Origin of the sequence: Halomarinibacterium sedimenti, assembly GCF_019312585.1 — a bacterium.
Taxonomy (GTDB): domain Bacteria; phylum Bacteroidota; class Bacteroidia; order Flavobacteriales; family Flavobacteriaceae; genus Halomarinibacterium; species Halomarinibacterium sedimenti.
In genome coordinates this window covers 57672-173014 of record NZ_JAHWDP010000004.1, presented here as the reverse complement: position 1 = coordinate 173014, position 115343 = coordinate 57672, and the positions used below count along the sequence as shown (strand labels likewise).

At 35.1% G+C, this 115343-nt stretch carries 112 protein-coding genes and 2 tRNA genes (2 of these 114 cut by a window edge); 76 read left to right on the top strand and 38 right to left on the bottom strand.

The annotated features are described in order from the left end of the window. Nucleotides 1-973, bottom strand: the 5' end (the start) of a protein-coding gene (locus KXJ69_RS10800) for a DUF5916 domain-containing protein (protein ID WP_255571321.1). The gene continues 1673 nt to the left of window position 1, outside the view; the window shows 973 of its 2646 coding nt (coding positions 1-973); the start codon lies at nucleotides 971-973; the stop codon falls past the left edge of the window. A 209-nt stretch (nucleotides 974-1182) separates the two neighbouring features. Here KXJ69_RS10800 and rplM point away from each other — a divergent pair, with 209 nt between their 5' ends. The 10 genes from rplM (at nucleotide 1183) to KXJ69_RS10750 (ending at nucleotide 11783) form a co-directional block, all read left to right on the top strand. Next, nucleotides 1183-1638, top strand: coding sequence for a 50S ribosomal protein L13 (gene rplM / locus KXJ69_RS10795; protein ID WP_219053123.1), 456 nt, complete (start codon nucleotides 1183-1185; stop codon nucleotides 1636-1638). After that, on the top strand, nucleotides 1638-2024 hold the full coding sequence (gene rpsI, locus KXJ69_RS10790) for a 30S ribosomal protein S9 (protein WP_219053122.1): 387 nt from the start codon (nucleotides 1638-1640) through the stop codon (nucleotides 2022-2024). Before rplM ends, rpsI begins: the two co-directional genes overlap by 1 nt. A 188-nt stretch (nucleotides 2025-2212) precedes the next feature. Then, a complete protein-coding gene (rpsB, locus tag KXJ69_RS10785; protein WP_219053121.1) occupies nucleotides 2213-3007 on the top strand; it encodes a 30S ribosomal protein S2 in 795 nt (264 codons plus the stop codon). A gap of 71 nt (nucleotides 3008-3078) precedes the next feature. Further along, nucleotides 3079-4050, top strand: coding sequence for a translation elongation factor Ts (gene tsf / locus KXJ69_RS10780; RefSeq protein WP_219053120.1), 972 nt, complete (start codon nucleotides 3079-3081; stop codon nucleotides 4048-4050). Between the two features lie 209 nt (nucleotides 4051-4259). Further along, nucleotides 4260-4967, top strand: a complete 708-nt coding sequence (gene pyrH / locus KXJ69_RS10775; protein WP_219053119.1) for a UMP kinase — start codon at nucleotides 4260-4262, stop codon at nucleotides 4965-4967. A gap of 39 nt (nucleotides 4968-5006) precedes the next feature. Continuing rightward, the gene (gene frr / locus KXJ69_RS10770) at nucleotides 5007-5561 is read left to right on the top strand and encodes a ribosome recycling factor (protein WP_219053118.1); all 555 of its coding nucleotides are present in this window, start codon (nucleotides 5007-5009) and stop codon (nucleotides 5559-5561) included. Between the two features lie 137 nt (nucleotides 5562-5698). Further along, entirely contained in the window at nucleotides 5699-8125 is a 2427-nt protein-coding gene (locus KXJ69_RS10765) for an efflux RND transporter permease subunit (RefSeq protein ID WP_219053117.1), read from the top strand. Between the two features lie 50 nt (nucleotides 8126-8175). Then, entirely contained in the window at nucleotides 8176-9630 is a 1455-nt protein-coding gene (gene asnS, locus KXJ69_RS10760; protein ID WP_219053116.1) for an asparagine--tRNA ligase, read from the top strand. An 84-nt stretch (nucleotides 9631-9714) separates the two neighbouring features. Continuing rightward, the gene (rpoN, locus tag KXJ69_RS10755) at nucleotides 9715-11178 is read left to right on the top strand and encodes an RNA polymerase factor sigma-54 (RefSeq protein ID WP_219053115.1); all 1464 of its coding nucleotides are present in this window, start codon (nucleotides 9715-9717) and stop codon (nucleotides 11176-11178) included. After that, complete coding sequence (locus KXJ69_RS10750; protein WP_219053114.1) at nucleotides 11178-11783, top strand: hypothetical protein; 606 nt, start codon at nucleotides 11178-11180, stop codon at nucleotides 11781-11783. The genes rpoN and KXJ69_RS10750 overlap by 1 nt, the downstream gene beginning before the upstream one ends. Here the strand turns inward: KXJ69_RS10750 and KXJ69_RS10745 are convergent. The 8 genes from KXJ69_RS10745 to KXJ69_RS10710 all read right to left on the bottom strand — a co-directional run bounded on the left by KXJ69_RS10745 (nucleotide 11778) and on the right by KXJ69_RS10710 (nucleotide 17060). Continuing rightward, on the bottom strand, nucleotides 11778-12485 hold the full coding sequence (locus KXJ69_RS10745) for a porin family protein (RefSeq protein WP_219053113.1): 708 nt from the start codon (nucleotides 12483-12485) through the stop codon (nucleotides 11778-11780). The genes KXJ69_RS10750 and KXJ69_RS10745 overlap by 6 nt on opposite strands. 96 nt (nucleotides 12486-12581) lie before the next feature. After that, nucleotides 12582-13052 carry an ExbD/TolR family protein gene (locus KXJ69_RS10740; RefSeq protein WP_219053112.1) on the bottom strand — a complete coding sequence of 157 codons (471 nt, stop codon included), beginning with the start codon at nucleotides 13050-13052 and terminating at the stop codon, nucleotides 12582-12584. Between the two features lie 12 nt (nucleotides 13053-13064). After that, the gene (locus KXJ69_RS10735) at nucleotides 13065-13691 is read right to left on the bottom strand and encodes an ExbD/TolR family protein (RefSeq protein ID WP_219053111.1); all 627 of its coding nucleotides are present in this window, start codon (nucleotides 13689-13691) and stop codon (nucleotides 13065-13067) included. Continuing rightward, entirely contained in the window at nucleotides 13691-14134 is a 444-nt protein-coding gene (locus tag KXJ69_RS10730; protein WP_219053110.1) for a hypothetical protein, read from the bottom strand. Before KXJ69_RS10730 ends, KXJ69_RS10735 begins: the two co-directional genes overlap by 1 nt. An 18-nt stretch (nucleotides 14135-14152) precedes the next feature. Continuing rightward, nucleotides 14153-14956, bottom strand: coding sequence for a MotA/TolQ/ExbB proton channel family protein (locus KXJ69_RS10725; RefSeq protein WP_219053109.1), 804 nt, complete (start codon nucleotides 14954-14956; stop codon nucleotides 14153-14155). Between the two features lie 155 nt (nucleotides 14957-15111). Then, a tRNA-Ser gene (locus KXJ69_RS10720) sits at nucleotides 15112-15199 on the bottom strand. A gap of 71 nt (nucleotides 15200-15270) precedes the next feature. Continuing rightward, nucleotides 15271-16299 (bottom strand): asparaginase, encoded by a 1029-nt coding sequence (locus tag KXJ69_RS10715; RefSeq protein WP_373422842.1) that lies wholly within the window; start codon nucleotides 16297-16299, stop codon nucleotides 15271-15273. After that, nucleotides 16296-17060, bottom strand: a complete 765-nt coding sequence (locus KXJ69_RS10710) for a TatD family hydrolase (protein WP_219053107.1) — start codon at nucleotides 17058-17060, stop codon at nucleotides 16296-16298. Before KXJ69_RS10710 ends, KXJ69_RS10715 begins: the two co-directional genes overlap by 4 nt. A 48-nt stretch (nucleotides 17061-17108) precedes the next feature. Here KXJ69_RS10710 and KXJ69_RS10705 point away from each other — a divergent pair, with 48 nt between their 5' ends. Genes KXJ69_RS10705 through KXJ69_RS10695 form a run of 3 tightly spaced genes read left to right on the top strand, consistent with a single transcriptional unit; the run spans nucleotide 17109 to nucleotide 20252 of the window. Further along, on the top strand, nucleotides 17109-17546 hold the full coding sequence (locus KXJ69_RS10705; protein WP_308701042.1) for a retropepsin-like aspartic protease family protein: 438 nt from the start codon (nucleotides 17109-17111) through the stop codon (nucleotides 17544-17546). Nucleotides 17547-17595: 49 nt separating this feature from the next. Next, nucleotides 17596-19623: a tetratricopeptide repeat-containing sensor histidine kinase gene (locus KXJ69_RS10700; RefSeq protein ID WP_219053105.1), complete on the top strand. Its 2028-nt coding sequence runs from the start codon at nucleotides 17596-17598 to the stop codon at nucleotides 19621-19623. Next, entirely contained in the window at nucleotides 19620-20252 is a 633-nt protein-coding gene (locus tag KXJ69_RS10695; protein WP_219053104.1) for a response regulator, read from the top strand. Before KXJ69_RS10700 ends, KXJ69_RS10695 begins: the two co-directional genes overlap by 4 nt. A 271-nt stretch (nucleotides 20253-20523) precedes the next feature. Here the strand turns inward: KXJ69_RS10695 and odhB are convergent, their stop codons facing one another. Together odhB and KXJ69_RS10685 are read right to left on the bottom strand one after the other, a co-directional pair. Then, nucleotides 20524-21774 (bottom strand): 2-oxoglutarate dehydrogenase complex dihydrolipoyllysine-residue succinyltransferase, encoded by a 1251-nt coding sequence (gene odhB / locus KXJ69_RS10690; protein ID WP_219053103.1) that lies wholly within the window; start codon nucleotides 21772-21774, stop codon nucleotides 20524-20526. A gap of 40 nt (nucleotides 21775-21814) precedes the next feature. Next, nucleotides 21815-24553 carry a 2-oxoglutarate dehydrogenase E1 component gene (locus tag KXJ69_RS10685; RefSeq protein WP_219053102.1) on the bottom strand — a complete coding sequence of 913 codons (2739 nt, stop codon included), beginning with the start codon at nucleotides 24551-24553 and terminating at the stop codon, nucleotides 21815-21817. A 170-nt stretch (nucleotides 24554-24723) separates the two neighbouring features. Here KXJ69_RS10685 and KXJ69_RS10680 point away from each other — a divergent pair, with 170 nt between their 5' ends. Next, the gene (locus KXJ69_RS10680; protein ID WP_255571320.1) at nucleotides 24724-25188 is read left to right on the top strand and encodes an alpha-ketoglutarate decarboxylase; all 465 of its coding nucleotides are present in this window, start codon (nucleotides 24724-24726) and stop codon (nucleotides 25186-25188) included. On the opposite strand, the gene KXJ69_RS10675 is transcribed toward KXJ69_RS10680, so the two are convergent. Further along, complete coding sequence (locus KXJ69_RS10675; RefSeq protein WP_219053100.1) at nucleotides 25185-26159, bottom strand: polyprenyl synthetase family protein; 975 nt, start codon at nucleotides 26157-26159, stop codon at nucleotides 25185-25187. The two genes, KXJ69_RS10680 and KXJ69_RS10675, sit on opposite strands and share 4 nt — an antisense overlap. A 143-nt stretch (nucleotides 26160-26302) precedes the next feature. Between KXJ69_RS10675 and KXJ69_RS10670 the strand changes: the two genes are divergently transcribed. Genes KXJ69_RS10670 through KXJ69_RS10655 form a run of 4 tightly spaced genes read left to right on the top strand, consistent with a single transcriptional unit; the run spans nucleotide 26303 to nucleotide 32948 of the window. Beyond that, nucleotides 26303-26911: a TetR/AcrR family transcriptional regulator gene (locus KXJ69_RS10670; RefSeq protein ID WP_219053099.1), complete on the top strand. Its 609-nt coding sequence runs from the start codon at nucleotides 26303-26305 to the stop codon at nucleotides 26909-26911. Next, nucleotides 26904-28253, top strand: a complete 1350-nt coding sequence (locus tag KXJ69_RS10665) for a TolC family protein (protein WP_219053098.1) — start codon at nucleotides 26904-26906, stop codon at nucleotides 28251-28253. Before KXJ69_RS10670 ends, KXJ69_RS10665 begins: the two co-directional genes overlap by 8 nt. A 26-nt stretch (nucleotides 28254-28279) precedes the next feature. Continuing rightward, on the top strand, nucleotides 28280-29458 hold the full coding sequence (locus KXJ69_RS10660; protein WP_219053097.1) for an efflux RND transporter periplasmic adaptor subunit: 1179 nt from the start codon (nucleotides 28280-28282) through the stop codon (nucleotides 29456-29458). Beyond that, complete coding sequence (locus KXJ69_RS10655; RefSeq protein ID WP_219053096.1) at nucleotides 29451-32948, top strand: efflux RND transporter permease subunit; 3498 nt, start codon at nucleotides 29451-29453, stop codon at nucleotides 32946-32948. The genes KXJ69_RS10660 and KXJ69_RS10655 overlap by 8 nt, the downstream gene beginning before the upstream one ends. Before the next feature lie 69 nt (nucleotides 32949-33017). Here the strand turns inward: KXJ69_RS10655 and KXJ69_RS10650 are convergent, their stop codons facing one another. Continuing rightward, on the bottom strand, nucleotides 33018-34316 hold the full coding sequence (locus KXJ69_RS10650) for a RagB/SusD family nutrient uptake outer membrane protein (RefSeq protein ID WP_255571319.1): 1299 nt from the start codon (nucleotides 34314-34316) through the stop codon (nucleotides 33018-33020). Between the two features lie 12 nt (nucleotides 34317-34328). Then, entirely contained in the window at nucleotides 34329-37289 is a 2961-nt protein-coding gene (locus tag KXJ69_RS10645; protein WP_219053095.1) for a SusC/RagA family TonB-linked outer membrane protein, read from the bottom strand. A 160-nt stretch (nucleotides 37290-37449) separates the two neighbouring features. Between KXJ69_RS10645 and aspS the strand changes: the two genes are divergently transcribed. The 4 genes from aspS (at nucleotide 37450) to KXJ69_RS10625 (ending at nucleotide 41573) form a co-directional block, all read left to right on the top strand. Further along, nucleotides 37450-39204, top strand: a complete 1755-nt coding sequence (gene aspS, locus KXJ69_RS10640; RefSeq protein WP_219053094.1) for an aspartate--tRNA ligase — start codon at nucleotides 37450-37452, stop codon at nucleotides 39202-39204. Between the two features lie 34 nt (nucleotides 39205-39238). Next, nucleotides 39239-41032, top strand: a complete 1794-nt coding sequence (locus KXJ69_RS10635) for a chloride channel protein (RefSeq protein WP_219053093.1) — start codon at nucleotides 39239-39241, stop codon at nucleotides 41030-41032. Continuing rightward, nucleotides 41033-41278: a hypothetical protein gene (locus KXJ69_RS10630; protein WP_219053092.1), complete on the top strand. Its 246-nt coding sequence runs from the start codon at nucleotides 41033-41035 to the stop codon at nucleotides 41276-41278. A gap of 97 nt (nucleotides 41279-41375) precedes the next feature. Next, a complete protein-coding gene (locus KXJ69_RS10625; RefSeq protein ID WP_219053091.1) occupies nucleotides 41376-41573 on the top strand; it encodes a cold-shock protein in 198 nt (65 codons plus the stop codon). Nucleotides 41574-41632: 59 nt separating this feature from the next. On the opposite strand, the gene KXJ69_RS10620 is transcribed toward KXJ69_RS10625, so the two are convergent. Beyond that, on the bottom strand, nucleotides 41633-42082 hold the full coding sequence (locus KXJ69_RS10620; protein ID WP_219053090.1) for a nucleoside deaminase: 450 nt from the start codon (nucleotides 42080-42082) through the stop codon (nucleotides 41633-41635). Nucleotides 42083-42161: 79 nt separating this feature from the next. On the opposite strand from KXJ69_RS10620, the gene KXJ69_RS10615 reads away from it, so the two are divergent. Beyond that, nucleotides 42162-43934, top strand: coding sequence for a 1-deoxy-D-xylulose-5-phosphate synthase (locus tag KXJ69_RS10615; RefSeq protein WP_219053089.1), 1773 nt, complete (start codon nucleotides 42162-42164; stop codon nucleotides 43932-43934). 58 nt (nucleotides 43935-43992) lie between these two features. Here the strand turns inward: KXJ69_RS10615 and KXJ69_RS10610 are convergent, their stop codons facing one another. Together KXJ69_RS10610 and KXJ69_RS10605 are read right to left on the bottom strand one after the other, a co-directional pair. Next, a complete protein-coding gene (locus KXJ69_RS10610; protein ID WP_219053088.1) occupies nucleotides 43993-46566 on the bottom strand; it encodes a T9SS-dependent M36 family metallopeptidase in 2574 nt (857 codons plus the stop codon). A gap of 82 nt (nucleotides 46567-46648) precedes the next feature. After that, nucleotides 46649-47977, bottom strand: a complete 1329-nt coding sequence (locus tag KXJ69_RS10605; RefSeq protein WP_219053187.1) for a deoxyguanosinetriphosphate triphosphohydrolase — start codon at nucleotides 47975-47977, stop codon at nucleotides 46649-46651. A 175-nt stretch (nucleotides 47978-48152) separates the two neighbouring features. Between KXJ69_RS10605 and KXJ69_RS10600 the strand changes: the two genes are divergently transcribed. Then, nucleotides 48153-49406 (top strand): beta-helix domain-containing protein, encoded by a 1254-nt coding sequence (locus tag KXJ69_RS10600; protein WP_219053087.1) that lies wholly within the window; start codon nucleotides 48153-48155, stop codon nucleotides 49404-49406. Nucleotides 49407-49484: 78 nt separating this feature from the next. Further along, nucleotides 49485-52313 carry a TonB-dependent receptor gene (locus tag KXJ69_RS10595; RefSeq protein ID WP_219053086.1) on the top strand — a complete coding sequence of 943 codons (2829 nt, stop codon included), beginning with the start codon at nucleotides 49485-49487 and terminating at the stop codon, nucleotides 52311-52313. A gap of 51 nt (nucleotides 52314-52364) precedes the next feature. On the opposite strand, the gene KXJ69_RS10590 is transcribed toward KXJ69_RS10595, so the two are convergent. The 4 genes from KXJ69_RS10590 to KXJ69_RS10575 form a co-directional block, all read right to left on the bottom strand. After that, nucleotides 52365-52994: a carbonic anhydrase family protein gene (locus KXJ69_RS10590; protein WP_219053085.1), complete on the bottom strand. Its 630-nt coding sequence runs from the start codon at nucleotides 52992-52994 to the stop codon at nucleotides 52365-52367. Nucleotides 52995-53005: 11 nt separating this feature from the next. Then, complete coding sequence (locus tag KXJ69_RS10585; RefSeq protein ID WP_219053084.1) at nucleotides 53006-54598, bottom strand: SulP family inorganic anion transporter; 1593 nt, start codon at nucleotides 54596-54598, stop codon at nucleotides 53006-53008. Between the two features lie 73 nt (nucleotides 54599-54671). After that, complete coding sequence (locus KXJ69_RS10580) at nucleotides 54672-54944, bottom strand: hypothetical protein (protein WP_219053083.1); 273 nt, start codon at nucleotides 54942-54944, stop codon at nucleotides 54672-54674. Nucleotides 54945-55067: 123 nt separating this feature from the next. Beyond that, nucleotides 55068-55427 (bottom strand): toxin-antitoxin system YwqK family antitoxin, encoded by a 360-nt coding sequence (locus KXJ69_RS10575; RefSeq protein WP_219053082.1) that lies wholly within the window; start codon nucleotides 55425-55427, stop codon nucleotides 55068-55070. Nucleotides 55428-55812: 385 nt separating this feature from the next. Here KXJ69_RS10575 and KXJ69_RS10570 point away from each other — a divergent pair, with 385 nt between their 5' ends. Beyond that, on the top strand, nucleotides 55813-57015 hold the full coding sequence (locus tag KXJ69_RS10570; RefSeq protein WP_219053081.1) for a porin: 1203 nt from the start codon (nucleotides 55813-55815) through the stop codon (nucleotides 57013-57015). 72 nt (nucleotides 57016-57087) lie between these two features. Next, entirely contained in the window at nucleotides 57088-59331 is a 2244-nt protein-coding gene (locus KXJ69_RS10565; protein ID WP_219053080.1) for an inorganic phosphate transporter, read from the top strand. A gap of 44 nt (nucleotides 59332-59375) precedes the next feature. On the opposite strand, the gene KXJ69_RS10560 is transcribed toward KXJ69_RS10565, so the two are convergent. The 5 genes from KXJ69_RS10560 to KXJ69_RS10540 all read right to left on the bottom strand — a co-directional run bounded on the left by KXJ69_RS10560 (nucleotide 59376) and on the right by KXJ69_RS10540 (nucleotide 66431). Next, the gene (locus KXJ69_RS10560; RefSeq protein ID WP_219053079.1) at nucleotides 59376-61121 is read right to left on the bottom strand and encodes a Na/Pi cotransporter family protein; all 1746 of its coding nucleotides are present in this window, start codon (nucleotides 61119-61121) and stop codon (nucleotides 59376-59378) included. 167 nt (nucleotides 61122-61288) lie between these two features. Beyond that, on the bottom strand, nucleotides 61289-63715 hold the full coding sequence (locus KXJ69_RS10555) for a ribonucleoside-diphosphate reductase subunit alpha (protein ID WP_219053078.1): 2427 nt from the start codon (nucleotides 63713-63715) through the stop codon (nucleotides 61289-61291). 112 nt (nucleotides 63716-63827) lie between these two features. Then, entirely contained in the window at nucleotides 63828-64805 is a 978-nt protein-coding gene (locus KXJ69_RS10550; RefSeq protein ID WP_219053077.1) for a ribonucleotide-diphosphate reductase subunit beta, read from the bottom strand. A gap of 403 nt (nucleotides 64806-65208) precedes the next feature. Beyond that, complete coding sequence (locus KXJ69_RS10545) at nucleotides 65209-65811, bottom strand: putative periplasmic lipoprotein (protein WP_219053076.1); 603 nt, start codon at nucleotides 65809-65811, stop codon at nucleotides 65209-65211. 56 nt (nucleotides 65812-65867) lie between these two features. Then, nucleotides 65868-66431, bottom strand: a complete 564-nt coding sequence (locus tag KXJ69_RS10540; protein WP_219053075.1) for a DUF3109 family protein — start codon at nucleotides 66429-66431, stop codon at nucleotides 65868-65870. A 99-nt stretch (nucleotides 66432-66530) separates the two neighbouring features. Between KXJ69_RS10540 and KXJ69_RS10535 the strand changes: the two genes are divergently transcribed. Beyond that, nucleotides 66531-67112: a MarC family protein gene (locus tag KXJ69_RS10535; protein WP_219053074.1), complete on the top strand. Its 582-nt coding sequence runs from the start codon at nucleotides 66531-66533 to the stop codon at nucleotides 67110-67112. Nucleotides 67113-67118: 6 nt separating this feature from the next. Further along, nucleotides 67119-67316, top strand: a complete 198-nt coding sequence (locus tag KXJ69_RS10530; protein ID WP_219053073.1) for a hypothetical protein — start codon at nucleotides 67119-67121, stop codon at nucleotides 67314-67316. A 1-nt stretch (nucleotide 67317) separates the two neighbouring features. Here the strand turns inward: KXJ69_RS10530 and KXJ69_RS10525 are convergent, their stop codons facing one another. The 3 genes from KXJ69_RS10525 to KXJ69_RS10515 all read right to left on the bottom strand — a co-directional run bounded on the left by KXJ69_RS10525 (nucleotide 67318) and on the right by KXJ69_RS10515 (nucleotide 70009). Further along, entirely contained in the window at nucleotides 67318-68913 is a 1596-nt protein-coding gene (locus KXJ69_RS10525; protein WP_219053072.1) for a S41 family peptidase, read from the bottom strand. 1 nt (nucleotide 68914) lies between these two features. After that, on the bottom strand, nucleotides 68915-69343 hold the full coding sequence (locus KXJ69_RS10520; RefSeq protein WP_219053071.1) for a deoxycytidylate deaminase: 429 nt from the start codon (nucleotides 69341-69343) through the stop codon (nucleotides 68915-68917). Between the two features lie 87 nt (nucleotides 69344-69430). Beyond that, nucleotides 69431-70009 (bottom strand): HupE/UreJ family protein, encoded by a 579-nt coding sequence (locus tag KXJ69_RS10515; protein ID WP_219053070.1) that lies wholly within the window; start codon nucleotides 70007-70009, stop codon nucleotides 69431-69433. Nucleotides 70010-70078: 69 nt separating this feature from the next. Here KXJ69_RS10515 and KXJ69_RS10510 point away from each other — a divergent pair, with 69 nt between their 5' ends. Together KXJ69_RS10510 and KXJ69_RS10505 are read left to right on the top strand one after the other, a co-directional pair. After that, a complete protein-coding gene (locus KXJ69_RS10510) occupies nucleotides 70079-70639 on the top strand; it encodes a hypothetical protein (RefSeq protein WP_219053069.1) in 561 nt (186 codons plus the stop codon). Between the two features lie 65 nt (nucleotides 70640-70704). Beyond that, nucleotides 70705-71385: a T9SS type A sorting domain-containing protein gene (locus KXJ69_RS10505; protein ID WP_219053068.1), complete on the top strand. Its 681-nt coding sequence runs from the start codon at nucleotides 70705-70707 to the stop codon at nucleotides 71383-71385. A 28-nt stretch (nucleotides 71386-71413) separates the two neighbouring features. On the opposite strand, the gene KXJ69_RS10500 is transcribed toward KXJ69_RS10505, so the two are convergent. Beyond that, nucleotides 71414-71493 (bottom strand) — tRNA-Leu (locus KXJ69_RS10500). Nucleotides 71494-71497: 4 nt separating this feature from the next. Beyond that, nucleotides 71498-71743 carry a GIY-YIG nuclease family protein gene (locus tag KXJ69_RS10495; RefSeq protein ID WP_219053067.1) on the bottom strand — a complete coding sequence of 82 codons (246 nt, stop codon included), beginning with the start codon at nucleotides 71741-71743 and terminating at the stop codon, nucleotides 71498-71500. Between the two features lie 204 nt (nucleotides 71744-71947). On the opposite strand from KXJ69_RS10495, the gene KXJ69_RS10490 reads away from it, so the two are divergent. The 34 genes from KXJ69_RS10490 to KXJ69_RS10325 all read left to right on the top strand — a co-directional run bounded on the left by KXJ69_RS10490 (nucleotide 71948) and on the right by KXJ69_RS10325 (nucleotide 99023). Then, nucleotides 71948-72889, top strand: a complete 942-nt coding sequence (locus KXJ69_RS10490; protein WP_219053066.1) for a ribose-phosphate pyrophosphokinase — start codon at nucleotides 71948-71950, stop codon at nucleotides 72887-72889. Between the two features lie 200 nt (nucleotides 72890-73089). Then, nucleotides 73090-73743: a 50S ribosomal protein L25/general stress protein Ctc gene (locus KXJ69_RS10485; protein ID WP_219053065.1), complete on the top strand. Its 654-nt coding sequence runs from the start codon at nucleotides 73090-73092 to the stop codon at nucleotides 73741-73743. 79 nt (nucleotides 73744-73822) lie between these two features. Continuing rightward, a complete protein-coding gene (gene pth, locus KXJ69_RS10480) occupies nucleotides 73823-74455 on the top strand; it encodes an aminoacyl-tRNA hydrolase (protein WP_219053064.1) in 633 nt (210 codons plus the stop codon). Between the two features lies 1 nt (nucleotide 74456). Next, complete coding sequence (locus tag KXJ69_RS10475) at nucleotides 74457-75389, top strand: bifunctional riboflavin kinase/FAD synthetase (protein ID WP_219053063.1); 933 nt, start codon at nucleotides 74457-74459, stop codon at nucleotides 75387-75389. Beyond that, nucleotides 75382-76707 carry an HTTM domain-containing protein gene (locus KXJ69_RS10470; RefSeq protein ID WP_219053062.1) on the top strand — a complete coding sequence of 442 codons (1326 nt, stop codon included), beginning with the start codon at nucleotides 75382-75384 and terminating at the stop codon, nucleotides 76705-76707. The genes KXJ69_RS10475 and KXJ69_RS10470 overlap by 8 nt, the downstream gene beginning before the upstream one ends. 74 nt (nucleotides 76708-76781) lie before the next feature. Beyond that, complete coding sequence (gene serS / locus KXJ69_RS10465) at nucleotides 76782-78053, top strand: serine--tRNA ligase (RefSeq protein WP_219053061.1); 1272 nt, start codon at nucleotides 76782-76784, stop codon at nucleotides 78051-78053. 152 nt (nucleotides 78054-78205) lie between these two features. Further along, nucleotides 78206-79921 carry a tetratricopeptide repeat protein gene (locus tag KXJ69_RS10460; protein WP_308701041.1) on the top strand — a complete coding sequence of 572 codons (1716 nt, stop codon included), beginning with the start codon at nucleotides 78206-78208 and terminating at the stop codon, nucleotides 79919-79921. Between the two features lie 2 nt (nucleotides 79922-79923). Continuing rightward, a complete protein-coding gene (locus KXJ69_RS10455; protein ID WP_219053059.1) occupies nucleotides 79924-80232 on the top strand; it encodes a DUF4286 family protein in 309 nt (102 codons plus the stop codon). Next, nucleotides 80232-81023: a 16S rRNA (adenine(1518)-N(6)/adenine(1519)-N(6))-dimethyltransferase RsmA gene (rsmA, locus tag KXJ69_RS10450; protein ID WP_219053058.1), complete on the top strand. Its 792-nt coding sequence runs from the start codon at nucleotides 80232-80234 to the stop codon at nucleotides 81021-81023. The genes KXJ69_RS10455 and rsmA overlap by 1 nt, the downstream gene beginning before the upstream one ends. Continuing rightward, nucleotides 81001-82350 carry a magnesium transporter gene (mgtE, locus tag KXJ69_RS10445; protein WP_219053057.1) on the top strand — a complete coding sequence of 450 codons (1350 nt, stop codon included), beginning with the start codon at nucleotides 81001-81003 and terminating at the stop codon, nucleotides 82348-82350. Before rsmA ends, mgtE begins: the two co-directional genes overlap by 23 nt. 63 nt (nucleotides 82351-82413) lie before the next feature. After that, the gene (locus KXJ69_RS10440) at nucleotides 82414-82779 is read left to right on the top strand and encodes a cupin domain-containing protein (RefSeq protein ID WP_219053056.1); all 366 of its coding nucleotides are present in this window, start codon (nucleotides 82414-82416) and stop codon (nucleotides 82777-82779) included. Nucleotides 82780-82781: 2 nt separating this feature from the next. Further along, the gene (locus KXJ69_RS10435; RefSeq protein ID WP_219053055.1) at nucleotides 82782-83717 is read left to right on the top strand and encodes a 2-hydroxyacid dehydrogenase; all 936 of its coding nucleotides are present in this window, start codon (nucleotides 82782-82784) and stop codon (nucleotides 83715-83717) included. A gap of 23 nt (nucleotides 83718-83740) precedes the next feature. Continuing rightward, nucleotides 83741-84196 carry a DUF1801 domain-containing protein gene (locus KXJ69_RS10430; protein WP_219053054.1) on the top strand — a complete coding sequence of 152 codons (456 nt, stop codon included), beginning with the start codon at nucleotides 83741-83743 and terminating at the stop codon, nucleotides 84194-84196. A 4-nt stretch (nucleotides 84197-84200) separates the two neighbouring features. Next, a complete protein-coding gene (locus KXJ69_RS10425; RefSeq protein ID WP_219053053.1) occupies nucleotides 84201-84587 on the top strand; it encodes a VOC family protein in 387 nt (128 codons plus the stop codon). 91 nt (nucleotides 84588-84678) lie between these two features. After that, nucleotides 84679-85068: a TM2 domain-containing protein gene (locus KXJ69_RS10420; RefSeq protein ID WP_219053052.1), complete on the top strand. Its 390-nt coding sequence runs from the start codon at nucleotides 84679-84681 to the stop codon at nucleotides 85066-85068. An 85-nt stretch (nucleotides 85069-85153) separates the two neighbouring features. Continuing rightward, nucleotides 85154-85477, top strand: a complete 324-nt coding sequence (locus KXJ69_RS10415) for an ArsR/SmtB family transcription factor (RefSeq protein WP_219053051.1) — start codon at nucleotides 85154-85156, stop codon at nucleotides 85475-85477. Nucleotides 85478-85489: 12 nt separating this feature from the next. Continuing rightward, entirely contained in the window at nucleotides 85490-85978 is a 489-nt protein-coding gene (locus KXJ69_RS10410) for a DUF6428 family protein (protein ID WP_219053050.1), read from the top strand. Nucleotides 85979-85980: 2 nt separating this feature from the next. After that, a complete protein-coding gene (locus KXJ69_RS10405) occupies nucleotides 85981-86481 on the top strand; it encodes a GNAT family N-acetyltransferase (protein WP_219053049.1) in 501 nt (166 codons plus the stop codon). Between the two features lie 32 nt (nucleotides 86482-86513). After that, nucleotides 86514-86657 carry a low molecular weight phosphatase family protein gene (locus KXJ69_RS10400; RefSeq protein WP_219053048.1) on the top strand — a complete coding sequence of 48 codons (144 nt, stop codon included), beginning with the start codon at nucleotides 86514-86516 and terminating at the stop codon, nucleotides 86655-86657. 222 nt (nucleotides 86658-86879) lie between these two features. Beyond that, nucleotides 86880-87911, top strand: a complete 1032-nt coding sequence (locus KXJ69_RS10395) for a hypothetical protein (RefSeq protein WP_219053047.1) — start codon at nucleotides 86880-86882, stop codon at nucleotides 87909-87911. Between the two features lie 2 nt (nucleotides 87912-87913). Next, complete coding sequence (locus KXJ69_RS10390; protein WP_219053046.1) at nucleotides 87914-89329, top strand: MBOAT family O-acyltransferase; 1416 nt, start codon at nucleotides 87914-87916, stop codon at nucleotides 89327-89329. Nucleotides 89330-89382: 53 nt separating this feature from the next. Then, on the top strand, nucleotides 89383-89745 hold the full coding sequence (locus KXJ69_RS10385) for a DUF1304 domain-containing protein (protein WP_219053045.1): 363 nt from the start codon (nucleotides 89383-89385) through the stop codon (nucleotides 89743-89745). Nucleotides 89746-89837: 92 nt separating this feature from the next. Then, nucleotides 89838-90608: a DUF6090 family protein gene (locus KXJ69_RS10380; protein ID WP_219053044.1), complete on the top strand. Its 771-nt coding sequence runs from the start codon at nucleotides 89838-89840 to the stop codon at nucleotides 90606-90608. Between the two features lie 12 nt (nucleotides 90609-90620). After that, nucleotides 90621-91508, top strand: a complete 888-nt coding sequence (locus tag KXJ69_RS10375; RefSeq protein ID WP_219053043.1) for an ester cyclase — start codon at nucleotides 90621-90623, stop codon at nucleotides 91506-91508. An 81-nt stretch (nucleotides 91509-91589) separates the two neighbouring features. Next, a complete protein-coding gene (locus KXJ69_RS10370) occupies nucleotides 91590-92315 on the top strand; it encodes a hypothetical protein (protein WP_219053042.1) in 726 nt (241 codons plus the stop codon). A 28-nt stretch (nucleotides 92316-92343) separates the two neighbouring features. Continuing rightward, complete coding sequence (locus KXJ69_RS10365) at nucleotides 92344-93087, top strand: DUF6090 family protein (RefSeq protein WP_219053041.1); 744 nt, start codon at nucleotides 92344-92346, stop codon at nucleotides 93085-93087. Nucleotides 93088-93090: 3 nt separating this feature from the next. Then, the gene (locus tag KXJ69_RS10360) at nucleotides 93091-93882 is read left to right on the top strand and encodes a DUF6090 family protein (protein WP_219053040.1); all 792 of its coding nucleotides are present in this window, start codon (nucleotides 93091-93093) and stop codon (nucleotides 93880-93882) included. 35 nt (nucleotides 93883-93917) lie between these two features. After that, nucleotides 93918-94424 (top strand): RidA family protein, encoded by a 507-nt coding sequence (locus KXJ69_RS10355; RefSeq protein WP_219053039.1) that lies wholly within the window; start codon nucleotides 93918-93920, stop codon nucleotides 94422-94424. Nucleotides 94425-94466: 42 nt separating this feature from the next. Further along, nucleotides 94467-95246 carry a DUF6090 family protein gene (locus KXJ69_RS10350; RefSeq protein ID WP_219053038.1) on the top strand — a complete coding sequence of 260 codons (780 nt, stop codon included), beginning with the start codon at nucleotides 94467-94469 and terminating at the stop codon, nucleotides 95244-95246. Next, entirely contained in the window at nucleotides 95239-96039 is an 801-nt protein-coding gene (locus tag KXJ69_RS10345) for a DUF6090 family protein (RefSeq protein WP_219053037.1), read from the top strand. The genes KXJ69_RS10350 and KXJ69_RS10345 overlap by 8 nt, the downstream gene beginning before the upstream one ends. Beyond that, nucleotides 96036-96764 (top strand): DUF6090 family protein, encoded by a 729-nt coding sequence (locus tag KXJ69_RS10340; protein WP_219053036.1) that lies wholly within the window; start codon nucleotides 96036-96038, stop codon nucleotides 96762-96764. Before KXJ69_RS10345 ends, KXJ69_RS10340 begins: the two co-directional genes overlap by 4 nt. 5 nt (nucleotides 96765-96769) lie before the next feature. Beyond that, nucleotides 96770-97540 (top strand): DUF6090 family protein, encoded by a 771-nt coding sequence (locus KXJ69_RS10335; protein WP_219053035.1) that lies wholly within the window; start codon nucleotides 96770-96772, stop codon nucleotides 97538-97540. Nucleotide 97541: 1 nt separating this feature from the next. Continuing rightward, nucleotides 97542-98255, top strand: coding sequence for a DUF6090 family protein (locus tag KXJ69_RS10330; RefSeq protein ID WP_219053034.1), 714 nt, complete (start codon nucleotides 97542-97544; stop codon nucleotides 98253-98255). A 9-nt stretch (nucleotides 98256-98264) separates the two neighbouring features. Beyond that, nucleotides 98265-99023: a DUF6090 family protein gene (locus tag KXJ69_RS10325; protein WP_219053033.1), complete on the top strand. Its 759-nt coding sequence runs from the start codon at nucleotides 98265-98267 to the stop codon at nucleotides 99021-99023. 39 nt (nucleotides 99024-99062) lie between these two features. Here KXJ69_RS10325 and KXJ69_RS10320 read toward each other — a convergent pair whose 3' ends face one another. Continuing rightward, entirely contained in the window at nucleotides 99063-100160 is a 1098-nt protein-coding gene (locus KXJ69_RS10320; RefSeq protein WP_219053032.1) for an acyloxyacyl hydrolase, read from the bottom strand. A 95-nt stretch (nucleotides 100161-100255) separates the two neighbouring features. On the opposite strand from KXJ69_RS10320, the gene KXJ69_RS10315 reads away from it, so the two are divergent. From KXJ69_RS10315 to KXJ69_RS10300, 4 genes are all read left to right on the top strand, one after another. Then, on the top strand, nucleotides 100256-100627 hold the full coding sequence (locus KXJ69_RS10315; protein WP_219053031.1) for a cupin domain-containing protein: 372 nt from the start codon (nucleotides 100256-100258) through the stop codon (nucleotides 100625-100627). Nucleotides 100628-100789: 162 nt separating this feature from the next. Continuing rightward, on the top strand, nucleotides 100790-101296 hold the full coding sequence (locus KXJ69_RS10310; protein WP_219053030.1) for a hypothetical protein: 507 nt from the start codon (nucleotides 100790-100792) through the stop codon (nucleotides 101294-101296). A 141-nt stretch (nucleotides 101297-101437) separates the two neighbouring features. Continuing rightward, nucleotides 101438-101974 carry a DinB family protein gene (locus KXJ69_RS10305; RefSeq protein ID WP_219053029.1) on the top strand — a complete coding sequence of 179 codons (537 nt, stop codon included), beginning with the start codon at nucleotides 101438-101440 and terminating at the stop codon, nucleotides 101972-101974. Then, nucleotides 101971-102183: a YgaP family membrane protein gene (locus KXJ69_RS10300; RefSeq protein WP_219053028.1), complete on the top strand. Its 213-nt coding sequence runs from the start codon at nucleotides 101971-101973 to the stop codon at nucleotides 102181-102183. The genes KXJ69_RS10305 and KXJ69_RS10300 overlap by 4 nt, the downstream gene beginning before the upstream one ends. A gap of 28 nt (nucleotides 102184-102211) precedes the next feature. Here the strand turns inward: KXJ69_RS10300 and KXJ69_RS10295 are convergent, their stop codons facing one another. From KXJ69_RS10295 to KXJ69_RS10275, 5 genes are all read right to left on the bottom strand, one after another. After that, nucleotides 102212-103114, bottom strand: a complete 903-nt coding sequence (locus tag KXJ69_RS10295; protein ID WP_219053027.1) for a helix-turn-helix domain-containing protein — start codon at nucleotides 103112-103114, stop codon at nucleotides 102212-102214. Between the two features lie 342 nt (nucleotides 103115-103456). Continuing rightward, nucleotides 103457-105154 carry a T9SS type A sorting domain-containing protein gene (locus tag KXJ69_RS10290; protein ID WP_219053026.1) on the bottom strand — a complete coding sequence of 566 codons (1698 nt, stop codon included), beginning with the start codon at nucleotides 105152-105154 and terminating at the stop codon, nucleotides 103457-103459. A 156-nt stretch (nucleotides 105155-105310) separates the two neighbouring features. Beyond that, nucleotides 105311-107125 (bottom strand): GNAT family N-acyltransferase, encoded by a 1815-nt coding sequence (locus KXJ69_RS10285; protein ID WP_219053025.1) that lies wholly within the window; start codon nucleotides 107123-107125, stop codon nucleotides 105311-105313. A 61-nt stretch (nucleotides 107126-107186) separates the two neighbouring features. Beyond that, on the bottom strand, nucleotides 107187-108446 hold the full coding sequence (locus KXJ69_RS10280) for an aspartate kinase (protein ID WP_219053024.1): 1260 nt from the start codon (nucleotides 108444-108446) through the stop codon (nucleotides 107187-107189). Further along, nucleotides 108443-108913, bottom strand: coding sequence for a GNAT family N-acetyltransferase (locus KXJ69_RS10275; RefSeq protein ID WP_219053023.1), 471 nt, complete (start codon nucleotides 108911-108913; stop codon nucleotides 108443-108445). The genes KXJ69_RS10280 and KXJ69_RS10275 overlap by 4 nt, the downstream gene beginning before the upstream one ends. Before the next feature lie 82 nt (nucleotides 108914-108995). Between KXJ69_RS10275 and fbp the strand changes: the two genes are divergently transcribed. From fbp to KXJ69_RS10245, 6 genes are read left to right on the top strand one after another with little or no spacing between them, the layout of a single operon-like run. Next, the gene (gene fbp, locus KXJ69_RS10270) at nucleotides 108996-110003 is read left to right on the top strand and encodes a class 1 fructose-bisphosphatase (protein ID WP_219053022.1); all 1008 of its coding nucleotides are present in this window, start codon (nucleotides 108996-108998) and stop codon (nucleotides 110001-110003) included. Nucleotides 110004-110058: 55 nt separating this feature from the next. Further along, nucleotides 110059-110409 carry a fructose 1,6-bisphosphatase gene (locus KXJ69_RS10265; RefSeq protein WP_219053021.1) on the top strand — a complete coding sequence of 117 codons (351 nt, stop codon included), beginning with the start codon at nucleotides 110059-110061 and terminating at the stop codon, nucleotides 110407-110409. Nucleotides 110410-110427: 18 nt separating this feature from the next. Further along, entirely contained in the window at nucleotides 110428-111267 is an 840-nt protein-coding gene (locus KXJ69_RS10260) for a cell envelope biogenesis protein OmpA (protein WP_219053020.1), read from the top strand. Nucleotides 111268-111321: 54 nt separating this feature from the next. After that, nucleotides 111322-111714: a hypothetical protein gene (locus tag KXJ69_RS10255; RefSeq protein WP_219053019.1), complete on the top strand. Its 393-nt coding sequence runs from the start codon at nucleotides 111322-111324 to the stop codon at nucleotides 111712-111714. 54 nt (nucleotides 111715-111768) lie between these two features. Next, entirely contained in the window at nucleotides 111769-112257 is a 489-nt protein-coding gene (locus KXJ69_RS10250) for a Rab family GTPase (RefSeq protein WP_219053018.1), read from the top strand. Next, on the top strand, nucleotides 112257-113783 hold the full coding sequence (locus KXJ69_RS10245; RefSeq protein ID WP_219053017.1) for an ATP-binding response regulator: 1527 nt from the start codon (nucleotides 112257-112259) through the stop codon (nucleotides 113781-113783). The genes KXJ69_RS10250 and KXJ69_RS10245 overlap by 1 nt, the downstream gene beginning before the upstream one ends. Here KXJ69_RS10245 and KXJ69_RS10240 read toward each other — a convergent pair whose 3' ends face one another. Continuing rightward, the gene (locus KXJ69_RS10240) at nucleotides 113784-114209 is read right to left on the bottom strand and encodes a tellurite resistance TerB family protein (RefSeq protein WP_219053016.1); all 426 of its coding nucleotides are present in this window, start codon (nucleotides 114207-114209) and stop codon (nucleotides 113784-113786) included. 114 nt (nucleotides 114210-114323) lie between these two features. On the opposite strand from KXJ69_RS10240, the gene mfd reads away from it, so the two are divergent. After that, nucleotides 114324-115343: the start of a transcription-repair coupling factor gene (gene mfd / locus KXJ69_RS10235; RefSeq protein ID WP_219053015.1), read on the top strand. 2322 nt of this gene lie beyond the right edge of the window; 1020 of the gene's 3342 nt are visible here — the first part of the coding sequence; it begins with the start codon at nucleotides 114324-114326; its stop codon lies off the right edge, out of view.

Genomic DNA, 115343 nt, shown 5'->3' with positions numbered 1-115343 from the left:
AGAAGGGTCGTCGTTCTTGAAAGAAAATCTCAAATCCATCCAACGCTATAGCCCCAGGATCTGCGTCTACCTGACCAAAATCTGGATTTATGGTTAAATCGACCGTTAAGTCATTGGTAACACCAATCTTCGCGTCTAATCCTCCTGTTAATTTGGTGTCGCTCCCATCTCTATATGGGTTTCCAGTTTCGGCTTCATAGGTATCTAACTGAGCCACTGTATACGGCTGAATTTCCAATTGCTTTTGTGGTTTTAGACCAATTAACCCACGTAACTCTCCAAACTCACTTACCCATCCTGGAGGGTTGGCCGGGACGGGTTGCCATAAGGATCTTTCTTCATTTTTAAAATAGCGTCGTGTAGATTGAAGCCCCCAAACTTGTTCTTCGTTGTTACCAAAACGAAGTTGACTTAAGGGTATTCGCATTTCGGCGGTCCAGCCTTCAGCATCTATTTGTGTATCAACATACCATATAGGATTCCAGCTTGAATCCCAATTATTACCATTATTAGAAACAAATTCATCTCCTTTAACTCCCGAAGCTGAAATGGTAAATGAAAATCCTGTACGGTCATCGTTATAACTATCAATATTAAGTTCTACCCAATCCCCTGGAAAATCATCCCGTCTGCCCATTCTTCTTTCAATGGTCGACGGATCTTTTTCATAGCATTTAAAGGCCACATAAAGATTTTTATCGTCGTAGGCAATCTTAAGTTTGGTTTGTTCTGTAGGAGCAGTACCCACATCTGGTTCAAATTCTACATAGTCTGATGACCATTCCACAACATTCCAAGCTTCTTCATCTATCTTTCCATCTATGGTAATTTCTCCTTTACCAACAATGGAAGCCGTAGTATAGACTCTTTTTTCATATTGTTTTTTATTTATTTCTGAAGCTTCTTCTTGAGAGAATGAAAGACTAGAAATAAGAATTGCGATGGGCATAAATGCCCTTTTCTGGAAAGACATATTGGCTAGTTTTGATTTGATTGATGATATAATAGACTTAAAGTACGTTTGAATGTGACAGTTAAATGGAATTATTAAGAGAATTTTAACTTTTTTAACGTACTTCAAAAAAAAAATATGACTGTTTGTTTTTCAAATAAATAGCATTACATTTGCACCCCTCTTAGAGAGGATTATCAATGATTTATTAACTATTGACAAAAAACTAAATGGATACATTAAGTTACAAAACAGTGTCTGCTAACAAAAATACCGTTAACAAAGAATGGGTATTGGTAGATGCGGACGGCCAGGCATTGGGTCGTCTTGCCAGCGAAGTGGCTAAGTTACTTCGTGGAAAACACAAGCCAAATTTTACTCCACATGTAGATTGTGGAGATAATGTAGTAGTAACTAACGCTGCTAAAATTAATTTAACTGGTAAAAAATGGGATGCTAAATCCTATGTTCGTCACACAGGATATCCTGGAGGACAACGTACATTAACCGCTAAGGAAATGTATACAAAAGATCCGGCTAGATTGGTTGAAAAAGCTGTAAAAGGAATGTTACCTAAAAATAAGTTAGGTGCAGCACTTTTCAGAAACCTTAAAGTGTATGTAGGTGCAGAGCATGACCAAGAAGCTCAAAAGCCTAAAGTAATTAACCTTAACGATACTAAGTAATGGAGACAATACACAAAATAGGAAGAAGAAAAACTGCCGTGGCTCGTATTTACCTTACTAAAGGAAAGGGTAAAATTACAATTAACAACCGCGAATTAGATAATTATTTTACTACCCCAACACTACGTTACAAAGTGCAACAGCCTTTAATGTTAACAGATAACGAAAAGGCTTACGACATAAAAGTAAACGTATTTGGAGGTGGTATCACTGGACAAGCTGAAGCTGTTCGTTTGGCAATTTCACGTGCAATGTGTGAAATTAATGAAGAACACAGATTGGTTCTTAAGCCAGAAGGATTACTTACAAGAGACCCAAGAATGGTAGAACGTAAGAAATTCGGTCAGAAGAAAGCTCGTAAGAAATTCCAGTTCTCTAAACGTTAATATTTTCAACCTTATTGGGTGTTTTCGTTTGAAAACACCCAATGGGTTAACTAAGTTCATATTTTTATTAATTAATTAAGCTGTTAGTCCCACTCTGCCGGGTGAGACAATTAGTTTAGCATCTAAATCAAGTCTGCGCTGCAGAAAGATTGCTATCTATTTATTACAGAACGTAAACTAAAAACAAAATGGCAAACAACAATCAAGTCAAAGAATTACTTGACGCTGGTGTACACTTTGGACACCTTACGCGCAAATGGAATCCTAACATGGCCCCGTATATCTATATGGAGCGTAACGGAATCCACATTATCAATCTTTACAAAACTGCTGCAAAACTAGAAGAGGCTAACGAAGCCCTTAAAAAAATTGCTGCTAGTGGACGTAAAGTACTTTTCGTAGCTACAAAAAAACAAGCAAAAGACATCGTTGCCGAAAAAGCAAAGAATGCCAACATGCCATACATCACAGAAAGATGGCCAGGTGGTATGTTAACCAATTTCGTAACTATCCGTAAGGCAGTTAAGAAAATGGCGTCTATTGATAGAATGAAGCAAGACGGAACGTTCAACACACTTTCTAAAAAAGAAAGATTAGCTGTAGATCGTCTTCGTGCAAAATTGGAAAAAAACTTAGGGTCTATTAGTGACATGAGCCGTCTTCCAGGAGCTTTATTTATTGTAGATACCACTCGTGAGCACATTGCTGTAAAAGAAGCTCAAAAATTAAATATTCCAATTTTTGCCATGGTAGATACCAATAGCGACCCTCGTCCTATTGATTATGTAATCCCATCAAACGATGATGCTTCAAAATCTATCGAGAACATTATTGGAAGTGTAACTGCCGCTATTTCTGAAGGATTAGCAGAAAGAAAATCTGGAAAATCTGAAGATGATGATGCTGAGCCAAAAGCAGCAGTTAAGAAAACTGCAAGAAAAAGAGCTTCAGTAGCATCCTCTGCTAGCAGCGAAGAAGAATAACTAAAATTATAAAATTCACTTTGTTTTTTGAGAAATCAAAAGACCTAAAAAAAATAAAAAACTTGAAAACGATGGTAAAAATAACCGCCGCACAGGTAAACGAATTAAGACAAAAAACCGGAGCCGGTATGATGGATTGTAAAAAGGCATTAGTTGAAGCCGAAGGCGACTTCGACAAAGCCATTGAAATCCTTCGTAAAAAGGGTCAAAAAATTGCTGAAAAAAGAGCCGATAGAGATTCTAGTGAAGGTGCTGTAATAGCAAAAGTGAACGACGCCGCTACTAAAGGAGTGATTGTTTCTTTAAACTGTGAAACCGACTTTGTATCTAAAAATGACTCTTATGTTGAAATGGCTCACAAAATGGCAGAAGTAGCTTTAAACACTTCAACTATGGAGGAGTTTCTTGCTGCAGAATATGAAAACGGAATGACAGTTCAGGAAAAATTGACTGAGCAAACGGGTGTTATTGGTGAAAAAATCGAAATTGGTGGTTACAAGACTTTGGAAGCTCCTTTTGTAGGTTCTTACATTCACGGAAACAAAATTGGGGCTTTAGTAGGTCTTTCAAAAGCATTTGATGGTGCTGCCGAAGTTGCTAAAAATGTTTCTATGCAAGTAGCATCCATGGGTGCAACAACGCTTTCTTACAAAGATTTTGATCCAGAATTTGTTGCTTCAGAAACCGAAGCTCGTATCGCTGTCATTGAAAAAGATAATATCGAATTAGGAAGATTAGGAAAAACTCTAAAAAATGTTCCTAAATATATTTCTAGAGCTCAATTAACAGATGCTGTAATTGCTGAAGCTGAAGAAGCTATTAAAGCTGAATTGAAAGCCGAAGGAAAACCAGAACAAATTTGGGATAAAATTCTTCCAGGAAAATTGGAGCGTTTTATTGCTGATAACACAACACTTGACCAAGAAAAGTGTTTATTGGACCAAAACTTTATTATGGACGAAAAACAATCTGTAGCACAATACGTAGCTAGTAAAGGAGATGTTTCAATCGTTAATTTTGAAAGAGTTTCTTTAGCACAATAAAAAGAATACCTACTTTATTTTAAACCGCTTTGAAAAATTTGATTCAAAGCGGTTTTTATTTTGCCCCAATTCATCATTATTTTTATTTATTTTTGCCATACTAATAAACCTTGAGGTGGCATCGAAACTATAGATTTTAAATCAAGTTTATTGTTTTCGATACCATTGACAGAATAATTTAACTCTCGCTTAGCGAGTAAATTACCACTATGCAATACAAAAGAATCTTACTTAAACTCTCTGGAGAAGCCTTAATGGGACAGCAACAATATGGTATTGACCCAATTAGACTTCAGGAATATGCCAGTGAAATAAAACAAATTGTTGAAAAAGGAGTTCAGGTAGCAATTGTTATAGGAGGTGGAAACATCTTTAGAGGCGTTTCTGGTGTAAGTGGTGGTATGGATCGTGTTCAGGGAGACCATATGGGAATGTTAGCAACGGTTATTAATGGCCTAGCTTTGCAGAGCGCCCTAGAAAATGATGGAGTACAAACGAGACTTCAAAGTGCCATTAAAATGGATGAAGTTGCTGAACCCTTTATACGAAGGAGAGCCGTTCGTCATCTCGAAAAAGGACGCGTGGTCATTTTTGGTGGAGGTACGGGAAATCCATACTTTACCACCGATTCTGCGGCAGTACTTCGAGCTATTGAAGTAGAAGCAGATGTTATTTTAAAAGGAACTCGTGTAGATGGAATTTACACAAGCGATCCAGAAAAAGATGTGAATGCAACTAAATTCGATTTTATTACATTTGATGATGTTCTAAGAAAAGGTTTAAAAGTGATGGATACAACTGCATTTACTTTAAGCCAAGAAAACGAACTCCCTATCATTGTATTTGATATGAATACCAAAGGAAACTTATTAAAAGTAGTTTCTGGAGAAAATGTAGGAACAAAGGTTAATTTATAATTTGGTCTAATTTTTGCCAAAACGATTAAAAAAATTAAAATGGAAGACGAAATTCAGTTTATACTTGACAGCACCGAGGAAGCTATGAAAAATGCCTTGGTGCACCTCGAAAAAAAATTAGTTACCATAAGAGCTGGAAAAGCTTCACCAGCAATGCTAAGTGGTGTAATGGTAGATTATTATGGCACTCCTACCCCACTTAATCAAGTTGCCAATGTAAATACTCCAGACGGAATGACTTTAACTATTCAGCCATGGGAAAAAGCCATGATTCCTGAAATTGAAAAAGGAATACAAATTGCTAATCTTGGTTTTAACCCAATGAATAATGGAGAAAGCGTGATTATTAACGTACCACCTCTTACTGAAGAGCGAAGAAGAGAATTAGCTAAACAAGCGAAGGCTGAAGCCGAAGATTCGAAAATCGGTGTTCGAAACGATCGAAAAAACGCTAATACCGATATTAAAAAATTGGACATTTCTGAAGATTTAAAGAAAAATCTAGAAGATGACATTCAGAATATGACCGATGAACACATCAAAAAAATTGATGCCATTTTAGCTAAAAAAGAAGCAGAAATAATGAAAGTCTAAAAGGGTAAACATTATTACTTAAAACGTTTAAAAAGAGTGGTGTAATTACCACTCTTTTTTTTCAAAATAATAACATATTGATTCCTTTGGAATCCTTTGTATTTTAATACCTTTGCCCCAATTTTAAGCATCCTTTTTTGAACAAACTTTTCAGTATCGGGTTTTGGAGTGCAGTTGCTCGTTTTATTCTTCGCAATAGAACGCTCATTATAATTTTCATTGCAGCAATGACTGTTTTCTTTGCAATGCAATGGAAAAACATGAGGTTTACCTATACTGAAGCTAATCTACTCCCAGATGACCATAAATACAATGAGGAGTATCAGGAGTTTTTAGATAAGTTTGGAGAGGAAGGAAACCTTATCATTATTGGGATTAAAGATTCTACCCTCTTTACCCCTACCAATTTTAAAGCCTGGACAAAGCTTTCAAAAGATCTTTCAGAATATAAAGAAGTAGAATTATCACTATCTATTGGTGATCTTCAGAAACTTGAGAAAAGGGAAGATACTGCTGCATTTCAGTTAGTGCCCTTTATTAATGATTCTGTTTTGGATTCTGAAAAACTGGAACGCTACCGCTATGAGCTTTTCAACAAATTACCCTTCTACGAGGGCTTGGTATATAGTCCAAATAAAGAATCGGTTCGCACGGCGGTCTATTTAAAAAAGGATATTGTCAATACTCCTGCCCGAAGGGATTTTATCATAAATGACTTAATCCCACTAATTGATGCTTTTGAATCTGAGACAGGCATCAAGGTGTATACTTCGGGAATGCCCTATATTCGAACCCTTAATTCGCAAAATATTATAGATGAAATAAGGTGGTTTATTGGTGCCGCATTATTAGTTACCTCCCTAATATTTTTCTTCTTTTTTAGATCTTTTAGAGCCACCTTTATTTCAACACTTGTTGTAATTATTGGGGTCATGTGGTCATTTGGAGTATTGGGTTTATTGCATTATGAAATTACCGTATTAACAGCTTTAATTCCACCACTTATAATTGTTATTGGTATTCCTAATTGTATTTTCTTAATCAATAAATACCAGCAGGAGATTAAACTCCATGGAAATCAGGCAAAATCGTTACAAAGGGTCATTGCTAAAATTGGAAATGCAACTTTAATGACAAATGTAACAACAGCTTCAGGATTTGCTACTTTTATTTTAACCCAAAGTAAGCTTTTAAAAGAGTTTGGTACTGTAGCTTCCATTAACATCCTTGCTATTTTTCTTTTAAGTTTATTTATCATTCCTATTGCGTATAGCTATATGGCCATACCTAAATACAAGCATTTAAAACACCTTAATAAGCGTTGGATTGGAAAGTTTGTTTCTTGGATGGAACGTATGGTAAGAGAGCACCGAATTGCCATTTATATAACTACCATCGTATTACTTTGTACAAGTATTATAGGCATTTACAACATTAAGTTATCTGGTAGTCTTATTGAAGATATGCCTAAAAACAAGCCCTTCTTTCAGGATATTAAATTTTTTGAGAAAGAGTATGAAGGTATTATGCCTCTTGAAATTTTGGTTGATACTAAGCGAAAAAAAGGGGTTATGAACTTGGCTACACTTAAACGCATGGATGAACTTCAGAATTATATGGAGGAAATTCCAGAGTTATCTACGACGCTTTCTGTAGTTCAGCTGGTTAAATATTCGAAACAGGCTTATTACAATAACAATCCAGAATATTATCAATTACCCAACAGCCAAGAAAGAACATTTATACTTTCCTATGCGAAGAGTAGTGCCAACGATACAAATTTATTATCAAGCTATGTTGATTCTACGGGACAATATGCGCGTATCACCACCTTTATGAAGGATACGCAAACAGAGCGTTTTGATAGGATTGAAGAGGACATTCGTAGTCAAATTGAAAAAATATTCCCGAGTGATCGATATAATGTTTCCATTACTGGAAAAGCTTTTGTGTTTGAAAAAGGAACAAAATATTTAGTTAATAATCTTTTACTCTCCCTTTCCTTAGCCATCTTTTTAATCGCATTATTTATGGCTTGGATGTTTAGAAGTTTTAGAATGATTTTGGTGTCACTTATCCCCAACTTATTGCCATTGCTTATTACCGCTGGCCTTATGGGATTCTTAGGGGTTCCAATAAAGCCTTCTACGATTTTAGTATTTAGTATTGCATTCGGGATATCGGTAGATGATACCATTCACTTTTTAGCAAAATACCGCCAAGAATTAATAGCAAACCATTGGAAAATTAAAAAATCGGTTTATGCGGCATTGCGTGAAACAGGGGTGAGTATGTTCTATACCTCTATTGTTTTATTCTTTGGGTTTTCTGTGTTTACGATTTCAAGTTTTGGAGGCACAGTAGCATTGGGAGCATTAGTTTCGGCAACATTGTTATTTGCCATGTTGGCTAACTTATTATTATTACCCTCATTATTACTCTCATTAGAACGAAGTATAGCTAATAAACAAACCTTTAGAAAACCAACAATCCAGATTCTTCCAAGTTCTGACGAAGAAGTTGAAGAAATTGAAAAAGAGGAGCAAGAAAACACAAATGCGTAATTTTTAAAAAACAGAAAAAAAGTATCTTTACGCCTTCAAAATTAGGAAGCATGCATAGAAAAGAAATTAAAGAAATATTACAAAGTAAGCCTTCACCAAACTCCATTTCGGTGTCGGGTTGGGTGCGTTCTTTTAGAAGCAATCGATTTATTGCACTAAATGATGGCTCTACCATCAAAAATTTGCAGTGCGTTGTTGATTTTGAAAATTTTGACGAAACCATTCTTGACAAAATTACTATAGGTGCTGCCATTAGTGTAGAAGGAACATTGGTCGAAAGTCAAGGTCAAGGTCAAAATGTAGAAATTCAAACCTCAAAAGTTGAAATATTAGGCGAAGCAGACCCCGATGAAGTTTCACTAACGATTTTACAACCAAAACGTCATACACTTGAAAAGTTAAGGGAGCAAGCCCATTTGCGTGTGCGTACCAATACCTTTGGAGCGGTGATGCGACTTCGTTCTAAATTGGCATTTGCCATCCATGAATACTTTCAAAAAAACGGTTTCAACTATATGCACACTCCTATTATTACTGGAAGTGATGCCGAAGGAGCTGGTGAGATGTTTCGGGTAACAAATTTAGACCCTAAAAATCCCCCGTTAAATGAAGATGGCTCTGTGAATTACAAGGAGGATTTTTTCGAAAAGGAAACAAACCTAACGGTAAGTGGACAATTAGAAGCCGAGACATACGCTATGGGCTTAGGAAAAGTATACACCTTTGGCCCTGCTTTTAGAGCAGAAAATTCGAATACATCGCGTCATTTAGCAGAATTTTGGATGATCGAACCCGAAGTTGCTTTTAATGACCTTGATGCTAATATGGACCTTGCTGAAGATTTTATAAAGTATGTCATTCAATATGCATTGGATCATTGTCAAGATGATTTACAGTTTTTAGAAGACAGATTACTCAATGAAGAAAAAAATAAGCCTCAAGTCGAAAGAAGCGAGATGAAATTAACAGATAAGCTTCGATCTGTATTGGAGAATAATTTTGTACGCATTACCTATACCGAAGCCATCGATATTCTTAAAAATAGCAAGGACAACAAAAAGAAGAAATTCAAATACCTTATTGAAGAATGGGGCGCCGATTTGCAAAGTGAACACGAACGGTTTTTAGTAGAAAAGCACTTTAAATGTCCAGTCATTCTATTTGATTATCCTGCCAAAATAAAAGCATTTTATATGCGCTTAAATGATGCGGATGAAAAAGGGAGAGAAACCGTTAGAGCCATGGATGTTTTGTTTCCAGGAATCGGTGAAATTGTTGGTGGTTCGCAGAGAGAGGAACGATATGATGTGTTAAAAAAGAAAATGGAAGTGATGGGTATTCCGGAAGAAGAATTGTATTGGTACCTTGATCTTCGAAAGTTTGGAACTTGCGTCCACAGTGGATTTGGGCTTGGGTTTGAAAGATTGGTATTATTTGTAACTGGAATGGGAAATATTAGAGATGTAATTCCTTATCCAAGAACCCCAGGTAATGCTTCCTTTTAATTATACAAAACCAGAGATATTAAATCCAGTTCCGTAGTTTCGTTGCTGGATTTTTTTTATTTTTATAGATAAGTCAATGTATTTATGTTAAAGCAACAGCTTAATTTTAAGTTATCCCAAAAATTATCTCCTCAACAAATCCAGTTGATGAAGTTAATCCAACTGCCTACGCAGGCTTTTGAACAACGCATCTCACAGGAATTGGAGGAAAACCCTGCATTAGAAGGAGGAAAAGATGAGAAAGATAATTTGGAAAATGACGAGTTTGATAATGATGAATTTGACGATTATGATGATGGTAACGAAGTTATTGAAACCGACATAAATGTAGATGATTATTTGAGTGATGACGAAACCCCAAGTTATAAACTTTCAGCCAACAACTACAGTGCAGATGATGAAGAAAAAGAGACTCCGTTTGCTTCTGGAACATCGTTCAATCAATATCTCTTACAACAGTTAAACACCTACAGGCTTGATGACGAAGCATTTGAAATAGCGCAATTTTTAATTGGAAGCGTTGATGAGAGTGGTTATATAAGAAGAGATATCGAAGATATTGTAGATGACTTAGCTTTCACTCAAAATATTTACACCTCAAAAGAACGAATTGAAAAAGTGTTAGGTATTGTTCAAGAATTGGATCCCGCAGGAGTGGGCGCAAGAAATCTTCGGGAATGCCTATTAATTCAGCTAAAAAGAAAAGGTGATGAACCTTCTGTCCACCTTGCAACGAAGATCATTGAAACCACATTTGATCAATTTACAAAAAAGCATTACAAAAAATTAATTTCAAAATTCGACATTACCGAAGACGAGCTGCGAGAGGCTATACATGAAATTGAAGGACTTAATCCAAAACCTGGAGGAGCGTATTCAGGAAACACACGTATTATTGAACATATTGTTCCAGATTTTGCCATTAAAATAATTGATGGGGAGCTTGATCTTACTTTAAATGGCAGAAATGCACCCGAGCTACACGTGTCTAGAGATTATAGTGATATGCTGAAAGGCTATAAAGAATCCAAAGAGAAATCGAAGTCGCAAAAGGATGCCGTCATGTTTATTAAGCAGAAGCTCGACGCTGCAAAATGGTTTATTGATGCGATAAAGCAACGGCAACAAACACTGTATGTTACCATGAATGCCATAATGCATTATCAAGAAGAATATTTTTTATCAGGCGATGAACGCAAGTTAAAACCTATGATTTTAAAAGATATTGCAGATAAAATTGATATGGATGTTTCAACTGTTTCACGTGTGGCAAATAGCAAATACGTTGATACTCCCTACGGAACAAAGCTCATAAAAGACTTTTTTAGTGAATCGATGAAGAATGATCAAGGCGAAGATGTTTCTACTAAGGAAATTAAGAAAATTCTTGAAATGACCATAGCAGAAGAGAATAAGAGGAAGCCTCTAACAGATGATAAATTAGCAAAAATCCTAAAAGAGAAAGGCTATCCCATAGCAAGACGAACCATAGCCAAATATAGAGAACAGCTAGATTTGCCTGTGGCAAGACTACGAAAAGAAATTTAATGAATCATTTTCTTAGACTAGGAGCTTATGTATTACATCCATTGCTTATGCCTTTTTTAGGAGCAGCAATTTATTATATTATTACCCCTCGATATGTTGAGACCGAAACCATAAGCAATAAGTTGGTAGCAATATCAATTATCACAATACTCCTCCCTATTGTTACTTATTTTTTACTTCGGAATTTAAAATTGGTAAATTCTATTAAGCTTGAAGAAGTTTGGGAACGGAAAATACCTTTAATGCTTCAATGTGTACTCGTATTTTTAATAATAAAAATGGTGTTTGATGCATATATTACACCTGAACTTTATTTCTTTTTTGTAGGCGTATTGTTTTCAACTTTTGCCGCATTATTTCTTGTTGTATTTAAAATAAAAGCAAGTTTACATCAAATGGGGATTTCTGGACTCACCTTTTTCGTAATAGCGTTAAGTGTTCATTTTAAAATAAATATGTTATTTTGGATAGCCACCTTAATCTTTGCCAATGGTTGGGTTGCTTCTTCAAGACTTCACACCAATTCACATACCAAAGTGGAACTTATTTTGGGATTCTTTTTAGGTGTAATCCCTCAACTACTTATGCTAAATTTTTGGTTATAGGATATAGAAGATGATTCCTATTTTAAGCGGATTAAAAGATATTGTTTCGTTAGTATCTTCCAAAGTAGCATCCTTAAAAAAAGGAAGTATACTATAATTAGCATAGAAGTTAAATGTGCCATAGCCAAAAGCTAATGTTGCTCCCAAACTTAATTTTTGAAACTCTGGAATCTTAGTTTGCGAAACCGTATTATTAGTTTGCTTAAACTGAGATCGATACCAATACACATATCCAGGCTTTACACCTGCATACACTCTCCAAAATTTATAAACAGTTGGTGTTGAGGTTCTCCATCTAATTTCAAATGGCAATTCTATGGAAGCCGTTCTAAAAATATTTGAAGTATAATCTACAGAGTCATCCAAAATACTAAAAATGGTATTTTCTGAAGTATCTTCTCCTATAAAAAGATTTTGACCATATTGGTCAAAACTAAGACCAAGCCCTATTGCAACAGCAATATTTCTTTGTTCGTTAATAGGCATATCTCTTAAAAATCCGAAGTGAATTCCGCCAGAGACACCCTTAAAATTAAAACCACTTGGTGTTTTTGTAATCAAATTGTACGTCACGCCAGCATAAAACTGATCCTCTCTGTATTTAGTATCCACAATACTATCCTTTATAATATCTTGCGAATACAAACTAAAGGAGATGACCCCAACGAGAAAAAAAAGAAGTATCGTTTTACTATCCTGCATATTGTAAATATAACTAATTACGCCTCAAATAATGTCATAAAAAAACGCCTTACTCCATATTAAAGTGTAAGGCGTTTTATAAAATTATTTAATTTATTAATTATCCAGTTGGTTCCCTGGAGTAGTTATATAAATTAACTTTAACAAATTTAAATCTCTAAGTTCTTGTTTAATGTCTGTCACCAAACCAGTATTGGTTTCTTCATCAACTTTAAGCGCAACCATTACCTTATCTTGAAGTTCTGGTCGTAGTTTTCTTCTTAATTCTTCTAAAGCAAATTTAATGTTTGAAACATCTGTAAATTTATCTCCTATCTGAATTTTAGCCTCTTTCCCAAACTTTTCATATCCAGCACCCGGTTTACCTGCATAAATAAATACAGATCTGTCCTTCTTTAGTTTTTCAACTTGATCTCCTTTTGGAAGCTTTTGCTGCACCAAAAGTTGGCTATCCCTTAATACGGTAACAACCATAAAGAAAAACAGTAACATAAACACAATATCTGGCAATGATGCAGTATTTACTGCAGGGATTTCGCCGCTTTTTTTCTTTTTAAATTTTGACATTTCTTACAATTTTTAAGATCCAGATTTTTTCGGTTCTGCTTCTGAAAGTTTCAGCGGAATTAAATCTTGAACAGTTTGAAGCTTTTCTTGAATGGACTCCACTCGTTTTTCATCAGTAATATCCCCTTCATCAATCGCCTTTTTCATTTGAGTGTATTTCCAGCCATATAAACGCTCAGATTCTCTATCTCTTAAAAAATTATAGGCAGCCACTAATTCATTTTGAACTGCTATATACATTTTATAAGAAGTTAATCGATCATTCTGAACAGATATAACTGCCTTATCTGGATTATCTGATGATTCTGGTGATCTCTTTCCTTTGCAAAAATTACAAAACTCTGGTGATCCAGACGGCGCCCCCCCATTATCGATAAATTCGATAGCTGCTTGACGCAAATCTTTTAAATCCATTAATTCTTCTTCTACAAGAAGTTGATCATGCTTATTCACATTAACTATAAAGAGATTCTTCTGCTTTATAATTACATCTGGAGTATCCTCTATTTTAGGAGGCAATTGTCTAGCAATCCCTTTATCTTTTTCAATGGTTGTAGTAACCAAGAAAAAAATAAGTAATAGGAACGCTATGTCTGCCATAGATCCTGCATTAACTTCGGGTGATGCTCTTCTTGCCATTATTTAGTTACTCTTTTAAGTCCGCTTAAAATCATGGCTCCAATAGCCAAAACACCTAAAATGTAGAATGTATTTAATCCTGCTCCAACCCATTTTGAGGTTGTTTCAGTTACATTTTCGGTTATTATTAATTCTTCTGGTAAGCCTTCTAAACTTCCACTAGACATAACATATCCTATGATTGCTATGGCCAAAAAAGCCCCTACTGTGATAAGTGTTTTCTTGATATCCCCAGCAAAAACCCCCTTAAGAACAAATACAAGCACAAACGCTAGAACTAAACCTAAGATAATATAGGATGTATATAAGGCTCCATTTACAGATCCAGCACTTTCTCCAGCTTCAATAGCTGCATCTCCAGCGCTAAGAATCATAACGAAAAATATGATTCCAACGACGCTTAAGATAAGTGCTAAAATTTTAATTATTTTATGTAATCCCATGGTATGGTACGATTTTAATTATTTATTGTTTTTGTAATCTACAAGCATATCTATTAAAGTAATAGATGCGTCTTCCATGTTATTTACAATACTATCAATTTTCGCTACAATATAATTGTAGAAAATTTGAAGAATAATCGCCACGATCAAACCAAATACTGTAGTTAAAAGTGCTACTTTAATACCTCCAGCTACTAAAGATGGGTTCATATCTCCAGCTGCTTGAATTTTATCAAATGCTTGAATCATCCCGATTACAGTACCCATGAAACCAAGCATAGGTGCTAATGCAATAAATAATGAAATCCAAGATACATTCTTTTCTAGTTGTCCCATTTGTACGCCACCATAAGATACTACAGCTTTTTCTGCTGCATCAATGCTTTCGTCTGCACGATCAAGACCTTGATAGTAGATGGAAGCTACTGGGCCTTTTGTATTTCTACAAACTTCCTTAGCTGCTTCAACACCACCACTATTAAGAGCGTCTTCAACGCTGCTTGCAAGTTTTGAAGTGTTAGTAGTAGAAAGATTTAAATAAATAATTCTTTCGATAGCAATAGCTAATCCAAGAATTAAACAAAGAAGTACAATCCCCATAAATCCAGGACCTCCTTCAATGAAACGTTGCTTGAGCTCTTGATGAAACCCTTTGGATTCTGTTGCCGTTGAGGCTTCTTCCTCTTGAATAATAGTTACGGTAGCCGCTGAAGACAAAGATTGTACACTTGTTGGTAAAGATTGTACAGCGGTTGCGTTTACGTTGCTAGTGCCTGCAAAAACCATTGCGGCAATTGCTAGAATAGAAAATAATTTTTTCATTGCTATCGACTTAAAGTTTGTTTTTAGTTAAAGGTTTAAAGATATAAAATTATTTAGTTAATCTGCAACAATTAATTTGCGCAGTCTTAATTATAGTCTTGTTTTATAAAATGGTTGCTCTATTTTTTACTTTTATTCCCAAGATTACAATTTTGCAGAGAGGAAGGGATTCGAACCCTCGATACGCTTTTGGCGTATACACACTTTCCAGGCGTGCGCCTTCGACCACTCGGCCACCTCTCTAAATTCCTCTTTTATAAGGGAGGGCAAATAACAAAAAAAATAATACTTAGTGAAATTTTTTAATGGGTTATTTAATCCTTTTCTCCACAGAGTGACTTTTCAAATAAGTTTTTAAATTCTGAAGGTTTTACACTTTCTCCTAATAGCAGCATCATTTTCCCTAATGCAGCCTCTGTTGTGATGTCCTTACCAGAGATAACACCAATCTTTTTTAAATGTGTGCTTGTTTCATAAAGCCCCATTGCCACACTTCCTCCGGAGCATTGTGTTACATTTACAACAGGAATACCTTTTAAAATAATTTTTGACAATGCATTTGTTAACCAAGATTCATTGGTTACGTTTCCACTTCCAAAGGATTCTAATATTACTCCTTTCAGCTCCTTCCAAGAGAGTAAGTGAGTTAAGGTGTCTTCATTTAACCCTGGAAACATTTTTATTAATAAAATCTGTGTTTCCATTTTTTTGTGAACTTTCAACTCCTTATTACTTTTTAACTTCAACAAAGCGTGGTCGTTAAAAACAAGATGCACTCCACTTTCGGCTAAAGGCGGATAATTTAAAGAAGCGAAAGCTTCAAAATGTTCGGCATTTATTTTTGTTGTCCTATTGGCTCTATATAACTTGTATTCAAAATAAAGGCAGACTTCCTGAATTTTAGGTTTACCCTTTTCCTGTACCGCAGCTATCTGAATGGACGTAATTAAATTTTCTTTGGCATCGGTTCGTAAATCTCCAATAGGCAATTGCGATCCGGTAAAAATTACAGGTTTTGAAAGATTCTCCAACATAAAACTTAATGCTGAAGCAGTATAAGACATGGTATCACTTCCATGTAAAACAACAAAGCCATCAAATTTTGAATAATTATCCTCAATCATTTCAGCCAAACGAACCCAATATTCAGGTTTCATATTTGAACTATCTATAGGATTATCAAAACTTTTTGTTTTAATATGACAATCCAAAAGGTGAAGCTCTGGGATGTGTTTTAATAATTCGTCAAAATTGAAATTCTTTAAGGCACCTGTTTTAAAGTCCTTAATCATCCCTATGGTTCCCCCTGTATAAATAAGTAATATGTTAGGTTTGCTCATTATATGCCGAATATTTCTTTTGAATTTTGAGTGGTAATTTTGGCTACTTCGTCTTCACCAATACCGTATATCCCCGCCACCTTTTTACAAACTAAGCTAAGATAACTACTTTCATTTCTTTTTCCGCGATATGGGACAGGGGAAAGGTATGGTGAGTCAGTTTCTAATACAATATGCTTTAAGTCAATTTGACTTAAAAACTGATCAATTTTTCCATTTTTAAAAGTTACCACCCCTCCTATTCCTAATTTCATATTAAACTCGATTGCCCGCATTGCCTGCTCAAGGGCCCCAGTAAAGCAATGAAAAATTCCGAAGAGTTTTTCATCTCTTTCCGTTTCGAGCACTTCAAAAATTTCGTCGAAGGACTCTCTACAATGTATCACTATAGGTAATTTGTACTTTTTGGCCAATTGAATTTGCCTCCTAAAAGCTATTTTCTGAATTTCCAATGTGCTTTTATCCCAGTATAAATCTATCCCAATTTCTCCCACAGCACAAAAGCTTCTTTTATTAAACTGGTCTTCAACAAGTTTTAATTCCTCTTCAAAATTTTCTTTTACCGAAGTAGGGTGCAGTCCCATCATTAAAAAAATATTCTCAGGATATTCCCTTTCCAATTTGTACATCGCCTCTGTATAGCTAGAATCGATTGCAGGAATAAAAAATCTCGTAATTCCCTTATTAAAAGCACGTTGCATCATTTCACTTCGATCGTCATCAAAGGCTTCACTATACAAATGGGTATGGGTATCGGTCAACATATGCACAAAACTACTATTTTGTTGTCTATATTTACCAAAAAACCTTTAGTGACACTTAGAAAGCTTTTAGAGCAAAACGGATTTGAGAGAATTCCTTTAAAAAAATTAAAAACAGGACATTATAAACTTAACGTAAGAGTAAATTCTGTTTTAGGAGATTTTATTTTGGATACAGGTGCTTCAACAAGTTGTATTGGCATTAGCGAAGCAAGCTTTTTTAAATTAATTTCTGAAAAAAGTGAAATAAAAGCTGCCGGAGCCGGAGCTATTGATATGGAAACGCTGGCTACCAAAAGTAAAACCTTAGAAATTGAAAAGATTAGTCTTAGTAATTATGAATTTGTTCTATTCGATTTAATTCACGTAAACCAAGCACTAGAGCAAGTTGGGGAAACTCCAGTGCACGGAATCTTAGGAGCGGATATTCTGAAAAAGCTACACGCTGTAATTGATTACGGAAGAAATTGCGTGTATCTAAAAAAATAATAACTCCTTTTTTTTTATTAAATTTATATACTCCCCAAAAAAATGAAGCTTGAGAACAAACAGATACCCTCTTATTATTCTATCTGTAGTCATTTTTTTTGGCACATCTGCATTTGCTCAAAACATTGAGTATTACAAAAAGACAGTAGAAACAACTTCCAATAAAGCCGAAAAACTTGTTGCCTTAGATTCTATCCTTTCAATGGAAGGAAGGAAAGATATTGATCGGTTTGTTAAAAACTGTGAAGCATATATTGAGTTGGCCAAAGAACTGGATAGTGTAGAGGCTGCAACTAAGAAAATGATTGGCCTTAGTTATACGCTTACATCTATTTTAAATCAGCCGGAAAAAGCTAGAAGAATGATAGATGAGTTGTTGGCTAGGAAATATAAAATAAATGATTCTTTTCTATTGGGAAGTCTTTACCTTAAACGAGGTGGAGCAAACTATAGGCTTGACCTCGAAGAAGCTACTGAAGATTACAAAAAAGCGATTGAAACCTTCACAGAAAAGGATTCCCTCTATAAAGCAGATGCCTATTTATTTAGTGGTCAAGCATACTCAAATTTAGGAAAGTTTGTCCCCGCAGGTGAAAATTATAGAAAAGCCTATGAATATTTTGAGGCGCTAAAGGATTATGAATACATGGTTTTTGCGCAACAAGGTATTACTACTATGTATAGTATGAATGGGTTTTACGATAAAGCTAAAGAAGAAAGAGAAAAAAATATCCAAAAACTCAAAGAACTTGGGCTGGAAAAAAACATTCCTATTATGTATTATAATCAGGCACTAGATTATAAAAAAATGGGCAAAAAAAATCTTCAAATTGAGTATTTACTAAAAGCCTATGATTATATTAATAATGATGTTAACAACCATATTATTCTAGCAGATAGGACCTATGTATACTCTAAACTCATTGGGTATTATATTGAAGAAGGAAACCTAACCGAAGCGAAAAAATACTTTGATTTAGTCCAAGAGAATCACGACCCAAATATTAAAGACTTGCTTTACAAAAGTCATTATAGTGAAATCATGGCAAGATATAATTTGGCACTTGGTGACAATGACAGCGCTTTACAATTTGGCGAAACAAAATTAGAGGCCGCAAAAACGATGCGCTATGAGGAGGATATTATGTATGCAGAGGAGTTACTTTCAGAGATATATGTAAGTATGGGTGATTACAAAAAAGCTCTAAACTTTAAAAATTCTTCCCAAACACTTAAAGATTCCTTATATAACAATTCAACTGCAAATTCTTTAGCCTACTACCAAACACTTTATGAAACTGAAAAAAAAGAGAGTGAACTCATTGCAAAAAATGCGAGTATACAGCTTTTAGAAAAAGACAATGAAGCCTCGCAACGCCGACTTATATTTATTACCTTTTCACTTATTTTATTTTTTGGACTTGTATTTCTATATAGAAATAGAATGCAATTAAAAAACAAAAAAATCCTTCAAGAAAAGTTTAGTCAAGAATTACTTGTATCTCAAGAAGAAGAGCGTAAAAGAATTTCGAAAGACCTACATGATGGTCTTGGCCAGCAATTATTATTAATTAAAAATAAAGTTGTTAGAAGTAATGATGATGAAGCAAAAAACCTTGTTGAAACTGCCATTGAAGAAGTACGAGGAATTTCTAGAGACCTTCATCCATTTCAACTTCAAGAATTAGGCATCACTAAAGCCATTGAGATGACTCTTAGTCAAATTGATGAAAATACAACACTCTTTATATCTTCTGAAATTGATAACATAGATAACATTTTCGACAAAAGACAAGAAATTAATATTTTCAGGATTGTTCAAGAGTCCCTGAGCAATATTATTAAGCATGCAAATGCCGAAGCCAGCAAAGTAACTTTAAAGCGAAATTTAAATTCTATTTTTTTGGAAATTAAAGACAATGGCATTGGTTTTGATTTTTCAGAAAAATATCAAAACATTAAATCTATGGGACTAAAAACCCTTTTAGAAAGAACCAAGTTCCTTAATGGACAAATGAAGGTAACATCTAAAAAAAATCAAGGAACTACCATAGAATTTATTTTCCCCACAACATGAAAAACGAATCTATTATAATCGCAGATGATCATCCACTTTTACTAAAGGGTTTAAGTGACTTTTTAATTGAAAAAGGCTATAATGTTGTTGGTAGTGGAACTAATGGTAGAGAAGCTTTTAACCTTATCAATAAATTAAAACCAGACATTGCCATTTTAGATATTCAAATGCCTTTTATGTCGGGTCTTGAAATTGCTAGAAAATGTAATAATAATGGAATAGAAACTAAAATTATCCTTATCACGTTTCACAAGGAAAAACAACTCTACAATGAGGCAAATGACCTCAATATTTATGGCTACATTTTAAAAGAATTTGCACTAGAGGAAATTGAAAATTGTTTAAAATCGGTTGCTGAAGGCAACCCATTTTTCAGTCCAAAAATAAGCGATGTCCTTGGGAGCAACTCTAAAAAAAATAATGTTTTGGATGTTTTGACTCCTTCAGAAAAGAAAATACTAAAGCTCATTGCAATGGACAAAACCAACAAGGACATTGCATCGTTACTTTTTATCTCTTACCGAACGGTAGAAAAACATCGCAGTAATATTATTTCCAAACTCAATTTAGAGCACAAAACAAACAGCCTTCTTATATGGGCAAAAGAACATCAAGAAAATCTTCAGTAACAAATTACGTGTTTCCACGTATTTACTTTTAGACTTTAAATCTTCAATTTTACAGTGTACAAATTAAACGTATGGATTTGGATTTAAAAGTTAAGAAAGAAGGGAAAAAAAGGCTAGCCATTTTTATCATCTCCGTTCTTATTGTCGCGATCATATTAATGAATATCGTGAATTACATAGTATCATAGATAGGTTTATATATTTTCAACTAACTAACCAAAAAAGCCCAACTTATAGTTGGGCTTTTTTTACTATCTAAAGCATTTAATTGCTATAATTCTAATGCCTTTTTAACATTATTATTCATTAATAATTCTTCTGGGTTTTCTAACGCTTCTTTCACAGCTACTAAAAACCCTACAGATTCTCTTCCATCAATGATTCTATGGTCGTAACTCAAAGCCACAAACATCACAGGTGCAACAACAATTTCGTCATTTTTAACTACTGGACGCTCTACAATGTTATGCATTCCTAAAATACCTGATTGTGGTGGGTTAATTATAGGGGTTGAAAGCATGCTTCCAAAAACTCCTCCATTAGAGATTGTAAACGTTCCGCCCGTCATTTCATCTACCGTAATTTGACCATCTCTTGCTCTAATAGCTAATCGTTTTACCTCATCTTCTACTCCTCTAAAAGATAAATTTTCGGCATTACGAATTACAGGCACCATAAGTCCTTTGGGTCCTGAAACAGCAATTGAAATATCTTTATACTTGTAGGTTACTTTGTAATCTCCATCAATCATCGAGTTTACATCTGGGTATAACTCTAAAGCACGTACAACAGCCAAAGTAAAGAACGACATAAAGCCCAATCCTACTCCGTGCTTTTCTTTAAATGCTTCTTTATATTGCTTTCTTATTTCGAAGATAGGCCCCATATCTACTTCATTAAAAGTAGTTAGCATGGCCGTTTCATTCTTTGCAGATACTAATCGCTCCGCTACTTTTCTTCGAAGCATAGAAAGTTTTTGTCTTTCTGAACCTCTATCACCATCCCCTGGAGTTCCCATAGAAGGCACGGCATTTACAGCATCTTCTTTGGTGATTCTACCATCGCGACCCGTTCCTTTTACGTTTGTTGAAGCTATCCCTTTCTCATCTAAAATCTTCTTGGCTGCTGGAGAGGGTACTCCAGAGGCGTAGGTTTTATTAGAAATAGATTCTGCCTTTTCACCAGTATTTGGAGTTTCGGCTTTCTTTTTATCTAAATCTGGAGCTGCATTTTCCCCTCCTGATTCATCCCCAGCTTTTTCATATGTTTCAATAGCATCTGAACCTTCAGGTTTTGCTGCATCCGTATCAATTAAACAAACGACTTGTCCAACGGCTACTGCTTCACCTTCTTCGGCTTTAAGAGTAATAATCCCACTGGCTTCTGCAGGAAGTTCTAAGGTAGCTTTATCGCTATCTACTTCTGCAATGGCTTGATCTTTTTCTACGTAATCACCATCTTCTACTAGCCATTGGGCTATTTCAACTTCGGTAATGGATTCTCCCGGCGAGGGAACTTTCATCTCTAGCATAGTATAATATTTTTTCCTAAAAGGAATTTATTTAAGGTGTTTCAAAAACACTATCAATCACTTTTTTATGTCTTGCTTTAGATCGCGTGCTACTTCCCGCAGCTGGCGAACTATACACGTTTCGTGAAGCTACACGTAGTTTCACTAGGTTAAAATTCATTAATAAATATCCCCAAGCACCCATATTACGTGGCTCCTCTTGTGCCCAAACATAATCTGTTGCATTAGGGTATGATTTTATTATAGCTTCAATTTTATCTAAGGCTAATGGGAATAATTGTTCTAAACGAACGAACGCAACATCATCTCTTCCATTTTCCTCTCTTCGTTCTACTAAATCATAATAAAATTTCCCTGTGCAGAAAACCAACGAAGTAACTTTCTTTTTATCGACCGAAGTATCATCAATTACTTCTTGAAATTCGCCTTGAGCTAATTCTTCCTTTGTTGAAACAACTTTAGGGTGACGCAACAAACTCTTAGGTGTAAATACAATAAGTGGTTTTCTAAAATTCCACTTCATATGTCTTCTCAATAAATGAAAAAAGTTGGCTGGTGTTGTAACATCGGCCAACACCATATTATGCCTTGAACACAATTGAAGATATCGCTCCATACGTGCACTAGAATGCTCAGATCCCTGTCCTTCATATCCGTGAGGCAATAGCATGACCAATCCATTTTGTACTTTCCACTTAGACTCTGCTGCAGAAATATATTGGTCCAACATAATTTGAGCTCCATTTGAAAAATCTCCAAATTGTGCTTCCCAAATAGTTAATGTTTTTGGGGCGGCCATCGCATATCCATAATCAAATCCAACGACTCCGTATTCTGAAAGCAGTGAATTATAAATATACATTTTACCCTCCAAACCTAAATTATTATGAAGGTTTATTTCTTCAGAATCGTCTTCCGTTTTAATAATAGCATGCCTGTGTGAAAACGTACCTCGTTCTACATCTTGACCCGAAATACGAACGTTAAAACCTTCTTCCATAAGGGTAGCATAGGAGAGTAATTCTCCCATGGCCCAATCCAATTCGTTGGTTTCAAAATAACGTTGTTTTCTATCATCAACAATACGTTGAATCTTTTTTATAAATGTTTTATTTTCAGGAAGTTTGGTAATGCCTTCAGCAAGCTTATCAAGTGTTTCTAAACTGAACTTGGTATCTGTTTTAGTTAAAATATCCTGAAGATTACCAAGCTTATAAGATTTCCAGTCATCTGCTAAAATTTCAGTAATTACGGTTTTATCTTTCTTACGAGAAGCTTCTAAATTTTCCTCTAAATCTAATTTATATGTGTCCTCTAATTGCGAAACAAACTGGCCATCAATAATCCCTTCCTTTGCCAATCTTTGGGCATAAATATCCCTAGGATTTTTATGTTTGGCTATTGCCTTATATAATTTTGGCTGTGTAAATCGAGGTTCATCCCCTTCGTTATGCCCATATTTTCTGTATCCCAAAATATCTAGGAAGACATCTCTTCCAAATTTCATTCTGAAATCAAGCGCAAACGAAAACGCATGACAAACAGCTTCCACATCATCCGCGTTTACATGCAACACTGGCGAAAGGGTTACTTTACCAACATCGGTACAATAGGTTGAGGAACGTGCATCTAAATAATTTGTCGTAAAACCAACTTGGTTATTTGCTACTATATGGATGGTTCCACCTGTTCTATAGCCATCTAATTGTGCCATTTGCACCACTTCGTACACCACACCTTGACCAGCAATAGCGGCATCTCCATGAATTAAAATAGGTAGAATTTTTTTCTCATCTCCATCCCATTGGTTATCCAGTTTGGCGCGCGCAATACCTTCAACAACAGCATTTACGGTCTCTAAGTGAGAAGGATTGGGAGCTAAATCCATTCGAACTTTTTTACCTTTGTCGGTAGAACGGAAACTCGTCCATCCCATATGGTATTTTACATCACCGTCAAACAATTCCTCCTCATCGTATTCTTTACTATCGAATTCGCTAAAAATGGCTTCTGGCGATTTTCCGAAAATATTTGCCAATACATTCAATCGGCCTCTATGTGCCATTCCTACCACAAAATGTTCGATTCCTTTTTCTGAACCCTTTTCAATTAAAGTATCCAAGCCTGGAATAACAGAATCTACACCTTCAATTGAGAAACGCTTTTGACCCACATATTTTGAATGAAGGAACGATTCAAATGAAATAGCTTCATTTAATTTTTTTAGTAAATGCTTTTTTTCTTCGGCAGAAAATTTAGGATGATTATCATTTACATTTAACCAATCCTGAATCCATTGAATTTCATTTGGATTCCGAATATACATATACTCAATCCCGATCGAGTCGCAGTAAATAGCTTCTAAATGGTTAACTATATCTCGAAGTGTCGTTTTACCTAAGCCAATAATAGATCCTGCTTCGAACTGAAGATCTAAATCTTCTTCACCAAGTCCAAAATTTCCTAATGCTAAAGAGGGTGTATACTTTCTTCGTTCTCGTACGGGATTTGTTTTGGTAAAAAGATGACCTCTATTACGATAGGCATCGATAAGTTTAATGACTTGAAATTCTTTTAAAACTCCCTCAGGAACAATAGAGCCACTTTTAATACCAAGTGCTTCTAAAGATCCATTTTCAATTCCGAAATCAAATCCTTGAAAAAAAGCACGCCAACTTGGCTCAATAGTGTCTGGAAATTGAAGGTATTTATCATAAAGCTCTGCAATATAAGCGGGATGCACAGCATTTAGAAAAGAAAATCGATCCATAGTAAAATGTCGGGCTCTAATTTTTGAATAAAGCGAGTACAAAAATACAATAAATCCAATAATTACTATGAGCGATTTTATATATTTATAAATGCATTAACTTTTAGTTGCGTATTATGAAGTTTCGAATTCTTTTTATCGTTATTTTTTGTTTTCTAACTTCCTCTTTTTTGAGTCTAAAAGCACAGGATGATTCCTTTAAATTTTGGGATCATGTTAGGTTTGGTGGCGGACTTGGATTGAGTTTTGGAGATGGTTTTTTTAGCGGGACAATTGCTCCAAGTGCTATTTATGAATTTAATGATCAAGTTGCTTTGGGTGTTGGACTTAACGGAACCTATAACAGTTTAAAGAATACTTATAAATCTACTATCGTTGGAGGGAGTATACTTTCTCTTTTTAATGTTATTCCAGAACTACAATTTTCTGCAGAATTTGAAGAATTAAATGTTTCCCGAAAATATGATACTGCTTTTGCTATCGAAGATGAAAATTATTGGTATCCAGCTTTATTTTTAGGAGCTGGGTATCGAAACCAAAATTTTACAATGGGAATACGCTATGATGTTCTTTATGATTCTAACAGAAGTATTTATGCAAATGCCTGGATGCCCTTTGTGAGAGTCTATTTTTAAACCTGTCTATTCATTAAGTTTTTGGCAAAAACTCTTAGTTTTTCCTTTTTATCTTCTGAAAGATCAAGGTTTTCAAGTGTTTCAAAAGCTTTATCTGTATATTTTTCAATCTCTAATTGCGTGGCTTTGCTTGCCCCAGAAGTCTCAAAAATACTTTTTACTTTTTCTATTTTTTGAGCGTTATTTTCAGATTTACTTTTAAAAAAAGTTCTTAATTCGGCCACATCATTTTCTGTCCCACTTTGCAAGGCTGTTAAGAAAAGAAAGGTTTTTTTATTCGATAAAATATCACCCCCCACTTGTTTCCCAAAGGTTTCGGGGTCTCCAAAAGCATCGAGATAATCGTCTTGCAACTGGAAAGCGATTCCTAAATTTCTTCCGAATTCATAAATATCCTCCTTGTTTTTTTTAGATGTTTTTGCAACAATTGCTCCCATTTTCATCGCAGCACCTACTAAAACAGCTGTTTTATATTCTATCATTTTTAAATACTCTGGAATGGAAACATCGTTTCGAGTTTCAAAATCGACATCGTATTGCTGTCCTTCACAAACCTCAATAGCTGTTTTACTAAATAATTTTGCCAATTCTTGAAAAAGAGCAGGTTCATAAGATTCAAAATACTGATATGCCAATATAAGCATAGCATCTCCCGATAAAATTCCTGTATTAATATCCCACTTTTTATGAACCGTTTCTTTACCTCTTCTCAAAGGAGCTTCATCCATAATATCATCATGAATCAAACTAAAATTGTGAAACAACTCGACTGCCATAGCAGCTGGCATGGCCTCTTTATAATCCCCTCCAAAAAAATCACAAGTCATTAATGTTAGCACAGGTCTAAGTCGCTTTCCACCTAAAGAAAGAATGTAATTAATGGGAGAATAAAGTTGTTCTGGTTCTACATTTACATTTCGAGAGCCAAGTGATTTTTCCAATGCATCTTTAAAGAAGTCCAGTTCTTTCATAACAAAATTTGTCGCTAAAATAAGGTTTGGAAATTAAATGACTTCACAAATAGTTCTGAAAATAAGCAAATGTTAAATAATTGTAAAACTTTGGAAACTTCTATTGTTTTTAAAGTTTCCTTGTGGTACTTTTGCCCCCTATTATGAAAGAAAAAATTATACAAAAAGCAGCAGAGATGTTTATAAACCTTGGTTTTAAAAGTGTGACCATGGACGACATTGCTAATGAAATGGGCATCTCAAAGAAAACAATATATACACATTTCAACAATAAAACCGAGCTTATTAAAGAAACCGTGTTAAGTGTTTTTCATTCTATTACTTGTGGTATAGATCACATTATGTCTTTAGATAAAAATCCTATTGAAGAGCTTTATGAGATGAAGAAGTTTGCCATGCTTCAACTTAAAAATGAGAAAGCATCTCCGCAATATCAACTTCAAAAGTATTATCCTGAGATATACGCTATGATCAAAGAAATGAAGTTTAAAAACATGAACCAATGCACGGTGGACAACCTTAAGAGAGGTGTAGAAGGTGGCTATTACCGTAAAAACATTAACATCGACTTTATTTCAAGAATATACTTTTTGGCACTCAGTGAAATTAACAACGAAACTATTTTCCCTACCCACCAATTCCCTAAAATTTTGATAATGGAAGATTATCTGGAATATCACCTTAGAGGAATCGTAACAGACAAAGGAAAAGAAATACTAAACCAATTCATCAATACAAAAACCAATGACTAAAAAACTCACCTTAATTATTTTTGTTTTCTATTCGGTCATTGCCTTTTCCCAAGAAAAAACCTATTCTTTTTCATTGGAAGAAGCAGTTACTTTTGCGCTAGACAGTAATTACACTGCTCTGAACGCCAAAAGAGACATTGCAAAGGCCATCAAAAAGAAATGGGAAACAACTGCCACGGGTCTTCCGCAAATCAACGGAAACGTCTCGTACAATAACAATTTAAAACAGCCTGTTTCTTTAATTCCATCTGAATTTTTTGGAGGCGAGCCTGGCACTTTTTCACCTGTCGTTTTTGGCACTAAGCAAAGTGCAAATGCAGTAGCAACACTAGAACAACTTATTTTTGACGGAAGCTATCTTGTAGGGCTACAAGCAGCAAAAGCTTTTCTAGATTATTCTGAAAATGCAAACGAAAAAACACAGTTGGAAGTTCGAAAAGGTGTCATTAATGCTTATGGAAGTGTATTACTCGCCGAAGAACTTGTAGCCATTTTCAGAAAGAATAAAGAGAATCTTGAAAAAAATCTATTCGAAACTCAGAAAATTTATGAAAACGGACTCACCGAGGAAGAAAATGTAGAACAGCTGGAAATTACCTTGTTGGACATTGAAACCAACCTCAACAATGCAGAACGAATGAAGGGTATAGCAAAGCAAATGTTTAATGCATCACTAGGTATTGATATTAACGCTGAAGTTAAATTAACCCAAAATCTCGACGAACTAACAAAAGAAAATATCCAATTAACTACGTTAAACGAAGACCTTTCTATAGAAAATAATATCGACTATAAAATTGCCTTCAATCTTACCGAACAACGTTCGCTAGAAATGAAATTGGAAAAAAGTCGTGCCTTACCACGCCTTTCTGCATTTGTTAATTATGGAACTCAGGCAAACAGCAATAGTTTTACCTTTTTTGACAATGATCAAATTTGGTATCAATCCTCCATTCTTGGGGTAAGTATGAACATTCCTATTTTTAGCAGTGGTATGCGCGGTGCAAGAACTCAGCAAGCTAGAATTGCTTTGGATCAATCAAAAACACAATTGGAAGAAACGATCCAAAATGTGAAGCTTCAGTTTGACACCGCAAAAAGTGATTACCAATTTAGTATCGATAAATACGAAAATGCCAAGAAAAACTTAGCATTAGCAGAACGCATCGAAAATAAGAATCAGATAAAATTTACGGAAGGCCTTTCGACTAGTTTCGATTTACGCCAAGCCCAAACGCAACTATACACAGCACAGCAGCAGTATTTTCAATCGATGCTAGATGTAATCAATGCCAAAACACAATTAGAAACGGTATTAAATTCCGTGGAATTCAACAACTAAAAAATTAGCCACATAAAAACACACTCATGAAAAATATATCCATCCTATTACTCACAGCCTTAGTAATTGTTTCCTGTGGAGGTGATAAAAAATCAACCGAAGCCATAATCGAGTCTGGAAATCTTGAATCAATAAGAGCGAAAAGAGCCGAAATTGTATTACAACAAAGCACTATTAACGATGAGCTAAAAGCCATTGACGAAGCAATTTCAAAATTAGATACCGTAAGAAAGCTTCCGTTGGTAACTGTATTTAAGGCAGAGAAAAAAGAGTTCAATCATTTCATTGAAATTCAAGGAGATGTAGAAACTAAAAAGAATGTCGTTCTCTATCCCGAATACTCTGGAACTCTCACAAGAGTGTATGTAAAAGAAGGACAAAAGGTTACTAAGGGACAATTGTTAGCCAGTATTGATGACGGCGGATTATCGCAGCAACTTTCGCAAATTGAAGTACAAACTGCATTGGCAAAAACTACATTTGAACGTCAAGAAAAGCTTTGGAATCAGAAGATAGGAAGCGAAATACAATACCTTCAGGCAAAAGCTAATTATGAAGCACAGCAAAATGCCGTAAACCAAATGAAAGCTCAAGTTGCTAAAACAACTATAAGAGCCCCTTTTTCAGGAATTGTAGATGACGTAATGAGCGAGCAAGGAACTGTTGTAAGTGCTGGAATGTCTGAAGTGATTCGTATTGTAAACCTAGGCGATATGTATATAGAAGCCGAAGTTCCAGAAACCTATTTAAGCAGCGTTACAGAAGGGAAAAAAGTAGATATCTATTTTCCTGTTTTGGGGGAACATGTAAGCTCAAATGTAAGACAAGTAGGTAATTACATCAACCCTTCAAACAGGACGTTCAAGATAGAAGTTAGCGTTCCTAACAACAAAAAAACAATCAAACCTAATTTAACGGCTCAGTTAAAAATTAATGATTACACGAATACCGAAGCTATTCTAATCCCACAAAGTGTACTTTCTGAAAACGCAAATGGAGATCAATATATCTATGTAACCAATCAAAGTGAAAATGCTTCAGAATTTATAGCAAAACGTGTAATTGTTACCACAGGGAAAACAGAAGGCGATTTTGTGGAGATTTTGGAAGGTGTTAAGAATGGCGATACCATTATAAATGAAGGTGCTAGAAGCGTAAAAGATGGTCAGTTTGTACAAATTTTAAAGATGGATGGCAATGAGTAAAATGAAAAAAAGTGTAGATAAAGAGTTTAAACTCTCCTCCTGGGCAATCGATAATAAAACCACTATTTATGTGGTAATTGCTATTATTCTTTTTTTAGGAGCTGGTGCCTATTCTAGTATGCCTAGGGAGACTTTCCCAGAAATTAAAGAAACCAAAATTTACATAAGTACTCCATATCCAGGAAACACTGCCGAAGATATTGAACGTCTTATAGTAGACCCCCTTGAAGATCGTCTTAAAAACATAAGTAATGTTGTGGAAATAATTTCAACTTCACAAGAAGATTACGGTATTATTACTGTTGAATTTGATGAAAATATTACAGTTGAAGAGGCTAAAACAAAAGTTAAAGACGAAGTCGATTCTGAAAAGGCTAGTGAAGACTGGCCTACTTTTAATAATGCCAAGGTCGAACCCAACGTTTTTGATCTTAATTTTTCTGAAGAAACTCCTATAAGTAACATCAATATTAAAGGAAACTATCCTACTGAAAAACTTAAAGAATTTGCAGAATATCTTGAGGATAGAATTGAAGATCTTGAGGAAATTAAACAAGCCGATATTCGAGGTGCACAAGAAAAAGAAGTACAGGTTGCCGTAGATATTTACAAGATGATGGCGGCCAAAGTGAGTTTTGATGACATCCTCAATGCCATTAGAAATGGAAATATGACGATGTCTGCTGGAAATGTTATTGCCAGTGGTCAACGAAGAACCATCCGAATTTTAGGAGAGATAGAAAAACCCGAAGAACTTGAAAATTTTGTTGTAAAAACTCAAAATGGGGCCGTTTACTTAAAAGATGTTGCCAAAGTGAGCTTTCAAGAAGAAGAAAAAACTACCTACGCTCGAGAATTTGGAGAAGGCGTAGTAATGCTTGATGTAAAGAAGCGCGCTGGGAAAAACATGGTTGAGGCAGCACAAAAAATTGAAAAAATTATTGAAGATGCTCGTGAAAATGTATTCCCACAAGATGTGGAGGTAACAATTGCCAATGATCAATCTGCCAAAACGTTAAATCAAGTAGATGACCTTGTAAATAATATAATCTTTGGTATTATACTGGTGGTTACTGTACTCATGTTCTTCTTAGGATTCAGGAATGCATTGTTTGTGGGGTTTGCCATTCCAATGTCTATGTTTATGAGTTTTATGATTCTTTCTGCTTTAGGCTATACCATGAATACCATGATTCTTTTTGCTTTAATCATGGGATTAGGAATGCTGGTGGATAATGGAATTGTAGTGGTAGAAAATGTATATCGTCTCATGGATGAGGAAGGCATGTCCAGAATTGAAGCCGCTAAAAAAGGTATTGGTGAAATCGCTTTCCCAATTATTATTTCAACATTAACTACCGTGGCGGCCTTTGTCCCATTAGGAATGTGGCCAGGAGTTATGGGAGAATTCATGATTTATTTCCCTATTACATTATCGGTAGTTTTGGGGTCTTCGCTATTTGTTGCCATTTTTATGAACTCTGTATTGGTTTCTCAATTTATGGAAACGGAAGAAAGAGTCCTTTCTCTTAAAAGTTTACTCATGCTTTCATCAATTTTGGGAGGATTGGGAATTATTATTTTATTAGTAGGTGGAGCCATTAGAGGTTTAGGGACACTAATGATTTTTACGGCCGTTTTATTTTGGATTTATAAGTACTTTTTGAAAAGATGGGCTAATTATTTTCAACGTCATTCACTTCCGTGGTTAGAAGAAAAATACAAAAGAACTCTCAATTTCGCTCTTACAGGATGGAAGCCATTCGCTTTTTTTGGTGGAACTTTTCTGTTGCTATTTATTGTTTTTGGATTATTTGGAGCTTCCATAGGTAGCCAAAGAACAAGTGTTGAATTTTTCCCAGATAATAAGCCCAACCAAATTATAGTGTATATCGAATATCCTCAAGGTACAGATATAGAAAAAACCAATGCCATTACAAAGGATATTGAGCAGCGCGTGTATGGTATTGTAAATGACAATGAATATAAAGAGAGTGATGGTTATAATTTCTTGGTAGAATCTGCTGTATCCCAAGTAGGAGAAGGAGCTGGAAACCCACAGACCGATGGAGGTAGCTCAGCCGAAATGCCACATCGTGGGAAGATTACAGCAACTATGCGCGAATATAAATTTAGAAAAGGGAAAGACAGTGAAGTACTGCGAAAAAAAGTTCAAGAAGCTTTAAAAGGAATTTATCCTGGTGTTGCCATTTCGGTTGAAAAGGATGCCGCAGGCCCTCCAGCAGGGTATCCTATTAATATTGAAATTGAAGGAGATGATTATGATCAGCTTATTCAAACGGCAGAAATCATGAGAAACTTTATTAATTCTCGAAATATTGCTGGGATTGATGAGTTAAAAATTGATGTAAACAAAGGCAAGCCTTCCATGCAGGTGTATGTAGATCGAGAAAAAGCAGGAGAATTAGGTGTTTCTGCTGGGCAAGTAGGGAATCAATTACGTCGTTCGGTTTTTGGTGAAAAAGCAGGTATTTATAAAAAAGATGGAGATGATTTTGATATTAATATCCGCTTTAATGAAGATAATAAGGATAGCAAAAGTGCTTTATTTAACCAAAACATTACGTTTAGAGATCAAGCTACTGGACAATTAAAGGAAATACCTTTATCTGCTGTTACCACTAGAAAAAACACATCTTCATTTAGTGCTATAAAACACCGTGACAAAAAGAGGGTGGTAACTGTATATTCTGCCCTCGAGCCAGGGTATACCGACGCAGGAGCTATTGTAAGCCAAATACAAACTGAAATGGCAAACTTTACTGAACTCCCTAAAGGAGTATCTATTGATTATACGGGTCAAATTGAAGAACAAAATAAGCAAATGGCTTTTTTAATGGGGGCTTTCTTCTCGGGACTAGGATTAATTATGCTAATCCTTATTTTTCAGTTTAGCTCGATTTCAAAACCAACCATTATTATGTTGGCAATTTTCTTGAGCTTTATTGGGGTTTTTGGTGGGATTTTGATTACTGGAGCTTCTTTTGTCATTATGATGACTATGATGGGGATTATATCTCTAGCGGGTATTGTTGTAAATAATGGTGTGGTTCTTTTAGATTACACCCAACTTCTAATAGATAGGAGAATGGTAGAATTGGATATTGATGATAATGCTTTACTTCCTAAACAAGAAGTGAAGGAGATTATTATTAAAGCAGGTAAAGCTCGTTTACGTCCAGTATTGTTAACAGCCATTACAACGGTATTAGGGTTAATCCCATTGGCCATTGGGTTTAATATGGATTTCTTTTCATTATTTTCAGAATTTAATCCAAATATCTACATTGGTGGAGACAACGTTATTTTCTGGGGACCCTTGGCGTGGGCCGTTATCTATGGATTAATCATTGCAACCTTCTTAACCTTAATTATTGTGCCTGTATTGTTTTATATTGTGCATAGGTTGAAATTGCGCTTGAGAGGTTGGTTTGGAAAAACCGAAACAATTGCTGAAAGTGCTTCATAAAAAGAATAATAATTCATAAAAAAAGCCCTTCATTAATCTGAAGGGCTTTTGTTTTATTTCAATTTAAATTTATAGTCCTTCTGTGAAAGGAGTTGGGAAAGCATCAATAATGTTATCGCCAGTTCTATCAAGCGGAACATAGTTTTCATTCAATCTATTTAAACGTCTCAAGTCAATCCATCGATGTCCCTCTCCTAAAAGAGAATATCTCCTTTGTTTAAGTACTTCTTCAATCAACGAATTATTATCAGTATCTCCTGAATAGTCACCTATCCCAGCTGCATTTCTTACAACATTGATGGCAGCAACTGCTTGGTTATTATCCAGACCTATTTGAGCTTCTGCATAAATAAGAATCAATTCTTCATTTCGAATTAAATAAATGGGATCCACATTACTATCGTAAAGGGCAATTTGATAGTCAGCCGTTAAACCATCAAAAAGAACGGTCCCTCCATCAAAAAGGTTCGATTTCTCTGCTACTCTCAAATCCCCGGCTTCTGCATCATTGATCCAAGAATCATGAATCATAAATTCCTGTCCAGATTGGTTTAATACGTGAAACAGCGTATTTTGAAGGTCATTCCCAGTTAGTCCAAACACATGAGTAGCTCCTGTCCATAAATCTCCGTTTAAATCGAAAAATGAGTTGCTTAACATAGACAGAGCTTGCTGATTGTCCCCTTGGTATAATGCCACTCGAGCAGCTATGGCTCTATTAAATTTGGAAAAATCTGAAGGAGTATCAAACCCTAAAGTAGTATTAAAATCAAAAGAACCTCCTGCAGATGCAAGGTTTGAATTCGCTTCATTTAATAAATCCATTATTTCAGATAAAGCATTTTCATAGCTTACAATCGGCCCTAAATTATCAGGATCTTCAACATCAATCCTAATACCATTGGTATAATTTCGATTTGCCACCATTAATAACGCATATGCCTTAAGGGTTTTGGCAAAACCATAATATCCATTTTTAGTCTCATCCGAAAATCCAGCAAGGGAATTCTCTACCGCTGGCACTAACAAATTAGCAGACTTGACCACTTTATACCACGCTGCAAAAGCACGCGTTGTTAAAAATCCATTGTTATCTAACGGTCCTTTTAAAAGTTCTCCTGTATATCTCGGATCGACCCCAGATAAGTCATAATATTCTCTAGCTAAAATGCTAACCGAGTTATAATGAAATGCTATGTCATTTCGCATTACAGCTTCTAGCCCAACGGCTAAAAGTTGAATATCTGCTTGAGATGCATTTTCAGCAAAAGTTTCTTCGCTGGGTGAGTTTGGATTTTGAATTTCGTCCAACGTACATCCAGTAAATACCACCATACTGCTTATAAGTATATATTTTATATATTTCATGATTGTTATATTTTAAAAGTCCACATTTAAGTGAAAGTTAATAAATCTAGATGCTGGGTAAGGAGTTACCTCCACGTTATTTGCTAATACGTTATTTCCAAAATTTGAAACTTCAGGATCATAACTATTATAATCAAATATGTTTATCAAGTTTCTTCCAGAAAAACCAAATTGTATTTTATCGGCATACTTTATCAACCCAGAAGGAAGGGTATAATAAATTCCTACTTCTCTTAATCTTATATATCCAGCATCTTCAATTACTGGATCAGGATTTACAAATGCCTGACTTGCACGATAAGGACCATTAGCTAATTGTCCCGAAGGGTCAAGACCAAATTCGTCATAATCCCAAGTAGTTCCAGCAAGGTCATATAAAAGTGTCGTTAGGTTAATTCCATCACCACCTTCTTTCCAGTGCCATAGGAACGACAATTCGATATTCTTAAACTTAATATTGTTAGACCAAGACATCTGGAAATCTGGTTCCGCATCACCATACACAAAAAATCCATCTCCCTCAGGATCTCTCGCAGCGATTTCAGCATCTGTATAAGCGCTTGGGTCGTAGGTTCCCACAATTTGTGTCGCAGGTTTTCCTTCTTGAATTTGGAAGGTTCCTAATGAAGCCGCAAACCCTCCAACAGTAAAGCTTGGCACATCAAGGCGAGTCACTTCAGATTTATTTTTCCACCACTTTAGATTAGTACTCCAAGAGAAGTTATCACTATCTACAACTAAGGCATCAAGGTATAACTCAATCCCATCATTTACGAGCTCAGCCCCATTAGTAAATTGACTTGTAAATCCACTAGAAGTTGGGGTAGAAGCCTGTAATAATAAATCATCGATTTTCTTATTATATAAAGATGCCTCCACTCTTATCCTGTTATTAAATAACCCCAAATCTAAACCATATTCTAATTCAGATTGTCTTTCTGGTTCAATATTAGGATTTCCTCTTAGGTTACCTATTGTATTACCCGATACACCACCAATAAATTGAGCATTAAAATTGGTAAAACGAGCGTTAAATGGCGCGAACCTTCCAGACTCTCCATATGCAACTCTCGGCTTAAATGTACTTACAAATCCTAAATCTGAGAATTTGTGAATATTAACCGCTAAGTTACCTTTAGGGTAATAATACGTTTTATTCGCATCTCCGTTGTTTGTTGATTTATCACCTCTAACACCCACCGTAGCGATAACTTTATCACTCCAGTTTATTTCGGTTTGACCAAAAAATCCTGTATCTCTTTGGGGTATAATAACTTGCGAAGTTGATACGTTGGATGCTTGACCTAAATTCGTTTGCGATCCATTTAATCCAGAAGCAATTGTTATTACTGTATTTCGATCGAAATTCTGCAAGAAATTACCCACCTGAGTCGTAAAGCTTAAACCGTTATCTAAGTTTAAATCGTGAACTAAAAAGGCAGATAAATTGAAGTTTGTATTTACTGTTGATCCAGAAATAGCCACCCCTCCTAAAGAAGATGGATCTCTAAAATAGGACAACGCTCTTGGAAAAATACTAGTTGAACGTAAGGTGTACTGATCAAAACCTCCTTGTAAAACAAGTTTTAACCTGTTACTATCTGTTGTTACCAATTTAAGATTAGAAGTAGCACTTCCTATAAAACGATTTATTTTTTCTTCGTTTCTCGTCAAGGCAACTGTTTCTAAAACATTTGATCCAGCACCTCCTTGAGGATACACACCATCCACGGGTGATAAATTTTCCCAAGGATAGGTAAATGCTAAGGCGTAACCAACAGTACGGTTAGCATTACCATTATTGAAGAATCCACGATCCGCTTCAGAATTTATATAATTTGAAGTTACATATAAATCCAGCCAATCTGTAAACTTTTGCCCTAAATTAAGCCTAATAGAGCTTTTAGTATATCCCGTATTATCAACCAATCCAGGTTCTTTAGTGTGGGTTGCTCCAAAGAAATAATCTGTATTCTCCTTTGCTCCCGAGGTTGAAAATCTTGTGCTGAATGACATCCTAGTCGTTCCAAAAAGTTCCTTCTCATAATCTCTTAAAGCCTCTAAATTATAGTTAGACGGACCTCCTAAGCCTTCTATTTCAGATTGATCCCAATCTCTTAAACCTAATAATTGTGTCGCTTGTCTCAAACCTACTGTATGTGATAATGAAACTTTAGGTTTGCCTAGTCTTCCTCTTTTGGTAGTAATAATTACAACCCCACCCGCTGCACGAGATCCATAGATAGCCGCTGCAGAAGCTCCTTTTAAGATTTCAACATTTTCAATATCGTTTGGATCAATATCTGCAATACGGTTGGTTGCGTCATCCTGATTGGTAGATGGATTTCCACCACCAGCAGCTTCACTCACCACATTGTTTCCTAAACCAATAGTTGAATTATCAACATAAATCCCATCGACAATAAATAATGGTTGTTGGTCTCCAAATATGGATGTTACCCCTCTTAATCTCATAGAAATACCTCCCCCGGGAGCTCCAGAGTTGGCTTTTATCTCTGCACCGTTAAACTTGCCGTACAATGCACCGTCAAGTCCAGATTGCGCAGTAGTTCCAATAAGCTCATTGGCGGTAATAGAAGCCACCGAATTCGCCGAGTTGGATCGTTTTGTTGAAGAAGCTAAACCCGTAATTACAACCTCCTCAAGGGATTCGGCAGATTCAATAATGGTTACATTGACAACACCGGCTGTTGTAACAGATTGTTCCAATGTTTCAAACCCAAGAGATGAAAATACCAAGGTTGCGGGAAGATTTGAAACCTCAATAGTAAATTTTCCATCTACGTCTGTGGTGGTTCCATTAGAAGTTCCTTTCTCAATTACATTTGCAAAGGGAACTGTATCCCCCTTATCGCTGTTTACTGTCCCCGTGAGTGACACCTGTGCCACCATTAAAAAAGGGGAAATAAATAAAAACAGGAGTATCCTGAATTTAAAGTCGTTTTGTTTCATAGTTTTTGGTTTTGAGTTTTATCCAACTAAGTTACTAAAGATTTATCAATCCTCCTCGATTCCGATATGATATTTATAAAATGCAAACAATTGAGATACCTTAAAAAATTGCAATCTCTATCTTAACTTCTTATTACCTTTGCACTTTATTTTTAAAATCATGTATAGAACACATAGCAACGGTGAGTTAACAAAAATCAATATTAACGAAACCGTTACCCTTTCTGGGTGGGTGCAAAAATTACGTAATAAAGGATTTATGATCTGGGTCGATCTTCGTGATCGTTATGGGATTACCCAATTAATTTTTGATGAAGAAAGAACTCCTAAAGAAGTTATGGAAGTCGCTTCCAAACTTGGGCGTGAATTTGTAATTCAAGTGACTGGAACTGTGATTGAACGAGAATCTAAAAATCCAAATATACCTACAGGAGATATTGAAATATTAGTTTCCAAACTTACTATTTTAAATAATTCACTAACGCCTCCTTTTACTATTGAAGATGAAACCGATGGGGGGGAAGATTTAAGAATGAAGTATCGTTATCTTGATATTCGTCGTAAACCTGTTCGCGAAAATTTAATTTTTCGTCATAAAGTGACAATGGCTGTAAGAAATTATCTTTCTGCCAAGAATTTTGTTGAAGTTGAAACTCCTTACCTTATAAAATCAACCCCTGAAGGGGCACGTGATTTTGTGGTTCCAAGCCGAATGAACGCTGGTCAATTTTATGCGCTTCCCCAATCTCCACAAACCTTTAAACAGTTATTAATGGTGGGAGGTATGGATAAATATTTTCAAATTGTTAAATGTTTCCGCGATGAAGATTTACGTGCCGATAGACAACCAGAATTTACCCAAATAGACTGTGAAATGGCATTTGTGGAACAAGAAGATATCCTGAATACATTTGAAGGGTTAACACGACATTTACTAAAAGAAATTAATGGTGTTAACATTGGGGATTTCCCAAGAATGACCTATGACGAGGCCATGAAACGCTACGGAAATGATAAACCAGACATTCGTTTTGGGATGGATTTTGGAGAATTAAATGCTGTTTCTCAACACAAAGACTTCAATGTTTTTAATTCTGCCGAATTAGTGGTGGGAATCGCTGTACCGGGCGGTAATTCTTTTACTCGAAAAGAAATAGACAATCTCATAGACTGGGTAAAACGGCCACAAATTGGCGCTTTGGGAATGGTCTATTGTCGTTATAATGAAGACGGTACTTTTAAATCCTCTGTCGATAAATTTTATACGGAAGAAGATTTAGCAAAATGGGCCGAAACAACAGGAGCTAAGCCTGGTGATTTAATTTGTGTCCTTTCAGGTGAAACAAACAAAGTAAGAACACAGCTAAGTGCTTTACGAATGCACCTTGCCGAACAACTTGGGCTTCGAAAACATACGGAATTTGCTCCCCTTTGGGTTGTCGATTTCCCATTACTAGAATGGGATGAAGACACAAACCGCTACCACGCGATGCACCATCCATTTACCTCTCCAAAGCCGGGGCAAATGGAGTTATTAAAAACCAATCCAGGAGATGTAAAGGCAAATGCGTACGATTTAGTTTTAAACGGAAATGAAATTGGAGGAGGATCCATTCGTATTCACGATAAAGGAATCCAATCAAAAATGTTTGACTATTTAGGCTTTACGCCTGAAGAAGCAAAGGCTCAATTTGGTTTTTTAATGGATGCCTTTCAATACGGCGCCCCTCCTCACGGAGGCATCGCGTTTGGACTAGATAGATTGGTAGCCATTTTAGGCGGACAGGAAACTATTCGCGATTTTATTGCATTTCCTAAAAACAATGCAGGTCGAGATGTCATGATAGATGCACCTGCGGTTATAGATAAAGATCAATTAGATGAATTAAATTTAAAAGTAGTATTAAAACCCTAAGTTTTTAAATCCTGTTACGGCAGGATTTTTTTGTATGCCCACACAAAGAAAAACATTGCTTACTCGTTTTTTGATATGGCGCTTAAAGCACATATCCCATAAGCAGTTTGTTTTTATCGTAAGCATTTTGGTAGGTTTTATGGCTGGGATTGGTGCCGTAATCATCAAAAACTTAACCCATTTTATTCAAACCTTATTGGAAGGAAAGTTGGTTAAAGATTATCATGCCGCCTTCTATTTTATTTTTCCAATTATTGGGTTTACTATCGTCTATCTTTATATTAAATATGTTCTTCGTAACAAAGTAAACCACGGCATCCCATCTACCCTTTTTGCCATTTCCAAGAAAAAAGGAATAATGAAACGGTTTCAGATGTTTGGAAGCCTTATTGCAGCTCCAATTACGGTAGGGTTTGGAGGATCTGTTGGACTAGAAGGACCCACCGTTGCCACAGGTGCAGCGTTCAGCTCCAACCTTTCGAGATTCCTTCATTTAAATCAGGCAACACGCACATTACTTATTGGTTGTGCAGCTGCCGGAGCTATGGCTTCCATTTTTAAAGCGCCTATAGCTGCCATCATTTTTGCCGTAGAAGTATTTAGTTTAGATTTAACATTGGCCTCATTAATTCCTTTACTGTTAGCTTCAGTTTCAGCCATTATTACTTCTTATTTTTTCTTCGGAAATGATATTCTTCTTCCTTTTTCAATTGAAGATTCCTTTGAGTTGAAGGATATTCCATTTTATATTATTCTAGGTATTGTTGCCGGTTTTGTCTCTATTTACTTCACTGAAATGTACGAACGTATTCAGAAATTATTCGACAAAATTGCCTCTCCCATAAAGCGTCTTATTATTGGTGGATTAGGAATTGGAATACTCATCTATTTTATCCCACCTTTATATGGGGAAGGATTCGATATAATGAATAATCTGGTACAAGGAAACCCCGAAGCCGCATTGCAAAATAATTTTCTCCATTTAGATTTATCAAACAGTTGGACGGTGATTGGGTTGCTGGGTGGATTGGTATTTTTTAAAGTCATTGCAACTTCCCTAACCTTCGGTGCTGGAGGTGTTGGAGGTATTTTTGCCCCTACCCTATTTATGGGAAGTATTATGGGCTATACGGTTGCCAAAATTTTGAATCAATTAGGGTTATCTTTTAATATTTCTGAAAGTAATTTCACCTTGGTCGGGATGACAGGTGTAATGGCTGGAGTACTTCACGCGCCCCTAACTGCAATTTTCTTAATTGCCGAAGTAACCGGTGGATACGAACTTTTTATTCCGTTAATGATAACCGCAGCGATTTCGTTTTCAATTACCAAATACTTCCATCCTCATTCGGTTTACACCATGGAGTTAGGACGAAAAGGGGAACTTATTACACACAATAAAGACCATGCTGTACTTACGCTAATGGATATTCAATCTGTCGTGGAGCAAAATTTTATTTCTATTAATCCAGAAATGACTCTCGGAGATATTGTACATAAAGCAGTGGTAAAATCTAACCGAAACATTTTCCCTGTGGTCCATCCCGAAACCAATACTCTGGAAGGAATAATATTACTAGATGACCTGCGCCCTGTCATGTTTGATCAAAGTTTATATACTGAAGTTACTGCGAGAGATGTTATGCAAAACCCATTGGAAATTATTGATTTAGAAAAGGATAAAATGACTGACGTTATGAAAAAATTTCAAGATTCAGGGGCATGGAATTTGCCAGTTGTTTCTCAAAATTGTTATTTTGGATTTGTATCAAAATCAAAACTTCTAACTGCCTACCGAAGAAAATTAATCGATTTTTCAGGAAAATAAATGAAATACTTTTTAATCATATTATTCATTGCCATAGTAGTTGCCCTAATTACGGGTTTCTATGTTAAACCAGATGATCCAAAAATGGGTGATTTACTTATTGGGCTTTCTGTTTCTGGATTATTTTTAGTCCTTATGCCTTTGTTTGTCTACCATCGTTGGAAGAATAAAAATGTAAAAGACTACATGCTTACCAAGGAAAATATTGAGAAAATGCAAGCATATAGTAAAGACAAAAAGCTATAAATCAGGTATTATTTTAAAAAAAATTTGATAATTTCTTCATTTTCGAGTCCATAATTATACTACCTTTGGGATATTATTAATTTATTTTTTTATTACAATGGAAGGAACAGTAAAGTTTTTTAACGAATCAAAAGGTTACGGATTCATCACCAACGATGAGACCGGAAAAGACATTTTCGTACATGTAACCGGACTTAATGGCGAAGCCCTTAACGAAGGAGACAAAGTAGAATATGAAGAAGAAGAAGGAAGAAAAGGAGTGGTAGCAGCAAAAGTTCGCGTTATCCACGACTAAGATATATTTGTAACTAACCGAATTTGAAACCCTCCCGAGTATAGCTTCGGAGGGTTTTTTTAATTTAAGTTTCTTTTCTCTATAAAAAAACGTTTCAATAAATGCGAGGTCTCCTCTTTCATCACACCTCCTATCATTTCCGTTTTTGGATGAAGTTTCGTCTTTAATGCTATACACCCTCTCTCAGTATCACGAGCACCAAAAACCACTTTAGAAATCTGACTCCAAAATAGTGCTCCAGCACACATTTGACAAGGCTCAAGCGTTACATAAAGGGTGCAATCTTTTAAATATTTCCCCCCTAAAAAATTAGCTGCTGCAGTAATGGCTTGCATTTCGGCATGTGCCGTTACATCGTTTAGCGCTTCGGTAAGATTATGGGCACGAGCAATAATCTGATTTTTACAAACCACCACAGCACCTATGGGAACTTCACCCTTTTCAAAAGCAGTTTCAGCTTCTTGCAAAGCTTTTTTCATAAAATAGGCATCGTCTAATGGCTGTAACATAATCTAAAATAGATATTCAAAAATACAAATTCAAAAAGTCTTGATGATTAAAAAGTGGGAATAACTGTATCTTTGCTTCGTGCAAAAAAAATTACTGGATTCAATTCAATTTCCTAAAGATCTTCGGAAGCTTTCTGTAGATCAACTACCTCATCTTGCCCAGGAATTACGTGACTTTATTATAAATATCGTAGCCACCAAAGAAGGACATCTTGGTGCTAGTTTGGGTGTTGTAGAACTAACAATTGCACTACATTATACTTTTGACACCCCTAATGATGTCTTAGTTTGGGATGTGGGTCATCAAGCTTACGGACATAAGATATTAACTGGTAGAAAGGATATTTTTCACACAAACAGACGGCTAGGAGGTATAAGTGGATTTCCAAAAAGAGATGAAAGTATATATGATCCTTTTGGGGTGGGTCATAGTAGCACAGCCATTTCAGCGACATTGGGGATGGCAATCGCCGCTCAGCTGAGAGGAGATTCAAAAAAACAACATATTGCCGTAGTTGGAGATGCTTCCATTGCTAGCGGAATGGCCTTTGAAGCATTGAATCATGCCGGGGTAACCAACACTAACCTATTAGTAATTTTAAATGATAATGCCATTGGAATTGATCCAAGTGTAGGTGCATTAAAAGAGTATTTAACAAAGGTTACCTTAGACACCATTCCCGAAAGTGACAATATTTTTGAAGCATTAAATTTTAATTATTCTGGCCCTATTGATGGTCATGATTTAGACAAGTTAATTTCTGAATTAACGAGATTAAAAAGTGTCTCTGGCCCAAAGATTTTGCACGTGATAACGACAAAAGGAAAAGGACTTCGTCAGGCGGAGGAAGATCAAGTTACCTATCATGCCCCAGGAAAATTTAATGCAGATACAGGTGATTTAATTCCTAAAAGTAACGTTGAACTACCTCCAAAATTCCAAGATGTATTTGGAAAAACCTTAGTAGAGCTGGCTTCAAAAAATGAAAGAATCGTTGCCATAACTCCCGCAATGCCAACTGGAAGCTCCCTAAAATGTATGATGGATACCTATCCCAAACGAGCATTTGATGTAGGCATTGCAGAACAACATGCGGTAACATTAGCAGCAGGACTTGCTACTCAAGGAATGATTGTCTTTTGTAATATATATTCTACTTTTTTACAACGAGCATATGACCAGTTAATTCATGATGTTTGTTTGCAGAAGCTCCCTGTCATATTTTGCTTAGATAGAGCTGGAATTGTTGGAGAAGATGGTGCTACACATCATGGTATTTTCGATTTAGCGTATTTACGCTGTATTCCAAATTTAATTGTATTTGCCCCAAGGAATGAAGAAGAACTTCAAAATATTTTATATACAGCTCAATTGGGTTTAGATAATCCAATAGCCATCAGATATCCACGTGGGAGAGGAAATATAATAGATTGGAAGAAACCCTATTCTAAAATTGAAATAGCCAAAGGTGTCTGTCTAAAGGAGGGTTCAAAAATTGCTGTTCTCTCTGTTGGAACGATAGCCAATAATTGCACTGAAGCAATTTCCCATACAAGCAATCCTAATCTGATTGCACATTATGATTTGCGGTTTGTAAAACCATTAAATGAAGAATTATTACATAGTGTTTTCAAAAAATACACAACTATTATTACAGTTGAAGACGGTATTAAAAAAGGAGGTTTTGGAAGTGCTGTTTTAGAGTTTGCTTCAGAAAACAATTATACTTCTACTGTTGAGATTATAGGGATTCCTGATATTTTTCCAGAACACGGAACTGTAGAACAACTTCAAGATTTAGCAGGAATTTCTTCAGAAAAAATAAATAACACACTCGAAAAATATCTTTAAAAAAAATGGGCTTTTCAATTAATTTGAAAAGCCCATTTAAAAAATAAGTATTCTATTATTATTTCATAATTAATTTTGAAGTATGAGTATAAGTATCTCCTTCAATATTAACTAGATAAATTCCAGTTGTTAATTTAGAAGCATCCAAGGTAGTTAGCGTTCCTAAGTTTACTTTTTGTGAATAAACAGTTCTGCCATTCATATCCACAATAGTTACAGTAGTTTCACCTAAACTAATTTTTGACGCAATGTTTATCTGTCCACTTGATGGATTCGGATACACATTAAAGTTACTGTCAAAATTAGCATCGGCGATACCTAGCAAACAAGTCCCTGTTGGTGGTAAATCAAAAGCTTCAACCCCGTCTGTTGTTGAACCTGATGATCCTTGACTTGCACTAAAACCAAGGCCTCTTCGAGCGAATGCTGCCCAGATAATTTCGCAATTTGCTCCAGCATTTGCCAAAGCATCTGCCTGTAAAATGGCATCTCTACCATCTATAAAACCAGGGCTACAAGCTTGTAATTTCATACCATCCATTACTAATTGAAGAGCGATATTATTTCCTCCAGTACCATTATAAATATCAGCATCAAAACCGTATTGGTCAATTAAATCCCAAGTCATTTCCCATAGCATCGTTGCCCATACAAATCCTACACCATGTGGAACGGATACATTTCCATTTACATCGGCATAGGTATAATCATTTACTCCAAAGTCTGTGCTATAGGGAGCCTCTCTTATTCCATTTGGATTACTAGAAGCATATGCTGCTAAACCTCTAACATCTTCAGCTTGATCTCCTGTTTGCATGGTTAACATTAATCCTAAATAATCACTCCATCCTTCACCCATTTGCTCTTGATTATTTAAACAACTGGTATTGTTAGGACCACCTGTTAAACGGTTAGAAACTCCATGACCATATTCGTGAACAACAATTTCATTGTCAAGAGAGCTATCTAAGTCTGGAGGAATATTTTCTCCTGAGATAGTTCCGTTTACAGTATTTAAAAGTGCTTCAGCTATAATTGCTTCGCCGTCAACATCTGAAACCATAAACATTGGAATGGTAACAGAGGCTCCAACAGCTCCTGCTCCCATAACAATTGGAGGGCCAGCTACATTATTAACCATAATAACTGCCACTGCACCTTCATTTTGAGCAGCAAGTCCCTTAAACCCAAATTCACATTCACCTCTTCTAATTACAGCAATTTTTCCACTTAATGCTCCTCCATTAGTAATAGGATCACAAGCATCATTAGGGTCTGTTGAGACTCCAGAGTCATCATCTTCAACAACAACTAAATCTTCTGTAAGAGGTGGGAAAGGAATTTCTCCTCCAAAACCAGCTGGCACACCTTGGTATACTCCAGCTAAAGGTCCATTATTTATGGTAAGAATATCTACAGGTCCAGCGCCTCCGCCATCCCAAATAAACATTTGCATTCTTGGGTTACTACCATCTGGAGGGGTAGAAAAGTTTGCGTTATTAGTTCCAGAACCATCTTGTGTATCTGCATACACCCCATCACCATCATTTCCTGGATTACCATAATTATTTTCTTGAAAGTTTCCACTTTCTTCGTCAAAACCATATTGATACATAACGTCGTGGACAATGTTATTCCAATAAAATAAATTTACTGTAGAGGCATCCACATAATTTGCAGGAGGTTGAGGTAGCCCGAATGGAAAGTCAAAATTTAATGTCGCTCCACCATCTGGAGATGCTCCAGTACCATTATTCCCGTTTTGGTCTTCCATAGCCCAAACGTTGTTTCCTCTTGTAATAGTAAATTCTGCTCCTCCAGCACCATCTGTATCGTGCCATCCAAATGGGGATGCAGTAGCATCCTCTGGACTAGTTACAATTACATCTGCTCCATCTAAAGGATTACTAAATGGCATTGGGAAAACTCTATACTGAGCACCACCAATAGAAAATTCGTTTTCATTTTTAAATAAAATGCTGTGCTCAACTTTGTGCCCATGACTACCAGCACCAAAGTCACAATTAACAACCCAGTCTATAGTATCAATAAGTTCACCAGATAATGCATCAATTCTAACACTGTAATAGTGGCTTGCATCTAAAAGGTAAATACTTAAATCCCAAGATAAACGCAATGTTTGATCTGGCATGGGTTGATAGACAAGTTTTACAGGAATTTCATTTAAAGAAATATTTCCGTTATTGAACAAATAATTTAATCCATTATTATTAATAAGCTCCAGCTGTGAAGGAGAGTTAATTCCCAAATTTTGTGCGGCTCTTGTAATTGCCCCCTCAGCAGTAATAGATGGAGTTGAAGCGTTCACTTTTGATGACGCATCATCAATAAAAGAAACATTTGCGTTTACAACTAATCCCGATTTAATTGCAAAACTAGAAACAGAATTGAATACCTCAATTCCATTAATGGTTTGACCCGCATAAACATTATTAACATTCATGCTTTTTGAAAAACTTTGAGAATAAACAGTTACCTGTTCTACGTCTCCAGCGGTCAAGCCTAACTGTGCTCGATTATTGTTTAAGTACGATTGGATTACCTGTGTATAATCCTGAGCTCCTGCAATGCTCACCGTAAGAAATGCAAGCAGGTAAAGTAATTTTTTCATAGTTTAGTTTTTAGTTAAAAAATTAAGGAAGCTAAATATAGTTGAAATTTATTAAAAGTCTGCCCTTTTAACATTCAGAAGTTTAAATTTTGCCATTCATTTTCTGAAAAAGTAATAACGCATTTCCATCTGTAAGTTTAGAAATATAATTACAACTAGCCATGAGATAGTCATACGTAGAATGGATTTCATCCATATTTAATTGCGATGCAGAAATTAATAATTTATCGTAATGTCTCAATTGGTGATTTTGTTTTCTCTCAAAAGCTTGCGTAAACCCATCCAATAAAGTCGTCAAAATTTTATATCCAGCAATCTCCTTTTCAATTACTTCTTGACTCTTATATACCTTTTCAACACTTACTTTAATAATATCATTAATTTGAGAAGTATAATTACAATGGTCCAAAAGAGAGTTTCCAAATGTCCCTTTTAGGATTTTTTCTTCATTTTTAATAAATACTGACACAGCTTCTTCAATTAAAGTGTTTATTGCTAATGATCGCAAATAAGCAAGCCTATCTGAAGCCTGCGTTAACTTACTATATTTCTTTTTTTGAAGGGTGTCTTTTACAAGATTTACCAAATATTCTAAAGCAAGTTCCTCCTCAATTAATCCTAAATTTATTCCGTCTTCAAAATCAATTAGTGTGTAGCAAATATCATCTGCCGCTTCCACCAGAAAAGTTAATGGATGACGACTATATCTATTGTTTTCCATTTTCAATAATCCTAGTTCTTCTGCCACTTCAGTAAAAAAAGAAACTTCACTCTGAAAAACCCCGTATTTTTTATCGGCTATGTGAGGCGTTGGTTTTTTGGGAAGTGATTCTTTGGGATATTTCATAAAAGCACCCAAGGTCCCATAAGAAAGTCGTAATCCCCCTTCCACTCCATGTTTAGATTCTGTCAAAATTTTGAAGCCATTTGCGTTACCTTCAAAATCGACCAAATCCTGAAACTCCTTATCGGTTAAAACTTTTTTAAATCGATTTCCGTTTCCATTTAAAAAATAATCGCCAATTGCTTTTTCACCCGAATGTCCAAAAGGAGGGTTTCCAATATCGTGAGCCAAAGAAGCAGCAGCCACGATAGCTCCAAAATCATTAAAACGATACCCATGCGTTTTTTCAAGATAAGGATGCCTTTCCAATATAGCTTTCCCTACTGCTCTTCCTAGAGACCTCCCAACCACCGAAACTTCCAAACTATGAGTTAAGCGGGTATGAACAAAGGAGGTTTTTGAAAGCGGAATTACCTGTGTTTTATCCTGAAGGCTTCTAAAAGCGGAAGAAAAAATAATCCTGTCGTAATCAACTTCAAAACCCAATCGGGTTTCGTCTTGTTCTATTCGTAATCGTTTATTTGTATCTCCTTGTCTTTTTAAAGAAAGGAGCTTTTCCCATTGCATCATACTTTGAAATATTGAAGATGCAAGATACTTAATTCAATCATTTTTTTAAGGTTAACCATTTAACATTTAGATAACCTTGAAATGACTTAATCATAATTTTAGATTAACACCCACTTTACATGCTAGTTCCATATTTGCACCATCAATTAAGAACAAACTAAACAAAAACAATATGAAGAATCTTATTAAAATTAAAGGAATTTTACTCTCCCTAGTATTAATTGCATGTGGAAGTGATGATAATGGGGATATTATACCTATCGATGATGATGGTGGTGTTGTAATAGAAACCACGCTTACCGGGCAAATTACAGAAGACTTTACTTTAACAAATGATGTTATCTGGGAACTAGAAGGTAGAGTTACTGTAACTAACGGTGCTACTTTAACCATTGACCCAGGAACCATTATAAAGGCTTTTGCTGGATCTGGAGCGAATGCATCTACATTAATTATTGCACGAGGAGCTAAAATTAATGCCGTAGGAACTGCTTCCCAGCCTATCATTTTTACGTCAATTGCAGATAACATTGATGTTGGACAAATAGCAGGAACCAATCTTAGTGAAAATGACCGTGGACTTTGGGGAGGCCTTTTAATTTTAGGAAATGCACGTGCTTCATTATCAGGAAATGCTACCGAAAATCAAATTGAAGGAATCCCTGCAAGTGATACTAATGGTCTGTATGGTGGAAACAATGATGCTGACAACAGTGGAACTTTAAGTTATGTGTCTATTAGACACGGTGGTACTTTAATTGGAGACGGGAATGAAATAAACGGACTTACGTTAGGTGGTGTAGGAAGTGGTACTACTATAAACAATATTGAAGTGGTGGGAAATGTAGATGATGGTATAGAGTGGTTTGGCGGCACCGTTAATGTAGAAAATGCATTAGTGTGGGCACAAGGTGACGACGGTCTTGATATTGATGAGGCTTACTCTGGAACCATTTCTAACGCCGTTGTGGTTTTAGGTGATATTTCAGACCACGGTTTAGAAATTGATGGCCCTGCCGGTTCTCTTGAAGGAAGTTTTACCATTGATGGTTTAACATTAATAGGAAATACCAATACAGAAAATGGTGAATATGCCGATTTAAGAGATAGAGCTATGGGTACCATAAAAAATGTATTTGCACGAGGATTTAAAGCTGATTCAGATGTAGAATTAGACAATAATGGTGTAGCCCAAAATTTTATTGATGGAAAAATTACATTTCAAAGTTGGGTAGTAGAACTACCTGAAGGTGTAAATACTGTCAATGAAATTTTTGTAGAAAAAACAGGTGATGGAGAAAGTACAATTATCACACCTTCTTTTACTGAACAAGCTGCTGGATGGAGTACATCTGGAACAAGTGGGGGAGCTAACTTAAGTAATTTCTCTTGGACCTATGCAGCATCCAAAGGCGCTTTAAATTAATACAATTATCCACTAATACTTTAGCCAAAAAAATTGCTCGTTTTTTTAAACGGGCAATTTGCTATTAAAAAACTCAAGATGAAAAAACATTTATCTTTTTTATTAATACTCTTTTTTATTAATACCTCTTTTGGGCAAGGAATCATCTCAGGAAAAATACTTGATGGTGAGTTTAACGACGTATTAGCATTTGCTAATATTATTGTGAAAGGGACTACAACTGGAACTACATCAGATTTTGATGGTAAATACTCTTTAGAAGTTGGTGAAGGCACATATACTATTGAATATTCTTTTGTAGGATACCAAACCAAAGAAATTACTCAAGTTACTGTTAAAAATGGCGAAGTTAAAATTATAGATATCACCCTTAACCCTAGTCTTGCCTCTTTAGACGAAGTGGTTATATCTACTACTGTTTCTAAAAACAGTGAGTCTGCGGTACTTAGCTTTCAAAAAAATTCTGTATCGCTTATGGACGGGCTTTCATTAGAATCCATTAAAAAAGTTGGCGCAAGTGATATTGCGAGTGCTGTAAAAACCATTCCGGGTGTATCTGTTCAAGGTGGAAAATTTGTATATGTAAGAGGTTTAGGAGATAGATACACTAAATCTATACTAAACGGCATGGATATTCCTGGATTGGATCCCGATCGAAATACGCTTCAATTGGATATTTTTCCATCACAAATTCTTGAAAATATTGTTGTGATAAAATCTTCTACAGCAGATCAACCAGCAGATTTTACTGGAGGAGTTGTAGATATTGTTACTAAAGATATTCCTAATAGAGCTGAATATAGTGTGTCTTTGGGAGCTGGATATAATAGAGATATGCACTTTAATAATAATTATATTGCAGATAAGAGTAGCCCAACTGATATTTTAGGTTTTGATAATGGACTAAGGTCCAACCCTATCCCTGCTGCACAAGAAATCCCTTTACCCCAACAAAATGCAAATGTAAATAGCATTTTAACGAGAAGATTTGAAAAAACATTAGCTCCAGAAAATAATCAAAGTTTTATGGACTATAATTTTTCTGTCACTGCTGGAGATCGCTTCGATATTGGTGATAACAAACTAGGCTATCTAGCCTCAATATCATATAGAAATGAGACTCAATATTTTGATGAATATATTAATGGTCAAATTTTTAGAAAAGATGAAGCGAATCCTTCCAATTATAATTTATTATTGGATAGAAGTCAAAATGGAGAATTAGGAACTAACAGTGTATTAATAAGCAGCTTGGCTGGAATATCTTTAAAAACTGAAAAATCCAAATACCGCATAACAGCACTGCATATTCAAAATGGAGAATCTCAGGCCAGTATTTTTAGGTTACAGAATGGAATCATTAGTTCTAACCAAATTAAAAAAGATAATCTAATTTATACCGAAAGAGCCATTTCAAACCTACTTCTTAACGGGGAGCACAGTTTAGGAGCCGAAAATCAATGGAAAATAGACTGGAGGTTATCCCCTTCCTTTGCAACTATTTATGACAAAGATTTTAGGGTAACTCCTTTTAGAGTAAGCATTAATAGTGAGACTGGTGAAGAAGTTTACACTATCGAGCCTAGTGAGTCTGGTGACGCTTCAAGGTTTTATAGAAATCTGGAAGAGATCAACTTAGTAGGAAAATTGGCATTTGAAAATAAACACACCCTTTTTGGAAATGAGGCTAAGTTAAAATTTGGGGGTGGATATGCCTATAAACAAAGAGATTTTGAAGTTATTCGATATTCTTTTCCATTTATAAATTTCAATTCTGCTCAATTTAATGGTGACCCAAATCAAATTCTACTAGATGAAAATATTTATAATGAACAAACTAATAGCGGGGTCTATCTTAGAAAAGATTCCAGCCCATCAGACTCATTTGACTCTGAAATAACAGTGGCTTCTGGATATCTTTCAGAACAAATAAAAGTATTGCCATGGTTTAATGCCATTCTAGGTGTTCGTTTTGAAAAGTTTGAACTTAATTATACGGGACAAAGGCAAGATGGTAGTTTTTTTGATGGCACCACGATTCTTGATAAATCCGATTTTTTTCCTTCAGCAAATTTAATTTTTGACCTTCAAGAAGACGAATCTCAAAAAATTAGAGCCTCTTATTCAAAAACCACAGCTAGACCATCATTTAAAGAAGCTTCTATTGCAGAAATTTTTGACCCCATAAGTAGCAACACCTTTATTGGTAATATAGATTTGCAACCTACTTACATAGATAACTTCGACCTTAGGTTTGAAAATTATGGAGAAAATGGTGATTTTTTTGCTTTAAGCGGGTTTTATAAATCATTTACAGATCCTATAGAACTTTCCTTTATTAGAAGAGCTTATGGACAATATACGCCTCTTAATTTAGGCGATGCTGAAGTTTTTGGTGGTGAGCTAGAACTCAGAAAAAGTTTAGGTTTTATAACTGGTTGGGAAGAATTTAATTTTAATTTTAATGTTTCCATAATTGAATCCAAACAGAATTATAGTGAAGATGAACGACAAGGAAGATTGGACAATCTTAGAGAAGGGGAAACGTTAGATAAAACTAGACAACTTCAAGGGCAATCTCCTTACCTTATTAACTTCGGAATTACGTATGAAGGAAAAGATAATGGCTGGAAATCTGGTTTTTATTATAATACCCAAGGAAAAACACTTCAAATAGTTGGAGCTGCAGATATTGCCGATGTTTATACCCTCCCTTTTCATAATTTGAAATTTAATGTTTCAAAACAATTTGGAAAATCTAGAAATAGTCAGATTTCTTTAAGTTTTGAAAATCTTCTAGATGACGATATTGAAAGTGTATACCAATCTTTCGGCACAGAGGATATAACCTATTCAAAATGGAGTCCTGGCCAAAAAATTAGCCTTGGATATTCCTTAAAATTCTAAAACAAAAAAGGCTCCACTTAGGAGCCTTTCTTTTTCTATTGAGACGTTGTTCTATTCAAAAAACGTCACAGCTCCATTGTTAATATCATACATCGCTCCAACAATCAGTATCTCTCCATTTTTCTCCATTTCGGTAAGTATTGGACTTTCCGCATGTATTCTATCAATGGTAAGTTGAACATTCTTTTCAGAAACCGCATCCACAAATTCAGCATTGGCCGAATTACGCAAACTTTCATCTTTAGGCTCGGTAACAGCATTTACTGCAGGCGTTATTTTCTGAATAAGTTTTGTAAGGTTTCCCATTTCGGCATGGTCGCAAGCCCCTTTTACAGCGCCACATGCGGTATGTCCTAAAACAACTATGAGCTTTGTTCCAGCCAATTTGCAAGCAAACTCCATGCTTCCTAAGATATCTTCATTCACAAAATTTCCAGCAATCCTTACGCTAAATATATCTCCTAATCCTTGGTCAAAAACTAACTCTGCAGAAACTCTAGAATCTATACAGCTTAAAATGGTTGCAAATGGAAATTGCCCATCGCTAGTATCGTTTACTTGCTCTAAGAGGTTTCTATTTGCCTTTAAGTTATTTTGAAATCGTTCGTTTCCTTCTTTTAAATATTGTAATGACTTTTGAGGCGTCATTGTAGCCTGTGTTTCTCTAGTGTGTGCTTTCATACTCTTTTATTTTAGTTTGTAAATTGTTCGGTTACTGGTCTTAATTTAAAAAATTCAATATAACTAGGAGGGTTAACAACCGTCCCTCTTTCAGAAATTAACTTAATCGTAATATTTCTTTCCTTAGCTTTATAAGCAAAATCATCTAATATTTCAATAATATCATTATCCAAATATCGAGTTTTTCTTACGTCTAACTCAACATATGAATCCCTAGGAATTCTATCCAATTCCTTTAATATTGCTCCTTTGTTAAAAAAGGTCACTTCCTCCGCTAACGTCATTTTCAATTTCTGGACTCCATTACTTACATCCTCTTTATGCAGGAAGTGGGAATTTTGATAACTTTTAATAAGAATTACAACAATCCCTACTAGTAATCCTAATCCTATTCCATATAAAAGATCAATAAAAATAATCCCCAAAACTGTTACCGTAAAAGGAACAAATTGTTTCCACCCTAAATCATACATCTTTTTAAATAATTGTGGTTTTGCCAATTTATAACCAACCACAAGTAAAATTGCTGCAAGGACAGAAAGGGGAATCATATTAAGCAATTTTGGTATCAAGATGATAGAAATTAATAGGAAAAACCCATGTATTATGGTGGACATTTTACTCTTTCCGCCAGACTGGATGTTAGCAGAACTTCTCACAATTACTTGTGTAATAGGCAACCCTCCAATTAATCCCGAAATAATATTTCCCGCCCCTTGTGCGAAAAGTTCCCTATTAGTAGGTGTAACGTTTTTATTTGGGTCAAGTTTGTCGGTTGCTTCAACACAAAGTAGGGTTTCTAGACTCGCTACCAAGGCTAAAGTAAATGCCACAATCCAAATATCTTGTTGGGTAATGACTGAAAAATTTGGAAAACTAAATTGTCCTAAAAAAGAGGCGGCATCCTCTGGGACAGGTACACTTACCAAATGTATTCCAGCAATGGAAAGTGAATCATGAGACTTTGTAAATGCATAAAATACAATCCCCGCTATCACGGCTACCAAGGGTCCCTGAATTAATTGAAATATCTTCCCTTTTTTAGACAACACTTTTTCCCACAGGATTAATATTCCTAAGCCAACTATACCAATTAAGGCAGAGCCAGGGATGATATTATTGATGGTCTTTATAAGACTTGAAAAAGTATTATCTCCTGAAACTTCAAAAAAAGCAAAATCTCCTTCCGGATTTGGATCATATCCAAAAAAATGGGGGATTTGTTTTAAAATAATAATAATCCCTATTCCTGTTAGCATTCCCTTTATTACAGAAGCAGGAAAGTAATATGCAATAATTCCAGCTTTTAAAACTCCAAACAAAAGCTGTATTACACCTGCCAATACAACAGCTACCAAAAAATTTTGAAACCCACCAACGGTTCCTATGGCTGTCAATACAATGGCTGCTAATCCTGCTGCAGGACCAGAAACTCCAATTTTAGACCCACTTAAAGATCCAACAATAACCCCCCCTACAATACCAGCAATTAACCCTGAAAACAAAGGCGCTCCACTGGCAAGGGCAATACCTAAACATAACGGCAATGCTACAAAAAATACGACAATACTCGCTGGTATGTCATTTCGTAACGATTTAAACATATTATAATAGATTAGTGGTTTGAAAAAATACTTTTCAAACAGATTTTAAATTAATTTTAAAAAAATCGAAAAACTAACTAATATGTTCTGGGGGAGGTAGGAAAACTTCTGAAGTGTGTATGTAACGCCTTTCAACGTAGGCAGTATTTAATTCCTTTTTGGGAACATAGAGATGAATATGAGAAACATAATCGGAGATGGAAAATAATTTTTCTTTTACTTCTTCCTCTTGTATTGTTAAAACAATTGGAGCAACATCTTTAGCACACAACTGAAAAACAGAAGGCCCCAACAACGCTATGATGAAAAAAAGCGAAATAAAGCTATGTGCAAGCGATTTTAACATGACCCCAAAAGTATATATTTTATAAATTTTCAAATCTTATTACTTTGTTAAAGTTTTAAATAAATCCTATAAACAAAAAATGCCTCAAAATTGAGGCATTTTTTGTTTTGTAAGTTTTTGTCTTTAGTTGGATATCACAACAGCATCTGTAATCTTAAAAGAAGTCACTTTGGCAACTTTAGAATTGGAGTAATTTACCTCCTTAATCTCATTACCTTGGTAAAAATACCATGTACCAACTTTGTTGCCCTTTTTGTAGTGAGCTACAGCAGTTTTATTTCCTACTGCATCATAACTTATCCATTCACCCTCTAGTTTATTATCCAATGTGTAAAAACCAGTTTGAGCTACCATTCCATTTTCATGGTAAAGCGTAGCTTTAATCACTTTTCCTTCTTTAACAAATTCATCTTGTACTTTTTCTTGTGAAAAAGCCGACCCTGCTAAAAGAGAAATAGTAAATACTACTAATAATTTTCTCATGATAAACATATTTTAAGGGTTAATAGCCCAAATTTACAAAATTGGTAACAATTAATAAAGGTTTGCATAACATTAAATTAACATTGAATTATTTTTAAACTGATTTTCAGCACTATAAGTGCCTTTTTAACATTAAAGAGAAAACTTAATATTTATTTAATATTTACTTCACGATTAAGCTATACAGATGGCCTTTATTTGTTTTTGTGTTTAATACACATACACATATAAATCGTTAAGTTTTTGTCGACTAGATTTTATCAATGTGTGGGGTCGCCCAATGGGCGACCCTTTTTGTATAATATTTTTAAAAATAACTTATAGGTAACATTCAGTTAACATTGGTTTAAGTTCTTTGCACCGACAAAAACTTAAAACGATTTACATGAAACTTTTAAAGTTTGCCTTTTTGGCAATTTTATTTTCCACACTTACTATTGAAGCTCAAGAAATAAGTGACACTTCATTTGGAAAAGGAATCATTAATTACACTGCAAAAGATAGTACTTTTAGCATCAAATTTGCTCCAAGGATCCAATTTCGTTCTGAAACGAACTGGGATTATAATGGTAATAATTATAATAGCCCAGAGCATAATTTTTTAATAAGACGTGCTCGTTTAAAATTTGATGGATGGGCATACTCACCTAAACTTGAATATAAAATTGAATTAGGTCTTTCTAATAGAGACATTTCAGGAGCAAATGAATTTAACCGAAATACACCTAGATACATATTAGACGCTGTAATTATGTGGAATTTTTATGAAAATTTCGAATTATGGGTAGGACAAACAAAATTGCCAGGAAACGTAGAACGTGTTGTTTCTTCAGCAAATATGCAATTAATAGACCGATCCTTACTAAACAGCCGCTTTAATATTGACCGTGATATAGGAATGCAATTACGTCACCACGCAAATTTGGGTGGAGATTTTATAATTCGTGAAAAAGTTGCCGTTTCACAGGGAGAAGGTAGAAATATTACCGAAGGAAATGAAGGGGGATTACAATATACCGGTAGATTAGAATTCCTTCCATTTGGATCATTTAAATCCAATGGAGATTATTTTCAAGCAGATTTAGCAAGAGAGGCTTCGCCAAAATTAATGATAGGAGTAACGTACGATTTAAATCAAGATGCTGTAAAAACTAGAAGTAATTTAGGTTCCTATATGTTTTTGGAAGATGGCTCTTTATACGAAACCGATATTACCACTTTGTTTGTTGATACCATGTTTAAATACAAAGGTTTTTCATTTATGGGAGAATATGCTAATAGAGATGCCGAAAACCCTGTAGCCATGGAAGCAGACGGAACCGAAACTGGAGATATTGTATTAGTAGGTAATGCATTAAATTTACAAGCTGGTTATTTATTCAAAAATAATTATGAAATTGCAGGAAGGTTTACTACCACAGATTATAATAAAATTACTAGTAGACTAGGTGAAGAACAGTATACTTTAGGTGTTTCTAAGTATATTGTAGGCCACAAACTTAAAGTTCAATCTGATGTAAGTTATACTACCTTAAAAGGTGATGCAGATAGTATTGAATTTAGAATAGGTTTTGACCTGCATTTTTAATAAAACGTAACAATTTGATAACAGGTAATCATAAATTAATTAAGAATTTTGCCCGAAAATAATTTTTAAAAAATGGATAATATTTACATTTTAATGCTTGTAGCTTTAGCGGTTTTAGCTATTGTTGATTTAGTTGTTGGTGTTAGTAATGATGCTGTAAACTTTCTAAATTCTGCAATTGGTTCTAAAGCTATTCCTTACCGTACCATTATGATTGTTGCGAGTTTAGGAATTTTTATTGGAGCCGTTTATTCCAGTGGGATGATGGAAGTTGCTCGTAAAGGGATTTTTATCCCTGGAGAATTCTATTTTGATGAAATTATGATAATATTTTTAGCCGTAATGATTACGGATATTTTATTACTAGATTTCTTCAATACCCTTGGAATGCCCACTTCCACTACAGTATCCATAGTTTTTTCTTTACTAGGTGCTACTGTAGTAATGGCACTTATAAAAATTGGCGCGTCCTCTTCGGAAACGATGGCTGATATAGGAAATTATATAAATTCTGAAAAGGCAATAGAAATTATCACTGGTATTTTACTTTCAGTAGTAATTGCTTTTACCCTAGGAGCACTGGTTCAATGGTTATCTAGGCTTGTATTTTCGTTTCATTACGAACAAAAAATGAAGAATTTTGGAGCCATTTTTGGGGGGTTAACCCTAACCGCAATTAGCTATTTTATCTTTTTTAAAGGACTTAAAGGAGCTCCAAATTATAGTGCTTTTAAAGAAATTCTAGCTACAAATTTTTGGATAGTAATAGGAATTGGGTTTCTTTTTTGGACTGCCTTTTCAATATTATTTACTAAAATATTTAAAAAAAGCATCCTATTGGTAGTAATAGCAATTGGGACATTTGGGTTAGCATTAGCGTTTTCTGGAAACGATTTAGTTAACTTTATTGGTGTTCCTATGGCTGCATACCATAGTTATGAAGCTTGGTCTGTCTCTGGAGAAGCGGCTAATGCATTTTCAATGAATGTTCTTGAAGAAAAAGTCCCTGCAGAACCTCTTTTATTATTTATCTCAGGTGCCATTATGGTTTTAACGCTTTGGTTTTCCAAAAAGGCAAGAACTGTTACCGAAACAGAAATAGGGCTCTCTAGACAAGGAGACGGGGCAGAAAAATTTAATCCTAACATCTTATCTCGTGCTGTTGTTAAAGGAAGTACAAAATTAGCTTCATTATTAGGGGGTGCCATACCTCAGTCTACACAAGATAAAATTGCCAAAAGTTTCGAAAAACCAGAGGTAAAAATCCCAGCTGGAAAAGCTCACGAAATACCTGCATTTGATTTGATTCGTGCTTCTATAAACCTAACGGTAGCTGGTATTCTTATTGCCATTGCCACTTCAATGAAGTTGCCTCTTTCCACTACCTATGTAACTTTCATGGTAGCTATGGGTACCTCATTGGCAGATAGGGCTTGGGGACGTGAAAGTGCGGTATATCGAGTAGCAGGAGTACTAAACGTCATTGGAGGCTGGTTTTTTACAGCGTTCAGTGCTTTTGTAGCTGCGGGAACCTTAACCTATATCATTTATATAGGAAGAGGACCTGCAATTGCTATCCTATTATTAGTCGCATTAGCATTATTAATAAGAAATTATTTGTCACATAAAAGAAAAGGAATAGAAAAACTAGATAAATCTGGTTTGAAAAAGTCTGAAAGTAAAACAGTACAAGGAATTATTTCTGAAAGTGCAAATAATATTTCAAATGTTGTTTCCAGAACAAATAAGATTTATACAGAGGTAATTAAAGGTCTTGCAAAGCAAGATGAAAAGAAACTTAAAAAGACAAAGAAGGGAGTTGAAAAACTCGATAATGAAATTGAAGATTTAAGAAATAACATATTCTATTTTATTAAAAATCTTGATGATACAAGTGTAAGAGGTAGTAACTTTTATATCATTATACTTGGATATTTAACCGATGTGGCTCAGTCCTTAGAATATATAACAAAAAAGAGTTACAAGCATGTTAACAATAATCACAAGGCCTTAAAATTCAATCAAATTAAGGACCTTCAAGAAATAAATGCTTCATTCGAGCACCTATTAATGGATATTGTAAATATTTTTGACACCAAGGATTTTGAAAGACTTGAAGGTATTTTAGACCGAAAAGAAAAGGCTTATGCAGATATCTCAGCAAAAATTGAGAAGCAAATTCAAAGAACTAGAACGGAAGAGTCTAGTCCAAAGAATACCACACTTTATTTCAATTTATTAATGGAAACTAAGGATCTTGTGACAGCTCTTATCCACTTAATGGAAGAGTATTACAATAGTTATAAAAAGAATTAATTTGTTTAAATTCTTAAAAAAACCCTCCTTTATTGGAGGGTTTTTTATGTTCCATTTTCTAATAAACTATCTTTAGTAGTAAATAACAACTCTGCTACGGTGATGAGTTTCTTAATAATATCATTAACAGTATCATTATCATTAATTAAAGAAGAAGCCATGGAAACACTAATGAGATTTTGACGTATTAAACTATTAATAGATTCATTAGAATGATGGTATTCCTGTTCCGCTTCTTGTTTTAGCTTACTTAATTTTAAATAATATTTATCTTTCTCATCTTGCTCAGCAAATAGATAAAGTACTCTTATAACTTTAGCGATTTTTTTACGGTATTTATAGTATTCTTTTTTAACAAATTCATTTTCAGAATTAAAGTACTTGGTAACATTCTTATTTAGCCCAACACAATTTTTAACTATCTCAACCATAACTCTATTGGCTAATTTAACTTCCGAAATTTCTTTAGTTTGGTTTTGGGTAAGTTTTAAACTACTCTGCCCCTTTGTTGCATACTCAATAATCTTCCCATAAATATTTTTTACTTTGGTGTAATACAAATTATCTACATCTGTTTTTAAGTCTTGTTTATTCTTCTTTACTACCTTTTTAATTTTAGTTTCAGATTTTAAATCTGTTGAAATAATATTCATTGCTTTTGAAACTATTTCAAGAATTGAATTTTCAAACAAATATTTCGATTCATTTTTTAATGAATGAATTAATGTTTCCGGAAATTCCAGAACGCTATTCATAAGAAATTTAGGCTCATCCATTTCTTTCTCAACAATTTCTTTTTCTGGCACTAATCGTTCCACAATTTTTGCTATAGGCTTGATGAACCACATCAATAAAAATGTATTACAGATATTGAAAATGGTGTGAAACAAAGAAATTGCAACAGGAATAGCAGCAGCAGTAAGATAAGGAGAATCCGAGCCTGTTTTTAAAGAAACCCAAGTAACTAATTTTAGGAATGGGTAAAATAAAATAAGCACCCAAATTACCCCAATAATATTGAATAAAAAGTGCGCTCTTGCCGTTCGCTTTGCTTGGAAGTTTGCTACTATTGCAGCTAGATTGGCCGTAATGGTTGTTCCTATATTTTCCCCTAAAACCATCGCGGCGGCCAATTCGAATGAAATCCATCCTTGCGCCGTCATAATTAACGTTAATGCCATAGTAGCACTGGATGACTGAATTATTACAGTTAATAATGTTCCTATAAGTAAAAAGATTAATATAGACCAAAAGCCTAAATCTGTGTAGCTCGTTAAAAAAGCTAAAATCTCAGGATTGCTTTTAATATCTGGTACAGCATCTTTTAAGAATTGTAATCCTATAAATAAAATGGAAAACCCAATTATAAAGGCACCCCAATTTTTTAATGAAGGCTTTTTTGAGAAAGTAAAAGCAAAACCAAAACCCACTAAGGGTAATGCAATAGCACTCATACTAACTTTAAATCCTAAAATTGTTATTAACCAAGCTGTAATTGTGGTGCCAATATTGGCCCCCATAATAACACTTATTGCTTCTGTAAGTGTTAACAATGAAGCGTTAGAAAAACTAACAACCATAAGGGTTGTCGCAGAGGAAGACTGTATAACAGAAGTAATTAAGAACCCCGTAAAAATACCCATGTACTTATTGGAAGTCATGGTTGCCAATATCTTTCGCATGCGATCGCCAGCCAAATTAAGAAGGGCGTCGCTCATTACTTTCATTCCGAAGAGGAAGAGACCCAGAGACCCAAATAATTGTAGAAAGTCGGTAAACCCGTAATTCATAAATCGTTGTTCTTGCCAGGTTTAAAAATAGCAAAATTGAATTTTCTTGAACTGATAAAAATCAGATTTCAAAAAAGTGAATCTAATTAGGGATTAAATTGAACATTTTTAAAATAAAAAAGGAGCGCCGTTGGCGCTCCTTTTTATATACACTAAACACTTAAAAATTAAGAACCACACATTAAACAATCTTCATCATTTTCGGCAGCATTTTTAGACTGCGCCAATAAATCCTTTAGCTCTTTTGCTGTTAATGGTTTTTCTGAAGCAGCAGAAACAGCCTCAACTTTTGCTTCGGCTACAGCTTCCACAGGTTCTTTTTTGGTTTCATTATTTAAAGTGAACTTAATAGCATCTACAGCACTCTTCGTTCTTAAATAATACATTCCTGTTTTTAAGCCACTCTTCCATGCGTAAAAATGCATAGATGTTAGTTTTGCCATATTCGCATTTTCCATAAATAAGTTTAGAGATTGTGACTGATCTATAAAATATCCTCTATGACGAGACATATCGATAATATCTTTCATACTCAGCTCCCAAACCGTCTTATATAGTTCTTTTAACTCTTGAGGAATTCCTTCAATATGTTGGATAGATCCATTGGCACGCATGATTTCTTCTTTTAAATCATCATTCCATAGGCCTAGTCCAACCAGGTCCTCTAACAGGTGTTTGTTCACTACAATAAATTCTCCAGAGAGTACTCTACGGGTATAAATATTGGAGGTATAAGGCTCAAAAGCTTCGTTGTTCCCTAAAATTTGAGAAGTAGATGCTGTAGGCATTGGAGCTACTAACAATGAATTACGAACCCCATGCTTTTTAATGTCTTTTCTCAATTTTGCCCAATCCCAACGACCGCTTAATTCTTCGTCTTTAATATTCCAAAGGTTGTGTTGAAATAATCCTTCAGAAATAGGAGAACCTTTATAGCTTTCATATGGACCGTCTACTTTAGCTTCCTCCATGGAAGCTGTTACTGCTGCAAAATAAAGCGTTTCAAATATTTCTTGATTTAATTGCTTTGCCTCGTCACTTGTAAATGGCATGCGTAGCATAATAAATGTATCTGCCAATCCTTGTACTCCTAAGCCTACTGGACGATGACGGAAATTCGAATTCTGTGCTTCAATTACGGGGTAGTAATTCCTGTCAATTACACGATTCAAATTCTTTGTAACCCGTTTGGTAACTCTAAAAAGTTCTTTATGGTCAAATTCACCATTTTTTACAAACATAGGTAACGCAATAGATGCCAAGTTACAAACTGCCACTTCGTCTGGAGAGGTGTATTCTAAAATCTCTGTACAAAGATTTGAAGAACGAATGGTTCCTAAGTTCTTTTGATTACTCTTTCTGTTTGCTGCATCTTTATAGAGCATATAGGGTGTTCCCGTTTCAATTTGGGATTCGAGAATTTTCTCCCAAAGCTCTCTTGCCTTTATAGTTTTTCTACCTTTATCTGCTGCTTCATATTTTAGGTACAATGCTTCAAATTCTTCACTGTGTACATCAAATAATCCCGGGCACTCATTAGGACACATTAAAGTCCACTCTGCATCTTCCTGCACTCGTTTCATAAACAAATCTGGAATCCACATAGCATAGAATAGGTCGCGAGCTCGCATTTCTTCTTTTCCGTGGTTCTTCTTTAAATCTAAAAAGTCGAAAATATCGGCATGCCATGGCTCAATATACATGGCAAAACTTCCTTTTCTCTTTCCTCCTCCTTGGTCCACGTATCGAGCTGTATCGTTATAGACGCGCAACATAGGAACGATTCCGTTTGAGGTTCCGTTGGTTCCTCCAATGTACGATCCTGTTGCTCTAATGTTATGAATAGACAGTCCTATACCTCCTGCAGATTGTGAAATTTTTGCAGTCTGTTTTAAGGTATCATAAATGCCGTCAATACTATCTTCTTTCATTGTTAGTAAGAAACAAGAAGACATTTGTGGTTTTGGCGTTCCACTATTAAATAAGGTTGGGGTGGCGTGCGTGAAGAATTTCTTCGACATCAACTCATACGTTTCCTTAACCGCAGCTAAATCGTTTAAATGTATCCCAACCGAAACACGCATGAGCATATGTTGTGGACGCTCTGCGATGTTTCCGTTTAATTTTAATAAATACGAACGCTCTAGCGTTTTAAAACCAAAATAATCGTAGTTGAAATCTCTATTGTAAATAATAGCAGAGTCTAGCTCATCTGCATTATTTTTAATGATTTCGTACACTTCATCACTTAAAAGAGGGGCTTTTTTTCCTGTTCTTGGGTTAACATATTCATATAAATCTGTCATGACTTCAGAAAAAGTCTTTTTGGTATTTTTATGAAGGTTAGAGACTGAAATTCTTGCAGCTAACTTTGCATAATCTGGGTGTGAAACTGTCATGGTAGCGGCAATTTCTGCGGCAAGATTATCCAATTCACTAGTAGTGACACCATCGTATAATCCTTCAATAACACGCATGGCTACCTTTACGGGATCCACTAATTCATTGAGTCCATAACACAGTTTTCGTACTCGAGCCGTAATCTTATCGAACATTACGGGTTCTTTCCTGCCATCTCTTTTTACTACATTCATTTTGCTAGAGGTTTTTTAGTTTTTTGAAAAAATTATTTCTTACGCAATCATTAAAAAGCGCATTATCAAAGCTTTAAAAAAATCCGCCCTTTGGGGAACAGACGGAAATTATTTAAAAGTCTGCGTCGAAACTTATTTTATTCGACTCTTTATCCATGTTTGTTACACCAGCTTTTTGGTATTCTGAAACTCGCTTTTCGAAGAAATTGGTCTTCCCTTGTAGCGATATCATATCCATAAAGTCAAACGGATTGCTGGAGTTATATTCTTTTTCACATTGAAGTTCTACCAATAATCTATCGGTTACAAACTCCAAGTATTGTGTCATTAGTTTTGCATTCATCCCTATTAAACTCACTGGAAGCGATTCGGTGATAAATTCTCTTTCAATATTAAGAGCATCTACAATAATTTCACGAATGCGGTCTTTTGGCACTTTGTTTACTAGGTGGTGATTGTGAAGATGTACTGCAAAATCACAGTGTACCCCTTCGTCTCTAGAAATTAATTCATTAGAAAAAGTAAGTCCAGGCATGAGCCCTCTTTTTTTCAACCAAAAGATGGAGCAAAAGGCTCCAGAGAAAAATATGCCTTCCACAGCAGCAAAAGCTATAAGTCGTTCTGCAAAACTTGGGCTATCGATCCATTTAAGCGCCCAATCTGCCTTTTTCTTTATCGCTGGGAAATTTTCAATAGCATTAAAAAGCTTGTCCTTTTCCTTATCGTCTTTTACGTAAGTATCTATGAGTAACGAATAGGTTTCACTATGAATGTTCTCCATCATAATTTGAAATCCATAGAAAAATTTAGCTTCACTGTACTGAACTTCATTTACGAAATTCTCTGCCAAATTCTCATTTACAATGCCATCACTAGCAGCAAAAAAAGCAAGAATGTGCTTTACAAAATAGCGTTCATCATCACTCAATTTATTGGTCCAGTCGGTTAAATCTTGATGAAGATCTATCTCTTCTGCGGTCCAAAAACTGGCCTCACTTTTCTTGTACCATTCCCAAATATCGTGGTGTTGAATGGGGAAAATTACAAATCTGTCTTTGTTTTCTGCTAAAATGGGTTCTACTGCACTCATGTTGTCCTTTCCGTTTTTAAAAATTAATGAAATTTTCTTGTTACTAGGGACTAACAAATATGAAAAAAATTAAAACGGAAATGGGGGAAAGTTGCTTCGGGTTTTTAACAAAGTTTTCAACACGTACGTAAATGCATTGTTATTATTGTTTTGTTAAAAAACATATTTATATAATTGATTTTCAACTATTTATAATTGTTTTGCTTTAGTTATAAACATTCTGAAAATTGTTCGTTGAAAACCCTAAAAGTTGCCCATTCTACTAAGCGTGAGAAACAATTTTATACGGTTTTAACATGCTTATTTTTTAACAAATTTGATTGACCATATTTTTTATTTTTTTTAGAAAAAAAGAAAACCAGAGACTCACTCTGGTTTTAATTAGCACTAAAAATGAATAAAATTATCCCAAATTTTGAACATCTAAATCATCTATCGCTTTCCATGTTTCATCTAAATCCATGTTACGACCACTAGCATTTATATAAAAACGATCATCTTGCATAAATTGGATAGTACAATTGCTTCCGTCTTTACGATATTCTTCAATCGCTTTTACACCCTTCTTTTTTATAGATCTTTTTACTTGTGTTTCCGTTTCTTCCTCAAAATCCTGTGAAAAGAGCATACGCATTCCTGCGGTTGCTGCAGCTCCCATTTCGCCTGCACCATCAATTATTTGTATTTTAAATGTTTTTGATTTGTCTTCGTTAGAATAACTTGCTTCAATAGATGCAATTTTCATAAAGCTAGTTTGCCCAGCTTTGAAAGAAGTACGCTTCATGCCGTTAATTTCATCTGGCAACCAAGCTTTCAGTTCGTCATTAGTAAGGGGTGATATCTCTTTTAATTCTTCGATATCCTCTTGCATATCGTTGAGCTCCTCAATAGCACTATTAGTATTACTGACATTTTGTTTAGCCTCTTTAATTTTTTTTGAAACTGGATTATCTTTACAGCCAACAAAAAACAATAAGGCTACAATTAAAAAGAGTGAATTTTTCATAATTGGAATAGTTAGTAGTTAGACTACTAAAATAATGAAAATGAAGTGAATAGCAACTAATAATCTGAAGCAACTTTCTCTAACTCTGTATACCAGTCTTCCCCAAACTTTCTTATTAAAGCATCTTTTACAAATTTGTAGACCGGCACTTTTAGTTCTTTACCAAGCGTACATGCATCATCACAAATAGGCCATTTATGATAGTTTACGGCCGCAAACTCACTGTATTGCTGTACTCTCACGGGGTATAAATGACACGAAATCGGTTTTCTAAAATCAACTGCGCCCGCATTATAGGCATCTTCAATACCACAACTAGCAATTCCTTTATCGGTAAATGTTACATAGGCACATTCTTTACCATCTACCAAGGGGGTTTCCAACTCATCCAATTCGTTTACAATGTGCGTTCCTTGGTTTTCAATGGCAGAAATTCCTTCAGCGCGAAGGAATGGTTTCACTTTGAGATAAATTTCCTTTAAAATTTCAACTTCCTCTTTAGTAACGGGTGCTCCCGCCTCGCCTTCGATACAACATGCGCCTTTGCACGCATGCAAATTACAGACGAATTCTTTTTCGATTAAATCTTCGGATACTATGGTTTTCCCTAGTTGAAACATGTCGCAAAGATATTACTTTACAACAGAATGGAGAAGATTGTAATACTAAATAGATTATCCATTTAAAACCACTAATTTTGCACTTTAAACACCCCATTAATGGAATTTAATTTTAAACAAATTGCTACGGCTAGTATGGTTTTGTTTGCTGTAATAGATATTATAGGAAACATTCCTATTGTTATCTCTCTTCGAGAACGTGCAGGGCATATTCATAGTGAAAAAGCCTCTATAATTGCTGCAGTATTGATGATCGTTTTCCTTTTTATAGGAGAGAGTATTTTAAAGCTTATTGGTATTAATGTAAATGAGTTTGCTGTGGCTGGGGCGTTTATACTCTTTTTTATTGCATTGGAAATGATTCTCGGCATTACGCTTTTTAAAGACGATGGAAGTAGCCCGGACATGGCTTCGGTTTTTCCTTTAGCATTTCCTATGCTTGCGGGACCGGGAACTCTTACAACATTACTTTCTTTAAGAGCTGAATATGCTGTGGAAAATGTGATTGTTGCTGTAGTTGTAAATGTGATTATAATTTACATTGTTTTAAAAACCTCAAAGAAGCTACAACGAGTTTTAGGGAAAAATGGAATTTCTATTATTCAAAAGATATTTGGGGTGATACTTTTAGCAATTGCCGTTAAATTATTTACTTCAAACATTCAAGAATTATTTAATTAATTTAAAATGAAAATCTTTAGGTATATTATTATTGTAGTAGCATTAGCCTTACTTATTTACAATGCTACCAAGCTTAATTTCGAAAGTCTTTTTGTAGGAGACAGCAAAGTTGCTATTATTTGCATATTAGCCTCTGCTTGTGCCATTTTACTCATGGTGATTCTAAACATTTCGTATAGAATAAAAGGAAATAGAAAGGTGTAAATTACTTCTCTGAGGCCTTCTTTTCTAGCTCTAAGACTTTTTTTAGCATAGCATCGTCTGCATTTAGAATAAATTCATACGCGTTTGGTCCGTATAATTGCTGCGCAATATTGGCTTTTAAAGCCATTTTTAATTCTTCTTGGTAGTTACTTAAATCTATTTGAGCTTCCTGAAGCCTAGAATACACTACAAAATCTTCGGCCAATTTATCAGACACTTTATAATTCTTTTTGAAGTCTTCGTAAGATAATTTGTTAAACTGAAACCGGTTGTTTTCTAAATATTCAAAAATAAAGTAACTCATAAACCCATTACGGCTTACATAATTGAGTGTTTCATTTTCAATGCTGGTATCCTTTGGGATAAAAACATCTGGGATAATTCCGCCGCCACCATAAACCACTTTCCCTTTTGGGGTCACATACTTTAAAGAGTCTGCAACTTTCATACTATCTGCGTGAATGAGCTCCCCATTTCTATAGCGGTTTTCGTAATCGCTGTAATAATTGCCATTTCCTTCGCCATAGGGTCTTTGTATGGATCTTCCTGTTGGGGTATAATAGCGAGCAATGGTCAATCGCACAGCGCTTCCATCGCCCAATGCCATTTCACGTTGAACCAGTCCTTTTCCAAAAGACCGACGCCCAATAATAATTCCTTTGTCATTATCTTGAAGTGCTCCTGCTACAATTTCGCTTGCCGAAGCAGAGTTTTCATTAATTAAAACATACAGCTTTCCTTTTTCAAAATCTCCTTTACGGGTTGCATAGCTTTTATCTTCATCACCGACTTTATTTTTGGTAATTAACATGAGCTTATCATCTTCCAAAAATTCATCCAAAACTCTTTCGGCTGAAGAAATATACCCCCCTGGATTATCGCGTAAATCCAACACCAAGGTCTTCATTCCTTCATCCTGCAAATCGTCAAGGGCATTTTTAAATTCGGCATAGGTACTCTCGGAGAAACGATTGATTTTAATATAGCCTGTTTTTTCATTTAGCATATACGAAGCATCCACACTAATAATGGGAATTCTTCTTCGTTTCAATTTAAAATCGAGTAGCTTTTTCTCACCCTTTCGATAAACCTTTAAATCTACTTTCGAATTAATTTCTCCTTTCAAAAATTTTGAAATACTGTCCCTATCGATACTTTCTCCAAACAGTTTTCTATTATTGGCATATAAAATTCTATCCCCACCTTTAATACCAACTTTTTCGGCACTTCCTCCTTCAATGGCACGAATAACGGCAATAGAATCCTTGTACACATAAAAGCTAACTCCTATTCCCACAAAATTACCGCGCATATCATCGGCATTGTCTTCGTATGCAGACACTGGGATATACACCGAATGTGGATCGAGATTCTCCAGAATACCATTAACCGTAACATCTACAATGCTATCGGTATTTACGTTGTCGACATATTCGTAATCTATATAATCGATAAGCCTATTGAGCTTGTCTTTTTTTGAATTGGTTGCGAAAATCTTTTCGTTGTTGTCCTGGAAGTTCAACTTTGAACCAATAAATACCCCTACCGCCACGGCAATTCCTATATAAAGAGGTATGTATTTTTTTGAATGTCCCATCTTAATCCAGCTCTTGAATATGTGTTATTTCAACGCCAGCTTTCTGTAAAAATTTTATCCCGGAGTCATCTTTATATGCTTCGTTATACACCAATCGAGATATCCCTGTTTGATGAATTAACTTACTACATTGCTGGCAAGGTGACATGGTGATATATAGTGTCCCCCCTTTACAGGATTGTGTCGATGATGCCACTTTCGATATGGCATTGGCTTCGGCATGTAATACATACCATTTTGTGTAACCATCGTCGTCTTCGCAAATATTTTCGAATCCTGTGGGAGTACCATTATACCCGTCACTAATGATCATTTTATCCTTTACAATGAGTGCCCCAACCTGTCTTCGCTTACAATAGGAAAGTTTACTCCATTCGCGCGCCATACGTAAATACGCAATGTCGTATTTTAATTGTTTTTCTTTCTTCATACTACTAATAGACAGCGAATTTACTTGGAAGTTACGTCGCTACAAAAAAAGTGGGTGTTAAATGTTTCCGAAAAAAATAAAGATATCTTAAAATGGCCAATTTTCAATAAGCATAGGGATTGCCATTCCTATTACAATAGAAGAAACAACCATAATCCAATCGCGTTGCTTAAATCTAAAAAAGGTGTGCATAAAATAGCCTAAAACCATCACAAATACTACAATAATAAGTTGTGAAAGTTCAATGCCAAGAGCAAATTCAATCAATGGCATCACTTCTTTGTCATCATTTATCTGATTAAAGTAACGCCCAAAACCAAATCCGTGGATAAGACCAAAAAACAAAGTGACAATAAAAAGAACAATAGCTTTCTTTTCTTTTAACCCTCTTTTTAAATTGAAAATATTATAAATTCCTGTAAAAATAATGGTGATAGGAATTAAAAACTCGATCCATTTGGCGGTAACTGTCACTACTTCATAATGGGTTAGAAAAAGTGATAACGTATGCCCTAAAGTAAACAGTGAAACAAGTGCTAACAATCGTTTCCAAGATGCTAAAGTATATGCAGCACAAAGTACTATAATAAACAATACGTGATCATAGGCCTGCCAATCCAGCACATGTTCTAATCCTAATGTAAAGTATAACCAAAATTGGGACATTAATATTCAAATTTTCAATGAAAATAAAGAAAATTTATATCTTACCCCTATTAAAATTGATAGATTATTATGAGTATCCCCAAAATTCTTTTCGCGTTTTTATTTATTAGCACTGCTGTATTTGCACAGTCTGAAGCTTTCACCTACGATATGGAAGGCCTACATCCCAACTATATAGTATTAGAAATGGAAGGCATGAGTCAAAGTTCGCTCTACAAAAAAGCACTTGCCTGGTCCAAAACTGGAAATAGAACGGTTATTTCATCGGAAGACGGAAAAAAAGTTGTTTTTCAAGGAGAAAAAGAAAATGCCATGTGCTTTACATTGATGGGTAAAAAGTCGTGTAACGCTTTGCGATACCAAGTAGAAGTAGTCTTTAAGGAAGGAAAATACAAATTTGATGTGGTGAGTTTGGAGCAATACGGCCCTATAAACGATACAGGTAAAAAAGGGTGGTTTCCTTTTGAATTGGACAAAGCCCCAGATGCTTTTTATACCCGAGGGGGCGATTTAAAAAAAGAATACACAGAGACACCGCAAAATATTTCGGACTTGTTTAATACCCTAAACGAAGAATTTAAAAAAGGACTTGCAAAAACAAAAGAAGAAGAGGCCGACGAGGGTTGGTAACAGCTTAGCCTTCTTTAACAAATAATTCCAATCTTTAGTAGTATTAATCTAATGACTGGGGAGTTATGAAAAAAATAATACTCTTTTTTCTTTTTGTTTCAATAAAAGGTCTCGCGCAAGATCCCGATTTTTTTCAAACGTGGTATTTATATCATATGTTATTTGAAAACAGCCCTTCAATTCATGTAGGTGATTTTGACCCTCCTATTTCACCAACTTTAACAATCAATCCTAATCTAGAATTTAACGGCGAGGGAGCCTGCAATACTTTTCAAGGGACATTTATCTACGAATTTGAAGGTTTTGAGGTTGAAACGAGCACTTACACAACAGCTGTTTGTGGTGAAGAACAAGACAATTTTGAGCAGCTTTATTTTGGATTTTTCTCTATCGGGACCCCTTTTGGTATCCAAATAGAAGATCAAGGAGATAATATTCAACGATTGCAAATTCATGGAGGAACATTTAGAGACCTCATTTACTATAATACCCCAAATCTTTCAATTGAAGCTTTTAACCAACAAAATATTCTTATTTCCCCTAACCCAGCCTCAAAAACCCTTTTTATTACTTCTGAAAACCTACAAATGGAACAGCTTTCAGTATTCAATCTATCAGGGCAAAAAGTGATGGAACTTAAAGAAGTTGCTACTGAAATTGACGTTTCTTCTTTGCAAAATGGAATCTATTTTTTGAAGATTACTTCTGAAGAAGGGACTGCCATTAAAAAGTTTGTGAAAAAATAAAGCTCTTCATTTCTAAAGAGCTTTTCTGTACCTTGGGTGGGAATCGAACCCACACTCCGAAGAACACGAGTTTGAGTCGTGCGCGTCTACCAATTCCGCCACCAAGGCTTAATTACAGTGTATTTTTAATTTCTCGAAGCTGTTCTTTACCAACTCCAGATTTCCAAAATTTTTCCCGCTTTCGAGCTTCAATTCGATTGGGATGAACTTCTTTATATAAGAGCACAAAAGGTGCATAGGGTTTTGTTGTTCTTTCTAATCCATTATTATGTCTAGAAATCCTTTGTTCAATGTCTTGAGTCATTCCAACATAAATATAGTTTCGATTTAAACTCGATAACGCATATACCCAATACATCGTCAAAAATTTTGCTTAACTGAACATCAAAATTAATAAAAAAGAACGTATCTGTACCGCCCCTGCCTGCCGGCAGGCAGGACCAAGGCTTCACGGGAGGGCAAAAATAAACAATTAATTATAAATTGTTAGTAAATCCTTCTTGCATTTTTACGAAAAAATACCTCATAAGGTTACTTTTGTATTCAAATAAATACCACCAATATGTCTGCACCTATTCCAGAACCTAAAATTTTTGCTTGTAAACAAAGTCAGGACCTTGCTAAAGATATCGCTAAAGCCTTTGGCAGTGACTTAGGCAATGTTATCACTTCAACCTATAGCGATGGTGAGTTTCAGCCTTCTTTTGAAGAATCGGTTCGTGGAAGTCGTGTATTTATTATTGGATCTACATTTCCAAACAGTGACCACTTAATGGAAATGTTGTTAATGTTGGATGCTGCCAAAAGAGCTTCTGCTCGTCATATTACTGCTGTACTTCCCTATTTTGGATGGGCGCGTCAAGACCGTAAAGACAAACCTCGTGTGCCCATTGCTGCTAAATTAGTCGCAAAAATGTTGGAAACCGCTGGTGCCACTCGAATCATTACCATGGATTTACACGCAGACCAAATTCAAGGGTTTTTTGAAAAACCAGTGGACCACCTTTTTGCCTCAACTATCTTTTTACCCTATTTAAAAAGTCTTAACCTAGAAAACTTAACTATTGCTTCGCCAGACATGGGAGGTTCAAAAAGAGCGTATGCCTATTCAAAAGCATTGGAAAGCGATGTGGTAATATGTTATAAGCAACGAGAAAAAGCAAACATTATCTCTCACATGGAATTAATTGGTGATGTCACGGGTAAAAATGTAGTCCTCGTTGATGATATGGTGGATACAGCGGGAACCTTAACAAAAGCTGCCGACTTAATGATGGAACGAGGTGCTTTAAGTGTACGAGCTATTTGTACGCATCCTATTCTTTCTGGAAATGCTTATGAAAAATTAGAAAAATCGAAGCTTGAAGAGCTCATTGTAACAGACTCCATTCCGCTACGTCAAAAAAGTGATAAAATAAGAGTATTAACTTGTGCCAATTTATTTGCCGATGTGATGCTTCGGGTAAATGAAAATAAATCCATTAGCTCCAAATTTTTGATGTAACTCTTTTTGAAACACCACTAATGACTAGTGGTCTAGGCAAACCTCGACGAAGATTATAATACATTCATAATCCAGCGATGATCCAACCCTCGCTTTACGAGTAAAAAACTTTCTTTTCAGTAGCTTTTTTCAGAAAAAAAACTACCTTTGCACCCGCTTTAGCAATGGCTAAGCATTATTTAATCATTTAAAAAACAAAAATGAAATCAATTACAATTAACGGACTCAAAAGAGAAAGCGTGGGCAAGGTAGCTACCAAAGCCTTACGTAATGCTGGAAAGGTTCCCTGCGTTGTTTACGGAGGAGATACACCTATACACTTTTCGGCAGACGAAATTGCATTTAAAGACTTGGTGTACACTCCAGATGTACACACAGTTGTAATTGCACTAGAAGACGGAACTAAGGTAGAATGTATCCTTCAGGATATTCAATTTCACCCAGTAAACGACAAAATTATTCACATAGACTTCTATCAAATATTTGATGACAAAGAAGTAACCATGGAAATTCCCGTACGTATTGTTGGAAACTCGAAAGGTGTTAGAAATGGTGGGGTTTTACGTATTGTAAACCGTAAACTTCGTGTAAAAGCATTACCTAAAAATCTTCCAGATTTTATTGAAGCAGACATTACTGAAATGCGTATTGGTAACAAAATGTACATTACTGAAATCGAGCAAGATAAGTTTAAAATCATGCACGGTGAAAACACTGTAATTTGTCAAATTAGAACTTCAAGAACAATTATTGCTGATGAAGAAGAGGAAGAAGGAGAAGAGGGAGAAGATGGTGCAGAAGGAGAAGAAGCTACATCAGAAGCTGCTCCAGCAGAAGCTCCAGCCGAAGAATAAATCTTCTATTTATAAGAATACACAAAAGCATCCTATTAAATGGGATGCTTTTTTTATTTTTACTGAAACGAATTGAAAAATGATTGAGTTTTTCAGAAAACTACTTGGCTTAAAAAAAGACGCCCATTATACTGAAGGAGATTCCATGAAAAAATTCTTGATAGCCGGATTGGGAAATATTGGCCCCAAATATGAAAATACACGTCATAACATTGGCTTTAAAATTGTAGATTTTTTGGCCCGAGAAAATGAACTCACTTGGGAAACAGCTAAGCTAGGAGATGTTACAGTTCATAAAAAGAAAGGAAGAAGCTTTTTGCTACTTAAGCCAAGCACCTACATGAATCTTAGCGGAAAAGCTGTAAAATATTGGCTTGATAAAGAAAATATTCCTTTGGAAAATTTGTTGGTAGTTACCGATGACCTTAATTTACAATTCGGGACGCTTCGTGTAAAAACTAAAGGAAGTGACGGCGGACACAATGGATTAAAAGATATTCAAGATGTGTTACAAACTACTCAGTACAACCGATTTAGATTTGGAATTAGCGATGCGTTTTCAAAAGGGAGACAAGTAGATTATGTTTTGGGAGAATGGGATGAAGAGGAAACAAAAAAACTTCCCGAAAGACTTGAAATGGCAAGTCAAATTATTGAATCCTTTGGCCTAGCTGGAATAAAAGAAACCATGAATACCTTTAACGGAAAATAAATTGAAAGAACACAGTCCATCTTCTGCTTTTAAAAATGAAAAAGGGACCGTTGTCACTATTGGTACCTTTGATGGCGTCCACATTGGGCATCAAGCCATTATTAAACGTGTGGTTGAAGCAGCTCGAAAAAATGATTTAGAGTCGGTTTTACTAACTTTTTTCCCACATCCAAGGATGGTGCTTCAAAAGGAAATCGACATAAAATTGCTCAATACACTTTCAGAAAAAAAAGAACATTTAACGCAACTAGGTTTGGACCATTTGGTCATTCATCCCTTTACACAAGAATTTTCTCGCCTCACGGCAGTAGAATATGTTCGTGATATTTTGGTGAATCAATTAAAGGTTAAAAAAGTGATTATTGGCTACGACCATCGTTTCGGAAGAAATCGTACCGCCACTATCGAAGATCTACGAGAATTTGGAAAAACCTATTCCTTTGCCGTCGAAGAAATTTCGGCTCAAGAACTTGACGAAGTTGCCATAAGTTCTACCAAAATTAGAAAAGCACTCGAGATGGGTGACATTGAAACTGCAAACAGCTTTTTGGGATATCGTTATACACTAAAGGGACATGTGGAAAGTGGCAAGCAAATTGGGAAAACTATGGGCTATCCCACTGCCAACCTTAAAGTGGAGGAATCTTATAAATTAATTCCAAAAAATGGAGTGTATCTAACACACGCTAAAATTGATGGAAAACCCTATTATGGACTTACCAGTATTGGCACCAACCCCACAGTAGGAGGAAAAAACACTACTATTGAGACCTTTTTTCTTGATTTTGATGCAGATTTGTACGGAAGTCAATTGACTTTGGAATTCATTACTCACATTAGAGATGAAGATACCTTTGAGTCCTTAACCCAACTTAAAGAAGCCATCCAAAAAGACGAAACTTTTGCTAGAATTTTTCTGAAGGAACATGAATGATTTTTTATTCAAAAGAATTGATAATACGGGACTATCGCTTTGGCGGATTGTCTTTGGCTTATTAATTTCTATTGAAGCCTTTGGCGCTATTGCCACGGGTTGGGTAAAACAAACACTGGTCGAGCCTCAATTTACTTTCAACTTTATTGGTTTCGATTTTTTACAACCTCTTCCTGGAAACGGAATGTATTTCTATTTCGTTCTCATGGGATGTTTTGGAATTATGGTAATGTTGGGTTACAAATACCGTTGGAGCATGGCAGCTTATGCACTTATGTGGACTTGCGTGTATTTAATGCAAAAAAGCTCCTATAATAATCATTACTATTTAATGATGTTGTTATGCTGGATGATGGTCTTTTTTCCAGCCAATCGATACTTATCATTAGATGCCAAATGGATTCCCAACTTTAAAAAATACAGTATGCCGCGTTGGGTTTCGATGGTTTTTATTGCGCAAATTTGGATTGTTTTTACCTACGCATCTATTGCAAAAATGTATCCCCAATGGTTAGACGCCTCTGTACCTGCATTATTTATGAAAGGCAAAAAAAGCTATTGGTTAATAGGCGAATTGCTTCAGCAAGGATGGGTACATTATGGTATTGCTTATGTAGGGATTTTGTTCGATTTAATTATTATCCCACTGTTTCTTTGGAAACGAACAAGAGTATTGGCTTTTTGCCTTTCGTTGTTTTTTCATTTGTTTAATTCCTTTGTATTTCAAGTGGGAATTTTTCCGTATATGAGTATTGCTTTTGCACTCTTCTTTTTTACACCAGAAACACTTATTAAACGCTTTAGATTAAAACGTCCTGTTTTTAAAAGTGACGAGGTCATAATTCCGAAATATAAAACCCTTGGAATAACCATTTTCAGTATTTATTTTTTGTTTCAAATTGGGCTACCATTGCGTCATTGGTTCATTAAAGATGATGTCCTTTGGACTGAAGAAGGCCACCGATTAAGTTGGCGAATGATGCTAAGAAGTCGAAGCGGACAGCTTATTTATTGGGTAGAAAACAAAGAAACCGGGGAACGAAATAACTACCCCTACCTCCCCTTATTAAGCAGCGACCAAATTAAAAGTGTAAAGACGAAACCCGATTTTATTTGGCAAATGGCGCAGCGAATTAAAAATATGGAAGCCGAAAAAGGGAACGATGTAGCCGTGTATGTAACATGTAAAGTAAAAATTAATCAAGGGACCTACCATACCTTTATTGACCCAGAAGTAGATATATCCTCTCAAAAATGGAATCATTTTAAACATCACGATTGGATTTTACCTTCTCCTGAGGATTATGCCAAAAAATAATAGAGAATAGCAAAAATACCATTCTTTAAAGCCTCATTTTTCCCTAACTTTGCCCTCTTAAATTTCTTAGGAATATGTTACAAGTAAACAACATTCGTGAAAACAAAGATGCATACGTAAAAGCCCTTTCTAAAAGAGGGGTTGATGCAAACACCATTCTTGAAGAGGTATTGCAAGTAGACGAAACGCGTCGTAATACACAAGCACAGTTAGATGAGGTGCTTTCACAATCTAATACACTTTCTAAAGAAATTGGAATGTTGTTTCAAAAAGGAGAAGCACAAAAAGCTAACGAATTAAAAGAGCAGACCACCCAATTAAAAGAACAGTCTAAAACATTACAAGATCAACTAAATGAAGCTTCCGAAAAACTTCAACAATTGTTATTTACCATTCCAAATATTCCCAATGAATTAGTGCCTGCAGGCCAAGATGAAAACTATAACGAAGAGGTTTTTAAAGAAGGTGATATTCCAACCTTAGATAGTGAGGCTCTTCCGCATTGGGAATTAGCAAAAAAATACGATTTAATCGATTTTGAATTAGGTGTAAAAATCACTGGTGCTGGATTCCCAGTTTATAAAGGAAAAGGGGCTCGCTTACAACGTGCTTTAATTACCTATTTTCTCGATAAAAATACAGCAGCTGGTTATACCGAATATCAAGTGCCTCATTTGGTAAATGAAGCGTCAGGTTTTGGAACGGGACAATTACCCGACAAAGAAGGACAAATGTATCATGTGGGAATTGACGATTTATATTTAATTCCAACAGCCGAAGTCCCTGTTACGAATTTATTCCGTGATGAGTTATTGGCTCACAATCAGTTGCCCATTACATGCACAGGCTACACCCCGTGTTTTAGACGTGAAGCCGGAAGTTATGGAGCACACGTACGAGGGTTAAACCGTTTGCACCAATTTGATAAAGTAGAAATTGTTCGTATTGAGCATCCCGACAATAGTTATGCTGCCCTTGACGGGATGGTAGAGCATGTAAAAGATATCCTTCGTGATTTAAAACTACCATATCGCATCCTTCGTTTGTGTGGTGGTGATTTAGGGTTTACCTCAGCGCTCACCTACGATTTTGAAGTATTTTCAACGGCACAAGATAGATGGTTAGAGATATCTTCAGTATCTAATTTTGAAACCTTTCAAGCCAACCGATTAAAACTTCGTTTTAAGGATGTGGATGGTAAAAACAAACTAGCGCACACCCTTAACGGAAGTGCTTTAGCATTACCGCGTGTCTTAGCAGGAATTTTAGAAAATTATCAAACGCCCAACGGAATTAAAATTCCAGAAGTGTTGATTCCTTACTGTGGGTTTGATATAATTGATTAAACTTCAAAAAAGAAGTTTTGGCATTTTAACAATCAAGGCACAAACTTTGCTGTTTTAGTAAGTAACCAAATCGTTATCTTTACGCCATGCGCTATCTTTTAATTGGCTTTCTTTTATTTTTTAGTTGTGGGCTATTTGCCCAAAACGACCTCTTGGCAAAAAATTACTTTGAGCAAGGCGATTACGAAAAAGCCTTGGTGCTTTATAAAAGACTAGTTCAGCAAAATAAAGGTAACACCCGTTATTTGGTAGATTTGGTGAAAACACATCAACAATTAGAACAATATAGCGAAGCCGAAGAATTACTAAAAGAGTATACTGAAGGGAAACGCATCATCCCCCAATTTTTGATAGAGTTAGGCTATAATTATGCACTTCAAAACAAAGACAGTATTTCTCAAATTAATTACCAAAAAGCGATTGATTTTGTAAAAGAAAGTCCTCCTTACGCATATATCGTTGGGCAGGTTTTTTCAGATTACAATTTACTTAATGAAGCTGTGACAGTCTATGAAACAGCCATGATGCAGGATGATAGCAGAAATTATTACGCACAATTAGCCCGTATTTATGGCGAACAAGGCGAACTTGAAAAGATGTTTGAGACCTATGTAGAACTCATTAAAATAAATCCAACATACAATGGAACCATCAAACGCAATTTCAGCCTTTACATTACTGAAGACCCCACAAATGAAGCCAATATTTTACTAAGAAAAACACTTCTAAAAAAACTGCAGCAAGACCCCGATGTCCTATATAATGAACTATTGAGCTGGTTGTTTATTCAGCAAAAAGATTTTAAAAAGGCATTTATCCAGGAAAAAGCAATCTATGCACGAAGAGAGGAAAATCTATCTGGCTTATTGGATTTAGGTAAAATTACCATCGATGAAAAAAGCTACGAGGACGCCAAGGAAATTATCAATTTTATAATTGAAAAAGCCTACAATCCGCGTTTAAAATTAGAAGGATACCAACAGTTAATGTATGTTGAGTTAGAATTAGCTCAAGAAAAGGACTACCCGAAAATTGATGCACAATACAAACAGTTGTTTTCAGAATTTGGAGATGATCGAGATACGTATTTACTTCAAATAGATTACAACGACTTTTTAGCGTTTCGGTACGGAAAAAAAGAAGAGGCAATTCAAAATTTAAAAGCATTGTCTAAAAAGGGACTTACTATTTATCAAGAAGCCCGAGTAAAATTGAAATTGGCAGACATCTTAGTTTTTGACGAAAAGTTTAACGAAGCCTTAATCTATTATTCCCAAGTTCAAAACAAAGTACAAAATGATGTATTGGCACAGGAAGCTCGGTTTAAAGTGGCACGAACCAGTTATTTTAAGGGAGATTTTGAATGGGCACAGGTGCAACTAGACGTATTAAAAAAATCGGCATCACAACTCATCGCAAACGATGCTATGCAACTTAGTTTGATGATTCAAGATAATTCTTTAGAAGACTCTACACAAACGGCTTTAAAGAAATTTGCTACTGCAGATTTGAGAGCCCTTCAGAATAAGAATGTGGAAGCCATTACCCTTTTGAAAGATATTTTAACGAACCATAAAGGCGAGGAAATTGAAGACGAAGCATTGCTTAAAATGGGTATGATTTATGAAAAGTTAAACCAATTTGAAAATGCCGAAGCTCAATATTTAAAGTTAATCGAACTATATAAGGAAGACATTCTTGCGGATGATGCACATTTTAAACTCGCAAAACTTTACGAAACTTACCTAGGGCAACCTGAAAAGGCCAAAGAGCTATACGAGCAAATTATTTTTAACTTTCAAGACAGTATTTACTTTGTGGAAGCCCGAAAAAGATACCGAATGCTTCGCGGCGATGAAATTAACTAACTATGTACATCTACAACGTCACCATAAATATTGAAGAAACTGTTCACGACCAGTGGCTGCACTGGATGAAAGAAGAACATATTCCTGCTATGTTAGCTACGGGAAAATTTCAAAAGGCCCTAATGACTCGGGTACAAGTAGAGGAAGAAATGGGAGGCATTACCTACTCTGTTCAATATCGCACCGACAGCAAAGAAACACTTCAAAAATATTATCAAGAAGATGCCGAAATCCTTCAGGCACAAAGCAAACCCTTTGAAGGAAAATTTATCGCTTTTAGATCTGAATTGGAAGTAATTAGTGAACAGTAATGAAACCTATTAGAGCCAAAAAACATTTAGGGCAGCATTTTCTTCACGATGAGCATATCGCCGAAAAAATAGGCAACACGCTTACCTTTAAAAATTACGATAAGGTGCTCGAAATTGGCCCCGGAATGGGTGTTTTAACCAAGTACTTAGTTTCTAAGCCAATCGAGTTAATTGCGATGGATTTGGACACAGAATCCATTCAATATTTAAAAGAAAACTACCCCCATAAAAATTTGACCATTCTTGAAGCCGATTTTCTAAAATTCGATATTTCATCACTCTTTGGAGATGCCCAATTTGCTATCACAGGAAATTTTCCTTACAATATTTCCTCTCAAATTGTTTTTAAAACCTTAGCATGGCGTCATTTAATTCCAGAATTTACAGGAATGTTTCAAAAAGAAGTAGCGCAACGAATTTGTGAAAAAAAAGGAAGTAAAACATACGGAATACTTTCGGTTTTAGTACAAGCTTTTTACGATACCGAATATTTATTTACTGTAAAACCAGGCGTTTTTAATCCGCCACCAAAAGTAGATAGTGGTGTACTAAGGCTAACCCGAAAAGAGAACTATCAACTGCCTTGTGATGAAGGATTATTTTTCAAAACAGTTAAAACGGCCTTTCAGCAACGACGTAAAACCTTAAGAAATAGCTTAAAATCCTTCTCGCTCCCCGAAAAACTAAAAGAAGATGCTATCTTTGCGCAAAGACCCGAACAACTTTCGGTTCAAGAATTTATAGCGCTCACTCAAAAACTCGAGAGTCATGGCATTTCTACTAACATCTGAATTTGTTGAGCACATCGAGCAACTCATTGCTCAAAAGGATGGAAATGCCTTAAAAGAACTATTCCTAGACTTTCACTTTGCTGATTTTGCAGAAGTACTTGAAGAACTTGATAGTGATGATGCAACGTATCTTATAAAATTACTGGAAAGCGAAATAACTTCCGAAGCATTAATGGAAGTGGATGAAGATGTTCGTGAAAAAATTCTTGATCGTCTTTCTCCAAAGGAAATTGCCCAAGAGCTTGCCGAAATGGATACCGATGATGCGGCAGATGTTATTGGAGAACTCGATGAGGACATTCAGAAAAAGGTAATCTCAAAAATTAAGGATGAAGAGCATGCTGCAGATATTGTTGAACTCCTTAAGTACGACGAAGATACTGCTGGAGGTCTTATGGCAAAAGAGCTTGTTCGTGTAAAAGAAACCTGGACCATTGCAGGATGTGTGAGAGAAATGCGTAGGCAAGCTAAAAATGTTACTCGTGTACATTCTATTTATGTGGTTGACAAAGAAGATAAATTAAAGGGAAGGCTTTCCCTAAAAGACCTATTAACAGCTCCTGAAAAAGCTAGAATTAGCGATGTATATATTCCTAAAGTAGATTATGTAACCGTGCACACCGAAGGAGAAGAAGTGGCTCGTATTATGCAACGATACGATTTGGAAGCTATTCCTGTGGTAGATGATCATGGTGTCCTAGTAGGAAGAATTACCATTGACGATATTGTAGATTTTATAAAAGACGAAGCCGAAAAAGATTACCAAATGGCTGCTGGTATCTCTAGTGATGTAGAGGCTGATGATAGTATTTGGTTGCTAACACGAGCAAGACTACCTTGGCTGGTATTAGGACTTTTCGGGGGATTAGGGAGTGTATATATCATGAAAGGTTTTGATGAAGCCATTAGTAATTATGTAGAACTTTTCTTTTTTACCCCTTTAATTGCAGCGATGGCAGGAAATGTGGGGGTACAATCAAGTGCGATTATCGTTCAAGGTTTGGCAAATGACAATGTAAAAGGAAGCCTTTTTAAAAGATTGTTAAAAGAAGTTGGGCTCGCATTAATAAATGGAATTGCATTGGCTGTCTTGGTTATTGTATTTGGCTATATTGCTGGACTAGATCAACGAGTTGCTTTCACTATCGCTATTTCCATGTTATCAGTTATTATCGTTGCTGCACTAGTAGGCACCTTTGTGCCTATTATACTAAATAAAAAAGGCATAGATCCCGCTATTGCCACAGGACCTTTTATTACGACAAGTAATGATATTTTTGGAATTTTTCTTTTCTTCTATTTGTCTAAAATAATTTTAGGTTTTTAAACACGCTGCTTCATTATATAAATTAGCATGAAAATTTGTACTTTGTTTCAGTAATTTACTTGCATGAAAACAATTAACGTTTCACAAAAATTCAGCAAATTTTCAGACCATTGGTCCCCACATCAAATTGCGGTAGTAGGCGACATGCAGGTACTTCTCGCGAAAATAAAAGGCGACTTTGTATGGCATAAACATGAGGAAGAAGACGAGTTGTTTTTAATTCAGAAAGGAACATTGGAAATGCACTTTAGAAACAAAGTTGAAATACTTAAAGAAGGTGAGATTATTGTAGTTCCGAAAGGCGTAGAACACTGCCCCAAAACACAAAACGGAGAAGAAGTCCACGTGCTTTTATTCGAAAAGCTTTCTACAAAACATACAGGAAATATGATAACTGAAAAAACAAAAACTTCCTATCCCAAAATCTAAAAATGAACATTCTTCACCTCGATAAAAATCACCCTTTACTTATTGAAGAACTCCAAAAGGCTGGGTTTAACAATGTTGAAGATTACACTTCTTCAAAAGAGGAAATTGAAACGAGTATTCACAAATATGATGGTATTGTAATCCGTAGTCGTTTTAAAATTGATAACACATTTTTGGATGCCGCTAAAAATTTAAAATTTATTGCTCGTGTGGGTGCGGGATTAGAAAGTATTGATGAAGAATACGCTCAAAAAATGAAAGTAACGCTCATAGCCGCTCCCGAAGGCAACCGAAATGCCGTAGGGGAACACACTTTGGGAATGTTACTTTCACTATTCAATAATTTGAATAAAGCAGACCGAGAAGTCAAGAAGGGTGTTTGGAATCGTGAAGGAAATCGAGGAGTTGAATTGGACGGTAAAACGGTTGGGATTATTGGCTACGGAAATATGGGTAAAGCGTTCGCCAAAAAACTGAAGGGATTTGATTGCACGGTACTTTGTTATGATATTTTAGAGGATGTGGGCGATATGAACGCTACACAAGTGGGCCTACCAACTTTATTTGATATGGTAGATGTGCTGAGCCTTCACACGCCATGGACACCCTTAACCGACAAAATGATTAACACCCATTTTATTTCAAAATTTCAAAATCCATTTTGGTTTTTAAACACCGCACGTGGAAAAAGTGTGGTTACAGAAGACCTTGTTTCGGCATTAAAAAGCGGGAAAATTTTAGGCGCAGGATTGGATGTTTTGGAATACGAAAAACTTTCATTTGAGTCGTTATTTACTTCAGAAATGCCTGAAGCTTTAAATGAATTGATTCTTATGGACAATGTTATTTTAAGTCCACACATTGCAGGATGGACAGTGGAAAGCAAAAAAAAATTGGCGCAAACCATTGTCGAAAAGATACTAGGAGAATTTTCATAAATTTAGTGAGAGAAAAATAGGTCATGCAATACAAAGCCAATACTCCCGAAGAATATATCGCTCAAATTCCCGAAGAACGAAAAGAACCCATAAAAAAGCTTCAACAAATAATTAAAGAGAATTTACCCAAAGGGTTTGAAGAACAAATACAATACGGAATGATAGGCTATGTAGTTCCACATTCCATATATCCAGATGGATATCATTGTACTCCAGACACCCCTTTACCATTTATGAGTATTGCTTCACAAAAAAACTTTATTGCAGTTTATAGTTCTGGTTTGTATGCAAAAAAAGAACTTATGGATTGGTTTGTGGAAGAGTATCCAAAACATTGTAAACGAAAACTTGATATGGGGAAAAGCTGTATTCGATTTAAAAAGATAGAAGAGATTCCTTATGAATTAATTGGTGAATTAGCTTCAAAAATGAGTGTAAAAGAGTGGATTTCCATTTATGAATCTGCAATAAAAAAATAATAATATGAAAAAGAGAGTTACTGGTATTGGCGGATTATTTTTTAAAACTAAAGATCCCAATGCCACCAAAGAATGGTACAAAAAACATTTAGGTTTTCCAACAGATGATTGGGGTTGTACCTTTTGGTGGAAAGACAAAGAAGGCAAAGATTGCTCGACACAATGGAGTCCCTTTCCTGAAGACACTAAGTATTATACTCCATCAAAAAAGGAGTTTATGTTTAACTACCGTGTCGAAAATTTGGTGGAATTACTTAAAGTTCTGAAAGAGGAAGGTGTTACTATTGTGGGCGAAATGGAAGAATACGATTATGGGAAATTTGGTTGGATTATGGATAATGACGGTAATAAAATTGAGCTTTGGGAGCCAAAAGATGCCGCATTTCAATAAAAATAACCCTTATTAAAAACTAATGGAATTCTGGTATTCAAGGTTTTAAAAAATTTAGTACTTTTATTATTCAACTTTAACCAAACAAATCATGTCTGAAGAAAACAACGAAAACCTAGGCGACGAAATAAAAGATACTGCCAAAGAAATAAAGGACGAAGCAAAAAGTACTGCCAGTGAGTTTAAAGAAGGATGGAATGAAGCCACAAAAAGTGGTGAAAACAAAAAGCTGGTTGCTGGACTTTTAGGAATATTTTTAGGTGCTTTTGGAGTACATAAATTTATTTTAGGGTATCAAAAAGAAGGATTTATCCTATTAGGAGGAACCCTTTTAGGTATTGCAACTTCTTGTATTGTTATAGGAATTTTCATCTATATGGCTACAGGAGTAATAGGACTAATTGAAGGGATTATTTATCTCACAAAAAGCGACGAAGAATTTTACCAAACGTACCAAGCCAACAAAAAGCCTTGGTTCTAAAATTGTAAAAAGCTTTCAAAAAAACCCTGAAAGCTTTTTTATTTATTTTTATTATCGTAATATTGCATTATTATAATTATAAACCATGGGCGTTTCAAAAAGATATTTACATTCTATGCAAGTGAATCAGCTGGCAGATCTTGCAAAAGTACTTTCTCATCCTGCTAGAATTTCCATCTTAAATTATATTGGAGATTGTGAAGGTTGTTTGTGTAAAGACATTTCAGAAAAAATTAAGCTATCACAACCCACCACCTCACAACACCTTCAGGTTATAAAAAAATCTGGATTACTAAAAAGTAAATTCAGTGGTAAAAGTCAATACTACACTATAAACAAAGACAAACTCACAGCATTAAAACTACTCTTTCAAGACTTTTTTGAAAGCACCGAACGAAAATGCTGCTAACTCATTCACATTATGAAAACACAAGAATTTTTATCCGTTTTAGAAAGCCATAAAGACAAAGCATTGTTATTTGAATATGCTCCAGGGAAATTTGTAGAAGCTAATTACCACATCACCGAAGTAAAGCACGTTAAGATAGATTCGGTTGACTGTGGAAGTGGGACAGATGCTTGGAATGAAACTATTGTTCAGCTTTGGGAAAGCCCTTCTGAAAAAGGCAAAAGAGATTATATGTCTACTTTTAAAGCTTTGGGGATTCTGAAAAAAGTAGGGCAAATGAAGCCTTACGATATGGATGCAGAAATAAAATTTGAATACAGCAATGAGGCATTTCATACAGCGCAGCTATTCTTGAATGATTATACTATTTCAAATAATCAACTCATTTTAAAATTGGGGGTTCAACAAACCGATTGCAAAGCCAAAGAAACTTGCGGTGTCCCTGAACCCGCTATGGCAGAAGCCGAAGGATGCTGCACACCAGGTAGTGGCTGTTGTTAAAAATGGAATTCCTTCCATTACATAAAGAACACTACCATGCAGTATCAAAAATTTACAATGAAGGGATAGAAACGGGCATTGCAACGTTTGAAACAGTAGTTCCTTCTTGGGAAATTTTTAATGAAAAGTTTTTACCCGTTTGCCGATTTATTGCTAAAAAAAATGACCGAATTGTGGGGTGGTGTACCTTAAGTGCAATTTCAAAAAGAGAAGTGTATAAAGGTGTTGCCGAAACCACCATCTACATAGCCAAAGACGCTCGTGGAAAAGGTATTGGCAAAAAACTATTACAACACTTGGTTTTTGAAAGTGAAAAAGCAGGATTTTGGACCTTACAAGCACGTATTTTTCCGCAAAACATTGCAAGTATAGAACTACATAAAAATGCGGGGTTTAGAGTTGTGGGCATAAAGGAAAAAATTGGACAACGATTAGGCGTTTGGCACGACAATGTAGAGTTGGAGCGACGAAGTAAAAAGGTAAATTACGCAAAAAACGATTAAGTCATTGCACTGGTAAAAGTTGCCAAAGCAAAATGGCACATAGGAATTCAAAAGAATTTGGAAAAGATATGATTCAGGTTTTTAGTTCAGGAATTGAAACCAACTTACTCAATACTGGAGCCGTATCCATTATGACTAAAGTGGGTATTGATATTTCCAATTACAGCTCTTTGTAAATAAAACCTCCTAATAGGTTATTTAAGTCATTTATTTTCATACATTTATTACAACTAATCAACCAAATTATTTATTTCATGACTGATCTATTTTCTAAAAATAGAATCAAAAGTGAGTAACCTATTTTTTACCTACTCGCTTGAACGATAGTAGGACAAATTGATTCAATATTTTGGTTGATAAGGATATTTCGTGTTTAAAAATATCTAATCCTTATCAAAATGAATCTAAAGCAATCTGTACTTATTGGGCTTTTGATAACTGTAACGGCCCTTATAGCTTGGGAAATTTATTGGCGAAATCAAGGTTTTACCGCCACATTAGATGATAATGAAGCTCTTTGGGCGGTTCAAAGAGCAAAAGTTGAGAAGTTATCGAAAGAAGATGTTGTTTTGGTGGGATCATCACGTATTCATTTCGATATTCAACTGGATCAATGGGAAAAGAAAATGGGTAATAAGCCCATTCAATTGGCTGCTGGTGGCTGTTCCCCTTTACCTGTTTTTCATGATATTGTAAACAACTCAAATTTTAACGGAACTATTCTGGTTGGGGTTACTCCTGGATTATTTTTTTCCACCACCTTTCCAAAAGCACAGCCATGGGCTTGGCCTCAGGCTAGAGTTGATTATTTTCATAATAGAACCTATGCGCAACAATTAAATCACCTTTTTTCACTTCCCTTGCAAAACAGCTTTGCATTTATAAGTGAGGTTGAAGGAGTTGATGGTATCAATTTAAAAGAACTCCTAAAGAAAATTCACGTTAATAACCGTGTGATAGATCCTATGCCTCCATTTCACACCTTTGAAGAAATTCGATTGGATAGAAATGTACGGATGCTAAAGCGGATGGAAACAGATACCGCCTTTGCCAATACGGTGAAAAAGGTTTGGAAGTTTTTTATGTCTGGAGAGGGTCCTCCTCCAGATAAGGTGGCTACTATGAATTTCTTTCTTACAGACTTGGAAAAGTTTAAAGCCAGAGGTGGAAAAGTTATTTTATTACGCTGCCCATCAGACGGCTATTTAAGGGATTTTGAAAATACGGTAACCCCTAGAGCTACTTTTTGGGATGAATTGGTCCAAAAAGCAAATGTCCCTGCCTATCATTTTGAAGACTATTCACAATTACAAAATTTAACTATTCCTGAATGGTCCCACCTTACCGCCAATGATGCCGATATTTTTACCAATGAGTTTCTTGATATTTTAATAAAAGACCAGGTATTACTCACCTCTAATTCGAACTAATTATGTTATTCAATTCCTTAAGTTTCATAGTTTTTTTGCTTATCGTTTTAGCGCTGTATTATGCCCCTATCCTTACTTGGGTTTCCAAAAAAAGGATGCTCCTGTTATCGAGTTACATATTCTATGGATTATGGAATCCCCCATTGGTTATCTTACTTTGGATATCGACCATTGTAGATTGGGTGGCAGGAAAAAAGTTGGCCATTGAAGAAAATAAACAAAAAAGGAAATTATGGTTATTACTAAGTATGATTGTAAATCTTGGGTTTCTAGGATTTTTTAAATATGGAAACTTCTTGCTTGAAAATTTCACAGCTTTATTAAATACTATAGGTGTTGAATTCCAGGCTAGGCCTATGGACATTATTCTTCCTATGGGTATCTCGTTTTATACATTCCAAACCATGTCTTATACAATCGATATGTACCAAAAACGTACCGAACGAGCTAGGACGTTTTTAGATTTTGCGCTATATGTTACCTTTTTTCCACAGTTAGTAGCAGGTCCTATTGTAAGAGCACAAGATTTAATTTCACAATTTTATGAAGAAAAGAAAGCAACCATAAATCAATTTCTTTGGGGGGTATTTTTATTAACCATAGGGCTCTTTCAAAAAGTAGTATTGGCAGATACATTACTTTCCAATACTGCAGACGATGTTTACGGAGCAGGAAAAGTCCTCCATAGTTTAGACGCTTGGACGGGTACCTTAGCCTTTTCAGGCCAAATCTTTTTTGATTTTGCTGGATATTCTACTTGTGCTATTGGAATTGCATTAATGCTTGGGATAATATTACCCGATAACTTTAGGTATCCCTATGCTTCCATTGGATTTTCAGATTTATGGCGTCGTTGGCACATTTCATTATCAACTTGGTTACGTGACTATTTATATATTCCATTAGGAGGAAATAAGCATGGGATAATAAGAATGTATGTTGCATTAATGGTAACCATGCTACTGGGAGGCTTATGGCATGGTGCTGCTTGGACATTTGTTGTTTGGGGAGCTTTACACGGGATTTATTTAGTTGTAGAACGCTTACTAAGAAGTAAAATTCATATTAAAATAAATGCTTTTAATGGTATTCTTCTAGCTTTCCTTACCTACACACTTGTCAATTTTACATGGGTGTTTTTTAGAGCTAGAGAATTTTCAACAGCAAAAAATATGATTGCATCTATGTTATTTATCAATGATGGAGGCGAGAAAATTGTTCCTTCCTTCGATATCATAAAAGTTTTTGTACTAATTACCTTATTATTTATTTGTCATTGGATAATGCGCAATACTTCAATGAAAGATGTATCTCTTAAACCCCCTGCTTGGATATTAGGAGTGGTTTGGGGAATTATGCTATTCCTCATTGCTATTTCACAAGGAAGTGGAGAGCAATTTATCTACTTTCAATTTTAAAAAAATAATTAAGGGATAAAAACTTTAACTTTATAGAAACTAATTTTACCATTTTGGAAATTCTTACTAAAATACTCATAGGTTTTATTGCATTTTTACACCTGTACTTTTTCTATTTCGAAACTTTTGCTTGGACTACAAAAGGTCCCAAAATCTTCAAGCAATTTCCAAAAGACCTCTTCCCAAAGACGAAAGCTATGATGGCAAATCAAGGCTTGTACAATGGATTTTTAGCAGCGGGATTAATTTGGACCTTCTTTATTGAAAATGAAACTTGGCAAAATAATGTGGCACTTTTCTTTTTAAATTGTATTATAATAGCAGGTATCGTGGGATCCTACACGGTTTCAAGGAGAATTTTCTTCATTCAAGCGTTTCCAGCAATGGTTGCCGTAGGATTTTTATTGCTTTCGTAAAAAATAACTATTCGTAACAAAAATTTAGTTATTGATACTCATTAGATTACACTTCTAAATTTCATATATTTAGAGGAACTAAACTAACCTCCATGATTAAATTCTTCCGCAGGATAAGGCAACGCCTTGTATCTGAAAATAAGGTTTCAAAATACATACTATATGCTATAGGAGAGATTATACTTGTAGTGATTGGGATACTCATTGCGTTACAGATTAATAATGCCAACGAAGTAAGTAAGGAAAGAGCCAAGGAGGTTCACTATTTAAAGAACATTAAAACCGATTTACTACTTAATAATAAAAACATAGAAACCGTAATAGAAACTCGTGCTACAAAAATTGAATCTGCAAACACAATCTTAGAATATTTTGAAGGCAAACCCCTAGAAGACTTAGATCATTTTAACCACAATTCTTTAAATGTCTATGTCTTTCATAAATTTTACCAAATTAATAACACCTTTCAAGAATTAACCAACTCGGGTAATCTGGCTTTAATATCGAATGATTCCATAAAAAATAATCTTCTCAATTTAGATGCGCTTTACAAAGAATTAAAAGGGGAAGAAGAGCATTATAATTTTGATGGTCAAGAATTATTATATAAACCTCTATACAAGACGGTAGATCTAAATCCTGTTTTAAAAAAGTTTGCCTATGATGTAAGCAAGGGCCAAGCAGGCGAAAATGTAGCCCTTCCTCACGAGGGTTTTGAGACTATTCTAACAGATTTAAGCCACAAAAACGGTTTTGTCATGGCGGTATATGAGCTTACTGTTATGAATGGGCAGTTGGAGAGGATGAAAGAAATGTCTCATGAACTTATTCGATTAATTGATAAAGAATTAACAATAAACTAAACCAAAAACAATATGAAAACAACTATTAAATTATTTTTTGTTGCAGCACTATTCATTGTGACTGCCTGTTCTAACCCTAACAAACAAGTAGAAGACAATATTTCCAAGTATACTTCGGTCTGGGACGAAATTATTAATGAGGGTAAGCTAGATCTTATCAACGATTCAAATTTCGATTCTCAAATCACCCTCATCACCAGCCCAGAAAATGTAGTAGGCATCGATGCGTTTAAAGCCTATTATTCCAATTTTACCACAGGATTTTCAAATCCCGAATTCTCCATTGTCGATATATTTGGACAGGGAGATAAGTTGGTGAAACACTGGAAATTTAAAGGAACCCATAGTGGTGAATTTTTTGGAATTCCAGCCACAGGAAAACAAATAGAAGTTGAAGGATCCACTATCGCCGTAATGAAAGATGGCAAGATTGCTCAAGAACAAGATTTTATGGACAATTTGGCGTTTATGGCACAATTAGGAATTGACCCTTTACTGAATACTGATAATATCTCTGTTGTTTCAAGCTTATATACCAATTTCGGCAAAGGAGATGTCCCTGCTGTTTTAGCAGCATTAGATGAAAAAGTGGTATGGAATGAAGCCGAAGGCAATGCGCTAGCGGACAGAAACCCTTATATTGGTCCAGATGCAGTTTTAAACGGTGTTTTTACTCGAGTACTGGAAGGATTTCCTAATTTCACTTTAAACGATATTGTGCTTCACAATATGGAAAACAATCAAGTTTTGGCTACACTGCGTTATAAAGGAACGAATAAAAGTACTGGAAAAGAACTTAATTCCCAAGCAGCACATTTATGGACTTTAAAAGACGGGAAAATAATTTCTTTCCAACAGTATGTTGATACCAAACAACTCCATGATGTAAGCAAAAAATAAAAATATTATACTAAGTATCTCAGCTAAATTTCAATATTACATTTAGCTGAGGTTCTTTTTTTTGAAATCAAACCCTAAAGGATGATCAAATTCTTTCGAAAAATTCGTCAAAAACTACTGTCTGAAAATAAGTTCAGCAAATATTTCATGTATGCCATTGGGGAAATTGTTCTTGTGGTCATTGGTATTTTAATTGCGCTTCAGATAAACAATAATAATGAAGCGAGAAAAGAAAAGGCCTTAGAAAAAGAACTTATCAATTTGTTGATTTCTGACCTAGAGGAAAAAAGAAAAGAGAATTTATCTGACCTCACAAACGCCAATCACTTTATCAAAAGATTTGAGGAATCAATTGAAATGTGGGAAAATACAAAGAGAATCGACACTATAAACTTAAGAGACAATCTAAATATTCTGGGGCAGGATAATTATTTTCTAAATCAAAACTCCCCAATTTATTCAGGACTTTCATCGAGTAATTTTTGGAAACAGATACCAGATAGTTTAAACAAAAGAATCGATGATGTATATCGCATTAGACTTAAAAGAATAGACATTGCATTCGACAAATCAAATGAGTATGGAACATTTACTCGATTGAATTTCCTAACACCTAACGATTTGTTAGACTTAGATAGACCTATTGATACTATTCTAAAAAACGTGGAGCTGGTGAAGGAGCAATATATTTTGAACAGCAAATTATTTGTTGTAGGAGCAAAACGCCTAAGGGGTAACGTAAGAACTTGTGGAAATGAAATTGAAAATTTGATACAAAGTTTACAGTTGTATATTGAATCCAGATAGAAAATAAACAAAGTATAAACGCCGATCAATGATAAAATTCTTTCGAAAAATCCGACAAAAATTACTATCTGAAAACAAATTCAACAAGTATTTTCTGTATGCAATTGGTGAAATTTTTCTAGTTGTAATTGGAATATTGATTGCGTTGCAGATTAATAATTGGAATGAAGAAAAAAAGATAAACAAGTCCATTTCGGATCACTTAACTATTTTAAAGCAAAATTTAAATGAAGATCACGTTCAATTAACACAATTGCATCAAAATATGATTGATAATTTTAATTATTCAGATTCATTAATGATGCAAATGAAAACGCTAATTCCAATTGATAAATACACCTCAAAATATTTAGTAAAACTATTGTTAGAATATCAGTTTAGACCAAACACAAATGCTATAGAAACCATGACGCAGTCTAATGAAATTCCATTCTTAAAAACCGAATTACAGACAGCTATTTTAGATTACTATGCATTAATTAAAAGTGCTCAAGAGCGCGAGTATATATCAAACACACAAATTCAGAGTAAATATGAGGTTTATATCAATGAAAACTATCCTGTAATTTTTCAAAAATATAACGAATGGGAATTTTTAAAAAATTACTATAAAGATGATCCAAGACCAATAAGCACTATAAACGAAAAAGATTTCTTGGCAGATAAAACACTAGAATCGTTAATCACCTCACGTTATTTTCAAAGCGTTGCACTCAAAAAGTTTTATTCCGATTTGTTAGTGTCTTCAAGCAATATTTTAAAAATGCTATAACCAATGATAAAATTCTTTCGAAAAATTCGTCAAAAACTACTGTCTGAAAATAAATTCAGCAAGTATTTTCTATATGCTATTGGTGAAATCATCCTTGTGGTTATAGGTATTTTGATTGCCTTGCAAATTAACAACTGGAATGAACGAAGGAAAGAACGTGCGGTGGAAGTTAATTTCCTAAAAAACCTTCGTGCCGATTTGGTAAGTGAAGTTGAAAACAATACCCTCTTTGCAAACTATCGTTTTCAGAAAGCTAAAGCCAGTTCCGATTTAATAAATGGAGCTGAGCCTCAAACTATTGAAGATGTTGAACGATATACTGATACTTACGAACGTGTTTTTATTTGGAACACTTTTGTTCCTAATAACAATACCTATAAGGAATTATTAAGTTCGGGAAACCTTAGTTTTATTAAAAACGATTCCATTAAAAATAGATTATTAGAATTAGACAAAACCTATGTAGCCATTGCGTTGGGCGAAAACCATATGAGAAGAGAATACGAAACATATTTATACGACCCTCATGTTGAAAATATGGTTGCACTTGGGTTTTTTGATATAAAGGAACCCGCTTTTGGGTTTCCAAAAAGACTCACTGCCAAAGATATTGACCCAGCTTTATATAAGAGACTCATTGAAGATGCCAAATGGCAACATCATAACGAGAAATTTAAAAATGGCCTTAGACTTTCCTTTATGAATAATGGTTACTTAGCAGGAATCCACAAAGATTTAGTTCAATACATCGAAAATTTAATTGCTTTAATTGATGAAGAAATTTCAAAAGAATAGAATACAATAACTAACTTTAATAAAACCACCCCATTATGAAAAAACTAACTATTACTTCTCTTATTCTTGCTTTCATTTTTTCCCTTTCAAGCTGTGAACAAAAGGAAAAAGAATTAACCAAAGAAATTGAAAAAGAAGTCACAATTGAACCCGAAAAACCAGAATACTTTTTACTCCGCCCGGAAGTTGAAAAAGCCTACGGATATTCCCACGCTGTTAAAATAGGGAACAGTATTAAAGTTTCTGGCGCTGTAAGTATGGACGATGAAGGTAATCCAACCGCCGTAGGTGATTTAGCACAGCAAATGAAGAATTGTTATTCAGATTTGGATAAAGTATTAAAACATTTTGGGTGCACTTTTGACGATGTGGTAGTAGAAAACATTTTCACCACCAATATGCCTTTGTTCCTTGAAAATGCTGCATACCGCGGTGAGATTTACAAGAACCATTTTCCAACGGGCTCTTGGCTTGGGGTTAAAGAATTGGCAATCCCTGAGTTTATGATTGAAATAGAATTAGAAGTTCATAAATCCAAATAATCACAAAACAATTCTAGCTCTCTTTCATAACAGAATAATCTAATGATTAAATTCTTCAGAAAAATTCGTCAAAACTTGATTTCTCAAGGGAAAACGGCCAAGTACCTAAAATATGCCATTGGCGAGATAGCACTCGTTGTAATTGGTATTCTTATCGCATTACAAATTAACAATTGGAATGAGACAAGAAAAGAAAAAAAGGTCGAAACGGCCATCCTATCTATATTACTTGAAGATTTGAAATCAGCCAAATTTTTTTCTGAAGAATATATAGCGAGTGAGCAATATTACTTAGACATTATTGAAACTGTTCTGCATAAAGATTCAATCAGGGTGGTTCTAGAAGACGATGTAAAAACCACCGAATATTTTAACAAGGCCTTTTGGGATTTTGAAATTCAGGTGCCTGTAATAAACACCTATTCAGATTTAAAAAATGCTGGAAAAATAGCCATCATCAAAAACAATGAAATTCGTGATAGACTTAGTGTTCTAGACGCAAACATTATTAATCTAGATAGACTTATTTTGGATAGAATGAATGTACACCAAATGAGAATTGATGAGATTTGTGTCATAGACGTTAATTTTCTTCAATTACTCAAATTTAAACTGCCCAATTACAATATTACTCTGGGACCCAAGAACGATTATATAGAAATTATGGACAAACCCAAAGTACGAAATTTAATGGGTATAAAGTCTGTACTTACCAATGAAGCTTTGGGATATAGAAAAAATTTACACAATGAGATTGATTCTATAATACACTTGATAGAATCTGAATTAACCGAGGACCGTTCAATTTTAACAAATGATTAAATTCTTCCGAAAAATCCGCCAGAAACTAGTGTCTGAAAATAAATTCAGTAAGTATTTGTTGTATGCTATTGGAGAAATCATCCTCGTGGTGATTGGTATTTTAATTGCGCTGCAGATTAACAATTGGAACGAAATGAGAAAGAACAATGAAATGGAGGCCAATTATATTTCTCGTCTTTTGGATGATTTAACTGAAGAAGAAAATTATTTACAATCTTATATTAATTATAACACGCAAGTAAGCAATAGTGCCAAAAAGGCTATACAATATTTTGAAAGTTATGATAATACCTCCCACAACCCCGAGGAAGGTTTAATAGACCTCTATCAAGCGAGTCAAATTAACGATGCAAGGGCGCCAAACTCAACCTATTTGGAATTAATTGCCTCCGGACAAATAAACTTGCTGCGAAGTGACAGTCTTAAACAATCCATAATCTCCTATTATGAACTTAAGTGGAATGAATCTGTTATTATTAATCTCCCCAACAGATATAGGGAAAACTTAAGAAGTACAATGCCACATGTAATACAGGACATGATAAGGACAAATTGCGGGGACATTTACATTGGTACAAGAAGAAGCATTTCGGTTACTTTACCAGAAAATTGTACTATAGGCCTTGCCCCAAAAAATGCACAATCAGTATTTAACAACTTATTGAATGATCCCCAATTGAAAAAAGACTTAGTATTTTTGATTGGAAATTTAGACTCCAAACTAGCATATGTTAATTACGTCCTATTACAACTTAATTCTGTAAAAGGCCAATTGGAAAATATGACAAAATGATTAAATTCTTCCGAAAAACTCGTCAAAACATTCTCAATGAAGGTAAAACCACCAAATATGTAAAGTATGCAATTGGTGAGATTTTTTTAGTAGTTATAGGAATTTTAATTGCCTTACAAATAAATAATTGGAACGAAACACGAAAGGAACAGAATTTAGAGTTGGCACTGCTTCAAGAAATGCAAGAAAATTTGAAAGCGGATATTTTAGATATGGAAGATAATATTGGTTTCCACGAAAGGTCTAATGAGTCAGCAAATATCATTCTTTCTGCTTTCAAAAATAAAATCCCAGAAAATGATACCTTGTATAAACATTTTGGAAATATCACATTGGCACCTAAGTTTTTGGTGACCATGACGGCATATAATAGTATAAATATGGAAGGCATGAGACTCATTAAAAATGATTCATTGAAAAATGCCATTGTTAGTCATTATCAACGTAATTATGCCTATTTATTGAGCTGGAATGATTCTGAATGGGATATGTTATTTAATGACCAGCAAGATGTATTTCGAAAATACTTTAAGGAATATAATTATGTGGGAGAGGTCATTCCAGAAAATTATGAAGAACTGTCGAATAATTCCTATTATAGAAACTACTTAAATAACAGAATAGGCTTTAATAAAACCTCTATTAGATATTACAAAGCATTTGGAATTAAAAATGCAAGATCACTCATAAAACTAATTGAAGAAGAGCTCCAACATCGAAACTAAGAATTATGATAAAATTCTTTCGCCGTATCCGTCAAAAACTCCTGTCTGAAAATAAATTCAGCAAATATTTGCTTTACGCCATTGGTGAGATCGTATTGGTTGTAATTGGGATATTGATAGCGCTTCAGATTAATAATTGGAATGAAGAAAGGAAACTAAAAACGGAAGAATTAAAAATGCTTCGTAATTTTCGAACTACCATTGCCGGCGATTTAGAGGAAGTAAGGTGGTATGGAAGAGCCTTCGACAGAGCTGATAATTCTATACATATAATTCTTACTCATATGAAAGAGGGCTTACCGTATCACGATTCACTTCGGGGGCATTTTAGAAATAAAACCAGCTTATGGTCTCCAAAAATTGACCAAGAGGTTTTTGAAACCATGACTTCCACCGATTTAAATATTATCTCAAATGACAGCTTAAAAAAAGAACTTATAAGCTATTATTCATTTGCAAAAAGGACTTTTGATGTAAGAATGAATCGATATGCAACAATTATGGAAGATGCTAGCAAAAATATCTTCATAGGTAGATTTAACGAATTTTGGGGCAATTCTTGGGATGATCCAGATTATAAAGAAAACCTGAGTGAGAAAACGATGACGCCTATTGATTATGAAAAACTAAAAAAAGATGATGAGTATCTATATTTTATAAAGAGTTTAAAAAATCAGTTGTTTTGGTATGTCCGCAACCCTCTTTCACAAGCCAAAGAAAAATCGGAAAGACTTATAATGCTCCTCGATGAGGAAATTAAAAAACTTGAAAAATAGTATGATTAAATTCTTCCGAAATATCCGCAAAAACGTACTTAATGAAGGAAAAACTACTAAGTATGCCAAATATGCCATTGGAGAAATCATCCTCGTAGTCATAGGTATTTTGATTGCGCTCTCCATTAATAATTGGAATGAAAAGAGCATCGAAGAGTCGAATGAGTTAAAATATTATAAGAACATAAAGAGACAATTAATAGAAGATAAAAATGCAATTAATGTCAATATTGACTATAACACCCATTATTTAAAGGAATACCAGCAAGCCATAAACATAATTGAGGAAAATGACACAACCCTAGTAGATAGCTTAGTTAGAATTAGTGTAAATTTATTAGAATTTTCAGACTTCCATCGCCAAAGTAATATTTATGAAACGATGGTGAATAGTGGCGAAATTAAGCTCCTAAAAAATCAACAAATTATTGAAGCACTTCAGCAATTAGAAGAGAAGTACATCTATATTAATAAATTGGAAGACACACATTCTCAAGCCGTAATTAAATTTGTGGTTCCAAATATCATAAGCTCCATAAAAGTGCTCAATATGAGAGCTGAAAACATTGAAAAATTATATTCTTTCGAATTTCAAAATCTTTTTGCGCTCGTAGCCGATTTAATGACGGGAAAAAATGAAGCCTACGAGAATATTGTTTTTAGAATTAATAGCATTAACAAATTGCTAGATGATGAAATCGCACGAAAAAATTAGAATACAATTATGATTAAGTTCTTCCGAAACATCCGTAAAAATCTTCTTTCACAAGGAAAAACTGGCAAGTATGTAAAGTACGCTATTGGTGAAATCATCCTTGTGGTCATAGGTATTTTAATTGCACTACAGATTAATAATTTAAACGAACAACGCAAGCAACACAATCAGGAACAGGATTACCTCAGTGCTCTAAAAAGGGAATTTGAAAACAACCTTATAGAAGTAGATCGGGTCATCAAACTAAACGCTTCGCTGCTTAAAAATGCGCTGGAATTATCAACCTACACGGGTCCAGACACTCCAAATATTACTGAGGAAAAGTTTGCAAAATTGTACTTTGGCACTGTGAACGCTGAAGTTCAATATCGGCCAGGCTCTGGGGTCACCAATGAAATTATAAACTCTGGAAAACTCAATATTTTTCAAAACAAAGAATTAAAAAACGCACTCGCCACATTGGACGGTTTACTACTTAAAATTAGATTCCAAGAAAAGGATGAATTATCCTTAATGCGTTACGAATTAATGTTTATGGGTCACGACTATGTGAGTGTACGAAGAATGATTTATGATGCTTATGGAACACAGTTTGGGGTAGACCAGGGCCGATTTTTGGATAGTAATCTTCATCTTTTAAATGATAAAAGATTTGACAATCTCTTAACGGGCTTTATCTATACGTCTGGCTATTTAGAAGGAAGGTATAAAGTCCTTAAAAAACAAATTGAAGAAATTATACAAATCATTGATACCCAAATTGAATAAAGAAAAGTTCGAACGCTTCCTAATAAACTATAAAATCAATTAATAAAACCGATAACCCACTCTAAAATCAAAAAAGTCGGCCACATGACGATGCGCCTTCAAGCTAATTCCACCAAATATCCTTTTAGAAAAATCGTAGGTGAGGACATAGCGTTGATAAACATCATCGTTAATTCGATACTTATTAAAATAATAAACTCCCAATTGTTGGCCAAAAGTCACCCTCCCTAACCAAAATTCATGACCCAGTAATACGGCAGCTTTCAGAAAACTATCGTCACGACCTTCAAGAGCTATTTGTTCTCTTCGGGAATAGTCATAAACCCATTCAGTTCCACCGGTTAGTGCACTTCTTCCAACCATCCAGCGACTGTAGTTAAAAGCAAAACCCAATACATAAAATTTGTCTTTGCCACCCACCGTAGCATTACTCCAACCAGAGAAATGGGTGAAAGACAGCCTGGCTTTATCCTCTGGTGCTTCCCGTTTGCCATTTTGATTAAAATCAGGAAAATTGATGGGAGCTAGACTTTTACTAACCCCTAAACTAAGAGTAGGAAAGTTAAGTCCTTTATTTGGGCTACTTATGCCTCCGTTTGAAAGATGGTTGTACTTAGCAAGTAACCGCAAATTCCAACTATTGCTTAACCTATAGTTAACACCGGCACCCACTAGCAAAGGAAAATTTAGACGTGTACTATATGATAGGTTTAGGGGGTTTTCTTCAACGTCGTAAGGGTGGGTCATGTAAGCAGCACCCAGCCCCATTCTGAAAAAATAATTTAATCGATTTTGGGTTCCGAAATGGGGTTCGGCATAAGCAATCGCCAATAATCCGTGGCCCAACGCATCCGGATTGTCCCAATTCCAATAGGTAAGACTCACTCCTAATTTTGGGAAACAACTACAAAATTCCCAAGCCTTTGGAGAAAGCAACATCTTACCCCAGTCTACCCCCAAAGCATAAGGGTTTGAATTTCCTAGTTCACGTAATGAAGAGGAATGATTTATTAAAAAACCATAATCAATATGCATTTCCAAAACAGAGGGGTTGGTGATTTCATCTTTCGTTTCTATTTGTGCGGTCACAGAATAAATAAAAAACAAAAGTGATATAGTGGAAAAGAATCGAAGCATGGAACAAAAACTAGATTGTAAAACTAAAATAACCTATTTGGTTGAAACCCTTTGCTAAATAATCTCAGTAACATAAAAAAACCTACTTTTAAATTATGAAACTAAATTCAACTTTTGCCCTAGGCATTGTCTTAACGATATACAGTTGTAATAACTCTACTGAATTGCCAGACCCACTTGAGGCAGGTTGGAAAGGACAAGCGGTTTGCGAAGTATTACAAGAAGACCATACCATACGTGTCCTAAAATGCACCTTCGCACCAGGGGTAGGTCACGAACGTCACGAACACGCGCCTCATTTTGGATATACCCTTAAAGGAAGTACCTTTAAAATTACCGACGATACCGGGACGCGTGAAGTAAAGGTTCCTACTGGATACGATTTTTACAAAGCAGAACCCTCAATCCACGAAGTGCAAAATGTTGGTGATAGCACAGCTGTATTTTTAATCGTGGAGCCTAAATAGAAACTTAAAATATTTCTCTTTTTGCCTCTAATGATTTCATTTTCAGTTATTAAAAAAATTTTCTCACTTTTAAATATTGAATCACTTTTTTATTACATTTGCGCGCTTGAAACAGAGCAAGACCCCTCTGTTCAAACCAAATAACAAAAAACAATTTTAAAAATGAAAAAAATAATTTTAGCCCTTACCTCTGTAGCTGTTTTAGCTATCTCATGTGACAACAAGTCTAAAGAATTGGATGAAAAATTCACAAAATTAATGAGCCAAACCGACAGCTTACAAACTGTTTCATCTGAGTTTCAAGCTACTCATGACAAAATCGTGACAATGCACAATTCCATGAAAGAAAAGATGAATACCATGAGCCCTATAGACTCTACCCTAATGGCAACTATGGCAGAACACGAAGTAGTTTTCGCTAGTCAAACTGCGGTATTAGAAGAACAAAAGAAAATGATGGCTGGTTATAGTGAGGTTGCATCTAAATTTGCTACCCTAACAGCGGAGGAGAAAGAAGCGCAAATCAATACCATAATTGAGAACAATGCCAAAATAATTCAAGAAAATGAAAACCTTAAAAGTGGCTACGAAAAAATGATGATGATGCACGAGGAATTAATGGCAAAATTGAACGATACTACTGTAGTAGAAACTCCTGAAAAAAAATAATTAAAGCAGTAAGCTTTATTAAAAAGTAACCCAGGCAAGTCCTGGGTTTTTTATTTGTATTTTTACAAAGCCAAAAAATTGATTATAGATCTACAAAATGCAGGAAGCAGCAAGGCCATTTTTAATTATTGAACCGAAATAATGGAATTCCAACTCGAAAAGGCAATAGAAATTTTGGAACGCACACCTTACGTGATGAAAGAGCTTCTTTTGGGTCTTTCAAAAGATTGGACACAAAGTAACGAGGGTCAAGATACCTGGAGTCCCTACGATGTAATAGGTCACCTAGTACACGGCGAAAAAACCGATTGGATGCCACGCTTAGAAATTGTGTTGAGTGATTCCGAAAATAATACCTTTACCCCTTACGATCGCTTTGCACAATTTGAAATGAGTAAAGGAAAATCTTTGGAAGAATTATTAAGAGAATTTGAAACCCTTCGGAACGAAAATCTCAACACACTGCGCTCCAAAAATCTTTCAGAAAAAGATTTAACCCGAACAGCAATTCATCCTTCCCTTGGAATCATTACGTTAAAAAATATGTTAGCAGCTTGGGTCGTGCACGATTTAGGGCATATCGCCCAAGTAAGCCGTGTCATGGCAAAACAGTATAAAAATGAGATTGGCCCTTGGACACAATATTTAACCATTGTTAAACAGACACCAAAAGAATGAAACTTCCAAAAAACATGGGTAAATTTGATAGAGCGATAAGATTTATCCTTGCAATAATTGCCGTTACACTCTATTTTACAGGAACTGTAGAGGGTTTTTGGGGAATATTGCTACTCCTTTTTGCCATCGCCACTACCTTTACGGGTATTAGTGGTTTTTGTCCGTTATATCCTATTTTTGGGTGGAATACCTGTAGAATCAAAAAATAAGATTCGGGTACCTGGTTGGCTTGACCAGTTAAGGTACCTTTGCAGCCTCAATGGACCTTCGATACCTAGAAGGTGACATACCCGTTTTTTGTTTAAATACTCTATTAAAACTGGCTTTGGATTGAAAGCCGCTATCAAATGCAATTCCAAGAAGGGTATACTTTTCGTTATCACCTCCTTCCAGTCGCTTTTTTACTTCGGCTACTCGATATTCATTAATAAAATTGTAAAAATTTACATGTAAATGCTGATTTAAAAGTTCAGACAATTTCTTTTCCGATATCTCCAATTCTTTGGCAAGGTCTAATAAGCTTAGCGAATCATTGAGATAAATCTTATCCCGTTCCAATAAGGTATATAACTTTTCTTTTAATTGACTTATTTCGGTGTCTGAAAGTGTGTCCAATTGTCGAATTGACTTTTGCAATTTTAAGTGCTCTGCCCTTTCTGAATCATGGCTAGGAGGATTGGGGTGAATTTCAGAAAATAAAAACTCTGGTAGTAAAATATTGGCCTGAAACATTCCCTTATAGCCCAAAAAAGAATAAAATCCAACAAATAAAAAGGCAATTACGGTTCCTATATTCCAGGTAATTATGGGAAAAATTAATTCGTAGATTGAAAATAAGGTATCGAGTATTATTATAGCCATTAACCCTAGAATCAAATATTCGGCCCACTCAAGGTTATCTTTGGTTCTATAGGAATAACTTTCCTTATACACTTTATTGATTCGCTTTACTAATCGAAACGAGAAATAAGCATATATCATAAAATAAATGTTTTCCACAATGTTTATATAGTCGGCCACCAGAAGGTATTTCTCGTGATAAGACCTAAAGGCGCTTGCTCCCAGACTTAGCGCCACTGGCAAGGATACAAAAGCCCAAAAAACATAAAAGGGAATCAAGTGTAAAAAAAGCGAATTCAAAATCTTTTGCTTTTGTTGCACCAAAGATCTTATATAGAAAAAAAGGATAGGTCCCAATAAAAATCCAGCTCCATTGCCAAACAAGATTGCAAGTGCCCCTACAATTCGTAATCTATGCAAATAGCCATAGTAATACAGCAAAAAAAATATAGCGCTAACAAAAAAAACAACCAGAAGTTTTTTGGAAAACTGGGGTTTACTTTTCAAAATAAACACAATAAAAAGGCTTAGGATTACCATCCCGCCTATTAAAACAAAATCTACAAACATGCTCCACTTTTCCATACTGAAAAATAGAACATTATTTGTAGATTTACAATAAGGAATTACCGAATGATCCCCCTATTCTTTTATCAACTTTATTGAATTATTTGTTCCTATTTTTATAAAGTAAATTCCACTTTTAAGGTCTTCAATATCAATACTCTTATCATTTGAAAGAAATCCTGTTTTAAGTTGCTGCCCAAGGACATTAAAAATTGAAAAGTCCAGACCTACAATATTCTCATTGGATAGGATAAAAACAACACTTTTTGCAGGGTTTGGGTAAAATGCTAGATCCCTTTTATTAAATATTGGGGTACCTAAAATTCCCGATGAAACCTTAATTAAATAATTGTCTCTTAAATCTTCTGCAACAACTAGTTCAGAATTTCCTGGCTCTGGATTTATATCTATCTCCAATTGAAAATGAGCTGAAAGGTAAATATTGTCTGCTCCATCAACACCTATTCTATGAGTATCTATAAAGTCTGCACCACCAAATTGAAATGCAGATTCAAAATTTCCATCATTGGACAGTTTTAACAGAAACGCGTCCATTGCATTGGCAGATTCTTTGGTTAAAAAATATTCAACGGTTGGGGATGGGTCGAAATCAACAGTTCCATCAAAGTAACCTGTTGATAATAAATTTCCGTTCGAATCTAAAGCTAGGTCAAAAGAAAAAAACGGGCTTTCTCCTCCCATTTGACGAACCCATAATACATTTCCCGATGGATCGATTTTCATGATGTATCCATTATAGGATACATCTGCCGTAAACACAAAATCTGAATTACCTGAAGTTGGATTAAAGTCTACTATTCCACTAAAATAACCGCTCAAATAAGAGTTGCCAAGGACATCAGCGGTTATAGAATTACTAATAGTTTCCCCCCCATCGGTATAAAAAACTTGTAATAACTCTCCAGCATTTGAAAGATGAATTAAGAACCCCGAAAACTGACCAGAAGAAGTAACCCAATACTCCTCCAAATCACGAGGGTCTAAATCTGCTGTTCCTGCAAAAGAACCCGTAATAAAAAGATCGTCTTGGACTCCCATTTTCATATCTAATCCTAAATCTAAATCAGATCCTCCAAATTGATTTGCACTTATAAATTCCCCATTTTCATCCAACTGAAGGATAAACACATCGGCAGAACCATTTGAAATTAAGGTATAGTCCCCCACTCCTGGGTCAAAATCTGCAGGGTCATAAAAATATCCTAAAACAACTATTTTCCCTGTCGAGTCAATTGCAATGGATGTAGATTCTTCATATCCTACCCCGCCAATACTTTTTGCCCATTCAAACCCCCCAGATTCATTTAATTTTAAAATAAAAATATCTAATCCTCCTGTAGATGTTAAAAAGAATTCGCCAATTCCTGGGTCAAAATCAACGATTCCCTCATACACCCCAGTTACATAAATATTTCCTAGATGATCGGTTGTAATTCCAACTGCATATTCGAAAAATTCTCCGCCAATATTTAACGCCCATAATAAATTTCCTTGTGTGTCATTTTTTTGAACAAAGACATCAAAAAATCCATTGGATGTTAATAAATATTCAACTTCTGGGTCGATGTCAAAGTCTGCAATATCACTGAAATATCCTGTGGTGTAAGAATTTCCTTCATGATCTACATGCATGGCGCGTACCACATCTTCCCCAATACCACCAAAACGACCACCCCATTCAAAACTTTGAGCGATCCCCAATCCAGAAACTAAGAAAACACTCAATAAATTAATGTAATTAATAAACTTCATAGCTAATTTGTTTTATTTAAATAATACTAATCTATGCCTATGCATAATTTTAGGTGCAAAAAAAATAAAACGGTTTGGTTTAGATGTCTTATTGGAAGCAATGAGACCTTTTTATTAGTAGAAATAACAGGAGGTTTGTAACATAGAGGTTTTTAATTATTCCTCTTCTTCATTTTTAGAAAGATATTTTCGCTCCAATTCTGCCTGAAATTCTTCCATAACAGGCTTAACAGTGCTTTCTGGCAAGTCTGCTATACGAATGTACATTAAGCCGTCCACGGCATTATTGAAAAGCGGATCCACATTAAACGCTACCACTTTTGCATTTTGCTTAATATACTTTTTAATAAGTACGGGAAGGCGAAGACTCCCTGGTTCTACCTCATCAATAAGTTTGTCGAACTTGTTTAAATCGGCTTCGGTTTCGTCGAAAATAAAGTCTTTATCCGCATCCTTCAGTTTTACTTTAAATTCCTTTTTAGGATTGATGTATTGTGCTATATAAGGGTCGTAATAATTCGATTTCATAAATTCAATCATCAAACTCTTACTAAATTCAGAAAACTTATTGCTTATACTTACCCCTCCAATTAAAAATTTATGCTCAGGATAACGTAAGGTGGTATGCACAATTCCTTTCCAAAGTAAAAACAAAGGCATGGGACGTTGTTGGTATTCTTTTATAATGAAAGCGCGACCCATCTCAATGGATTTGCTCATCATATCATATAATTCAGGTTCAAAACGAAACAAATCCTGAAGGTAAAACCCGTCTATTCCATATTGTGCAAATATCTTTGACCCTAACCCCATTCTATAGGCTCCTGCAATTTGATTAGTCTCATTATCCCATAAAAACATATGGTGGTAATACGAGTCAAATTTGTCTAAATCTGTAGCTTGATTGGTCCCTTCTCCTACCTCACGAAAAGTAATCTCCCGTAGTCTTCCAATTTCCTGAAGGATATTAGGAATTAACTGTGCCTGCGCTAAAAAGACCTCATAATTTTTACTAACCAATAGGCGCTTATCAGCCAATCGCAGGGTGTCCACTTCCTCTTTCATTGCCTCCATAGGAATAGGTCCTGCTATTTTTTTGGGAGGCTTAGGTATCTTTAGTGTTTTTGGGATATTTTCAAGAAGTGTTTTTTTCTGGAAAGGATTCGCCAGCACATAAGTTTTTTTACGAAGAAACTCTGTAAAAGCCTCCAATGATTCGTGTTCCTTTTGGTCTGCAATGGATATAGGGTTTCCAATTCTTACTTTAATAACACGCTCCTTTTGTGTTAACAGTTCTGAAGGAAGTTTTGCGGTTCGCAAGGTGTCATTCAGTTTTGCTAATCGATAAAAAAGCTTGCTGTTTTTAGCGTGAAAATAGATAGGTACTACGGGAACTTCTGCCTTTTTCACCAATTTCATTGCAGCAACTTCCCAGGGTTTATCTACTAATAATTTGCCATCACGATACGTAGAAACTTCCCCAGCAGGAAAAATACCTAACGAATTCCCCTCTTTAAGATGTTGCAATGCATTTTTAAAACCCGAAAAACTACTTTTTACATCTTTATGACTTTCAAAAGGGTTTACAGGCATGACATAGGGCTTTAAAGGCTCTATTCTATGTAATAAAAAGTTGGCGATTATTTTAAAATCAGGACGATTTTCAACTAATAATTTCAACAATAAAATTCCGTCAATTCCTCCTAAAGGATGGTTGGAAATAGTAATAAAAGGGCCCGTTTTAGGGATTCGCTTTAGGTCTTCTTCAGGAATTTCGAAACGAATCTCAAATTCATCTAAAAGGGCATTAATAAATTCGAGGTCGTTAAGGTGTTTATTGCGATCATAAATCTTGTTCATGGTCGAAATCTTTAAAACCTTCATGAGCAACCACCCAAGCGACGTGCCAATAAAACCGAATTTATCGACCTTTATGGCAGTGGCAACTTCTTTAGCATTTACTAATCCCATGAAACCTTTGTGTTGTGTTAATACGCCTAAACAAATATAGCGAAACGCCCTAACTTACTCGCTACTCCATTGTAACCAATTGAACCGTTTCCCCAGCTTCTTGCTTTAAAAGTACTTTTTTTCCTTGTGTTAATGAAACTATTTCTTGGGGTTTACTGTGGCGAACCGTATAAAGGGTCACATCTTTGTGGCAAGTGACTTTAAATTTTTCCATCAATTTTGGAAGCAAACTTTCTAGAGAATTATATTTATTATCAATACATACTGAAAAGCTAATAGCAGAATTTTGAATTAATTCCACCTTCATTTTATAACTGTGAAGTAAGTTAAATACTTCACTTATATTGTCTTCCATCATAAAACTGAAATCCAGGGAGGACAATGAAATCAACACCTGATTTTTCTTCAGAATAAAACAAGAAACCATAGGATCTAACAACACCCCTTTCCCAACACATGTGCCAGGTGCTTCAGGCTTTACAAAAGATTTTACAAACAGCGGAATCTCCTTTCGCTGCAACGGTTGCAACGTTTTTGGATGGATTACTGAAGCTCCATAAAAAGCCAATTCTATCGCCTCTCGATACGAAATATGATGCAATAATTGTGTGCTTGAAAAATGACGCGGGTCGGCATTTAAAACTCCAGGTACATCTTTCCAGATGGTGACACTTTCGGCATTTAAACAATAGCCAAAAATGGCTGCAGTATAGTCACTCCCCTCTCGGCCAAGGGTAGTAGTAAAATTATGTGTGTCTTCGGCTCCTAAAAATCCTTGTGTTATGGTAACTCCTTTTTTTGAAGTATTCTCCAGAATTAATTCCTGTGTCTGGTTCCAATCTACTCGGGCGTCGCGATAATAATTATCGGTTTTAATGCATTGGCGAACATCTAGCCATTCATTTTTAAGTCCGTTTTCATTTAAATATTCCGAAACTATGGTTGTGGAAATTAACTCTCCGTAACTCACAATTTGGTCATAGACAAAAGCGTGGTTTTTTGATTTGTTATTTTCAATAAACGATCTCATTCCTTCAAACCACTTAGAAACCTTCCGGTAAATACCGTGAGATGCATTGGGAAATAATTCCTTTAAAATTTGAAGGTGATAATTATACACTTCACTAATACTTGCCTCAGTTTCTGACGTATTATTGGCAAAATAATGCTTCACTATTTCTTCCAAAGCATTGGTCATTTTCCCCATGGCAGAAACCACGACTACCAAATCTTTTTCGGCAGTAAACTCCAACACATTCTTTACATTTTTAACGCCTTCGGCATCTTTCACCGAAGCGCCACCAAACTTAAATATCTTCATATATTTAAAAAATTTTGTAATGCTTTTTGGTCCATTTCTACTTGCCACCATTCCTCCATTACTGTGGCACCTGTTCCCTCATAAAAATCTATAGCGTCCTTATTCCATCCCAATACCATCCAGTTTACCCGTTTTACACTTTCCTCTTTGGCATATTCCATTACTCTCTTGTACAGTGCCATTCCCACACCTTTACCGCGCATTTTTTCCTTTACAATTAGGTCTTCTAAATGAACGGTTTTACCAACCCAAGTAGAGAATCGAAAATACACCAATGCCATTCCGATAATTTCTAGATTCTTTTCGGCAACAAAGCAAGTAAACTGAGGATTATCACTAAAACCTGCTGCTTCCAGCTCCGCAACCGATACCTGAACAGCATCGGGCTCCTTTTCAAAAACAGCCAATTCTTTGATAAGCTCCAATACTTGAGGCATATCTTCTTTCCTAGATGGACGAACAATCATTTTCATATAGGTTTTGACTCGCAAATATCGCTTCTATTTCTTAAAAATACCGATATTTGCACCAAAGTTACAACCTTCCAGCATGACACCACAAAAAAATAAAACGCTAGGCGAATTTATTATTGAGAATCAGAGTGAATTTCGATATTCTTCTGGAGAGCTTTCCAGGTTAATTAATTCCATTCGTTTAGCCGCCAAAGTTGTAAATCACGAGGTAAATAAAGCCGGGCTGGTGGACATCTTAGGAACAGCTGGCGATACTAATGTACAAGGAGAAGACCAACAAAAATTGGATGTTTTCGCCAACAATGCATTTATTAAAACCTTAACAAATCGTGAGATTGTGTGCGGTATTGCAAGTGAAGAAGAAGACGATTTTATTACGATTAAAGGAAGAAGTGGTAACAATGATAATAAATATGTGGTGTTAATTGATCCACTGGATGGGTCTTCTAATATTGATGTGAATGTTTCGGTAGGTACCATTTTTTCAATTTATAGACGCATAACCCATGAAGGAACCCCCGTAACTTTAGAAGATTTTCTTCAACCTGGAAATAAGCAAGTTGCTGCGGGATATATCATCTACGGAACTTCAACCATGATTGTATATACTACAGGACACGGCGTTAATGGTTTTACACTTAACCCAGCTATTGGAACCTACTACCTTTCACATCCAAATATGCAATTTCCAGTAGATGGAAACATTTATTCGGTTAATGAAGGAAACTATGTGCACTTCCCGCAAGGGGTAAAAGACTACATCAAATATTGTCAAAAAGAAGAGGATGACCGACCTTATACCTCGCGGTACATTGGTTCGCTGGTTTCTGATTTTCACAGAAATATGATTAAAGGCGGAATATATATTTATCCCAACACGGCAAAAGACCCTAACGGAAAGCTTCGGTTGCTTTATGAATGTAACCCAATGGCTTTTATAGCAGAACAAGCAGGTGGAAAAGCAAGTAATGGATTTGAACGTATTATGGACATTCAGCCTACCGAACTGCACCAAAGAACTCCTTTCTTTTGTGGGAGCAAAAATATGGTCGAAAAGGTCGAAAATTTCATGCAACTTACATAAAACCCTCTTATTATATCTTTTTTTCGTTAATTTGGTGAAGTAAAACCTATATACTATGGCAAAAAAAACTTCACCAGAGAAAGAGAAACCCACTATGGATTCTTCTTCAAAAATCGAAGCCATCAAGAATTTAATTTTTGGAGAGAATATTCAACAATACGATAGTGAGTTTGAAACACTAAAAAGCGAAATTGATAAAAAGAAAGCTCTTCTTGAAAATTACATTGATGAAGTCCGTAACGAATTAATGCAATCTATCGATTCTTTAAGCACCGATGTGAATATAAGAATTACAGACCTAGAAGACAGTCTACAAGCAAAGACAGAAGCCCTTACCGAGGAAAAAGTAGACCGCAAAGAACTTGGAAAACTCCTAATCTCTCTAGGAGAAAAGGTTAGCTCATAATTCATTTAAATAATAAGCGTGGTAAAGCAAGAAGATAAATTACAACTTCTTAGAGAAATCCTGTTGATTGAAGACAGGGAAATTGCCCATGCTATTAATGAACGCCTTGAAACTATTAGCAAGACCCTTGAAGAAAAACAAAAGCTTTCTGAAAAAGTAGATCCTATTATTGACGAAAAGCTCAATGAGTTTGTTATAAAAATACCTGATAGATTAGGCCCAACCATTACAAAAACTTTAAAAGAGCAAATAGCCAATTCAAAAGATGAAGTAGTAGAAGCTTTATACCCCATTATGGGTAAAATGATAAAGCGTTACATACAAAATGAAATTAAAGTCCTTTCCGAAAAAATTAATAAAAAAGTAAATAGTGCATTTTCCCTTGCAGGCTTAAAACGTAAATTTCGAGCAAAATTTAGTGGTGTAAAAGAAAGTGATTTAATTCTTAGTGAAGCCAATGAAGCATTAGTAAATGAGGTTTTAGTAATCCAAAAAGGTTCTGGTTTATTATTGGGTAATTTTAGCACTACCGAAACTTTGGATAAAGATATGGTTTCTGGAATGCTCACTGCAATTAAGAGTTTTGTTGAAGATGCTTTTTCCGGTGGCAATCAGAATCTAGAGGCGATAGAATATGAGTTATATACACTGCATATTCAAAATTTTTTCAGCTATTATATCGCGGTAGTCGTATCTGGAAATTACACACGAACATTTGAGAGTAAAATAGAAAATAGGCTTTTAAAACTTTCTGAACAACTTTCACCCAAGATTTCAAAATTATCCAAACCAGAGGTCGATACCATTTTAAAGTCGTTTTTTGAAGCGCAATTATCTAAAATAGGCACACTGCAATAAAAAAGCTAAATTCCTTTCGGTTTTTATATCTTTAGTAGACCCAAACTTATGTGTATGGAAAAAAATTCATTTTCAAATAAAATTCAGCTAATTCAAATTAACAAGTTTGGAGAAATATTAAGAACCGATAATGCTCTTATTGAATTAAAAAAAGGAGGAAATATATTCCTACTTCATCCCTTCTTTGAATGTTTAAAGGAAATTGTAAAAGAAGATGCTAATGTCCCAAAAAATATTGCTTTCCCTTGTATTTTAATGGATGTTAACAATGAAAAATTTATTTGTGACATAACTCTAAAAAAAGAACGGGATTTTTTTGTGATTTTACTCTTTAATTTCTCAAAACACTACCAAGAAGTTCATCAGGAAACACAGGAAAAGAACAGATTTATGTTAAAGGAACAGTCTCATAAATTTGAAAACCGAATGAAAAAGAAAAAGGATTAATCCCTTAGCTTTGATTTACACACTAAGTATTCGTAATTTTGACAAAATTTGATTATGAACATCGCAAAAAAAGTTGTCTTACTTGGTCATTTTGGTGTTGGCAAAACTAGTTTAGTACGCAGGTTTGTGGACATGGCCTTTAGCGAAGAATATCTTGTTACAGTGGGCGTTCATATTAAAAAGAAAACAGTTACCATTAATGGGGAGGATATTTCATTAATTATTTGGGATATCGAAGGTAAAAATAATATTGAAGAAGCTCGAAAATCTTATCTTTTAGGAAGTCATGCTTTTGTATATGTATTTGATGTTTCTAGACCAGAAACCTATGAAAATATAGAAAGTGAAATAGCCTATATTAAAGAACATTTCAATAGCATCCCATATTGCATTGTTGGGAATAAAGCCGATTTATTCACAAAAGATTTTTCTGAAAGTTTTTTTGATAAAGAAGTGTTTAAAAATAGTTATTTCACAAGTGCAAAAACAGGTGACAATGTGGAAACCATGTTTATCGAAATAGCACAAAAGACCCTCTCATAATGGCATATGGAAACTTAAAAAAGCAGCTTTTTGAGAGTCGGGTTCAAGAAATTGAAATCTCTCAAAAAGGAGAAGTGATTTCCAGTGATAACGCTATTTTCAACATTGCAGAAAAGTCTAATATTTCTAATTTTCATCTCTTTTTTGAACTTTTCCCAGAGGTTTTAACGTCTATTAATGAAAATATTCAATTTCCTTGTATCAATATTGAATTTGAAGGAGTAAAAAAGATTATTGATGTTGAGGTCATTAAAAAAGAAAAACGCTTCTTCCTGTTTTTCTTCGACCTTACTGAACACTATGAAAATTCACAACCCATAGTTCAGGAAAAAAACGAAGCTTCAATTGCAAAAAATAAATTGGATTTCGAGAAAAAGTTGCTTGAAGCAAAAGAAGAATTTAAAAATACGTTCCTAGCAAACTTAAATCACGAAATACGTAACCCGCTCAACAATCTTTTAGGATTTTTAGAAACACTTTCGGCAAGTTCCTTGAGCTATGAACAAACCGAACTGTTAAAAGTTGCTCAAAAAACTGGGTTGCAACTTAAGGTGTTGATGGAAGATTTATTGGACATTTCAAAAATAGAGGATGGGGTATTAGAGTTAAAGCACGTAAACTTTAACCTTTCTACCTTTATGGCGGCTATTTATAAGCATTTTCAGCATAAGTATTCCAGCGATATTCACTTTACTGTAGAAACAGAAAGCAAGGTACATACAGCACTTATTGGAGACCCCAACCGATTACATCAAATATTATTTAATTTAATCGAAAATGCATTTCAAAATACCTATCGTGGGAGTGTATCGTTGAGTGTTGTCCCTTCTCCAAATAACCAACACATAAAATCTTCTAATGAAACCGTCATTCGATTTATCATAAAAGATACTGGAAAAGGAATAGCCCAAGAGAAAATAAGCAAAGTTTTTGACAATTATTTACAACTCGAAAAGGAAAAACTCAAACCTTTGGGAGATGGCTTGGGTCTTAAAATAGTGAAAAATCTTGTCCAATTAATGAATGGAACCGTTGCTGTTGAAAGTAAAATAGATGTTGGTACAGAATTTATTTTGGATATCCCATTTACCACAAGAATTCCTAAAAAGAAGGCTTATAAAACAAAAAAAATCCCAGGAATTTATATCAACAAAAACATCCTGGTAATTGAAGATATAAAGGACAACCAAATGCTATTTTTTAAGCATTTTCTTAATAACGACGAAGCTTATGTGATGCACTTAGCTACCGATGGCGCCATGGCATTTTCGCTTTTAGAGAAAAAGAGAATTGATGTTATTATTGCTAAAACCACGATTCCCGATATAGATATCTTCAGTTTTATTGATAAAGTAAAAGAACATCCCGAAGATTCTATAAATAAAACCCCTATTATTGTAGCAAGTGGCAATTCATTATTAGAATTCCAAAATACTTTAGAAGAAAAAGAAATTTCTAATTATCTAATGAAGCCTTTTACCAAAAAAGAATTGTTTAAGGCTATAAAGGAAAGTTTAAATCAATAATTACTTTTTATTAAGTAAATAGCGATAATCTTCAAGGTCTAATCCGCCATTAAAAATTTCGATAGAACGCTTAATTAAAGTAGCAGCCAATTCTTCAGTATATCCTAAGCCAATAGCATATCTTTCAATGAGCACACGCTCTTCGTCATCAATTTCGTGATCGGCAAAAATCATTTTAAATAAATCAAGCATTCTTTCCAAACGCTCATCTGCACTATTTGGAGGGCTGATAGGATATTTTGAAGGATTCTTTATTATCTCCTCATACTCAAGGTCTGTAATGTCTAATTTTCTAGCAAAACGTTTCAATAATTTAGTTTCATTTTCATGAGTGGTCCCGTGAGAAGTTGCAATATTAACCATAGCGGCAAAATGCCCAAGGTTTCTTCCGCGTGTTCCACTTTCAAAAAGATCTGTAAATGACATAGTTCAAATTTATTGTGCAAATATAAAGTTTGTTATTCTTTTTACTGAAATATTTCATAAAAATAACGGTAACTTTTTTTCTGCCTTTAGGGGATTGTTATCTTTGCGCCAGCAATGAGTAAATCGCTGGTTTCATCTCTTTTTGCACAGTCTTCGAAAACACGAAAACTGCGGGATACTATTTCCCAAACTCAAGAAAAGACAACACTTTCTGGCCTTGCTGGCTCCTCTTTATCGCTTGTTATTGCTGACGTTTTTAAAACCACTGCGTTACCCTTTCTTATTATTTTAAACGATAAAGAAGAAGCGGCCTATCACCTTAATGATTTGGAAAACTTATTGGGTGCAGACAATGTCCTCTTTTACCCAGGAAGCTATCGAAGGCCTTACCAAATTGAAGAAACAGATAACGCCAATGTACTGTTGCGAAGTGAAGTACTTAACCGTATTAATTCTAGAAAAAAACCTGCGCTTATTGTCACCTATCCTGAGGCACTTTTTGAAAAAGTAGTTACTCGAAAAGAACTAGAACGCAACACCCTAAAAATTGCCAATGGCGATGAACTTTCCATCGACTTTGTAAACGAAGTCTTGTTTGAATATAAGTTTAAACGCACCGATTTTGTGACCGAACCTGGCGAATTTTCAGTACGTGGTGGGATTTTGGATGTCTTTTCGTTTAGCAATGATGAGCCCTACCGGATTGAATTTTTTGGCGACGAAATTGAAAGTATTCGCACCTTTGATGTGGAAACACAACTGTCGCTAGAACAACACAAAAAAGTATCCATCATCCCCAATGTGGAAAACAAAATGTTGGATGAAAAGCGGGAAACTTTTTTACAATACATAGCCAATAAAACGGTGGTTTTTATTAAAAACGAAGAGCTTCTTAGCAGTAGTCTCGACAAACTTTTTGCAAAAGCAACAGAAGCCTTTTCAGAAATTAAAACGGAAGTTAAGTTAAGTGAGCCATCGGCATTATTTTGCACTTCGGCTTTACTGAAAAAACAACTGGAATCATTTAAGACTGTTGTGGTTTCGCCTTCGGAAAATAATCTTTCTTCCGAAAATATTTCATTTAATGTAAAGCCACAGCCTTCCTTCAACAAGCAATTTAATTTGTTGATGGAC

Bases quoted from the DNA above. Each gene is read 5' to 3' on its own strand.
- rplM (WP_219053123.1), top strand. From the start codon at position 1,183: ATGGATACATTAAGTTACAAAACAGTGTCTGCTAACAAAAATACCGTT.
- rpsI (WP_219053122.1), top strand. From the start codon at position 1,638: ATGGAGACAATACACAAAATAGGAAGAAGAAAAACTGCCGTGGCTCGT.
- rpsB (WP_219053121.1), top strand. From the start codon at position 2,213: ATGGCAAACAACAATCAAGTCAAAGAATTACTTGACGCTGGTGTACAC.
- tsf (WP_219053120.1), top strand. From the start codon at position 3,079: ATGGTAAAAATAACCGCCGCACAGGTAAACGAATTAAGACAAAAAACC.
- pyrH (WP_219053119.1), top strand. From the start codon at position 4,260: ATGCAATACAAAAGAATCTTACTTAAACTCTCTGGAGAAGCCTTAATG.
- frr (WP_219053118.1), top strand. From the start codon at position 5,007: ATGGAAGACGAAATTCAGTTTATACTTGACAGCACCGAGGAAGCTATG.
- asnS (WP_219053116.1), top strand. From the start codon at position 8,176: ATGCATAGAAAAGAAATTAAAGAAATATTACAAAGTAAGCCTTCACCA.
- rpoN (WP_219053115.1), top strand. From the start codon at position 9,715: ATGTTAAAGCAACAGCTTAATTTTAAGTTATCCCAAAAATTATCTCCT.
- KXJ69_RS10750 (WP_219053114.1), top strand. From the start codon at position 11,178: ATGAATCATTTTCTTAGACTAGGAGCTTATGTATTACATCCATTGCTT.
- KXJ69_RS10745 (WP_219053113.1), bottom strand. From the start codon at position 12,485: ATGCAGGATAGTAAAACGATACTTCTTTTTTTTCTCGTTGGGGTCATC.
- KXJ69_RS10740 (WP_219053112.1), bottom strand. From the start codon at position 13,052: ATGTCAAAATTTAAAAAGAAAAAAAGCGGCGAAATCCCTGCAGTAAAT.
- KXJ69_RS10735 (WP_219053111.1), bottom strand. From the start codon at position 13,691: ATGGCAAGAAGAGCATCACCCGAAGTTAATGCAGGATCTATGGCAGAC.
- KXJ69_RS10730 (WP_219053110.1), bottom strand. From the start codon at position 14,134: ATGGGATTACATAAAATAATTAAAATTTTAGCACTTATCTTAAGCGTC.
- KXJ69_RS10725 (WP_219053109.1), bottom strand. From the start codon at position 14,956: ATGAAAAAATTATTTTCTATTCTAGCAATTGCCGCAATGGTTTTTGCA.
- KXJ69_RS10710 (WP_219053107.1), bottom strand. From the start codon at position 17,060: ATGTTGACCGATACCCATACCCATTTGTATAGTGAAGCCTTTGATGAC.
- KXJ69_RS10695 (WP_219053104.1), top strand. From the start codon at position 19,620: ATGAAAAACGAATCTATTATAATCGCAGATGATCATCCACTTTTACTA.
- odhB (WP_219053103.1), bottom strand. From the start codon at position 21,774: ATGAAAGTTCCCTCGCCGGGAGAATCCATTACCGAAGTTGAAATAGCC.
- KXJ69_RS10685 (WP_219053102.1), bottom strand. From the start codon at position 24,553: ATGGATCGATTTTCTTTTCTAAATGCTGTGCATCCCGCTTATATTGCA.
- KXJ69_RS10675 (WP_219053100.1), bottom strand. From the start codon at position 26,159: ATGAAAGAACTGGACTTCTTTAAAGATGCATTGGAAAAATCACTTGGC.
- KXJ69_RS10670 (WP_219053099.1), top strand. From the start codon at position 26,303: ATGAAAGAAAAAATTATACAAAAAGCAGCAGAGATGTTTATAAACCTT.
- KXJ69_RS10665 (WP_219053098.1), top strand. From the start codon at position 26,904: ATGACTAAAAAACTCACCTTAATTATTTTTGTTTTCTATTCGGTCATT.
- KXJ69_RS10660 (WP_219053097.1), top strand. From the start codon at position 28,280: ATGAAAAATATATCCATCCTATTACTCACAGCCTTAGTAATTGTTTCC.
- KXJ69_RS10655 (WP_219053096.1), top strand. From the start codon at position 29,451: ATGAGTAAAATGAAAAAAAGTGTAGATAAAGAGTTTAAACTCTCCTCC.
- KXJ69_RS10650 (WP_255571319.1), bottom strand. From the start codon at position 34,316: ATGAAATATATAAAATATATACTTATAAGCAGTATGGTGGTATTTACT.
- KXJ69_RS10645 (WP_219053095.1), bottom strand. From the start codon at position 37,289: ATGAAACAAAACGACTTTAAATTCAGGATACTCCTGTTTTTATTTATT.
- aspS (WP_219053094.1), top strand. From the start codon at position 37,450: ATGTATAGAACACATAGCAACGGTGAGTTAACAAAAATCAATATTAAC.
- KXJ69_RS10635 (WP_219053093.1), top strand. From the start codon at position 39,239: ATGCCCACACAAAGAAAAACATTGCTTACTCGTTTTTTGATATGGCGC.
- KXJ69_RS10630 (WP_219053092.1), top strand. From the start codon at position 41,033: ATGAAATACTTTTTAATCATATTATTCATTGCCATAGTAGTTGCCCTA.
- KXJ69_RS10625 (WP_219053091.1), top strand. From the start codon at position 41,376: ATGGAAGGAACAGTAAAGTTTTTTAACGAATCAAAAGGTTACGGATTC.
- KXJ69_RS10620 (WP_219053090.1), bottom strand. From the start codon at position 42,082: ATGTTACAGCCATTAGACGATGCCTATTTTATGAAAAAAGCTTTGCAA.
- KXJ69_RS10610 (WP_219053088.1), bottom strand. From the start codon at position 46,566: ATGAAAAAATTACTTTACCTGCTTGCATTTCTTACGGTGAGCATTGCA.
- KXJ69_RS10605 (WP_219053187.1), bottom strand. From the start codon at position 47,977: ATGCAATGGGAAAAGCTCCTTTCTTTAAAAAGACAAGGAGATACAAAT.
- KXJ69_RS10600 (WP_219053087.1), top strand. From the start codon at position 48,153: ATGAAGAATCTTATTAAAATTAAAGGAATTTTACTCTCCCTAGTATTA.
- KXJ69_RS10595 (WP_219053086.1), top strand. From the start codon at position 49,485: ATGAAAAAACATTTATCTTTTTTATTAATACTCTTTTTTATTAATACC.
- KXJ69_RS10590 (WP_219053085.1), bottom strand. From the start codon at position 52,994: ATGAAAGCACACACTAGAGAAACACAGGCTACAATGACGCCTCAAAAG.
- KXJ69_RS10585 (WP_219053084.1), bottom strand. From the start codon at position 54,598: ATGTTTAAATCGTTACGAAATGACATACCAGCGAGTATTGTCGTATTT.
- KXJ69_RS10580 (WP_219053083.1), bottom strand. From the start codon at position 54,944: ATGTTAAAATCGCTTGCACATAGCTTTATTTCGCTTTTTTTCATCATA.
- KXJ69_RS10575 (WP_219053082.1), bottom strand. From the start codon at position 55,427: ATGAGAAAATTATTAGTAGTATTTACTATTTCTCTTTTAGCAGGGTCG.
- KXJ69_RS10570 (WP_219053081.1), top strand. From the start codon at position 55,813: ATGAAACTTTTAAAGTTTGCCTTTTTGGCAATTTTATTTTCCACACTT.
- KXJ69_RS10565 (WP_219053080.1), top strand. From the start codon at position 57,088: ATGGATAATATTTACATTTTAATGCTTGTAGCTTTAGCGGTTTTAGCT.
- KXJ69_RS10560 (WP_219053079.1), bottom strand. From the start codon at position 61,121: ATGAATTACGGGTTTACCGACTTTCTACAATTATTTGGGTCTCTGGGT.
- KXJ69_RS10555 (WP_219053078.1), bottom strand. From the start codon at position 63,715: ATGAATGTAGTAAAAAGAGATGGCAGGAAAGAACCCGTAATGTTCGAT.
- KXJ69_RS10550 (WP_219053077.1), bottom strand. From the start codon at position 64,805: ATGAGTGCAGTAGAACCCATTTTAGCAGAAAACAAAGACAGATTTGTA.
- KXJ69_RS10545 (WP_219053076.1), bottom strand. From the start codon at position 65,811: ATGAAAAATTCACTCTTTTTAATTGTAGCCTTATTGTTTTTTGTTGGC.
- KXJ69_RS10540 (WP_219053075.1), bottom strand. From the start codon at position 66,431: ATGTTTCAACTAGGGAAAACCATAGTATCCGAAGATTTAATCGAAAAA.
- KXJ69_RS10535 (WP_219053074.1), top strand. From the start codon at position 66,531: ATGGAATTTAATTTTAAACAAATTGCTACGGCTAGTATGGTTTTGTTT.
- KXJ69_RS10530 (WP_219053073.1), top strand. From the start codon at position 67,119: ATGAAAATCTTTAGGTATATTATTATTGTAGTAGCATTAGCCTTACTT.
- KXJ69_RS10525 (WP_219053072.1), bottom strand. From the start codon at position 68,913: ATGGGACATTCAAAAAAATACATACCTCTTTATATAGGAATTGCCGTG.
- KXJ69_RS10520 (WP_219053071.1), bottom strand. From the start codon at position 69,343: ATGAAGAAAGAAAAACAATTAAAATACGACATTGCGTATTTACGTATG.
- KXJ69_RS10515 (WP_219053070.1), bottom strand. From the start codon at position 70,009: ATGTCCCAATTTTGGTTATACTTTACATTAGGATTAGAACATGTGCTG.
- KXJ69_RS10510 (WP_219053069.1), top strand. From the start codon at position 70,079: ATGAGTATCCCCAAAATTCTTTTCGCGTTTTTATTTATTAGCACTGCT.
- KXJ69_RS10505 (WP_219053068.1), top strand. From the start codon at position 70,705: ATGAAAAAAATAATACTCTTTTTTCTTTTTGTTTCAATAAAAGGTCTC.
- KXJ69_RS10495 (WP_219053067.1), bottom strand. From the start codon at position 71,743: ATGTATTGGGTATATGCGTTATCGAGTTTAAATCGAAACTATATTTAT.
- KXJ69_RS10490 (WP_219053066.1), top strand. From the start codon at position 71,948: ATGTCTGCACCTATTCCAGAACCTAAAATTTTTGCTTGTAAACAAAGT.
- KXJ69_RS10485 (WP_219053065.1), top strand. From the start codon at position 73,090: ATGAAATCAATTACAATTAACGGACTCAAAAGAGAAAGCGTGGGCAAG.
- pth (WP_219053064.1), top strand. From the start codon at position 73,823: ATGATTGAGTTTTTCAGAAAACTACTTGGCTTAAAAAAAGACGCCCAT.
- KXJ69_RS10470 (WP_219053062.1), top strand. From the start codon at position 75,382: ATGAATGATTTTTTATTCAAAAGAATTGATAATACGGGACTATCGCTT.
- serS (WP_219053061.1), top strand. From the start codon at position 76,782: ATGTTACAAGTAAACAACATTCGTGAAAACAAAGATGCATACGTAAAA.
- KXJ69_RS10455 (WP_219053059.1), top strand. From the start codon at position 79,924: ATGTACATCTACAACGTCACCATAAATATTGAAGAAACTGTTCACGAC.
- rsmA (WP_219053058.1), top strand. From the start codon at position 80,232: ATGAAACCTATTAGAGCCAAAAAACATTTAGGGCAGCATTTTCTTCAC.
- mgtE (WP_219053057.1), top strand. From the start codon at position 81,001: ATGGCATTTCTACTAACATCTGAATTTGTTGAGCACATCGAGCAACTC.
- KXJ69_RS10440 (WP_219053056.1), top strand. From the start codon at position 82,414: ATGAAAACAATTAACGTTTCACAAAAATTCAGCAAATTTTCAGACCAT.
- KXJ69_RS10435 (WP_219053055.1), top strand. From the start codon at position 82,782: ATGAACATTCTTCACCTCGATAAAAATCACCCTTTACTTATTGAAGAA.
- KXJ69_RS10430 (WP_219053054.1), top strand. From the start codon at position 83,741: ATGCAATACAAAGCCAATACTCCCGAAGAATATATCGCTCAAATTCCC.
- KXJ69_RS10425 (WP_219053053.1), top strand. From the start codon at position 84,201: ATGAAAAAGAGAGTTACTGGTATTGGCGGATTATTTTTTAAAACTAAA.
- KXJ69_RS10420 (WP_219053052.1), top strand. From the start codon at position 84,679: ATGTCTGAAGAAAACAACGAAAACCTAGGCGACGAAATAAAAGATACT.
- KXJ69_RS10415 (WP_219053051.1), top strand. From the start codon at position 85,154: ATGGGCGTTTCAAAAAGATATTTACATTCTATGCAAGTGAATCAGCTG.
- KXJ69_RS10410 (WP_219053050.1), top strand. From the start codon at position 85,490: ATGAAAACACAAGAATTTTTATCCGTTTTAGAAAGCCATAAAGACAAA.
- KXJ69_RS10405 (WP_219053049.1), top strand. From the start codon at position 85,981: ATGGAATTCCTTCCATTACATAAAGAACACTACCATGCAGTATCAAAA.
- KXJ69_RS10400 (WP_219053048.1), top strand. From the start codon at position 86,514: ATGGCACATAGGAATTCAAAAGAATTTGGAAAAGATATGATTCAGGTT.
- KXJ69_RS10395 (WP_219053047.1), top strand. From the start codon at position 86,880: ATGAATCTAAAGCAATCTGTACTTATTGGGCTTTTGATAACTGTAACG.
- KXJ69_RS10390 (WP_219053046.1), top strand. From the start codon at position 87,914: ATGTTATTCAATTCCTTAAGTTTCATAGTTTTTTTGCTTATCGTTTTA.
- KXJ69_RS10380 (WP_219053044.1), top strand. From the start codon at position 89,838: ATGATTAAATTCTTCCGCAGGATAAGGCAACGCCTTGTATCTGAAAAT.
- KXJ69_RS10375 (WP_219053043.1), top strand. From the start codon at position 90,621: ATGAAAACAACTATTAAATTATTTTTTGTTGCAGCACTATTCATTGTG.
- KXJ69_RS10370 (WP_219053042.1), top strand. From the start codon at position 91,590: ATGATCAAATTCTTTCGAAAAATTCGTCAAAAACTACTGTCTGAAAAT.
- KXJ69_RS10365 (WP_219053041.1), top strand. From the start codon at position 92,344: ATGATAAAATTCTTTCGAAAAATCCGACAAAAATTACTATCTGAAAAC.
- KXJ69_RS10360 (WP_219053040.1), top strand. From the start codon at position 93,091: ATGATAAAATTCTTTCGAAAAATTCGTCAAAAACTACTGTCTGAAAAT.
- KXJ69_RS10355 (WP_219053039.1), top strand. From the start codon at position 93,918: ATGAAAAAACTAACTATTACTTCTCTTATTCTTGCTTTCATTTTTTCC.
- KXJ69_RS10350 (WP_219053038.1), top strand. From the start codon at position 94,467: ATGATTAAATTCTTCAGAAAAATTCGTCAAAACTTGATTTCTCAAGGG.
- KXJ69_RS10345 (WP_219053037.1), top strand. From the start codon at position 95,239: ATGATTAAATTCTTCCGAAAAATCCGCCAGAAACTAGTGTCTGAAAAT.
- KXJ69_RS10340 (WP_219053036.1), top strand. From the start codon at position 96,036: ATGATTAAATTCTTCCGAAAAACTCGTCAAAACATTCTCAATGAAGGT.
- KXJ69_RS10335 (WP_219053035.1), top strand. From the start codon at position 96,770: ATGATAAAATTCTTTCGCCGTATCCGTCAAAAACTCCTGTCTGAAAAT.
- KXJ69_RS10330 (WP_219053034.1), top strand. From the start codon at position 97,542: ATGATTAAATTCTTCCGAAATATCCGCAAAAACGTACTTAATGAAGGA.
- KXJ69_RS10325 (WP_219053033.1), top strand. From the start codon at position 98,265: ATGATTAAGTTCTTCCGAAACATCCGTAAAAATCTTCTTTCACAAGGA.
- KXJ69_RS10320 (WP_219053032.1), bottom strand. From the start codon at position 100,160: ATGCTTCGATTCTTTTCCACTATATCACTTTTGTTTTTTATTTATTCT.
- KXJ69_RS10315 (WP_219053031.1), top strand. From the start codon at position 100,256: ATGAAACTAAATTCAACTTTTGCCCTAGGCATTGTCTTAACGATATAC.
- KXJ69_RS10310 (WP_219053030.1), top strand. From the start codon at position 100,790: ATGAAAAAAATAATTTTAGCCCTTACCTCTGTAGCTGTTTTAGCTATC.
- KXJ69_RS10305 (WP_219053029.1), top strand. From the start codon at position 101,438: ATGGAATTCCAACTCGAAAAGGCAATAGAAATTTTGGAACGCACACCT.
- KXJ69_RS10300 (WP_219053028.1), top strand. From the start codon at position 101,971: ATGAAACTTCCAAAAAACATGGGTAAATTTGATAGAGCGATAAGATTT.
- KXJ69_RS10290 (WP_219053026.1), bottom strand. From the start codon at position 105,154: ATGAAGTTTATTAATTACATTAATTTATTGAGTGTTTTCTTAGTTTCT.
- KXJ69_RS10285 (WP_219053025.1), bottom strand. From the start codon at position 107,125: ATGGGATTAGTAAATGCTAAAGAAGTTGCCACTGCCATAAAGGTCGAT.
- KXJ69_RS10280 (WP_219053024.1), bottom strand. From the start codon at position 108,446: ATGAAGATATTTAAGTTTGGTGGCGCTTCGGTGAAAGATGCCGAAGGC.
- KXJ69_RS10275 (WP_219053023.1), bottom strand. From the start codon at position 108,913: ATGATTGTTCGTCCATCTAGGAAAGAAGATATGCCTCAAGTATTGGAG.
- fbp (WP_219053022.1), top strand. From the start codon at position 108,996: ATGACACCACAAAAAAATAAAACGCTAGGCGAATTTATTATTGAGAAT.
- KXJ69_RS10265 (WP_219053021.1), top strand. From the start codon at position 110,059: ATGGCAAAAAAAACTTCACCAGAGAAAGAGAAACCCACTATGGATTCT.
- KXJ69_RS10255 (WP_219053019.1), top strand. From the start codon at position 111,322: ATGGAAAAAAATTCATTTTCAAATAAAATTCAGCTAATTCAAATTAAC.
- KXJ69_RS10250 (WP_219053018.1), top strand. From the start codon at position 111,769: ATGAACATCGCAAAAAAAGTTGTCTTACTTGGTCATTTTGGTGTTGGC.
- KXJ69_RS10245 (WP_219053017.1), top strand. From the start codon at position 112,257: ATGGCATATGGAAACTTAAAAAAGCAGCTTTTTGAGAGTCGGGTTCAA.
- KXJ69_RS10240 (WP_219053016.1), bottom strand. From the start codon at position 114,209: ATGTCATTTACAGATCTTTTTGAAAGTGGAACACGCGGAAGAAACCTT.